Annotated in this window: 98 protein-coding genes and 3 pseudogenes (2 of these 101 running past the window's edge); 63 read left to right on the top strand and 38 right to left on the bottom strand. The window is 72.0% G+C overall.

From position 1 onward, the window contains the following. On the bottom strand, window positions 1–200 hold the start of the coding sequence (locus AC5L35_RS06040) for a sodium:solute symporter family protein (protein WP_495058542.1). It extends 1,315 nt beyond the left edge of the window; 200 of the gene's 1,515 nt are visible here — the first part of the coding sequence; the start codon lies at window positions 198–200; the stop codon falls past the left edge of the window. After that, a complete protein-coding gene (locus AC5L35_RS06045) occupies window positions 200–460 on the bottom strand; it encodes a DUF3311 domain-containing protein (RefSeq protein ID WP_495058543.1) in 261 nt (86 codons plus the stop codon). Before AC5L35_RS06045 ends, AC5L35_RS06040 begins: the two co-directional genes overlap by 1 nt. 184 nt (window positions 461–644) lie before the next feature. On the opposite strand from AC5L35_RS06045, the gene AC5L35_RS06050 reads away from it, so the two are divergent. After that, window positions 645–1,181: a helix-turn-helix domain-containing protein gene (locus tag AC5L35_RS06050; protein WP_495058544.1), complete on the top strand. Its 537-nt coding sequence runs from the start codon at window positions 645–647 to the stop codon at window positions 1,179–1,181. Here AC5L35_RS06050 and rox read toward each other — a convergent pair. The 3 genes from rox to AC5L35_RS06065 form a co-directional block, all read right to left on the bottom strand. Continuing rightward, a complete protein-coding gene (gene rox / locus AC5L35_RS06055; RefSeq protein ID WP_495058699.1) occupies window positions 1,118–2,599 on the bottom strand; it encodes a rifampin monooxygenase in 1,482 nt (493 codons plus the stop codon). The genes AC5L35_RS06050 and rox overlap by 64 nt on opposite strands. 186 nt (window positions 2,600–2,785) lie before the next feature. After that, window positions 2,786–3,754 (bottom strand): NAD-dependent epimerase/dehydratase family protein, encoded by a 969-nt coding sequence (locus AC5L35_RS06060; protein WP_495058545.1) that lies wholly within the window; start codon window positions 3,752–3,754, stop codon window positions 2,786–2,788. A gap of 82 nt (window positions 3,755–3,836) precedes the next feature. Further along, window positions 3,837–5,363: a leucine-rich repeat domain-containing protein gene (locus AC5L35_RS06065; RefSeq protein ID WP_495058546.1), complete on the bottom strand. Its 1,527-nt coding sequence runs from the start codon at window positions 5,361–5,363 to the stop codon at window positions 3,837–3,839. Between the two features lie 187 nt (window positions 5,364–5,550). Here AC5L35_RS06065 and AC5L35_RS06070 point away from each other — a divergent pair, with 187 nt between their 5' ends. From AC5L35_RS06070 to AC5L35_RS06080, 3 genes are read left to right on the top strand one after another with little or no spacing between them, the layout of a single operon-like run. Then, window positions 5,551–6,996 carry an amino acid permease gene (locus tag AC5L35_RS06070; protein ID WP_495058547.1) on the top strand — a complete coding sequence of 482 codons (1,446 nt, stop codon included), beginning with the start codon at window positions 5,551–5,553 and terminating at the stop codon, window positions 6,994–6,996. A gap of 53 nt (window positions 6,997–7,049) precedes the next feature. Next, window positions 7,050–8,222: an aminotransferase class V-fold PLP-dependent enzyme gene (locus AC5L35_RS06075; RefSeq protein ID WP_495058548.1), complete on the top strand. Its 1,173-nt coding sequence runs from the start codon at window positions 7,050–7,052 to the stop codon at window positions 8,220–8,222. Between the two features lie 42 nt (window positions 8,223–8,264). Continuing rightward, entirely contained in the window at window positions 8,265–8,843 is a 579-nt protein-coding gene (locus AC5L35_RS06080) for a helix-turn-helix domain-containing protein (protein ID WP_495058549.1), read from the top strand. A 14-nt stretch (window positions 8,844–8,857) separates the two neighbouring features. Here the strand turns inward: AC5L35_RS06080 and AC5L35_RS06085 are convergent, their stop codons facing one another. From AC5L35_RS06085 to AC5L35_RS06100, 4 genes are read right to left on the bottom strand one after another with little or no spacing between them, the layout of a single operon-like run. Beyond that, a complete protein-coding gene (locus tag AC5L35_RS06085; RefSeq protein ID WP_495058550.1) occupies window positions 8,858–9,769 on the bottom strand; it encodes a TIGR03560 family F420-dependent LLM class oxidoreductase in 912 nt (303 codons plus the stop codon). A gap of 51 nt (window positions 9,770–9,820) precedes the next feature. Continuing rightward, window positions 9,821–11,116: an MFS transporter gene (locus tag AC5L35_RS06090; protein ID WP_495058551.1), complete on the bottom strand. Its 1,296-nt coding sequence runs from the start codon at window positions 11,114–11,116 to the stop codon at window positions 9,821–9,823. Between the two features lie 32 nt (window positions 11,117–11,148). After that, entirely contained in the window at window positions 11,149–12,000 is an 852-nt protein-coding gene (locus AC5L35_RS06095; RefSeq protein WP_495058552.1) for a DeoR/GlpR family DNA-binding transcription regulator, read from the bottom strand. Continuing rightward, entirely contained in the window at window positions 11,997–12,986 is a 990-nt protein-coding gene (locus tag AC5L35_RS06100; RefSeq protein WP_495058553.1) for a 3-hydroxyacyl-CoA dehydrogenase family protein, read from the bottom strand. Before AC5L35_RS06100 ends, AC5L35_RS06095 begins: the two co-directional genes overlap by 4 nt. Before the next feature lie 137 nt (window positions 12,987–13,123). On the opposite strand from AC5L35_RS06100, the gene otnK reads away from it, so the two are divergent. Further along, a complete protein-coding gene (gene otnK, locus AC5L35_RS06105) occupies window positions 13,124–14,503 on the top strand; it encodes a 3-oxo-tetronate kinase (RefSeq protein WP_495058554.1) in 1,380 nt (459 codons plus the stop codon). A 38-nt stretch (window positions 14,504–14,541) separates the two neighbouring features. Further along, window positions 14,542–15,171, top strand: a complete 630-nt coding sequence (locus AC5L35_RS06110; protein ID WP_495058555.1) for a class II aldolase/adducin family protein — start codon at window positions 14,542–14,544, stop codon at window positions 15,169–15,171. 42 nt (window positions 15,172–15,213) lie between these two features. On the opposite strand, the gene AC5L35_RS06115 is transcribed toward AC5L35_RS06110, so the two are convergent. Then, window positions 15,214–15,594 carry an MFS transporter gene (locus tag AC5L35_RS06115; protein ID WP_495058556.1) on the bottom strand — a complete coding sequence of 127 codons (381 nt, stop codon included), beginning with the start codon at window positions 15,592–15,594 and terminating at the stop codon, window positions 15,214–15,216. Between the two features lie 112 nt (window positions 15,595–15,706). Beyond that, window positions 15,707–16,588 (bottom strand): annotated as a pseudogene (locus AC5L35_RS06120) (MFS transporter); the annotation flags it as partial. Here AC5L35_RS06120 and AC5L35_RS06125 point away from each other — a divergent pair. From AC5L35_RS06125 to AC5L35_RS06145, 5 genes are all read left to right on the top strand, one after another. Next, a complete protein-coding gene (locus AC5L35_RS06125; RefSeq protein WP_495058557.1) occupies window positions 16,587–17,603 on the top strand; it encodes a LysR family transcriptional regulator in 1,017 nt (338 codons plus the stop codon). The pseudogene AC5L35_RS06120 and the gene AC5L35_RS06125 sit on opposite strands and share 2 nt — an antisense overlap. A 73-nt stretch (window positions 17,604–17,676) precedes the next feature. Further along, a complete protein-coding gene (locus tag AC5L35_RS06130) occupies window positions 17,677–18,273 on the top strand; it encodes a TetR/AcrR family transcriptional regulator (RefSeq protein WP_495058558.1) in 597 nt (198 codons plus the stop codon). A gap of 143 nt (window positions 18,274–18,416) precedes the next feature. After that, on the top strand, window positions 18,417–19,118 hold the full coding sequence (locus AC5L35_RS06135; RefSeq protein WP_495058559.1) for a hemerythrin domain-containing protein: 702 nt from the start codon (window positions 18,417–18,419) through the stop codon (window positions 19,116–19,118). Between the two features lie 21 nt (window positions 19,119–19,139). Further along, window positions 19,140–20,057 carry an LLM class flavin-dependent oxidoreductase gene (locus AC5L35_RS06140; RefSeq protein ID WP_495058560.1) on the top strand — a complete coding sequence of 306 codons (918 nt, stop codon included), beginning with the start codon at window positions 19,140–19,142 and terminating at the stop codon, window positions 20,055–20,057. A gap of 161 nt (window positions 20,058–20,218) precedes the next feature. After that, window positions 20,219–21,787, top strand: coding sequence for a DUF222 domain-containing protein (locus AC5L35_RS06145; protein WP_495058561.1), 1,569 nt, complete (start codon window positions 20,219–20,221; stop codon window positions 21,785–21,787). 145 nt (window positions 21,788–21,932) lie between these two features. Here the strand turns inward: AC5L35_RS06145 and AC5L35_RS06150 are convergent, their stop codons facing one another. The 6 genes from AC5L35_RS06150 to AC5L35_RS06175 form a co-directional block, all read right to left on the bottom strand. Continuing rightward, window positions 21,933–22,715, bottom strand: coding sequence for an ABC transporter permease (locus AC5L35_RS06150; protein WP_495058562.1), 783 nt, complete (start codon window positions 22,713–22,715; stop codon window positions 21,933–21,935). After that, entirely contained in the window at window positions 22,712–23,890 is a 1,179-nt protein-coding gene (locus AC5L35_RS06155) for an ABC transporter substrate-binding protein (protein ID WP_495058563.1), read from the bottom strand. The genes AC5L35_RS06150 and AC5L35_RS06155 overlap by 4 nt, the downstream gene beginning before the upstream one ends. Continuing rightward, window positions 23,890–24,639, bottom strand: a complete 750-nt coding sequence (locus tag AC5L35_RS06160) for an ABC transporter ATP-binding protein (protein ID WP_495058564.1) — start codon at window positions 24,637–24,639, stop codon at window positions 23,890–23,892. The genes AC5L35_RS06155 and AC5L35_RS06160 overlap by 1 nt, the downstream gene beginning before the upstream one ends. Continuing rightward, window positions 24,615–25,673, bottom strand: coding sequence for an acyl-CoA dehydrogenase family protein (locus AC5L35_RS06165; RefSeq protein ID WP_495058565.1), 1,059 nt, complete (start codon window positions 25,671–25,673; stop codon window positions 24,615–24,617). The genes AC5L35_RS06160 and AC5L35_RS06165 overlap by 25 nt, the downstream gene beginning before the upstream one ends. Beyond that, window positions 25,670–26,215 (bottom strand): DUF4242 domain-containing protein, encoded by a 546-nt coding sequence (locus AC5L35_RS06170; protein WP_495058566.1) that lies wholly within the window; start codon window positions 26,213–26,215, stop codon window positions 25,670–25,672. Before AC5L35_RS06170 ends, AC5L35_RS06165 begins: the two co-directional genes overlap by 4 nt. A 104-nt stretch (window positions 26,216–26,319) precedes the next feature. After that, on the bottom strand, window positions 26,320–26,544 hold the full coding sequence (locus AC5L35_RS06175) for a putative leader peptide (protein WP_495058567.1): 225 nt from the start codon (window positions 26,542–26,544) through the stop codon (window positions 26,320–26,322). Between AC5L35_RS06175 and AC5L35_RS06180 the strand changes: the two genes are divergently transcribed. Next, window positions 26,473–27,105 (top strand): TetR/AcrR family transcriptional regulator, encoded by a 633-nt coding sequence (locus tag AC5L35_RS06180; RefSeq protein ID WP_495058568.1) that lies wholly within the window; start codon window positions 26,473–26,475, stop codon window positions 27,103–27,105. The two genes, AC5L35_RS06175 and AC5L35_RS06180, sit on opposite strands and share 72 nt — an antisense overlap. Window positions 27,106–27,154: 49 nt before the next feature. Here the strand turns inward: AC5L35_RS06180 and AC5L35_RS06185 are convergent, their stop codons facing one another. The 3 genes from AC5L35_RS06185 to AC5L35_RS06195 all read right to left on the bottom strand — a co-directional run bounded on the left by AC5L35_RS06185 (window position 27,155) and on the right by AC5L35_RS06195 (window position 29,718). Continuing rightward, on the bottom strand, window positions 27,155–27,517 hold the full coding sequence (locus AC5L35_RS06185) for a cupin domain-containing protein (RefSeq protein WP_495058569.1): 363 nt from the start codon (window positions 27,515–27,517) through the stop codon (window positions 27,155–27,157). A 309-nt stretch (window positions 27,518–27,826) separates the two neighbouring features. Continuing rightward, window positions 27,827–28,843, bottom strand: coding sequence for an IPT/TIG domain-containing protein (locus AC5L35_RS06190; protein ID WP_495058570.1), 1,017 nt, complete (start codon window positions 28,841–28,843; stop codon window positions 27,827–27,829). 134 nt (window positions 28,844–28,977) lie between these two features. After that, entirely contained in the window at window positions 28,978–29,718 is a 741-nt protein-coding gene (locus AC5L35_RS06195) for an IPT/TIG domain-containing protein (protein WP_495058571.1), read from the bottom strand. An 843-nt stretch (window positions 29,719–30,561) separates the two neighbouring features. On the opposite strand from AC5L35_RS06195, the gene AC5L35_RS06200 reads away from it, so the two are divergent. Both AC5L35_RS06200 and AC5L35_RS06205 read left to right on the top strand, forming a co-directional pair. Then, window positions 30,562–34,827 carry a Pls/PosA family non-ribosomal peptide synthetase gene (locus tag AC5L35_RS06200; RefSeq protein WP_495058572.1) on the top strand — a complete coding sequence of 1,422 codons (4,266 nt, stop codon included), beginning with the start codon at window positions 30,562–30,564 and terminating at the stop codon, window positions 34,825–34,827. Between the two features lie 50 nt (window positions 34,828–34,877). Continuing rightward, complete coding sequence (locus tag AC5L35_RS06205) at window positions 34,878–37,382, top strand: non-ribosomal peptide synthetase (protein ID WP_495058573.1); 2,505 nt, start codon at window positions 34,878–34,880, stop codon at window positions 37,380–37,382. Between the two features lie 60 nt (window positions 37,383–37,442). Here the strand turns inward: AC5L35_RS06205 and AC5L35_RS06210 are convergent, their stop codons facing one another. The 4 genes and pseudogenes from AC5L35_RS06210 to AC5L35_RS06225 all read right to left on the bottom strand — a co-directional run. Beyond that, window positions 37,443–38,183, bottom strand: a complete 741-nt coding sequence (locus AC5L35_RS06210) for an efflux permease Rv1217c-related protein (protein WP_495058700.1) — start codon at window positions 38,181–38,183, stop codon at window positions 37,443–37,445. Window positions 38,184–38,207: 24 nt separating this feature from the next. Further along, window positions 38,208–38,612 (bottom strand): annotated as a pseudogene (locus AC5L35_RS06215) (ATP-binding cassette domain-containing protein); the annotation flags it as partial. Then, a complete protein-coding gene (locus AC5L35_RS06220; RefSeq protein ID WP_495058574.1) occupies window positions 38,605–39,360 on the bottom strand; it encodes a TetR/AcrR family transcriptional regulator in 756 nt (251 codons plus the stop codon). The pseudogene AC5L35_RS06215 and the gene AC5L35_RS06220, both read right to left, overlap by 8 nt. A gap of 77 nt (window positions 39,361–39,437) precedes the next feature. Further along, window positions 39,438–39,836, bottom strand: a pseudogene (locus AC5L35_RS06225) (homocysteine S-methyltransferase family protein); the annotation flags it as partial. A gap of 238 nt (window positions 39,837–40,074) precedes the next feature. On the opposite strand from AC5L35_RS06225, the gene AC5L35_RS06230 reads away from it, so the two are divergent. The 21 genes from AC5L35_RS06230 to AC5L35_RS06330 all read left to right on the top strand — a co-directional run bounded on the left by AC5L35_RS06230 (window position 40,075) and on the right by AC5L35_RS06330 (window position 58,420). Beyond that, on the top strand, window positions 40,075–41,121 hold the full coding sequence (locus AC5L35_RS06230; protein WP_495058575.1) for an alpha/beta fold hydrolase: 1,047 nt from the start codon (window positions 40,075–40,077) through the stop codon (window positions 41,119–41,121). 136 nt (window positions 41,122–41,257) lie between these two features. Then, complete coding sequence (locus AC5L35_RS06235) at window positions 41,258–41,674, top strand: hypothetical protein (RefSeq protein WP_495058576.1); 417 nt, start codon at window positions 41,258–41,260, stop codon at window positions 41,672–41,674. A gap of 154 nt (window positions 41,675–41,828) precedes the next feature. Further along, the gene (locus AC5L35_RS06240) at window positions 41,829–42,377 is read left to right on the top strand and encodes a UGSC family (seleno)protein (RefSeq protein ID WP_495058577.1); all 549 of its coding nucleotides are present in this window, start codon (window positions 41,829–41,831) and stop codon (window positions 42,375–42,377) included. Beyond that, window positions 42,374–43,444 (top strand): hypothetical protein, encoded by a 1,071-nt coding sequence (locus tag AC5L35_RS06245; RefSeq protein WP_495058578.1) that lies wholly within the window; start codon window positions 42,374–42,376, stop codon window positions 43,442–43,444. Before AC5L35_RS06240 ends, AC5L35_RS06245 begins: the two co-directional genes overlap by 4 nt. After that, window positions 43,441–43,683 (top strand): hypothetical protein, encoded by a 243-nt coding sequence (locus tag AC5L35_RS06250; RefSeq protein WP_495058579.1) that lies wholly within the window; start codon window positions 43,441–43,443, stop codon window positions 43,681–43,683. Before AC5L35_RS06245 ends, AC5L35_RS06250 begins: the two co-directional genes overlap by 4 nt. Next, the gene (locus AC5L35_RS06255) at window positions 43,680–44,537 is read left to right on the top strand and encodes an IclR family transcriptional regulator (RefSeq protein WP_495058580.1); all 858 of its coding nucleotides are present in this window, start codon (window positions 43,680–43,682) and stop codon (window positions 44,535–44,537) included. The genes AC5L35_RS06250 and AC5L35_RS06255 overlap by 4 nt, the downstream gene beginning before the upstream one ends. Window positions 44,538–44,575: 38 nt before the next feature. Continuing rightward, window positions 44,576–45,589 carry an ABC transporter ATP-binding protein gene (locus AC5L35_RS06260; RefSeq protein ID WP_495058581.1) on the top strand — a complete coding sequence of 338 codons (1,014 nt, stop codon included), beginning with the start codon at window positions 44,576–44,578 and terminating at the stop codon, window positions 45,587–45,589. After that, on the top strand, window positions 45,579–46,598 hold the full coding sequence (locus tag AC5L35_RS06265; protein ID WP_495058582.1) for an ABC transporter ATP-binding protein: 1,020 nt from the start codon (window positions 45,579–45,581) through the stop codon (window positions 46,596–46,598). The genes AC5L35_RS06260 and AC5L35_RS06265 overlap by 11 nt, the downstream gene beginning before the upstream one ends. Beyond that, on the top strand, window positions 46,595–47,554 hold the full coding sequence (locus AC5L35_RS06270; protein WP_495058583.1) for an ABC transporter permease: 960 nt from the start codon (window positions 46,595–46,597) through the stop codon (window positions 47,552–47,554). Before AC5L35_RS06265 ends, AC5L35_RS06270 begins: the two co-directional genes overlap by 4 nt. Beyond that, window positions 47,551–48,516, top strand: coding sequence for an ABC transporter permease (locus AC5L35_RS06275; protein WP_495058584.1), 966 nt, complete (start codon window positions 47,551–47,553; stop codon window positions 48,514–48,516). The genes AC5L35_RS06270 and AC5L35_RS06275 overlap by 4 nt, the downstream gene beginning before the upstream one ends. 34 nt (window positions 48,517–48,550) lie before the next feature. Then, entirely contained in the window at window positions 48,551–49,483 is a 933-nt protein-coding gene (locus AC5L35_RS06280) for an SDR family NAD(P)-dependent oxidoreductase (protein ID WP_495058585.1), read from the top strand. Beyond that, the gene (locus tag AC5L35_RS06285; protein WP_495058586.1) at window positions 49,480–51,060 is read left to right on the top strand and encodes an ABC transporter substrate-binding protein; all 1,581 of its coding nucleotides are present in this window, start codon (window positions 49,480–49,482) and stop codon (window positions 51,058–51,060) included. The genes AC5L35_RS06280 and AC5L35_RS06285 overlap by 4 nt, the downstream gene beginning before the upstream one ends. Before the next feature lie 885 nt (window positions 51,061–51,945). Beyond that, entirely contained in the window at window positions 51,946–52,410 is a 465-nt protein-coding gene (locus AC5L35_RS06290) for an MSMEG_3727 family PQQ-associated protein (protein ID WP_495058587.1), read from the top strand. Between the two features lie 15 nt (window positions 52,411–52,425). Continuing rightward, window positions 52,426–54,117 carry a pyrroloquinoline quinone-dependent dehydrogenase gene (locus AC5L35_RS06295; RefSeq protein ID WP_495058588.1) on the top strand — a complete coding sequence of 564 codons (1,692 nt, stop codon included), beginning with the start codon at window positions 52,426–52,428 and terminating at the stop codon, window positions 54,115–54,117. 58 nt (window positions 54,118–54,175) lie between these two features. Beyond that, a complete protein-coding gene (pqqA, locus tag AC5L35_RS06300) occupies window positions 54,176–54,277 on the top strand; it encodes a pyrroloquinoline quinone precursor peptide PqqA (protein ID WP_495058589.1) in 102 nt (33 codons plus the stop codon). A 107-nt stretch (window positions 54,278–54,384) separates the two neighbouring features. Continuing rightward, window positions 54,385–55,275: a pyrroloquinoline quinone biosynthesis protein PqqB gene (gene pqqB / locus AC5L35_RS06305; protein ID WP_495058590.1), complete on the top strand. Its 891-nt coding sequence runs from the start codon at window positions 54,385–54,387 to the stop codon at window positions 55,273–55,275. 5 nt (window positions 55,276–55,280) lie between these two features. After that, window positions 55,281–56,024: a pyrroloquinoline-quinone synthase PqqC gene (gene pqqC / locus AC5L35_RS06310; RefSeq protein ID WP_495058591.1), complete on the top strand. Its 744-nt coding sequence runs from the start codon at window positions 55,281–55,283 to the stop codon at window positions 56,022–56,024. Next, window positions 56,014–56,343: a pyrroloquinoline quinone biosynthesis peptide chaperone PqqD gene (gene pqqD, locus AC5L35_RS06315; RefSeq protein ID WP_495058592.1), complete on the top strand. Its 330-nt coding sequence runs from the start codon at window positions 56,014–56,016 to the stop codon at window positions 56,341–56,343. Before pqqC ends, pqqD begins: the two co-directional genes overlap by 11 nt. Continuing rightward, window positions 56,336–57,418 (top strand): pyrroloquinoline quinone biosynthesis protein PqqE, encoded by a 1,083-nt coding sequence (gene pqqE / locus AC5L35_RS06320; protein ID WP_495058593.1) that lies wholly within the window; start codon window positions 56,336–56,338, stop codon window positions 57,416–57,418. The genes pqqD and pqqE overlap by 8 nt, the downstream gene beginning before the upstream one ends. Before the next feature lie 9 nt (window positions 57,419–57,427). Beyond that, on the top strand, window positions 57,428–57,655 hold the full coding sequence (gene rd / locus AC5L35_RS06325; protein ID WP_495058594.1) for a rubredoxin: 228 nt from the start codon (window positions 57,428–57,430) through the stop codon (window positions 57,653–57,655). Window positions 57,656–57,658: 3 nt separating this feature from the next. Continuing rightward, window positions 57,659–58,420: a ribonucleotide-diphosphate reductase subunit beta gene (locus AC5L35_RS06330; RefSeq protein WP_495058595.1), complete on the top strand. Its 762-nt coding sequence runs from the start codon at window positions 57,659–57,661 to the stop codon at window positions 58,418–58,420. A gap of 47 nt (window positions 58,421–58,467) precedes the next feature. On the opposite strand, the gene AC5L35_RS06335 is transcribed toward AC5L35_RS06330, so the two are convergent. The 3 genes from AC5L35_RS06335 to AC5L35_RS06345 form a co-directional block, all read right to left on the bottom strand. Continuing rightward, entirely contained in the window at window positions 58,468–59,868 is a 1,401-nt protein-coding gene (locus tag AC5L35_RS06335) for a DNA-binding protein (protein ID WP_495058596.1), read from the bottom strand. A 264-nt stretch (window positions 59,869–60,132) separates the two neighbouring features. Then, window positions 60,133–61,053 carry a universal stress protein gene (locus AC5L35_RS06340; protein ID WP_495058597.1) on the bottom strand — a complete coding sequence of 307 codons (921 nt, stop codon included), beginning with the start codon at window positions 61,051–61,053 and terminating at the stop codon, window positions 60,133–60,135. Then, window positions 61,050–62,492 (bottom strand): APC family permease, encoded by a 1,443-nt coding sequence (locus AC5L35_RS06345; protein ID WP_495058598.1) that lies wholly within the window; start codon window positions 62,490–62,492, stop codon window positions 61,050–61,052. Before AC5L35_RS06345 ends, AC5L35_RS06340 begins: the two co-directional genes overlap by 4 nt. Before the next feature lie 493 nt (window positions 62,493–62,985). Between AC5L35_RS06345 and AC5L35_RS06350 the strand changes: the two genes are divergently transcribed. The 4 genes from AC5L35_RS06350 (at window position 62,986) to AC5L35_RS06365 (ending at window position 67,014) form a co-directional block, all read left to right on the top strand. Beyond that, a complete protein-coding gene (locus AC5L35_RS06350; protein ID WP_495058599.1) occupies window positions 62,986–63,315 on the top strand; it encodes a hypothetical protein in 330 nt (109 codons plus the stop codon). A gap of 112 nt (window positions 63,316–63,427) precedes the next feature. Continuing rightward, window positions 63,428–65,083 carry a thiamine pyrophosphate-requiring protein gene (locus tag AC5L35_RS06355; protein ID WP_495058600.1) on the top strand — a complete coding sequence of 552 codons (1,656 nt, stop codon included), beginning with the start codon at window positions 63,428–63,430 and terminating at the stop codon, window positions 65,081–65,083. An 8-nt stretch (window positions 65,084–65,091) separates the two neighbouring features. Further along, entirely contained in the window at window positions 65,092–66,081 is a 990-nt protein-coding gene (locus tag AC5L35_RS06360; protein ID WP_495058601.1) for a zinc-binding dehydrogenase, read from the top strand. A gap of 117 nt (window positions 66,082–66,198) precedes the next feature. Continuing rightward, a complete protein-coding gene (locus tag AC5L35_RS06365; RefSeq protein ID WP_495058602.1) occupies window positions 66,199–67,014 on the top strand; it encodes an ion transporter in 816 nt (271 codons plus the stop codon). Window positions 67,015–67,222: 208 nt separating this feature from the next. Here AC5L35_RS06365 and AC5L35_RS06370 read toward each other — a convergent pair whose 3' ends face one another. After that, window positions 67,223–81,199, bottom strand: a complete 13,977-nt coding sequence (locus tag AC5L35_RS06370; protein WP_495058603.1) for a hypothetical protein — start codon at window positions 81,197–81,199, stop codon at window positions 67,223–67,225. Window positions 81,200–81,209: 10 nt separating this feature from the next. On the opposite strand from AC5L35_RS06370, the gene AC5L35_RS06375 reads away from it, so the two are divergent. From AC5L35_RS06375 to AC5L35_RS06400, 6 genes are all read left to right on the top strand, one after another. After that, window positions 81,210–82,577, top strand: coding sequence for a hypothetical protein (locus tag AC5L35_RS06375; protein ID WP_495058604.1), 1,368 nt, complete (start codon window positions 81,210–81,212; stop codon window positions 82,575–82,577). A 24-nt stretch (window positions 82,578–82,601) separates the two neighbouring features. Further along, window positions 82,602–82,886: a hypothetical protein gene (locus AC5L35_RS06380; RefSeq protein ID WP_495058605.1), complete on the top strand. Its 285-nt coding sequence runs from the start codon at window positions 82,602–82,604 to the stop codon at window positions 82,884–82,886. A gap of 21 nt (window positions 82,887–82,907) precedes the next feature. Continuing rightward, window positions 82,908–83,552, top strand: a complete 645-nt coding sequence (locus AC5L35_RS06385; protein WP_495058606.1) for a hypothetical protein — start codon at window positions 82,908–82,910, stop codon at window positions 83,550–83,552. A 66-nt stretch (window positions 83,553–83,618) separates the two neighbouring features. Continuing rightward, on the top strand, window positions 83,619–85,085 hold the full coding sequence (locus AC5L35_RS06390; protein WP_495058607.1) for a hypothetical protein: 1,467 nt from the start codon (window positions 83,619–83,621) through the stop codon (window positions 85,083–85,085). Window positions 85,086–85,208: 123 nt separating this feature from the next. Further along, window positions 85,209–85,778 carry a hypothetical protein gene (locus AC5L35_RS06395; protein WP_495058608.1) on the top strand — a complete coding sequence of 190 codons (570 nt, stop codon included), beginning with the start codon at window positions 85,209–85,211 and terminating at the stop codon, window positions 85,776–85,778. Window positions 85,779–86,057: 279 nt separating this feature from the next. Beyond that, the gene (locus AC5L35_RS06400) at window positions 86,058–86,840 is read left to right on the top strand and encodes a hypothetical protein (protein ID WP_495058609.1); all 783 of its coding nucleotides are present in this window, start codon (window positions 86,058–86,060) and stop codon (window positions 86,838–86,840) included. A gap of 653 nt (window positions 86,841–87,493) precedes the next feature. On the opposite strand, the gene AC5L35_RS06405 is transcribed toward AC5L35_RS06400, so the two are convergent. After that, window positions 87,494–88,909 (bottom strand): aminotransferase-like domain-containing protein, encoded by a 1,416-nt coding sequence (locus tag AC5L35_RS06405; RefSeq protein ID WP_495058610.1) that lies wholly within the window; start codon window positions 88,907–88,909, stop codon window positions 87,494–87,496. Here AC5L35_RS06405 and AC5L35_RS06410 point away from each other — a divergent pair. Continuing rightward, the gene (locus AC5L35_RS06410; RefSeq protein WP_495058611.1) at window positions 88,908–89,939 is read left to right on the top strand and encodes a DMT family transporter; all 1,032 of its coding nucleotides are present in this window, start codon (window positions 88,908–88,910) and stop codon (window positions 89,937–89,939) included. The two genes, AC5L35_RS06405 and AC5L35_RS06410, sit on opposite strands and share 2 nt — an antisense overlap. Here the strand turns inward: AC5L35_RS06410 and AC5L35_RS06415 are convergent. After that, window positions 89,842–90,750 (bottom strand): AraC family transcriptional regulator, encoded by a 909-nt coding sequence (locus AC5L35_RS06415; RefSeq protein WP_495058612.1) that lies wholly within the window; start codon window positions 90,748–90,750, stop codon window positions 89,842–89,844. The two genes, AC5L35_RS06410 and AC5L35_RS06415, sit on opposite strands and share 98 nt — an antisense overlap. Window positions 90,751–90,908: 158 nt before the next feature. Between AC5L35_RS06415 and AC5L35_RS06420 the strand changes: the two genes are divergently transcribed. The 3 genes from AC5L35_RS06420 (at window position 90,909) to AC5L35_RS06430 (ending at window position 93,963) form a co-directional block, all read left to right on the top strand. Continuing rightward, window positions 90,909–91,223 (top strand): putative quinol monooxygenase, encoded by a 315-nt coding sequence (locus tag AC5L35_RS06420; protein WP_495058613.1) that lies wholly within the window; start codon window positions 90,909–90,911, stop codon window positions 91,221–91,223. 51 nt (window positions 91,224–91,274) lie between these two features. Continuing rightward, complete coding sequence (locus AC5L35_RS06425; RefSeq protein ID WP_495058614.1) at window positions 91,275–92,285, top strand: alpha/beta hydrolase; 1,011 nt, start codon at window positions 91,275–91,277, stop codon at window positions 92,283–92,285. Between the two features lie 175 nt (window positions 92,286–92,460). After that, window positions 92,461–93,963: a CehA/McbA family metallohydrolase domain-containing protein gene (locus AC5L35_RS06430; protein ID WP_495058615.1), complete on the top strand. Its 1,503-nt coding sequence runs from the start codon at window positions 92,461–92,463 to the stop codon at window positions 93,961–93,963. 84 nt (window positions 93,964–94,047) lie between these two features. Here the strand turns inward: AC5L35_RS06430 and AC5L35_RS06435 are convergent, their stop codons facing one another. After that, the gene (locus AC5L35_RS06435) at window positions 94,048–94,674 is read right to left on the bottom strand and encodes a hypothetical protein (RefSeq protein ID WP_495058616.1); all 627 of its coding nucleotides are present in this window, start codon (window positions 94,672–94,674) and stop codon (window positions 94,048–94,050) included. Between the two features lie 98 nt (window positions 94,675–94,772). Here AC5L35_RS06435 and AC5L35_RS06440 point away from each other — a divergent pair, with 98 nt between their 5' ends. The 3 genes from AC5L35_RS06440 (at window position 94,773) to AC5L35_RS06450 (ending at window position 97,160) form a co-directional block, all read left to right on the top strand. Continuing rightward, entirely contained in the window at window positions 94,773–95,405 is a 633-nt protein-coding gene (locus tag AC5L35_RS06440; RefSeq protein WP_495058617.1) for a TetR/AcrR family transcriptional regulator, read from the top strand. Window positions 95,406–95,521: 116 nt separating this feature from the next. Further along, entirely contained in the window at window positions 95,522–96,142 is a 621-nt protein-coding gene (locus AC5L35_RS06445) for a TetR/AcrR family transcriptional regulator (RefSeq protein WP_495058618.1), read from the top strand. Between the two features lie 130 nt (window positions 96,143–96,272). Further along, window positions 96,273–97,160 (top strand): oxidoreductase, encoded by an 888-nt coding sequence (locus tag AC5L35_RS06450; protein WP_495058619.1) that lies wholly within the window; start codon window positions 96,273–96,275, stop codon window positions 97,158–97,160. Between the two features lie 81 nt (window positions 97,161–97,241). Here AC5L35_RS06450 and AC5L35_RS06455 read toward each other — a convergent pair whose 3' ends face one another. From AC5L35_RS06455 to AC5L35_RS06465, 3 genes are all read right to left on the bottom strand, one after another. Further along, window positions 97,242–98,390: a polysaccharide pyruvyl transferase family protein gene (locus AC5L35_RS06455; RefSeq protein ID WP_495058620.1), complete on the bottom strand. Its 1,149-nt coding sequence runs from the start codon at window positions 98,388–98,390 to the stop codon at window positions 97,242–97,244. Window positions 98,391–98,455: 65 nt separating this feature from the next. Next, on the bottom strand, window positions 98,456–99,349 hold the full coding sequence (locus AC5L35_RS06460) for an endonuclease/exonuclease/phosphatase family protein (protein WP_495058621.1): 894 nt from the start codon (window positions 99,347–99,349) through the stop codon (window positions 98,456–98,458). 8 nt (window positions 99,350–99,357) lie between these two features. Further along, window positions 99,358–100,815: a protein adenylyltransferase SelO gene (locus AC5L35_RS06465; protein ID WP_495058622.1), complete on the bottom strand. Its 1,458-nt coding sequence runs from the start codon at window positions 100,813–100,815 to the stop codon at window positions 99,358–99,360. A gap of 180 nt (window positions 100,816–100,995) precedes the next feature. Between AC5L35_RS06465 and AC5L35_RS06470 the strand changes: the two genes are divergently transcribed. From AC5L35_RS06470 to AC5L35_RS06505, 8 genes are all read left to right on the top strand, one after another. Then, window positions 100,996–101,880: a universal stress protein gene (locus AC5L35_RS06470; RefSeq protein ID WP_495058623.1), complete on the top strand. Its 885-nt coding sequence runs from the start codon at window positions 100,996–100,998 to the stop codon at window positions 101,878–101,880. A 60-nt stretch (window positions 101,881–101,940) separates the two neighbouring features. Next, window positions 101,941–102,285, top strand: coding sequence for a hypothetical protein (locus AC5L35_RS06475; protein ID WP_495058624.1), 345 nt, complete (start codon window positions 101,941–101,943; stop codon window positions 102,283–102,285). After that, the gene (locus AC5L35_RS06480) at window positions 102,282–102,557 is read left to right on the top strand and encodes a hypothetical protein (RefSeq protein ID WP_495058625.1); all 276 of its coding nucleotides are present in this window, start codon (window positions 102,282–102,284) and stop codon (window positions 102,555–102,557) included. Before AC5L35_RS06475 ends, AC5L35_RS06480 begins: the two co-directional genes overlap by 4 nt. 104 nt (window positions 102,558–102,661) lie before the next feature. Further along, on the top strand, window positions 102,662–103,132 hold the full coding sequence (locus tag AC5L35_RS06485; RefSeq protein ID WP_495058626.1) for a CBS domain-containing protein: 471 nt from the start codon (window positions 102,662–102,664) through the stop codon (window positions 103,130–103,132). A gap of 94 nt (window positions 103,133–103,226) precedes the next feature. Further along, the gene (locus AC5L35_RS06490) at window positions 103,227–103,694 is read left to right on the top strand and encodes a pyridoxamine 5'-phosphate oxidase family protein (protein ID WP_495058627.1); all 468 of its coding nucleotides are present in this window, start codon (window positions 103,227–103,229) and stop codon (window positions 103,692–103,694) included. A gap of 94 nt (window positions 103,695–103,788) precedes the next feature. After that, a complete protein-coding gene (locus tag AC5L35_RS06495) occupies window positions 103,789–104,439 on the top strand; it encodes a response regulator (protein ID WP_495058628.1) in 651 nt (216 codons plus the stop codon). Between the two features lie 107 nt (window positions 104,440–104,546). Then, on the top strand, window positions 104,547–105,548 hold the full coding sequence (locus AC5L35_RS06500; RefSeq protein ID WP_495058701.1) for an Acg family FMN-binding oxidoreductase: 1,002 nt from the start codon (window positions 104,547–104,549) through the stop codon (window positions 105,546–105,548). A 112-nt stretch (window positions 105,549–105,660) separates the two neighbouring features. Beyond that, complete coding sequence (locus tag AC5L35_RS06505) at window positions 105,661–106,587, top strand: universal stress protein (RefSeq protein WP_495058629.1); 927 nt, start codon at window positions 105,661–105,663, stop codon at window positions 106,585–106,587. A 13-nt stretch (window positions 106,588–106,600) separates the two neighbouring features. Here the strand turns inward: AC5L35_RS06505 and AC5L35_RS06510 are convergent, their stop codons facing one another. Then, complete coding sequence (locus tag AC5L35_RS06510; RefSeq protein ID WP_495058630.1) at window positions 106,601–107,182, bottom strand: Rv1733c family protein; 582 nt, start codon at window positions 107,180–107,182, stop codon at window positions 106,601–106,603. A gap of 86 nt (window positions 107,183–107,268) precedes the next feature. Further along, window positions 107,269–107,571, bottom strand: coding sequence for an SHOCT domain-containing protein (locus AC5L35_RS06515; protein WP_495058631.1), 303 nt, complete (start codon window positions 107,569–107,571; stop codon window positions 107,269–107,271). Between the two features lie 258 nt (window positions 107,572–107,829). On the opposite strand from AC5L35_RS06515, the gene AC5L35_RS06520 reads away from it, so the two are divergent. From AC5L35_RS06520 to AC5L35_RS06530, 3 genes are all read left to right on the top strand, one after another. Then, on the top strand, window positions 107,830–108,006 hold the full coding sequence (locus AC5L35_RS06520; RefSeq protein WP_495058632.1) for a hypothetical protein: 177 nt from the start codon (window positions 107,830–107,832) through the stop codon (window positions 108,004–108,006). Window positions 108,007–108,119: 113 nt separating this feature from the next. Continuing rightward, entirely contained in the window at window positions 108,120–110,516 is a 2,397-nt protein-coding gene (locus tag AC5L35_RS06525) for a phosphoketolase family protein (protein ID WP_495058633.1), read from the top strand. Beyond that, on the top strand, window positions 110,504–111,652 hold the full coding sequence (locus AC5L35_RS06530) for an acetate/propionate family kinase (protein ID WP_495058634.1): 1,149 nt from the start codon (window positions 110,504–110,506) through the stop codon (window positions 111,650–111,652). The genes AC5L35_RS06525 and AC5L35_RS06530 overlap by 13 nt, the downstream gene beginning before the upstream one ends. A gap of 23 nt (window positions 111,653–111,675) precedes the next feature. Here the strand turns inward: AC5L35_RS06530 and AC5L35_RS06535 are convergent, their stop codons facing one another. Continuing rightward, window positions 111,676–113,325 (bottom strand): helix-turn-helix domain-containing protein, encoded by a 1,650-nt coding sequence (locus AC5L35_RS06535; RefSeq protein ID WP_495058635.1) that lies wholly within the window; start codon window positions 113,323–113,325, stop codon window positions 111,676–111,678. A gap of 148 nt (window positions 113,326–113,473) precedes the next feature. Further along, a protein-coding gene (locus tag AC5L35_RS06540) for an ATP-binding cassette domain-containing protein (RefSeq protein WP_495058636.1) crosses the window boundary here: on the bottom strand, window positions 113,474–115,343 show its 3' portion. 635 nt of this gene lie beyond the right edge of the window; only the last 1,870 of its 2,505 coding nucleotides appear in the window; its start codon lies off the right edge, out of view; it ends in the stop codon at window positions 113,474–113,476.

Consider the following 115,343-nt stretch of genomic DNA (forward strand, 5'->3'; position numbering starts at 1 on the left):
CACGCGTACCCGGAGATTCCCAGCAGCGCGAAGATCGTGTAGATCTCACCTGCGTTCATGAACCAGAACATCACCGAGCCGAACTGTCGCCCGCCGACTGCCCAATTGGTCAGGGTGGGTCTGGTTCCGGCCCGCCTGCCGAAGACGATGGAGCCGACCGCGGTGCCGAAGACGATCACCAGCACCAGCGCGAGCACCATCAGAGCTCGCTACCGGTCTTCTCGAGGAACTCGGCCTCCTCGTCGTCCACGCCGGCCCGGCGGTCCAGCACGAAGACGATGGAGACCACTACCGTCGTCAGCACGATGCCCAGCATCTGCCAGAACATCGGAAACGGGATGTGCATCGGCGCAAAACGCACGTCGTTCACAAGTGGGGCCGCCAAGATCTGCCACCCGAATGGCAGGACCAGCAACCAGCGGTGAACAGTCGAGCGTCGTGCAGGCGAGTACCCGGCCATCTACGGCTCCCGGAGCGTGGATCGAGGCATCAGAAATGTGCAGTGTGACTACACAACGGCCGGACCGTACGACGGCTCCGACAAGCCGGTCAACGGCTTCTGTCCGGGTTATACTTTGTCAATCAACACCACGCGCCCTATGCCCCCGGCCTCCGCTTGTGCAGCGAGACTGCATGGAGAGCGCATGATCGGCGAGCAGCTTCGCGAGCTGCGGACCAGGCGGGGTCTCAGCCTTCGCGCGCTGGCCGCCGACGCCGGAGTGTCGGCGACCCTGCTCAGCCAGATCGAGCGTGGGGTCACCGAGCCGAGCCTGGCCACGCTGCGCCGGCTCGCCAACGTGTTCGGTGAGTCGATGGCCACGCTGTTCGAGGACAGCGCCGCGCCGTCGGTGTGGATCAGCCGGCCCGGCGAGCGGTCCACCCTGCGCGGGCCGCGCGGGCAGATCGGTTACGAACGGCTCACGCCGGGCAACGGGCAGATGGAGGTACTCCGCGGCGTGCTCGAACCGGGCGAGGCCATCAGCTCCGAGTCGTGGAGCCACGTGGCGCTGGAGTGTGCGTTCGTCCTGGCGGGCACGCTCACCGTCGAGCTCGACGGCAAGCCGAACGCCGTGCACGCGGGAGAGGCCATCACGTTCGACTCCCGCCTCGCCCACCGCTACCTGAACTGCGGATCAGAGCGTGCCGAGTTCCTCCTCTCCGTGGCGCCACCGACCCCCTGACCGGCGCCGAACCACCTGGGCAGCCGGCTGAGCAGATCCTGCTGATCGTCACCGATCCAGGCCACGTGGCCGTCCGGCCGCAGCAGCACCGCGGGCACGTCCAGTTCCTCGCTGACGTCGACGACGTGGTCGACCCGGTCCGCCCAGCCCGCCACCGAGAGCCGGCCGGTCTGGTCGAGCAGGAGCCCCCGGCCGCCGTGCATGAGGCCGTAGAGGCGCCCCTGCTTCAGCCCCACGTCCCGCAGCCGACGGCCGAGCAGCTCATGCCCCTCGCCGAAGTCGTAGCGCACCGAGATCGCGGTGATCTTCTCGGTCAGGAACCGGCTCACCTCGTCGAAGTCCATGAGCTGCGACACCAGCCTGCGCACGGCCTGCGCGCCCGGCTCGAGCGACATCAGCTCCATCTGGGCGCGGGTGTTGTCCAGGACGTCGGCGGCCACCGGGTGCCGTTCGGCCTGGTACGTGTCCAGCAGCCCCTCCGGCGCCCATCCCGCGACCGCGGCGGCCAGCTTCCAGCCCAGGTTGAACGCGTCCTGGACGCCGAGGTTGAGCCCCTGCCCGCCGACCGGCGGGTGGATGTGGGCCGCGTCGCCCGCCAGCAGCACCCGGCCGACCCGGTAGCGCTCGGCCTGCCGCGTGCCGTCGCCGAAGCGGGAGAGCCAGCGCGGCGAGTGCGCGCCGAAGTCGGTACCTGCGGTCACCCGCAGCTGCTGCGTGAACTCCTCGAGGGTCGGCGGGACCGCGCGGTCGTCGGCCACGCCCGCGGCGGGCACGACGATCCGGTACACCCCGTCCTCGAGCGGCCCGGCCCCGAACCGGAGCTGCGTCTTGCGGACCTCCGCCATCACGGCGGCCACCTCCTCCGGTGGCGCGGTCAGCTCCATCTCGCCCAGCAGCGTGTCGGCCCTGCTGGGCTCGCCGGGAAACTCGACGCCGAGCAGCTTGCGCACCGTGCTGCGCCCGCCGTCGCAGCCGACGAGGTAGCGCGAGCGCAGCTGCGTGCCATCGGCCAGCTCGACGGTCACCCCGTGGTCGTCCTGGCTCAGCCCCACCAGTTCGCAGCCGCCCCGGATCTCGGCGCCGACCTCGATCGCGTGCTCGGCCAGCAGGCGATCGGTGACGGGCTGCGGGATGCCGAGGACGTACGGATGTGCGGTGTCCAGCCGTTCCGGCGACGGCTTGGGGATGCCGGCGAAGAAGCCACCGACCGGGTACTGCCTGCCGAGCGCGAGGAACCGCTCCAGCAACCCGCGCTGGTCCATCACCTCGATGCTGCGCGCGTGCAGGCCGAGCGAGCGGACGACCCTGGTGGGCTCCGCCTCTTTCTCCAGCACGAGCACGTGCACTCCGTGCAACCGCAGCTCGCCGGCCAGCATCAAGCCGGTCGGTCCGCCGCCGGCAACGATCACGTCGATCACGAGACCCCCCACTTCACAACGTTCCGCAGAAACCACCCCAGAATTCGCGTTCTCACGATTTCCGCAGGTCCTGGCCACGGCCGGAGATTCTGCGGCACGACCCGGGTCTTGCCGCAAGGCCCCCGGTGCGCTATACGTTGAAAAGGGAGAGGAGTGGAGAGTCTCCTTGCCTCAGCGTGTCGAGCCTCAGCGTTTCGGCGGCTCCAGGTCGACCTGCCCGTCCGCCACGAGCCGGTCCAGCGCTTCGCGGAGAGCGTCCAGCGCGGTGTACCGCGGCGCGAATCCCAGCAGGGTGCGTGCGCGCCCGATGTCGGCGCTGATCGAGCGGGAGACGTGCTCGCGGGTCGTCTCGGCGTGCTGCTCCCCGACCCGCGACGCGAACGTGGGCCAGTCGACCAGCTCCAGCACGGGTTCGCGTCCGAACCATCCGGCGACCCCGTGCGCGAGACCGCGCAGGGTCATCGCCTGCTCCGCGACGACATGGATGCTCGAGCCGATGGCCGCGGGGCGCGTGAGCGCTCGCGCGAACGCCTGCGCGACGTCGTCGGCGTGGACGTGATGCAGGACGCCGAGGCCGAGGTCGGGCAGCGGCAGCGGGTCACCCAGCGCGAGAGCGCGCCACACACCCGGGTCGAGGTTGCCTGCCGGGGTGATGACCGGCCATCCGGGTCCGCTGATGTGGCCGGGGTGCAGCACCACGCTCGGGACACCGCCGCCGCGGGTCTCGCGGTGGAGCAACTCCTCGATCGCCGCCTTGCCGATGCCGTACTCGCCCACCGGCGTGCGCGGTTCGTCCTCGGTGACCGGCACGCGGGCCACGGGTCCGTGCACCCAGATCGTGCCGCAGTGCAGGAGCAGCGGCCGGGTCGGCCGCAGCGCCTCGACGAGCTGGGCCGCCGACTCGGCGGTGAAACACACCAGGTCCACCACGGCGTCAGGGGCCAGAGATGCGACCCGGGCCCCGAACGTCCCGGCGGCATCCTCCGCCTCCCGGTCGACGGTCACGCGCTCGACCCGGGACCACTCGGGCGCGGGGTGGTAGGGCTCGCGCGTCCCGCGGCTGAGCGCGACGACCTGATGGCCCGCGCGCACCAACCGGGGCACGAGGTAGGTGCCGATGTGTCCGGTCGCTCCGACGACCACGACACGGCTCATGCGGCACGCCCCGGCGGACGGGCGTCGACGGCGTCAGGAAGAGGGGTCACCGCTCGATCATGCATCCCGGGCCACGTGCCGGTCACGCGAGCCCGCCGACGAACACACCTCGCGCACGGAGGGCCTCGACGCCGGTGATCGCGGTGGGATCGCTCTCCGAGAGGTCGACGCCGGTCAGCGCGGGCATGTCCTGGAGCGGACGGACGTCGGTCAGCGGGTTGCCGCCGATCCACAGCTCGTCGACGGCGGGGCAGCGGGCCACGGTGGAGGCGTCGCCGATCCGGTTGCCCGACACGTCCAACGTGGTCAGGGCGGGCAGCGCCTGCAGCGCGCCCGGGTCGGCGACGAGGTTGCGCGCGAGCCGCAGCTCCTCCAGCTGCGACAACCCGGCGAGCGGGGTGACGTCGACGATCCGGTTGCCGCTGACGTCGAGCTGGGTGAGGGCGGTCAGGGAGGCCAGCGGCGCGAGGTCGGCGACGGCGTTCTGGGACAACCCGAGATAGCTGAGCCCGGTCAGGCCGGCGAGAGGGGCGAGGTCCGTGACCTCGTTGCCGGACAGGCCGAGCTCCCGCAGCGAGGTCAGCCCGGCCAGCGGACCCAGATCGCGAACCGCGTTGTTGGTGAGTTTCAGGGTGGTCAGGCGCGGCGCGTGCGCCAGGCCGGACAGGTCCGCGACGTGGTTGCCCGGCAGGTCCAGGTCCGCCAGGTTCGGCAGGTGGTCGAGCCCGCCCAGTGCCGCTATCGGCCCGACCCGGGAGAGATCGCCGTTGCACGTCAGCCGGAAGACGCTGTCCAGCTCCCGCTGCGACACCCGATCCCCGCCCGTGGCGCCGACCGCCTCGCGCACGCAGGCGGCCAGCGCCGGGTCGGGGAACAGGTCCGCGAACTCCAGCCGGCTGCCCAGCTGCAGGTATCCCGCGCCGGCCACACCCGCCACCACCAGGACGATCGCGCCCACCACGCCCCACCGCACGGCGTGCCGCGACCCGGCGGAGCGCGCCGCCGGCGGTTCGGTGTCGGCGCCCCCCGGGCGGGCCGAGAGGAACCACCGGGTGACCACGACCACCAGCAGCAGCGCGGCCACACCCACGACGACCGCCGCCACGATCGGGGTGCCCTGAACACTCCCGCCGCGGTAGGCCAGGCTCTGGACGGCGAGACCGAGCAGCGCGAGCGCGTAGAGCAGGGCCGTGACGACCGTGACCGTCGCGGCGATCCCGCCGAGCAACCGATCCCCGAGCACCGCAGCCAGCCCGGCGAGCACCAGCACGATGCCCACCACCACCAGCCCGACGGGAGCGAACACGGTTGCCGCGTTCGTGGCCACCTGGCTCAACGGGAAGTCCAGGCGGAACAGGTGCAGCGCATCGGTGCCGATCGTGGTCGCGACACCGGCGACGACGACGGCGATGCCCGCGACGACGATCGCGGAGCCGACCGGGCGGCGCCTCCGGACGGACGCCGCGACGGCGACCGCGAGCGGGGAGCAGGCCATGGCGACCACCAGAGCCCCGGTCGCCAGGATGTGCGAGCCCAGGGCCACTGCCACCGCGATCCCGACGACGGCAACGGCCCCTGACGCGACGAGCAGGCTGCGCAAACCCAGCACCCCCGGAGATCGGACTCGCCCGGCGGATGCTGGGCGAGGACAAGTTACTGCCAGTGCCGATGTCGCCCGCGGCCGCAGCGGCGGGGCGGACATTAACCCAGTTAAAGATCGTTGACCTGTATTGAACGTGTCCTTAGGGTGCTCGCAGGGTGACCGGGGCGGACACCCGGCGGCGAGGAGGATCCGGATGACCGCGACCACCGGCCACGAGTTGCACCGCAGGCTCACCGCCCGGCAGCTGACGATGATCGGGCTCGGAGGAGCGATCGGCACCGGCCTCTTCCTCGGGTCCGCGCTGGCGATCTCGCAGGCCGGACCGGCGACGATCATCGCGTTCGTCGTCGTGGCGCTGGTCGCGCTGGTGATCGCGTGGGCGCTGGCCGAGATGGTCACGGTGCACCCCACAGCCGGGGCCTTCGGCACGATCGCGCACGCCTACCTGGGACGCTGGGCCGGCTTCGTCATCCGCTGGACCTACTGGACGATCCAGGTGATCGCCGTCGGCGGCGAGGTGATCGCGGCCGGGATCTATGTCCAGTACTGGTGGCCGTCGATCCCCCTCTGGCTCGCCGTCGTCGTGTTCTCCGTCGCGCTGATCGTCGTCAACGCCGCGACGGTGCGCCTGTTCGGTGAGTTCGAGTACTGGCTGTCGATGATCAAGGTCTCGGCGATCGTCGTGTTCGTCGTGCTCGGCGTCCTGCTCATCACCGTCGGACTGCCCGATGCTCCCGCGACCGGGCTGCACAACCTCACCTCCGACGGCGGGTTCTTCCCCATGGGCCTCGGCGGGGTCTTCCTCGCGATGGTGTTCGTGGTCTTCAGCTTCGTCGGGACGGAGGTGGTGTCCGTCACCGCCGCCGAGGCGGAGAACCCGGCCCGGGACGTGCCACGAGCGGCACGGCAGATGGTGCTCCGGCTCGCCCTGTTCTACGTGCTCGCCATCGCCGTCGTGCTGACCATCGCGCCGTGGTCGCAGACCGCGAAGGGCGGCAGCCTGGACGCCAGCCCGTTCGTCCGCGTGCTCGAGGCCGCCCAGGTGCCCGCCGGGGCGTCGGTGATGAACTTCGTCATCCTGACCGCGGCCCTGTCGAGCGCCAACACCAACCTGTACCTGACGACGCGGATGCTCCACAGCCTGGCCGGGCACGGCTACGCACCCGCAGCGCTCGGGCGGCTCAGCCGGTCCGGGGCGCCACGCAACGCACTGATGCTGTCCACGATCGGGCTGGCGATCGCCGCCGCGCTCTCGGTCAACGACGGGACCGACGCCTACCTCGCCCTCTTCGGCATCTCCGTGTTCGGCGCGCTGGTCGTCTGGATGATGATCCTGGCCTCCCACGCGCGGTTCCGGCTGCTGCGCAGGCGGCACGGACTGCCCGACTCCCCCGCGCGCATCTGGGGAGCCCCGGTCACCACCGGTCTCGCGTTCCTGTTCCTCGGTGCGGTGCTGGTCTCCACCGCATTCATCGACGGACTGCAGATCGCCTGGAAGGTGGGCATCCCGTTCTTCGTGCTGCTCCTCATCGCCTACGTCGTCACAACCTCCCGCGGTGGTGACGGCGCGGGCAACGACCCGTTGCGGGACGAGCTTGCGCGGTCACCGGCTCCGGCCACCCGGCTGGACGACGCATGACCAGGCCGTCCGCACCCCCGACCACGCCCGACGACCCGAGGAGCGCACCCACCATGCCCGCACGACCGGCAGGCTCGACCCGCACCCTGCCCGATGACGTCAGGTCCCGGTTTCCGGTGCTGGGCAACCTGGTCTACCTGAACTCCTGCTCCCAGGGCGCGCTGTCCGATGCGGTCCGCAGCGCCTACGACGAGTACCTCGGGAGCATGGAACGCGAGGGGTCGGCATGGGACCACTGGATCGAGCGTCAGGACCGGGTCCGTGGCCTCCTGGCCGAGCTTCTCGGTGCGCAGGCCGCCGAAGTCGCGGTGACCACGTCGTCGTCCGCGGGGGTCGCCGCTCTCGCCAGCGCTCTGGACTTCTCGGGTGAGCGGAACAGGGTGGTGACCACCGACCTGGAGTTCCCGACGATCGGCCAGATCTGGCACGCCCAGGAGCGACGCGGAGCAGAGGTCGTCCACGTCGGATCGGATTCCGACAACACCATTCCGCTCGAGCGTTTCGCCGAGGCGATCGACGACCGGACGCTGATCGTGTCGATCACGCAGGTCTGCTACCGCAACGGCGCTCTGCTCGACCTGTTGCCGATCATCGAACTCGCGCACTCGCGCGGCGCCCTCGTCCTGGTGGACACCTACCAGGGCGTCGGGGCGATCCCTGTGGACGTCCGCGATCTCGGCGCGGACTTCATCAGCGGCGGGTGCCTGAAGTACCTGCTCGGATCACCCGGAGTCGGCTTCCTGTACGCCCGCGCCGACACCACCTCCGCGCTGGTCCCGACGAGCACCGGATGGTTCGGGGCGCGGGACATCTGGGCGATGAACATCCACTCCTACGATCCCGCGGCCGACGCCCGGCGCTTCGAGTCCGGCACCCCGCCGGTGCCCAGCCTGTATGCGGCAGCGGCGGGCATCGAACTCATGCTCGGGATCGGGGTCGAACGCACCCGGTCCCACGTCGAAGGACTACTGGCCCAGCTCCGTAGCGGCGTCGAGGAGATCGGCGGCATCGTCGTGACCCCGGAACGCCTGCACGGGCCCATGCTGGCCGTCGCCACCACCGACGAGCACGCCTACGTCGCCGCACTGGAGAAGGACGGCGTCATCGTCAGCTCCCGCGACGGCAACGTGCGGATCTCCCCGCACTGCTACAACGACACCACCGACATCGACGCCGTACTGGCGGCCCTGCACACCCACCGCCATCTCCTGCGCACCACGCACTGACGGGGTTGCAAGGACGTTTGCCGGAACGGCAAGCTCGCCCTCATGGACGACGACCTGGACGACGTGCTGCGCGCGGTCGGGCCACGGCTGCGGGCACTGCGGCGGCGGCGCGGTGTCACCCAGGCCGACCTCGCGGCGGCCACCGGCATCTCGGAGAGCACGCTGTCGCGGTTGGAGAGCGGCGGGCGGCGGCCGAACCTCGAGCTGCTGCTGCCGCTGGCGCGAGCGCACGGCGTGCCGCTCGACGAGCTGATCGGCGCGCCGCCCACCGGGGACCCGCGGGTCCACATCCGCCCGATCCGCCGCCACGGACGCACGTTCCTGCCGCTGACCAGGCGGGCCGGCGGCCTGCAGGCCTACAAGATGATCATCCCGGGGGGTCCCGGTCCCTGCGACCCCGAGCTGCAGAGCCACGAGGGGTTCGAGTGGCTCTACGTCCTCAACGGGCGGCTCCGGCTCCTCCTCGGCGACCAGGACCTCGTGCTCACCCCCGGCGAGGTCGCCGAGTTCGACACCCACGTCCCGCACTGGCTGGGTGCCGCCGACGACGACCCCGCCGAGCTGCTCATCCTCTTCGGTCAGCAGGGCGAACGCACCCACGTGCGCGCCCGCACCCACTGACCTGGCGGATCAGCTCAGCCGACCTTGAGGATGACCTCCTCGCGGAGCCGTTCGAGCGCGTCGAACCGCCGTTGACCGTCGCCGAGCGTGGAGTCCGGGATGAGCAGCTCGTCGATACCCGCCTCGGCGTACCGGCCGAACGTGTCGATCAGCTCCTCGGCGGTGCCCATCACGACCGGCTGCCTGCGCGCCGCCAGCAGCCGTTCACGACGCTCCTCGGCCTCGGTGTCGCCCGGGGTGATGACCTCGAACAGCGCCTGGGTGGACCGGCGCACCGTGCTCGGGTCGCGCCCGATCTTCTCGCAGTGCCCACGGAACACCTCGCCCTTGTGGACGGCGACCTCCGGCAGGCTCCAGTGGTTCCACTCGTCGGCGTACCTGGCGACGATGCCGAGGGTGACCTTCTCCCCCGCGCCGCCGATCAGCAGCGGCATCGCCACCGGCTTGGGCTCCAGCGGTGCACCGGAGAGGTGGTAGTACTTCCCGTCGAAGTCGGTGCGCTCCTGGGTGAGCAGGCCCTTGATCACCTGGCAGGCCTCGTCGAAGCGGGCGAGCAGCTCACCAGGGCGCGGCAGGTCGATGCCGTACGCCTCGTGCTCGTTGACCTGCCAGCCTGCGCCGACGCCGAGCACGAACCGGCCGCCGCTGATCTGGTCGATGCTGGCCGCCTGGTTGGCCACGACGGCCGGGTGCCGGTAGGTGTTGCCGAGCACCATCGAACCGAGCCGGACCCGTTCGGTGCGGCCGGCGAGCGCCGACAGCACCGCCATGCACTCGTTCATCGGGACACCGACGCCGTCGGCGCCGTTGGCCATGAAGTGGTCGGCGAACCAGACGCCGTGCCAGCCGGTCCGCTCCGCGTACTCGGCGCCGTCGAGGATGTCCTGCCACGACCGCGAGCCCACGGGCCACAAGGAGAAGTCCATACCCTGAACGTAATACTCGCGTGATCGCGTGCGGCGCGGACGTGAGCGACGTCAGAGCTTGCGCGAATAGTCGATGGCCACCGACGGGACCGCCATCAGCACGCCCGCCACGGCGAACATGATGAAGACGCCGACGAAGCTGCCGGTCGCCTGGACTATCACGCCGACCAGGATCGGGGTGAGGATTCCGGCCACGTTCCCCGAGAAGTTCATCGCCCCGGAGAGCCTGCCCACGTGCTGCTTCGACGCGAGCCGCGCGGGCACGGCCCAGTAGAGCCCGCCCCAGCGGAGGAAGAAGTTCGCCAGGCTGATCAGCAGGATGGCCGCCGCCGGCGTCGTCACCGTGTTGACGAGGATGATCGCGACGGCAACCCCGAGGCCGGCGAACCCGAGCAGGGAACGCAGCACGAGGTTGGGCGAGGCACCCGAGCGGATCCACCGGTCGGCCACCTGACCGGCGAGCATCTCGCCGACGAAACCCGCGCCGAAGATGACGAAGGTCCAGACGCCGGTCATGCCGAACGAGACGTGCTGCACCTCGCTCACGTACGACGGCGCCCAGGTCAGCAGGCCGTAGAGCACAGCGTCGTAACCGAAGAACGCGAGGAGCAGCAGCCAGGAACTACGGAACCGGAAGTACCGCAGAGCCGACCCCTGCACGGCGGGCTCGGGACCGTCCTCGGCCTCGCCCTTCTCGAGATACTCCGCCTCCTTGCGCGTGATCAGGGGGTGGGTGGCCGGGTCGTCGCGCATGAAGACCCAGGCCACGACGCCGATCAGGACCGTGATCAGGCCGACGGCGGCGAACGCCAGCCGCCAGGTGCCCAGCCAGACGATCAGACCGGTCACCAGCAGCCCGCCGAACGCCGTGCCCAGCGGGCCACCGCCGTCGACGAGCGTGCTGCCGCGGGCGTGCTCGCTCGTGCGCAACCAGCGCGTCAGGGAGGCGTTGGCGCCGTTCTGCACCGGGCCCTCGAAGACGCCGAGGAGCATCCGCATACCGATGAGCGAGGCCACGCCGTTGGCGAGCCCGGTCAGCCCCTCGATGATCCCCCAGCCGAGCAGGCTCGCCGACACGACCCTTCGCGGCTTGAGCTTGTCGACCAGCCAGCCGCCGGGTAGCTGCATCAGGGCGTAGGTCCAGCCGAACGAGCTCAGGATGAGCCCGGTGGTCGCCGCGTTGAGATGCAACTCCTTGCTGATCAACGGCATCGCGATCGACAACGACGATCGGTCGATGTAGTTGATGATCATGATGAGGACGAAGAACCCGAACATCCACCAGCGCAGCCCGGATATCCGGGTACCGCCCTGGTTACGGACTCCTCGTTGAGTGGTGAGTTGCACGTGTGAAACCGCCAGTTCTCTCGCGATGGACGTCAGGGCCGGGCGGATTCACCGGCCCGCACAGCCCGGATTCCGGGTACCGCATCGTCGGCGGGTTCGGCGTGCGCGAGGTCGAGTTCGACACCGAGATCGCGGATACCGTCGGCCGCCGCGGCCTGCAGTCTGTCGTCGGTGATGATGCGGTCGAATCGGCGCAGCGGAACGACGTCGTACATGCCGAAGGTCCCGAACTTCGTGCTCGTCGCCAGCAGCACCGCCTCGGAGGCGCCGCCGAGGGCCGCGAGCTTGACCTCGACCTTCGCTTCGGTCGGTGTGGTGACCCCTCGGCTCAGGTCCCAGGAGCTGGTGCTGATGAACGCGAGGTCGGTGTTCAGCTGCCGCAGCGTCTGGGCCGCGAGGCGCCCGACCGTGGAACGGTTGGTGTGGTCGAGGCGGCCGCCGGTGTGGATCACGTCCACGGCCGTCGACCCGGTGAGGTCCTCGACGATGACGTTGTCGTTCGTGATCACCGTCATCCCGCTGCGTGCGCGGATCGCCGGGACCAGCGCGCCGGTGGTGGTACCGGCATCGAGGTAGATCGTCATGTCGTCGTGCAGCAGAGCCTCGGCCACCTGCGCGATGGCGGCCTTCTCGGAGCGCTCGGTGCCCGCTTTCGTGGCGAAGGTCGGCTCCTCGTGCATGGGGCTCGCATGCCGGACACCACCGGGCACGGAGTAGGCACGACCCTCCCGTTCGAGCACGGCGATGTCGCGGCGCACGGTCATGTGGGAGACGCCGAGAAGCTCGGTGAGCTGAGCGACGCTGAGGACGGTGTCCCGGCGCAGCGACCGCATGAGCTTCTCCCGCCGCTGGTCGGGAATGAGGTTCGAGTCCTTCTCGCTCACCGCCCGGCTTCTTTCTGCTCCGCTTCCTTCTGTGTTGCTTCCTTCTGGGCTGCCGCCTCCAGGCCGGGGGCGGCACCCAGTTCGCGACGCAGGACGCTGAGGCGCCGGTACGCGGCGTCGCGGTAGGCGAGCAGCGCCGGAACGTCCTCGGCGGGGATGTCGAGGAACCCGCGACCGCTCTTGATCCCGAGGTTGCCCGCCTCGACCGTCTCGGTCAGCGTCTCCGGCGCGGCGAGCCGCTCGCCGTACACCGCGGCCAGGCTGTCGTAGGAGGCGGCGTAGACGTCCAGGCCTGCCATGTCGCCGATGGCGAAGGGGCCGAAGAGGGCGAGCCGGAACCCGAAGGCGTTGCTCACGACGGTGTCGATCTGCGAGGGGGTGGCCAAGCCCTCGTCCACGATCCGCACGGCCTCCTTGTACAGCGCGAACTGGAGCCTGTTGGCGACGAAACCGGGGCTGTCGGCCACCCGGGCAGGCGCCTTCCCGGCCTCGACGAGCATGGCCTCGACTCCGGCGATCGCGTCGGCGGAGGTGTGCGAGGTGGGGATGAGCTCGATGGCGGGGACGAACGGGGCCGGGTTCATCCAGTGCACGCCGAGGAAGCGTTCGGGACGTTCGACCGACTCCGCCAGCTCGGCGATCGGGATGGCCGAGGTGTTCGAGCCGATCACGGTGTCGGCGCGGGCGGCGCGGGAGATCCGCCGGAGCGCATCGGCCTTGACCTTGCGGTCCTCGAAGACGGCCTCGGTGACGTAGTCGACGTCCGCCACGGCGGCCTCGATGCTCTCGGCGGCCCGCAGCCGCTGCTCCAGGATCTCCACCGAGCCCGGGTCGAACAGCCCCGTGCCGACGAAACGCCGCGCCTCGTCGAGGAGCCGGACGCGCGCGGCCTCCGCCTTGGCCGCGTCGACGTCGCTCAGCACCACGTCGCGTCCGGACAGAGCGAGCACCTGGGCGATCCCGCCGCCCATGTATCCCGATCCCACGACCGCGATGGTGCGGATCCCGCCGGCGCCGGACTCTGGGGTTACTCGTTCGCTCGACATGCGGACCACTTCCTCGGGGCTACGGGAGGCGACGACGTCACCGCATCGCCATCAATGCACGTTAGCTCCGTGTTCACATGAGCGTCAACTCTGATAACGTATCGTCACAGACGAGAACAGGGCAATTCACGCGCTCCGGACAGCGCGAGCGTCGAGAGGGGTTGCACGTGCCGCAGTGGGGCTGCATTGCCGACGACGTGACGGGGGCGACCGACCTCGCCACCAACCTGGTGTCCCGTGGCCTGCGCACGGTCGTTCTGCTGCAGCCGTTCTCCGACTCGGGGGTGCCACTCGGGCCCGGGCGGCTGCCCACGGACGTCGACGACATCGACGCGATCGTGGTGGCGCTCAAGTCGCGCACCGCCCCGATCGACGTCGCGGTGGCGCAGAGCGTGGCGGCCCTGGAGTACCTGGAGTCCGTCGGTGCCGAGCGGATCTACCTGAAGTACTGCTCCACCTTCGACTCGACACCCGAAGGGAACATCGGGCCGGTCATCGACGCCGTGCTCGCGCGCACCGGCGAGGATCGGACCATCGTGGTGCCGAGCTTCCCCGACGCCGCGCGCACCGTGTACCGCGGGCATCTGTTCGTCGGCGACGAACTGCTGGACGAGAGCCCGATGCGCCACCATCCGCTGACCCCGATGCTCGACTCCTCGCTACCGCGCCTGCTCGCTCCGCAGACCACGGGGCGGGTGGAGCTCATCACCCTCCGGACCGTGCGCTCCGGCCGTGCCGAGCTGGCCCGGAGCCTGGAGGCACCACGCGGCGACGGGCCGGTCTCCCTGGTCGTCGACGCGATCGAGAACGAGGACCTCGAAGCGATCATGGCGGCCTCCGGCGCGCTGCGGGTGGTGACCGGCGGTTCAGGGCTCGCCCTGGGCATCCCCGAGCGGGCCGCGTCCGACGCCAGAAAGATCCGCGGGGTCGAGGGCCGCCGCGCGGTGCTCTGCGGCAGCGCCTCGCAGCGCACCCGCGACCAGGTCGCCTTCGCCCGCACCCGGCTGCCGTGGCGGAAGCTCGACGTGGCCGCACTCGCACAGAACGTCGAGGAGGCCGCCGGGGAGATCGCCGCCTGGGCCGCGGCCTGCTGGGACGAGGACCCCGCCGCCGTCCCGCTCGTCTACTCGGCCGACTCCCTCGCTGACGTCGACCACCACACGCCCGGCGCCGCCGAACTCGTGGAACGCGCCTTCGGCGCCGTCGCCCGGCGCCTCGTGGCGCTCGGGGCGGCACGCCTGATCGTGGCGGGCGGCGAGAGCTCGGGACGGGTCATGGCCGAACTCGGCGTGACGCAGCTACGGATCGGGCCCGCGATCGCCGCCGGAGTCGCGTGGAGCGAGGCCACGACGGTGACGGGCGATCTGCTGAACGTCGCGTTGAAGTCGGGCAACTTCGGCGAGGTCGACATGTTCACCGAGGCGTGGCACGAACTGGAACGGGGCATGACCAAGTGATCGACAACGGAACTCGGACGTCCGTGGAGACGGAAGCGATGCTGAGGAGGGACCTCGTGGCCGCCGCGGCCCAGCTCGCGGGCGCCGGAATGAGCCCGGGCTCGTCGGGCAACCTCAGTGTCCGGCACGGCGACCGCATCATCATCTCGCCGACCGGATCCGATCTCGCGTCGCTGATCCCCGAACGGCTCTCGGAGCTCGACTTCGACGCAACGCTGCTCTCCGGACCCGCGCCGTCGAAGGAGTATCCGTTCCACCGGGCCTTCTACCGTCGCGACGAGACGGTGCAGGCCGTCGTCCACGTGCACTCCCTCGCCGCCACCGCGTATTCGTGTCTCGACCCCTGGTCGGAACGCAGCGCAGTTCCGCCGCTCACCCCGTACTTCGTGATGCGCGTCGGCCAGACGCCCCTGATCCCCTACGCCGATCCCGGCGATGCGGCACAGGCCGACGCCATCCAGGCATCCGGCTCCCGGTTCCGGGCGGCACTGCTGCAGAACCACGGCGCGATCACGGCGGGCCGCACCGTGCGGGAGGCGCTGGAAGCGGCCGTCGAACTCGAGCACACCTGCTCCCTGCTGCTGCAACTCGGCTCTCGCCCGTTCCGGCTGCTGCCGTCGGAAGCGGTCGACCGGCTGGCGACGAGATACGACTCACCCTGGGGCTGACGCGGAGGCCTGCGGCCGCAGCTGATGTGGGGCGGTCCAGCCTCATCCGGTCGTCTCCTCACGGCGCGCGAGAGCGAACACCGACCACGCGATGGCACAGACTGCGGACGACATCAGCAGAGCCCACCCGGTGCCTGCGGCGACGGCGGCACCCATGGTGGCGACGCCGAGGGTGGCGCCGACCTGACGTACGGCGTTGAGCAGGCCGCCCACCGCACCGGCCGTGCCCGCCGGGGCGACGCCGACAAGGGCCGTGACCAGCGCCGGCATGGCGTAGGAGACGCCGAAGCCGGTCAACAGCAGGCCCACCGCGAGCCACGGGTAGCCGCCCTCGGCGAAGACCGTGCCTGCCAGCACGGCACCTCCGGCGGCCAGCAGAGCCAAGCCGGCCAGGATCGGCCGGCGAGGACCCACCCGTGCCACGATCTTGCCCGTGAACGGCGGGTTGGCCGCGAAGGGAAGTGTCCAGAGGCAAGAACGCCAGCCCGGTCTGCAGGGGGCTCAGGTGGCGCTGCTGCTGCAACAACAGGGGCAGCACGAACAGCCCTCCGGTCAACGCGAAGTTCACCGCCGCAGCCGCCAGCAGCCCGGCCCGCACCCGGCGGGACCGCAGCAGAGCACGGTGCAGGACAGGAGCCGGGCTGCGACGTTCCAGGCAGCAGAACGCCAGCGCCGACACCCCGAGACCCACCGACGTCCACGCGACGTGAGCCCATGCCTGCGCACCGGCGGCGATCAGTGCGTCCGTGAAGAGGGCCAGCACCGCGGCGGCTGCCAGCTGGGCGGACCAGTCGATCCGGCGGTCACCGCGGGGGCAGGCCACCGCCCGGCCCAGCGTCAGCGCCAGCACCGCCGAGCCGATGGGCACGTTGACCAGGAAGATCGACCGCCAGCCGGCCGCGCCGACCAGGGCACCACCAGCGATCGGACCGGCCGCAACGGCCGCGCCGCTGATCGCGGCCCATGCCGAGACCGCCCGCGCCCGCGCCGCCGGTTCCGGGTACAGCTGGGCGATCATCGCCATCGAGGCGGGCACGCACGCCGCCGCGGCGACCCCCGAGATCGCACGCAGGAGGACCAGGGCCCCCAGTCCCGGGGCGAATGCACTGAGCAAGGAAGCGAGCGTGAAGACCGCGATCCCGACCCGGAAGAGCCGCTCGGCGCCGAAGCGGTCCGCCGCCGCCCCCGCCGACAGCAGCAGGGCGGCGAACGCCACGGTGTAGCTCGCCGTCGCCCACTGCAGCCCGGCCATCGAGGTGTCGAGAGACGAGGCCAGATCGGGCTCGGCGATCGACAGCACGGTCATGTCCAGCAGCACCATGAAGTAGCCCAGCGAGATGCCTGCCAGCGCGTGGGCACGCCCCCGCCCGGGACGGGGACTCGCCGAAAGCGGCGCGGGTGAGCTCGAGAAGGTCATGCCTGAGACAGCTCCCGAAGACGAATGTGGGGATGACGCGCCCCACTGTCCGTTTCGGCGGGCCGGCGGCTCCACCGCCGGAGCAGCACGTCCCGTTCGGAATTTCCGAACGTTCGGCACTGCTTGTGCGGCTGTGGAGCTGCGCCAACTCAGGACCTTCGAGGCCGTCGTCCAGCACCGGACCGTGACCGACGCCGCCGTCGCGCTCGACCTCGCCCCGTCGTCCGTCTCCCAGCAGATCCGGACTCTCGAACGAGCACTCGGTGTGGCCCTGTTCGTGCGCGGCCCCAAGGGAATGGAGCTGACCCCCGCCGGACGGCGACTGCAGGGATGGGCGCGGTCGCTGCTCGACCAGGCCACGCGGGCCACCCGCGACGTCAGAGGCGAACGGCAACTGCTGCGGCTCGGCGCACTGGAAACCCTCGCCGGCTCCTACGTGCCCCGGGTGTTCGCCCGGTTCGCCGAACGACGGCCCGACATCGACCTCGAGATCCACACCGAACGCGCCCGCGACGGTCTCCTCGCCGACGTGGTCGAGGGACGGCTCGAAGCCGCCCTGCTGCTGGACTCCGGCGACGACCTCGGCGGACTCGGGTTTCCCGCCCCCGCCGCACCGCTCACCTTCGTCGACCTCGACCCGATCCCCCTCGTACTGGTATCCGCGCCGGACCACCCGTTCGCCGCCCGGGCCGGGCTGACTCCCCACGACCTCGAACACGAACGACTGCTGGTCAACGTGCCGGAGTGCTCGTTCTGGATGGCCGGGAACACGATCCTCGGCCCCGGTCCCGACCGGATCAGAGTGGGAGGCGTCCCGGTGATGCGCGCATGGGCGGAGCACGGCCTCGGAATCACGCTGCTACCCCGGTTCGCGGTCGCCGACAGCCTCCACTCCGGCTCCCTGACCCAACTCGACCTACCACTCCCGGATCTCAGCCTGCGGCTGGTCTGGCGAGAAGACCAGGAGTCGTTGCCCGGCATGCGCGACGTCCTGTACGCCACGGCCCGCCCCTGAGCACGAGACCTCGCCGACTCGTGACCGTCGCAGCGGGAGCGGAAGTCGGCGTGCCGCCTCCTAGGGTGGGTGGATGCCACTGGACGTCGACGCCGAAGCGCGACTGGACGCGATCGCCGAAGCCACGATCGAACAGGCCGTGCACGCCGGCCCCAGGGCCATCACGATCCGCACCGTGGCCGCCCGGCTGGGCGGTTCCACCACCAAGGTCACCCACTACGTACGGAGCCGCGGTGAGCTGATGGCCAACGCCGTTCGACGAGTCCAGCAGCAGTGGCGCCCGGAACTGGCCGAGGTCCTGGCCGGGAGGACCGGCCGGGACCGGCTCGCGACGTTCGTCGACTGGTGGACCACCGGAACCGCCGGGTACGACATCTTCCGCCGCATATGGGTCGAGATGCTGGCGATGCGCGACTCGGACGATGCCGTGAGCAGAGCGCTTCGGCTGGAGGCCCACGCTGAGCGCGATGAGATGGTCGCCGTGCTGACCGAGTCGGGGATCTCCGACCCGCAACTGCGCGCCGACATGCTCTACCTGCTGCTGCGAGGCATCAACATCTCCTCCGTCGAGGATCCGGAGACCTGGCCGGCTGAACGCGGGCGGCAGGCGGCCCTCGCCCTGCTCGCTCTCATGCCGAGCACACCCACCTCCTCCCCCCAGCCCGTCTGAGGCACGGCGGACTCCACCCCTGGTCGTTGACACTTGAATCACCCTGCTACAACTGTGTTGTACAACGTTGTTGCACAACGCCTATCGCTGCACATTTCCGGCACCGGAGCCGTATCTGCAGCCCACGCCCAGGGAGAACCCACGTGACAACCAGTGAAGTGCCGACCGGTGAGGCACACTTCGTCGGCCGCGAGATGTTCATGGTGCACCGCATGTTCCGGCGCGAGTTCGGCCTGATGCCGCGCCTGGTTCGCGGCGTCGCAGCACACGACACCGCGCGCACGCAGATCGTGGCCGATCACATCGCGAATCTGAGCGGCGTGCTGCACCACCATCACCACAGCGAGGACGTGCAGGTCTGGCCGGTACTCCACGAGCGCGTCGCGGACGCGGCCGCCCGCATGGTCGAACTCATGGAGATCCAGCACCAGGAGGTCGAGAAGGCTGCCTCCGAGGTCGACACCGCCACCCAGGTCTGGCGTGCATCCGCGGCACCGGCGGACCGTGACGAGCTGGCCGACGCCATCCAACGGCTGCTGCCGCTGCTCCGCGGGCACATGAACACGGAGGAGGCGAACGTGGTGCCGCTCATGGAGCAGTACATCACCGCGGCCGAGTGGAACCGGATGGTCCGGGCCGGAGCCGCAGAAGCCGACCCCGAAGGCCTGCCACTCATGCTCGGAACGATGATGTACGAAGGCGACCCGGAGATCATCGACGCCATCATCGGCAATCTGCCAGCCGACGTTCGCCCGGTCATCGGGAAGCTGGCAGCCGACGCATTCGCGGCCCATTCCGAGCGGATCCACGGAACCGCCACCCCGCCGCGCAGCACCGAACTCTGATCGCGTCGAGGTGATTGACTGATGACTGACTACGGTCACGACCTGCTGTTCGGCGCCAACCCGGAGGCACCGACGGACCGAGGCATCGCTGTCGTGGAACTGGCCGAGCTGACCGAGCGGGTCGGCCTGGATCTGGTCAGCCTCGCGGACCACCCGTACTGGACGGATCGGCTGGAGACGATGACGCTGCTGGCCGTCATCGCGTCCCGCACGTCCACGGTGCGACTGGTCCCAGGCCTCGCCAACCTGCCGCTACGGCCACCGGTGGCGCTCGCCCGGACCGCCGCCACCCTCGACATCGTGAGCGACGGCCGGTTCGAGCTGGGTCTCGCAGGCGGCGCGATGTGGGATCAGATCGCGGCGGAGGGTGGCCTGCGACTCACTCCGGGCGAGTCGATCGGCGCGCTGGAGGAGGCCATCCGGATCATCCGTGCACTGTGGACGCCGGGTGACCCCGTACGGTTCGAGGGCCAGTTCTACGAGTTCGACGCGGCGACGCGTGGCCCGTTCCCGGTCCACGACATCCCGATCTGGCTCGGCGCGTACCGCTCACGAATGCTGCAGATGACCGGACGGATCGCGGACAGATGGCTCCCGAGCTCGGTGTACTTCGCTCCCGAGCAGCTCCCGGCAGCCAACGCGATCATCGACGAGGCGGCCACCGAGGCCGGCCGCGCCCCGGAGGCGATACGGCGGGCCTACAACATCTCCGGCGAGTTCACCGCGGGCGGCGGAGGCTTCCTGAAGGGGCCACCCAGGGCCTGGACCGGCCAGCTGGCCGAGATCGCCCTCACCGCAGGCATCAGCACCTTCATCCTGTATCGGGTCGGGTCGGCGGACGTCATCTCCGAGTTCGCCGCGGAGACCGCGCCTGCCGTGCGCGATATCGTCGCCGCCGAGCGCAGCCGCTCCTCGATGCGACTGGTCCAGCAGATGTAGCGAACGCTGGTCGTAGCCCCTTCAGCTGGTTGCAGCGGCGGCCGCGGCCCCAGGCGGCACTCTCGCGCAGGTGGCACCGGCACGGTTGCGAGGTCACCGAACGGCCGTTGACCTGCGGCGAAGCGCATATGTTCGAACATCCGTTCGAGTACGATGAAGGTGTGTCGGACAGCCCGCTCACCACCGCGCACCGCCTCCTGGTCGAGGCGATCGACACGCTGTCCGCCGCTGCCGAGTCCGGCGCCACCGACGACGAGCTGTTGTCCGTGCTCACCCTGTGCGAGGGCACGAGCAGACGGTTGGACCGGGTCGTCGTGGCCACGGTGTCCACGCTGGAGCGGCGTGGGACGTTCGCCGAGCGGGGTTACAAGTCCACTCCGGCGGCGTTGGGGGATCTGCTCGGGTGGGAACGGTTCGAGGCCCGCACCCGGGTGGTCGCCGCCGAGCAGGTGTGCCCGCGGGTGAGCCTCGACGGCACCGCACTGCCCCCGAAGCTGCCTGCCACCGCCGCGGTGTTCGCCGCCGGGCACACCGGGCTGCGCCACGTCGCGGTGATCGCGCGGGTGCTCGCCAGCCCGGCGGCCGAGCGGCTCACGCCCGCAGTGTGGGCCGGTGCCGAAGCCCAACTCGCCGAGAAAGCCGCCGTCTACACCCCCTCAGAACTGCAGACCTGGGGTGTCGCGCTGGTCGAGGCCCTCGACGCCGACGGGCCCGAGCCCGACGACCGGCCCCCCGCGCCGGTCAACGAGGTGCACCTGGCCCGCCACCGCGGCAAAGCGGGCGGCAGCCTCAAGGGCCGGTTCGACGACGCGGCCATGTTCGACGCCGTCGCCACCGTGATCGACGCCCACGCCCGACCGGTCAGCGGCGACGAGCAGCGCAGCGCCGCCCAGCGGCAGGCCGAGGCACTGGCTGATGTGTGCGGGTACGTGCTCGACCACGGTGACGTGCCCGAGTGCGGCGGGCGCCGCCCGCACCTGAGCGTGCTGATCCGGCTCGAAGACCTGGAGAACCGCGCCCGCGCCGCCTGCCTCGACTTCGGCGGCACCCTCTCGCCGGAGTCGCTGCGGATGCTGGCCTGTGATGCCGCGGTCGTCCCGGTCGTGCTCAACGGGAAAGGTCAGCCCCTCGACGTCGGGCGGGCCACCCGCACCATCCCCGACGGGCTGCGCCGCCATCGCCGCCCGCGACCGCGGCTGCGCCGGCTGCGGCCGCCCACCATCCTGGTGCGAGGTCCACCACATCAAAGCCTGGCACGACGGCGGCGACACCGCCCTGCACAACTGCGTGATGCTCTGCCGCGCGTGCCACCGCCTGCAGCATCATTCCGAATGGGAAGTCCGCATCCGCGACGGACTCCCCGAACTCATCCCACCGGCCTGGATCGACCCCCAGCGAAGACCCCGCCGGAAACCACTCCTGCACCTCGCCGCGTAACACCCGCGGCAGGCCGGTCAGAACGCGCCGGGAGGTCGAGGCCGAGGTTCTCCCGAAGGTGGAACCGCTGTAGTCGGCCGCGACGATCTTGCCTTGCGCAGCTCGTGCGGCAGACCGTTGACGACGAAGTCCTGCTGCCGCGGTCGGCCAGGCCGCCGAGAGTTGAGCACGTCCGGCATCCCGGCCCAGAACCGCTCCTCGACCGCGTCGGCCAGCTGCTCCGGTGTGCCCGCCACGGTCCAGTGGCCGATGTCCGGAGCAGCGATGATCAGCTCGCGGAGGGTGTGAGGTGAAGACGATCTCGGCGAACGCTCGCCCAGCGCCATCCCCGCCTCGGACCGCCCTGCCTGGATCTGCGGCCAGCCGGTCGCAACGGCTGGCGCCGGCGAACGGGACGATGTCCTCGCCCTGGGCTGCGAGTCGCCGTCCCGGCCTGCCCTACCGGCCGCCGAGCAGCCGGCGGGCGGCCACGTCGAGCACGTAGCCGAGCAGCCCGATCACCAGGATCACGGCCATCACCTTGTCGTAGGCGAGCTGGTCGCGGGAGTTGAGGATCTCGTACCCGAGCCCGGAGGTGACGCCGAGCATCTCGGCGGGTACCAGCACCACCCAGCCGATACCCAGCGCGAGCCGGAGCCCGGTAAGGAGGTGGGGACGGATCGCCGGGAGCACGATGGTCAGCAGGGCCTCCCCGCGCGTCGCGCCCAGCGACCGGGCGGCCAGCAGGAAGCCGGGGTCGACCGAGCGCACCCCGGCGATCGTGTTGAGCACGATCGGCCAGATCGCGGCGGTCGCGACGAGGAAGATCACCGGCCGGTGCCCGATGCCGAACAGCCCGATCGCCACCGGCGCCCACGACAGCGGCGAGATCATGCGCAGGAACTGGAACACCGGCCCGGTGGCTCCCTCGAGGAGCGGCACGAGACCCACGGTGAGCCCGACGCCGAGGCCGAGCACAGCGGCCACGAGCAGACCGACGAGGAGGCGCCACAGGCTGGTGGTGATGTCGTCGAGGAGGACGCCCTGCCGCGCGAGGTCGACCACGGCGGGCAGCGCGTGCTGCGGTGCGAACGCGCGCAGCAACGAGTCCGGCGCGGCCAGCACGGTGGTGATCGTCCACCAGAGTGCGATAGCGACGAGGACTCCCAGCACGGGAGGCAGCAGCCCCCGGGCCGGGGAACCGGCAGCGGGCACGGTACGGGGGGAAGCGGTCACCGTCACGCGAGGAGCCCTTCGGTGCGGGAGAACGACGGGGGCAGGCCGAACGCCGCGAGCCCTCCGGACGCGGCGAGGCTCGCGGCGACGAACCGGTCGTCGACGAGGTCGGCGTGGACCGAAGCGGGATCGAGACCGTCGAGGAAGCGGGTGTCGCCGTCCACGACGGTCTCGCGCATCGCCGTGATGAGGGCCGTGGTGTAGCTCGGGAACGGGTAGGGGCTGAAACCGATCCGCTCGCCGTTCCAGTCCGGGCGTCTGAGCACGCTCGCGTACTCGGCGGCGGGGCGGTCGAGCGCCTTCGTCACCACGGGCAGCGGCTGCGGCAGGTACCGCCCCTTCGTGAGCACGGAGGCCGCCTGCTCCCGGTGCCCGCCGAGCCAGAGCTGGGTGCCGACGAGGGCGTCGGTCAGCGCCTGCACCGTGCCCGGGGACCGCTCGACGAGCTCGCGGCGGACCACGACCACGCAGCACGCGTGGTCGCGCCACACGTCCCCGAGGAACCGCAGCACGCGCCCGACGCCGCGGACCTCGGCGGCGGCGTTGAACGGATCGGCGACGACGTAACCGGCGATCGTGCCCGTGTCCAGGGCGGGCAGCATGTCGGCCGGACTCATCACGACGAGCCCCACGGTGCCCTCCGCGGCGGACGGCGCCTGCCGGACCACCGGGACGAGCCCGGCGGCGCGGAGCATCTGCTGGAGCACGACGTTGTGGATCGACCACCAGTACGGGATCGCGACCTGGCGCCCGGCCAGGTCGCGGACGTCGGTGACGTCCGGACGGACGGTGAGCGCGGAGCCGTTGGTGTGGTTCCACGCCACCACGGTCAGCTGCGCGCCCAGCGCGTAGCGCACCTGGACGGCGAAGGGCATCAGCAGGTGCGCGACATCGATCTCCCGGGCCAGGAACGCCTGCGCCAGCGACTCCCAGGCGCGGAACAGCACGGGCCGGTCGACGGTCAGGCCCGCCGCGGCGAACCGGCCGTCGGCGTGCGCGACGAGCAGCGGCGACGCGTCGGTGATCGGCAGGTAGCCGATCCGGATCGGGCCGCCCTGTCCCGCCGTCGGCCGCTGCGCCGTCACGAGGTCGGCGACCCCGGCCACCCCGCCGACCGCGCCGGCGGCGCCGAGCGCGACGCCGCCCGCGAGCAGCGCCCGGCGTCCGATCGGGGCGGCCATCAGCCGGCCGCTCCCCCGGCTCCGGCGGCGACCTGCGAGCGGTAGCCGGCGAACAGCTCCGCACGCAGCGGGTGGCCGGCGAGCGCGTCGTGCGCCACGCGGGGCAGCCCCGGCCAGCGCCCGGTGATCGAGCCCGAGCCGTCGAGCAACGCGATCTCGGAGGCGAGGTAGAGCGCCTCGTCGACGTCGTGGGTGACCAGCACGAAGGTGAGACCCAGCTGGTCGGCGGTCTCCCGCAGCCAGATCTGCATGCCGCGGCGGCTGGCGGGGTCGAGAGCGCTGAACGGCTCGTCGAGCAGCAGGACCTCGGGTGCCACCGCGGCCGCCCTGGCGATCGCGACCCGCTGCGCCTGCCCGCCCGACAGCTGGGCGGGCCGGGCCGGTGCCAGGTCGGCGAGTCCGAACAGCTCCAGCAGCTCATCGACCCGCGCGGGGTCGAACCGTCCGCAGTTGGCCCGGAAGCGCCCGCCGAGCGCCACGTTCTCCTGCACGCTCAGCCACGGCAGCAGCAGCGGCTGCTGGAACACCGTGCCGATCACGCCTGTGCCACCATCGGGCCGACTCACCGTGCCGCCGTCGAGCGGTTCGAGCCCGGCGAGCAGGCGCAGCAGGGTGGACTTCCCACTGCCGCTGGGGCCCAGCACGACGAGCCGGGTGTCCCGCTCGACGTCCAGGTCGGCGCCGTCGAGCACGACCTTGTCCGCGTAGCGCTTCGTGGCGCCGGTCAGGCGGAGCGCGACAGTTCCCACCGGAGTTGTCCTTCCGTCGGGGCCTGGACCGGCAGGAACGACGCCTCCCGCAGGCGTCGGACGACCGGGCTGTCGGATCGGTAACCCGCCCCACCGCGGAGCGTGGCCTCGAGCCGCGCCGCGTCGACCGCGACCGCGGCGGCGTCCAGCCGCAGCCGTAGCAGCCCTGGCCGGTCGGGTTCGTCGGGGCGCGCGGCCCAGCCGTGCAGCCGCTGCCGCACGCTGTCGAGGCGGGCGGTGACGTTGTCGAAGTCCGGCTGCAGGGCAAGGTTCACCCCGGAGACGTGGGCGGCGCTCTCCGCAACGCACCGGGCGGCGAGGCCTGCGCAGAAGGCGCTCTGCACGAGGAGGAAGGTGGGGACGCAGCCCGCGAGGAACCCCCGCAGGTCGGTGGACAGCACGGCGTCGGACGTGACGGCCACGCCGTCGAGCCGCACCGAGGACGACGCCGTCGCGTTCAGCGCGAGGAGCGCCGGGGCCGGCGCCACCTGCACGCCCGGGTCGGAGAGCCGGATGCGGACGACGGCTCGTTCCGCGGTGTCCGGGTCCTGGCCGATGCGCACGGGCAGCACCGTCACCGCGTCCGGGTACAGCTGCGACGCCCAGTGGATCGGCCCGTGCAGCCGCAGCCCGGTCGGCGTGCGCTCGGCGACGACGGGAACGGGCGCGAGCCCGGCCACGTCCCGGAGCGCGGGCGCCATCGCGGTGCAACCGGCAAGCGCTCCGCTGCGGACGCCCTCGATCAGCTCGGAGTCGGCGCAGGCGGCGTTGCGGAGGTAGCTCAGGACCATGCGCTGCGCCCAGAGGGAGAACGCCGTGCTCAGGCACTCCCCCGCGACCCCCTCGACGAGGCCGACCACGCGCGTGAGCGACGTGTCGAGCAGCCCGAGCCCGCCCGCGAGCCGGACGGTGGACCGCGGGTCCGCGCTCCCGGCGTCGACGGCGGCCGCATGCTCCCGGGCCCGGGCGACGACCTGCGCCTCCGCTGACACGGGTGCCGGGACGGCCGGTGCGGCCGCTCCGCCCGGGCTCACCGGGACGTCCCCGGGTCGAGGGCGTGCAGCCGGTCGATCGGCGTGTCGACGGCGGCCCGGCCGCGACGCACCACGTCCTCGTCCGGGGCGTCGTAGAAGCACAGACACTTGACCATGTCCTCGCGCACGTAGGTGCGCAGGAAGCTCACCTCGGGCACGTCGGCGTACCGCGGCGCCTTCGACCGCTTGCGCTCGAGGTAGGTCTGCATGTCGAGCTCGGCGGGCAGGTCCCACTCGACCAGGTATCCCGCCCCCGGCCGGGCGGCCTTGAGGTCGGCCAGATCGGCACCGACGAGACGGACCTCGTCAGGGCCGCTGACGCCGGTGGCCGAGGGCACCGTCTCGCCGGTGACCGCCCCGGCGAGCGCGGTGGCGCCGCTCGCCTCGACGACAGCGAAGACCCGGTCGAGCCCGGCGGTCACCTGTGACTCGACCAACTCGGCCCCGGCATCGGCCGCCGCCTTGCCCACCTCGTCCACCAGCGTGTTTACCGCCGCCCGCTCGGTGCGGGCGGCGGTCAGCTCGAACAGGAACAACGGCATGGGTCTCTCCCAGGAACGACGCAGGCGTGGGCCACCGCGCGCCGGCACGACGGCGCAACACCTTCAGATGATCGGCGGGAATCCCGCCGGGGGACTCGGTCGACTCAGACCGGCAGGGACAACGAGGCCCGACACGCTGCAGACGCGACCCTGAGCAGGTCGACGTGGCGGCGCTGCACCAGCAGGGCGGGGCTCACCCGGCCGACGATAACAGACAGAATGATCGGTCTGAAGTATGCGAGGTCTATGCTGATCAGGTGGCTGTCACCGCTCGCCCGCTTCCCGCGGAAAGACTCGTCACCAGCGCGGCACGACTGTTCGACCGGCACGGCATCCGCGCGGTCGGCGTCGACCAGCTCATCGCCGACGCCGACGTCGCCCGGGCCAGCCTGTACCAGAACTTCGGGTCGAAGGACGGCCTCGTCGCGGCCTGGCTGGAGGAGCAGGACCGGCTCGACCGGGAGGGATACGCGCGGACCGTGCGCGGCATGGCCGACGATCCCGCTCCCCGGGTGCAGGCCCTGTTCGACAGGGCTGCCGTCGCCGCGCGACGGCGCCGCTTCCGGGGCTGCCTCTACCTCAACGCCGCCACCGAGTTCCCCGACTCCACCCACCCCGTCCATGCCGTCGTCGCCGCACACCGCGAGTGGCTGCACGCCGTGCTCACCACCACGCTCCGCCAGGCGGGCGCGACCGATCCGGAGCAGGCCGCCATGCGGATCCACCTGCTCTACGACGGCGGACTCGCCGGCAGCAAGGCCGCGCGTTCCGCCGACCCGATCCGGCTCGCCGGGGACATGGCGGCCGACACGCTCCTCGCCGCGCTCGGGCACGCCGCGGCGGGCAACCCGCCGAGACGCGGCGTGATCGCCGCGGACGCGCCGACCTGAGGCTCTCCTCGGTCGGCCTCCGTCCGCGGAGGTGGAAGCCGATCGAGGGTCAGGCGTAGTAGTCGTTGCCTCGGGAGAACTCGACGAACACGCAGGCTTCGTCGCCGACGGTCCAGGCATCATGCCCGGGCGGCAGCAGCATCACCTCGTTCGCTCCGAACTCCTCCTCGCTGCCGTCGTCCATCACGACGTGCAGCCGGCCGCTGAGCACCAGCCCGACGTGCGGCAGCTCGCACTTCTCCGTGCCGGCGTAGGACTTGAGGTCGTTCGACCACCGGGCACCGGGATCGAAGCGCACCCTGGTGACGTCGACCCCGTCCAGCTGGGCGGTCTGCTTGCTGATCAGGCCGTGGACATCCGGTGTGACAGCGTCCAGATCGGCCTTCTGCATGACAGGTGATGCCTTGGACATCGCGGTTCACCTCGAGATCGTCGATCTGCTGGCCGCGCGGCCACGCACGCGCGACCGGCATCGTCGGGAAGAGCGCCGATACACCATCCATGTCGCACCCCGACCGCGACGACCGCCAATCGAGTACGCGGCTCAGCCGGCGGCCTCGCAGGAGGAGAGCGGACCCGACGACCTGAGGCTCTCCTCGGCCGGCCTCCGTTCGCGGGGACGGAGGCCGGCCGAGGGTCACGGGGAGCGGACGCTGTGTCCGCGGGTCCGGGTGCGCGGGTCGGGCGTGGTGATCGTTGCCCTGCCAGCGCCGCCGGACGCTCAGATCTCCGGTCGTGGGATGTACACGTACGGAAGTCCGCCGCTGGTGCCGCCCGGCGTGGTGAGCGTGACCTGCACCGTGTTGGCGCCCGCTGGGGCCGTGGCGACCACCTGGGTTGCCGACAGCACCGTGAACGGAGCGGCGGTCGCTCCGAAACGGACCGCGGTGGTGAAGGTCAGGTTGGAGCCGCTGATCGTCACCGAGTTCCCACCGGCCGCCGGCCCCGTATCAGGCACCAGCGTGGTGATCACGGGAGGCGCGACGTAGAGGTAGGCGGCTTCGGGACTCGGGCCACCGGGTGCGGTGACCACGACCTGGGCCGTGCCTGCCACGTGCGCAGGCGCGGTGGCGGTGATCCGGGAGTCGGAGTTCACCGTGAACGCCGTGGCGGGCGTGCCATCGAAGGTCACTGCACTGGCCCCGGTGAATCCGGCACCGGTGATCGTCACGACCGTGCCACCGGACGTGGGCCCCTGGTCGGGAGACAGGCTCGTAATCGCGGCAGCGTTCATATAGAAGAACGCCACATCGGCATTGCTGCTGTTTGCACCGGGTTTGGTGACGACGACGGGAGCTGCGCCGGCCTCGTGTACCGGTGTCGTCGCGGTGATCTGGGTCGCGGAGTTCACCGTGAAGATGGTGGCGGGTGCGCCGCCGAAGGTCACCGCGACGACGCCCAAGAATCCGGAACCGGTAATAGTCACGACGGTGCCACCGGGAGTCGGCCCGACCGACGGGCTGACAGTGGTGACCACCGGGGTCACCGGGGCCTGGTATATGAAGTTCAACGGATTGCTGACACCGCTGGCGCCGGTAACGGTGACCAACGCGTTACCCGCCGCGTGCGCCGGTGCCGTCGCTGTGATCTGGGTCGCGGTGAGCACCGTGAAAGAGGCGGCCGGGGTGCCCCCGAAGGTCACCGCACTGATTCCCGCGAACCCGGTGCCGACAATCGACACGACCGCGCCACCGACGGTCGATCCGGTTGACGGGGTGAGGCTCGTCAGCGTAGGCACGACGGCCCTTCTGAACTATCGGCGCCGGAAGAGGCCGGCATTTCGCTGGTCATGATGCCCTTCCTTCCTCGATGTGCCCAAGGAACCGGGGGACGCCGCGAACATGCGGCGCCCCCCGGATTCAGCGGGATGCCTCAGATCCCAGGCCCGGCGAGATAGGTGTAGCCGTCGGGCAGGGTGGCGTCGCCACCCGAACCCGTCACCACCACGTCCGCGGTGCCCGCAGCGCCGGCCGGCGTGACCGCACTCAACTCAGTGGCGGAGACGACGACGAAGCTGGCCGGTACGCCGTCGAACGTGACCTCGGTCGTGGCGGTGAGGTCGGTGCCGGTGATGGTGGTGGCGGTACCGCCCGTGGTCGGCCCTTCGGCCGGGACGATCGCCGTGATGCCCGGTGCGGCCACGTACTCGTAGAACAGGCCGTTCGTGCTGCCTGCCGGGGTGGTCACGGTGACCCCCACCGAGCCGGCGGCACCAGCGGGAACCGTCGCGACGATCGAGCCGGCGTTGGAACTGGTGACCGTCCCGGCGTTGGCCCCGAAGGCGACCCCGCTCGCGTTGTTCAGGTTGGAGCCGCTGACGGTGACCGTCTCACCGCCGGCCACGCCACCCTGGGTGGCGCTGAGACTGAACTTGGTCGGTGGCTCGAGATAGAAGTAGCTCAGCGGATTGCTCGAGCCACCCGACGTGACGACGGTGACACCCACGGCACCGTGTCCGGCTGGGCTGGTCACGCTGATCGAGGTCGGGGTGTTCGCCGTGATCGTCCCCGGCCTCGTGCCGAAACGGACCGCACTCGCGTTGGCGAGACCGGTACCGGTGATCGTCACGGCCGTGCCGCCGGCGCTGGAGCCCTGGTTGGGAGAAATAGGCATGACAGAAACATCCTCACTCAAACATGGGGAAAGGGACTGTGCCGCGCATGGGAAAGCCACCGAATGACTGGGAAAGGGAAGCGATCCTGCCCTGACATCGGCAGTTCCGATGCGGACAGTCGTCACTCTACCGGGTTACTCCGACTGTCAGATCAATCAACGTGGAGTTCATCTGCATGGCCCAATGGCCGGCGGACCGGCCACGCAACGTCAGAGATCTTCGACCATACGGGGCCGACCGCCATGATCGGCTCGCCCCTCCGCGAAACGGAACACACTTTTGATTACGTCGGGTAACGACACCACCAAGAGTTTATCTAAATGCCTGACGAGGCATTTTCGAACTGCCGACGGAACGTTTGCAACTAACATACGACACAAGCGGTCCCGATTTCGATAACGCGGCCTCGATCCCTTCTGCCGAGAGGGTATGGGCGTCCACGGGAAGCGGCAACGCCTGACTTCACCACGAAACGAACCGTATCGCCATCTCGCCGTGAAACGGCCGGCTGCAGGGCCGGCAGCACCATCACCGGCAGATTTCTCGACGCGCACTGGGGAGTTCTACCGGCGCAAATTCACAGGTTCCCTGCGGCGCCTTCAGCTCGATCTGCCGCGCGTCATCCCCGGCGGACGACGCGGGCCGGCCCAGTGGGCGACTCGCGAGCCGGGAACGGGCGACTCGCGGGGGTCGTGGGCCGGCGGCCCGGGTCTTCCCTACCTGCGTTCGGGGGTTCACACCGGCAAGTAGCGGGTCTGCTCGATCGTGCGGACCGCTCCCGAGGCCGAAGGTTCTTCTTGACCGACAAACCGGCACGGCACCTCGATGACTGAGGAGTTCGCGTGAGCCCCCTGAGGCAGACCCCCCGCTCGCAGGTCATGAGCGAGCTGCCGGGCTCGCACTCCGTGGAGCTGCTGGCCCGGCCAGAGCACGGCGACTGGGCGCTCGTGCCCATGTCCGAGCTCGTGCTCGTGGACCAGCACGAGGCGCAGGGCTGGCGGGTCCGCCAGGACGAGCGCCTGGACCACCTGTTCGAGGCGCGGTGCGACTGGGTGCGGACCTACGGCCGGGCCGACCAGCTCGCGGTGGACTCCGACGAGCTGTCGCTCACCTACGACGAGCTCGACGCCCGGGCCAACCAGGTGGCCCGCTACCTGCGGCTGCACGGCGCCGGCTCGGGCGACCGGATCGCCCTGCTGTTCGACCGTCCCGCCGACTCCTACATCGCGATGCTGGCCGTGCTGAAGATCGGCGCCGCCTACGTCCCGCTCGACATCAGCTTCCCGACCGACCGCATGGCCTACATCGTCGAGGACGCCGGCATCCGCACGGTGCTGACGGTGTCGGACGTGGCCGTCCGCGTCGAGCAGGCCGAGCTGCTGACCGGGCGCGGTACCGAGCTGGTGTGCCTCGACCTGGCCGCGCGGCTGATCGACGAGCAGGACTCGCGCCGGCTCATCGACGCCGAGCGGGGGATCCTGGACGATCGGCTCGCCTACATCATCTACACGCCCGGCGCCAACGGCCGCCTGCGCGGCGTGGCCGTCGACCACCCCAGCATCTGCAACTTCGTCAAGGTCGCCGCCGAGGTGTACGGCATCCGGTCCCGGGACCGGGTCTACCAGGGTCTGACGCTCGCGTTCGACTTCTCGGTCGAGGAGATCTGGGTGCCGTGGGCCTGCGGCGCCACGCTGGTGCCCCGGCCGTCGAGCGCGAGCCTGCTGGGCCGGGACCTGCACGCGTTCCTCAGCGAACGCCACGTCACGGCGATGTCCAGCGTTCCGGCCCTGCTGGCCACCATCGAGGACGACCTGCCGGACCTGCGGTTCCTGCTCGTGACCGGCGAGCCCTGCCCGCAGGAGCTGATCGCGCGCTGGCACCGTCCCGGGCGGCGGTTGGTCAGCGTCTACGGCCCGGCCGAGGCGACGGTGACGGCCACCTGGACCGAGCTGCACCCCGACAAGCCGGTGACCATCGGGATCCCGCTGCCCACCTACAGCACCGTCATCCTGGACGTCGAGGACCCGCACCACGCGCTTCCGCACGGCGAGATCGGTGAGATCGGGATCGCCGGGATCGGGCTCACCTGCGGGTACCTGAACCGCGACGACCTCACCGACGAGGCGTTCATCCCGGACTTCCTGGGGCTGCCCTCCAACCCGTCGGGCCGGATCTACCGCACCGGCGACCTGGGCCGGGTCACCCCGGACAGGGAGATCGAGTACCACGGCCGGGTCGACCGGCAGCGCACGACACGCGGCTACCGGAGCGAGCTGGCCGAGCTCGAGCTGTTGCTACGGGTTCCCGAGCTCGCCCAGGCCGCGCCCGGCATCTCCGATCTCGCCGAGGCCCCGACCACTGCGCCCACCCCCGTCGAGCCGACCGGCACGGAGAAGCTCCTGGCCGAGGTGCTGGCCGACGTCCTTGGCGTCGAGCACGTGAGCGCCCACAGCAACTTCTTCGACGACCTCGGCGCCGACTCCATGGTCATGGCCCGCTTCTGCGCACGAGCCCGCAAGCGCGCCGACCTCCCCACCGTCTCGATGCAGGACATCTACCAGCACCCGAGCATCACCAGCCTCGCCACCGCTCTCGCGCCCGCCGCACCGGTTGCGGCTCCCGCGGCCACGCCTGTCACCGGGCTCCTCGGCGAGGTGCTCGCCGACGTCCTGGGCGTCGAGCAGGTGGCCGCCGACGCCAACTTCTTCGACGACCTCGGCGCCGACTCCATGGTCATGGCCCGCTTCTGCGCACGAGCCCGCAAGCGCGCCGACCTCCCCACCGTCTCGATGCAGGACATCTACCAGCATCCGAGCATCACCAGCCTCGCCGCCGCGTTCGCACCCGCTGCGGCCGCCGGGACGACCGCGGTGCCCGAGGCCGCCGCGGTCGAGCCCGTCCCGGTCCCGGCGCCGGCCGAGGTTGTGGCACCCGTCGGCAGGTTCCAGTACTTCCTCTGCGGGCTGCTGCAGATCCTCGTCTTCCTCGGGTACTCCTACCTCGCCGCGGTGGTCACCGAGCGCGGCGTGGAGTGGGTCTCCGCCGGTGCCGGTCTGGTCGAGATCTACCAGCGGTCGGTCCTGTTCGGTGCTGCGAGCTTCCTCGGTCTCTCCCTTCTCCCGATCCTCGCGAAGTGGGTGCTCATCGGCCGGTGGAAGCCCCAGCAGATCCGCGTCTGGAGCCTTGCCTACGTCCGCTACTGGACCGTCAAGATGCTGATCAAGTCCAGCCCGCTCGCCCTGTTCGCCGGCTCGCCCCTCTACCCGATCTACCTGCGGGCGCTGGGCGCGAAGATCGGCCGAGGCGTCGCGATCTTCTCCAAGAACCTGCCCGTGTGCACCGATCTGCTCACGATCGGCGCCGGCACGGTCATCCGTAAGGACTCGTTCTTCTCCGGCTACCGCGCGCACTCCGGCGTGATCCAGACGGGCGCCGTCACCCTCGGAAAGGACGTTTTCGTCGGCGAGCAGACCGTGATCGACATCGGCACCTCGATGGGTGACGGATCGCAGCTCGGCCACTCCTCCTCCCTGCACACCGGGCAGGCCGTGCCCGCCGGTGAGCACTGGCACGGATCCCGCGCGCAGCGGACCGACGTGGACTACCGGCGGGTCGGCACGGCCGGCAGCAACAGTCTGCGCAAGGTCGGCTACACCGTCCTGCAACTGCTGAGCATGCTGCTGGTGGGCCTGCCGCTGGCGATCGGCGGTGCAGTCGTGCTGTTCATGCAGGTCCCGCAACTCGGTGCGCTTCTTACCCCGGGCCCGATGGCGTTCACGACCTGGACGTTCTACCGCGACGCCCTGGTCGCGTCCGTCGTGCTCTTCATCGGCTTCCTGATCGTCGGCCTCCTCGTCGTGGTCGTCGTCCCGCGCGTGCTCAACCTCGCCATCACTCCGGGCAAGGTCTACCGCTTGTACGGCTTCCACTACTGGGCCCACAAGACGATCGCCGGCCTGACCAACCTGAAGTTCTTCCCGTATCTGTTCGGTGACAGCTCCGCCATCGTCAACTACCTGCGTGTCCTCGGATACGACCTTTCCCGCGTCGAGCAGACAGGGTCGAACTTCGGCCAGCGGGTGAAGCACGAGAGCCCGTTCCTGACCTCCGTCGGCACCGGAACGGTGATCGCCGACGGGTTGTCGGTCCTCAATGCCGACTTCTCGAGCACGTCTTTCCGCGTGTCGCGCACGTCGATCGGCGCGCACAACTTCCTCGGAAACAACATCGCCTACCCGGCGCAGGGCAGGACAGGCGACAACTGCCTCCTCGCGACGAAGGTCATGGTCCCGATCGACGGAGAGATCCGAGAGGGAGTCGGGCTGCTGGGCTCGCCGAGCTTCGAGATCCCGCGCTCGGTCCAGCGTGATATCGGGTTCGATCTGGAGAGCGCCGACGAGCTGCGCAGCCGGCTTACCGCCAAGAACTGGCACAACACCGTCACGATGGGGCTCTACCTGCTGGTCCGCTGGCTCTACGTCTTCGGGATCATCACGATCGGCGCGGTGGCGGCGGAGTTCTACCATGTCTTCGGCGCATCGGTGATCGCATTCGCCAACGTCCTCGTCCTCCTGTCCAGCGTTGCCTTCTTCGTGCTGGTCGAGCGTGCCGTCACGCGGCTGCAGGCCCTGCGGCCGGACGGCTGCTCCATCTACGACCGGAGTTTCTGGCGGCACGAACGGTTCTGGAAGGTGCCGGCCACGGCGTATCTCCAGGCCTTCAACGGCACCCCGTTCAAGAGCGTCATCTGGCGGCTGCTGGGCGTGCGGATCGGCCGCCGGGTCTTCGACGACGGCTGCGCATTCGTGGAGAAGACCTTCGCCGGCATCGGCGACCACTGCACGCTCAATGCGGGAAGCATCGTTCAGTGCCACTCGCAGGAGGACGGCGCATTCAAGTCGGACCGCACCACGATCGGTTCCGGCGTCACGCTCGGCGTCGGCGCCTTCGTCCACTACGGAGTGACGATCGGTGACGGCGCGGAGATCGCGGCCGACTCCTTCCTCATGAAGGGCGAAGAGGTCCCTCCGCGAACGCTCTGGGGCGGCAATCCGGCCAGGGAGCTGCGGGGCGAAATGCCGGTCCTGTCGGAAAGCACCACCAACTGAACCGCCGGTGGTCGGCGGACGTTCATGCACCGTGAGACGGAGGAAAAATCATGGGAAAGCTTGCTGAGGCCGACCGGGCGTTCTGGCGTGGTGTGCTCGTCGCGGGTGGGTTCACCGCGATCCCCCGGTGGCCCGCGGATGCGGTCGCCACTGTCGCCGAGCACGAGGCACGGATCGCGGACGGACTCGTGGCCGACCTGCGCCGGGTCGCCCAGGAACTGGCGGTGCCGATCAGCTCGCTGCTCCTGGCCGCACACGCCAAGGTGCTGGCCGCGCTCTCAGGTGAGCGGGAGGTCGTCACCGGCTACGCCGCGACGGTGACCGGACGGCCCGTGCCGTGCCGGATGTCGACCGAGGCGCCGTCGTGGCTGGCGTTGGTGCGGGAGGCCCGGCACAGCGAGTCGGGACTGCTGGCGCACCGGGGGTTCCCCGTCGACGACCTCAGGAACGAGCTGGGACTGGCCGGCCCGGCCTTCGAGACCGTGTTCGATCCGGCCGGCGCAGGCGGCGATCTCGACGAGGACACCGTGCTGTGGGTGGAGGTCGCGCGGCGGTCCGGGCGGTGGACGCTGCGGCTGCGGCACCGCACCGACGTGCTCGACGCGGAGGCCGCCGCGAGGATCGCGGGATATCACCTCAGTGCGCTGAGGTTGATGGTCTCGGACCCGGATGCGGAGCACGGGCGGCAGAGTCTGCTGTCGGCCGAGGAGATGCGCCACCAGCTCGAGGATCTGGTCGGGGAACGGCGTGAGCTGCCGCCCTACCGGTTCCACGAGCTGTTCGAGCAGCGGGTGCGGGCACATCCCGACGCGGTCGCTGCGGTGCACGGGGTTCGGGAGTGGACCTACCGGGAACTCAACGCGCGGGCCAACCGGTTGGGGCGGGCGCTGCTGGCACGGGGACTGCAGCGTGAGGACGTCGTCGCGGTGGTGACCGAGCGCAACCTGGACTGGATGGCCGCGGTCCTGGCGATCTTCAAGGCCGGTGGGGCGTACCTGCCGATCGAGCCGCACTTCCCGGCCGACCGGATCGCGACGACGATCTCACGCGCGGAGTGCCGGCTCGTGGTGACCGAGCCCGGGAGCACCACCACGCTGGACAAGGCCGTGGACTCGATCGCCGGTGTGCAGACGGTGTTCGTCGACACCGCCTACGCGGAGGACCACGATGACGGTGATCTCGGTATCGCCGTGACGCCCGACCAGCTCGCCTACATCTACTTCACCTCCGGTTCCACAGGTGAGCCGAAGGGGGCGATGTGTGAGCAGGCGGGGATGCTCAACCACCTCTACGCCAAGATCGACGCCTGCGAGATCGGCGAGGGGCAGGTCGTCGGCCAGGTCGCGCCGCAGTGCTTCGACATCTCGCTGTGGCAGCTGATCTGCGCCCTGATGGTCGGAGGCCGCACGGTGATCATCGAGCAGGAGGTGATCCTCGACGTCCAGCGCTTCGTCGAGAAGGTCATCGACCAGCGGATCGCGGTGCTGCAGGTCGTGCCCTCCTACCTCGAGGTGGTGCTGTCCTACCTGGAGCAGCACCCGCGCGAGCTCCCGGACCTGCACACCGTGTCGGCCACCGGTGAGGCGCTGAAGAAGGAGCTGACGCAGCGCTGGTTCGCGGCCGAGCCGGCGATCAAGCTGGTCAACGCCTACGGGCTGACCGAGACCTCCGACGACACCAACCACGAGGTCATGCACCGGGCGCCACACGGCGACCGCGTGCCGCTCGGCCCCTCGTCGCCCAACATGGACGTGTACGTCGTCGACGAGAACCTCCAGCCGGTGCCGCTGGGTGCCCCCGGGCTGATCGCCTTCGCTGGTGTGTGCGTCGGGCGGGGCTACGTCAACGACCCCGGCCGCACCCGGGCCGCCTACCTGGCGGACCCGCACCGGCCGGGCGAGCGGCTCTACCGAGGCGGCGACTACGGGCGCTGGTTGCCGGGCGGCAAGCTCGACTTCCTCGGACGCAAGGACTCCCAGGTCAAGATCTCCGGTTTCCGGATCGAGATCGGCGAGATCGAGAACACCCTGCTGCGGGCACCCGGGGTCCGCGACGGAGCGGTGGTGGTGGCGGAGCGGGCCGACCGGAACAAGCAGCTGGTGGCCTTCTACTCGGCCCCCCAGCCGCTCGACGTCGACGTCCTGCGCAACCGGCTGGGCGAGTCCCTGCCGTCCTACATGGTGCCCGCGGCGTTCCACTGGCAGGAGAGCCTCCCGCTCACGGCCAACAGCAAGATCGACAAGAAGAAGCTCACCGCACTCGTCGGCGAGCTGGAGACCGTCGAGCAGGGCTACGAGGCGCCCCGGACCCCCACCGAGCAGTGGCTGGCGGCCGCCTGGGCGAAGGTCCTCGGAGTCTCGGCCGACCAGATCGGCCGCACCGATCACTTCTTCGACCGAGGCGGCAACTCGCTCTCAGCGGTCAAGCTGGCGATCGCGCTCGAGCGAGTCGTGTCCCTCCAGGATGTGATCCGCTGCCCCGTCCTCTCCGACCTCGCACAGCTCCTCCAGCACGATCTCGCGGGCACGCAGCTCGTGCGGGGTTGTGGTGGCTGAACAGGAAGGCGATCGCGATCGCCCCGAGCCCTTGCTTTTCGTCGCCGCGCGAGTCGAGTGTCAGCTCCTGGTCAGGTCCCGGCGCCGCAGCGTTGCGAGCCCGACCGCTACCAGGGCGGTGGCGAGAAGGGTGAGCATCAGGTAGGTCAGTGGTGTCGGTTGGTAGTAGGGGCTGACGTGGGCGAACGGCGACAGGGCCGGGTAGACGACGTCGGGTAGCCCAGCTTTCACCGCGATCTCCGCGGCGATGCCGGTGAGCATGGCGAGCCAGCTCACCATCGGGGCGGCGCGGTTGGACAGTCCGAATGCCACCAGGACGACGCCGACGATCACCCAGATCGCGGGTACCAGCGGGAGAGTGAGCCCGAGCGCCCGAACGAGCTCGCCCGGGTCGCCCGTTGCGGCCGTCGCGCCGATGCCGAGCCCGATTCCGAGACTGAGCTGCAGGAGCAGCGGCGCTGCCAGCGCGACACACAGGTGGCTGCTTGCCCATTGTGTTCGGCTGTGCGGCGTGCTGAGCAGCGACTCGGCAATTCCGGAGGCCTCCTCGGTGCGCAACCGCAGCAGAGTAAGGACCGCGTGCGCGGCGCTGATGAACACGAACACGAAGATGACGTAGACGAAGAGCGCGTCGGCCGGGTCGGCCAGCCGCATCGCGGCGGCCCAGTCGCTGACCCAGTCGGCGTCTGCGTAGCCGGTCATCGCTGTGGCGCCCATCGAGCCCATCACGAGTCCGAGCGTGACGAGCCCGGCCGCCACGGTCAGGACGCCGCGTCGATGCAGTCGCCAGGCCAGCCGCAGCGGGCCACGGAGACCGGGCGCGGCATGGCCGGTGGAGTAGGTGCGGGCCTTCTTCGTCGGGTCCAGCTCGAACCGCTCGATCAGCTCCGCCCGCCGTCGCGGGTCGGCGCCGCTCCGCATGCGGGTGAGCAGGTCGATTACCTCGCCACCGGTCAGGTTCGGCCAGAGCGCCACGTCACTGGGCACGTAGGCCAGCCGGCGATGCAGCGCCGTCGCGTCAACCCACGGATCGCCCCCGAGGACCTCGACATGCCCTCCGGTCGCGCGCATCAGGCCCAGGAGGACGCGAATGGTCGTCGACTTGCCGGCGCCGTTCGGACCGAGGAAACCGTGTACCTGCCCCGCCGGCACCCTCAGGTCCAGCCCGTCCAGCGCCCGTACCCGTCCGAACGTTTTCACCAGACCGTTCACCGTGATGGCATCACTCATCACGGGCGTCCTCCCGGCGCTGCTCCGCGGCCGATCGGAGGTCGGCGCCGTCCGGCGAGTCGAGGAACGCCGACATCGCCGCGTACGTGTCGGCGATGCCGAGCGGGATCCGGTGAGCGTTCGCACGGTCGAGCACGTTGACCCCCATCCGGCGCGACAGATGCTCGTGCATCACCAGCGTGCCGAGATGCATCGAGCTCATCGTCGCCGCCGCGTCGCGCACCCGGGCCGATCCGAGCGGAAAGCGTTCTGGCCACAGCGTGGAAAGCCACCTCTCCGCCAGCGCCGAGCCCGCGTCGAAGAGTGCCGCGGCCGCAGGCGAACCGTCCACGAGCGCACGCGCCAGGTAGCGCGTACTCAGCTCGCTGCTCGGATACATGCCGGCGACGAACCCCGGCTGGTGCCCCGCCCCCTCCATGGCGCGCTCCGCCTGCTCCATCAGGGTGCCGATCGCGAAATCGTCGCACGCCCGCTGCAACCCGGCCTTCGACCCGAAGTGATGTTGAACCAGCCCGGTCGACACACCCGCCGCACCGGCGACACCACGAAGGGACGTGCCGGCCACACCGCGCTCGGCGAACAACGCCAGCGCGACATCACGGATCCGAGCTCGCGCCGTCACGTCCTCCGATGGCCGGTCGACCGGCCCACCGGACGCGGGCCCCCGGGGCACGATCGGCCCCCCGTTGATAATCACACCGCGACCATACGGTTGTATCGTAAACAGCACAAGTGTATTGTCGATCATCTGCCTCGCGTCTGGGAGGCTGCCGGCGTCCCGCGCCCGGCCGGTGATCAACCCCGGGCGAGGCCTGCGTCGACGATTGCCACTGCGAACGCCTCGGCCAGCGGTTGACCTGCGCGAGTGAAGTTGCCGTCGATGCTGTACGTCAGCCACGCCGGGACACCCCACCCGGCCACGGCCGCCACCAGGGCCTCGGCCTCGTCGGCGTCCGGCACGGTCTCGAGGGCCAGTACGTCCGGGCCCGCCTCGGCCAGCACTTCCAGCCGCGGCCGGTGCCACGCCCACAGCGCGGCAACGCTCATTCCGTAGCGGCCCCGGTACTCCGATCCGTCCGCCAGGGCCGCACCATACGGTCCGGCCGAAGCCGCGACCCACCGCCAGCGCCCGTCGGCGGCCGGCTCCACGCCGCGCCGCAGCATGCGCGCCGCGCCGGCCCGGTCGACGCCGCGTGCCGCGAAGCCGTCGAAGGAGGACTGATAGGGGAGATCAGGACAGCACCCTCCGCCCGGGAAAGCTCAGTGACCCACCTTAGAACGCAATGCGCCGGCCCCCGCACGCATGATCGTCCGCGCCGATAGGACCGCAGGAGCGGCGCGAATGGCCCACGGCCACATGGCCGGTTGACCCTTGCCGAGGAGCGAGCACCATGAGATGACGTGAGTCCCGGTGGCGCGCTCACGGGTCCAGGCATCGCGCCGGAGATCAGGAGGGGTCGAGATGGGAAACTACTATTCCGAGGAGAACCACGGCCCGCATCGGTATTTCGAGCTGGGTGACTACGAGTTGGAGAGTGGGATCACCCTCCCCAACGCCAGGCTCGGCTACAAGACGCACGGCGAACTGAACGAGGCCAAGGACAACGTCGTCCTCTTCCCGCACATGTGGTCGGGCACACCGAAGGCGATGGAGATCTTCATCGGCCGAGACCGGCCGCTCGACCCAGGTAAGTACTTCATCATTCTGCCCGGCCAGTTCGCAAACGGGTTCTCGTCATCGCCCAGCAACACTCCACCACCTTTCAACGGCGGCGCCTTCCCGAACGTCACCATCGGCGACGACGTACGTGCCCAGCATCGACTGCTGACCGAGCAGTTCGGAATCGAGCGTCTGGAGTTGGTACTCGGCTGGTCGATGGGCGCCGAGCAGACCTATGAGTGGGCCGTCCGCTTCCCAGGCATGGTGAAGAGAGCGCTGCCGTTCGCGGGGACCGCGAAGACCACTCCCCACGACTACCTCTTCGTACGATCCCACGAGGATTCCCTGAAGTCCGACCCCGCATGGAACAACGGTTTCTACTCCGACCAGAGCGACGTGCACGTCGGACTGCGCCGGCACGCTCAGATCTGGTCGGTGATGGGACTGTGTCCGGATTTCTACAATTCGGAGGCCTGGCATAGCGTCGGGTTCACCTCGCTCGAGGACTTCCTCAAGCGCTTCTGGGAAGCCTACTTCGCACCGATGGATCCGAACAACCTGATCTGGATGGGCTGGAAGTGGCGCCACGGCGATGTCAGCCGCCACACCGGCGGAGATCTCGCCGCTGCACTCGGGCGGATCACGGCGAAGACCTACGTCGTGCCGTTCTCCCGCGACATGTTCTTCCCACCGGCCGACTGCGAGGCCGAGCAGCGACTCATCCCGAACAGCGAGTTCCGGGTCGTCGACAGCCTCTGGGCACACTTCGCGATGTTCTGCATGACCGACCGGGATCGCGAGCAGATCGACTCGTGCATCTCCGACCTGCTGAAGGAGGAGGTCCGCTGACTCACACATGACCGTGCCAGGCCGCTTCTGGCGCCGGCTGGACGACGGCCGGGTGCAGTGCGATGTGTGCCCCCGCGCCTACACGTGGACCCGGTCGAGAAGAAGCCACTGAACCACTTCCTGCCCGGCACCCCGGGTGCTGTCGTTCGGGACCGCGGGCTGCAACCTCTCCTGCCGGTTCTGCCAGAACCGGGACATCTCGTTCTCCAGCCGGGAGCAGGCGATCGTCGCCGCGATCGAGTCGGAGCGGGCCCTGCGGATCGGTGCGGCCCCGCGGGCCCGGCCGGCCGACGAGCCCCTGGCCGAGGCCGTCGTCGAGAGGCTCTCGTACCTCTCGTTCCCGCGCTGCAGGCGACCGACCCGCCTCGCCGAGGAGTGCGACGACGAGCAGGACGGGGAGCACGATGCCGACCCCGACACGTGTCCTGGCTCCGCGACGGATGACCCAGGCGGCGCGGCCGGCGTCGCATCTCGCCTCCGCGCGGACTCTGCGCAGGTCGGAGGGCGTGTCCCGGAAGCGGTCGCGCGCTTCCACGGCACGGAAGGCGCGTAGCCGGGACGTGACGCGCGCCGTTACCTTCGGCCCGACCGACGGTGCAGGGCCCCGCCGCCGGCGCTCGGAAGCCGGCCGCTCGTCGCGGCTCCGGCACCCGCCACTCACTCCGCGCGGCAGCCGACGTGCGCCGCGGCGACGGGAGGGACCCACGTTGTTCGAAGCCCTCATCGACCCGACGGCAGGCGCCACCCCGACAGACGGCGCTCTCCCGCTCGCACCCCGGCCTGCCGACCTGCGTGGCCGCACCGTCGGGCTGTTGGCCAACACCAAGCGCAACGCCGAGCAGTTCCTGGACGCGGTCGCCGACCTGCTCGCCGCCGAACACGGCGCGACGGACGTGGTGCGCCGCCGCAAGCTCAGCATCACCGATCCGGTGCCGCCCGGCACGCTCGCGGAGCTCGTCGCGGCGTGCGACGTGGTCGTCGTCGGGGTCGGGGACTGCGGCTCGTGCAGCGCCTCCGCCGTCGCCGACGGGTTGGCGCTCGAGGCCGCGGGGGTCCCGGCCGTCGTCATCTGCAGCGACGCGTTCACCGTGAGCGCCGACGCGATGGCCCGGCTGCAGGGCAGCCCCGGCTACGGGTACGTCACCACCGCGCACCCGGTCGCCCCGCTGGACGCCGACGGCGTACGGGAGCGGGCGCGACTCGCCCTGCGCGAGATCGTCGGGACGCTGACGGCGGACGGCGTGGCGGCGGCGTGACACTCGACTCGGCGCTGGACCGGGACGCGGAACGGCTGGCCTACGCCCGCCGCGCCATCGAGCACGCCTACGAGCAGGGCTGGACCGACGGGCTGCCGGTGGTCCCGGTGACGGCGGAGGTGGTGGAGGCGTTCCTCGCCGCCACCCCGCGCCTGCGCACCGAGGTGGTCGCCGCACAGCCGCACCTCGACCGCACCTGCACCGTCGAGCAGGCCGCGGTGAACTCCGCGATGGCCGGCTGCCGCCCCGAGCACTTCCCGGTCGTCCTCGCGGCCTGGGACGCGCTGATGCCGCAACGTGTCGTCACCGGCGGCGCCTGGCAGAGCACCAGCGGGCCGGCCCCGCTGATCATCGTCAACGGTCCGGCGCGGGCCGACCTCGGGATCAACTCTGCGGGCGGCGTGCTCGGACCGGGGTTCCGGGCCAACGCCACGATCGCGCGGGCGGTCGGCCTCATCGTGCGCAACGTCCTCGGGGTCCGGCCGCACGAGCTGGAGCAGGCCACCCAGGGCGTGCCGGGGCGGTGGTCGCTCTGCATCGGGGAGAACGAGGAGGAGAGCCCCTGGGAGCCACTGGCCGTCGAGCTGGGCCTGCCGCCGGACACCGACGCGGTCTCCGCCGTGCTGCTGCGGACCTGCGAGTTCGTCGACAACCGGCACACCACCGTCGCCGAGGAGGTGCTCTGGGACCTGTGCGACACGGTCTCGCGCACCGGTGCGGCGATCGGGCGGCACTCCTCGGCCGGGCTCGTCCTCGGCGTGGAGCACGCGCAGCTGCTCGCCGGCGCCGGCTACACCAAGGCCGACGTGCAGCAGTGGATGTACGAGCACGCCGTGCGCAGCCACGCCGACCTCGAACGTGCCGGCAAGGGTCTCGGCGGCCTCGACGGGCCGGGAATCGACGCCGACGGCCTGCACATGCTCGCCGCGCCGGAGCAGTTGCTCGTCGTCGTGGCCGGAGCGCGCAACGCCGCGATGTCGATGGTCGTGCGGCCCTTCGGGTTCGGCGGCTGGTCGCGCACCGCGCACCCGATCGACCGCGCCCGCACAGGAGGACCGAGCTCATGACGATCGACGACACCGCCCTCGCCGGACTGCGCGCCACCCTCGCCGCCGACGACTACGCCATGGAGGTGCGCCCGCACGGCCTCGGCGTGCAGGTGCAGATCAGCGCGGGCCCGGAGGCGTGCGCCGACTGCCTCGTCCCCAAGCCGATCATGCGCAGCATCCTGCACACCGCGCTCGGCGTGCCGGAGGAGGCCATCGAGCTGGCCTACCCCGGCGACGAGCCCGGGACCGCGCCGTGACCGCCCGGGGCCCGACGGGGGCAGGCCCCGGCCGCGACGCGCGGGACCTGCCGCGGGACGCGCTGCGCGACTCGCCGCTGCGACGGTTGCTGCTGCTGCTCAGCTCGTTCGACCTCCAGCACACCGAGCTGACGCTCACCGAGCTGAGCAGGCGCTCCGGCCTTCCGCTGACCACCACCCACCGCATGACCGGCGAGCTGGCCGGCGCGGGAGTGCTGGAACGGACCCCGGCCGGGCGCTACCGGGTGGGCCTGCGGCTCTGGGAGATCGCGGCACACGCACCGCGGGCGTTCGGCCTGCGGGACGCGGCCTTCCCGTTCCTGGAGGACCTCTTCCTGGCGGTGCGCGAGAACGTGCTTCTCGCCGTCCGCGACGGCGACGAGGTGGTGTTCGTCGAGAAGTTCTCCGCCCCCGGTGCGGTGCCGGTGCTGTCGTTGCTCGGCAGGCGCCGCTCGATGCACGCCTCGAGCTCCGGCCTGGTGCTGCTCGCCCACGCCGAGCCGGAGCTGCAGGAGCGGGTGCTGGCCCGCCCCCTGCGCCGTTACACCGCGAAGACGCTGGTGGACCCGGCCGACCTGCGGTGCGAGCTCGACCGCGTCCGCAGGAACGGCTACGCCATCGCCGACGGGCACCTGTCGCTCTCGGCGGTCTCGGTGGCCGCGCCCGTCCGCGACGAGACGGACGCGGTCACCGCGGCGATCACCGTCGTGCTGCCCGCGAGCCGGGCCGACGCCCGCAGGCTCGTGCCGGCGGTGGTCGCCGCGGCCCGGGGGATCTCGCGGGCCCTCGACGCCCCGAGCGCGGGGCGCGGCCGCAGGACCCGTGGCGGGCAGCGGCCCGTGGCGTCCCTCTGACCTCAGCCCCTCCCCACCACCTCCCGAGGAGCCCGACGATGACGTCACCTCCGCTGCTGGACGTGCGCGACCTACACGTGCGGTTCGACCACCCGGCCGGGTCGATCGTCGAGGCGGTCGCCGGGGTGAGCTTCGACGTCGGCGCCGGCGAGACCGTCGCCGTGGTCGGCGAGTCCGGCTCCGGCAAGAGCGTGGCCTCGCTCGCCGTGCTGGGCCTGCTCGGGCCGGGCCGCGTGGCCGGTGGCTCGATCGGCTGGCGCGGCGAGGAGCTCGTCGGCGCCACGCCCGAGCGGATGCGCAGCCTGCGCGGCGCCGAGATCGCGATGGTGTTCCAGAACCCCATGAGCTCGCTCGACCCGCTCTTCACGGTCGGCGACCAGATCGCGGAGGCGCTGCGCGCCCACGGGACGCTGCCGCGCGCGCAGGCTCGGCGCCGGGCCGTCGAACTGCTGCGCGACGTCGGCATCCCCGACCCGCACCGCAGGGTGCGCAGCTACCCGCACGAGCTGTCGGGCGGCCAGCAGCAGCGGGTGGTCATCGCGATCGCGCTGGCGTGCTCGCCCGCCCTGCTCATCGCCGACGAACCCACCACCGCGCTCGACGTCACCGTGGAGTCGCAGATGCTGCGGTTGATGCGCGACCTGCAGCGCGACCGCGGCACCGCGCTGCTGTTCATCACCCACGACATGGGCGTGGTCGCGGAGATGGCCGACCGCGTCGTCGTCATGTACGCGGGGAAGGTGATGGAGCAGGGCCCGGTCGAGGAGGTCCTGCGCGCGCCCCGCAACCCGTACACGCGGGCGCTGCTCGACTCGATCCCGACCCGCGCCGTCCCGCGGGACCAGCCGATGCCGGCGATCGCGGGCGCCGTGCCGCACCCGCTGGAGATGCCGGACGGCTGCCGCTTCCACCCGCGCTGCCCCACGGTCACGCCCCGCTGCTCCGCGACCGAGCCCGAACTGGTCGACCTCGGCCCGGGGCGCGCCAGCCGCTGCTGGCTGCACGCGGAGCCGGCCGCCGCCGTCGCGGTGGAGGTGTCCGGTGCCCGCTGACTCCCTCACCGACGATGCGGCGCCGCTGCTGCGGGCCGAGGGTCTGGTCAAGCATTTCCGCGTCCGGGGCGGGCTGCCCGGCCGCCGCGGTGTCGTGCAGGCGGTGCAGGACGTCTCCTTCGCGATCCCGCGCGGGCGGACGCTCGGCCTGGTGGGAGAGTCCGGGTCGGGCAAGTCCACCGTGGCGCGGCTGCTCCTGCGGCTGCTCGAACCCACCGCCGGCCAGGTGACGTTCGACGGGACGGACCTGCTGCGCGCGTCCCGGCGCGACCTGCGGGCGCTGCGCAGGCGGATGCAGATCGTGTTCCAGGACCCGTTCGGGTCGCTCAACCCGCGGATGACCGTGCTGCAGGCGGTGGGCGAGCCGCTGGCGGTGCACCGGCTCGCCACGGGCGCGGCGCTGCGTGACCGCGTGGTGGAGCTGCTGGAACGTGTCGGGCTGGACGCCCGCGACCTCGCGAAACACCCGCACCAGTTCTCCGGCGGCCAGGCGCAGCGAATCGGGATCGCCAGGGCGCTCGCCACCGACCCCGACCTCATCGTCTGCGACGAGGCCGTGTCCGCGCTCGACGTCTCGGTGCAGGCGCAGGTGCTGAACCTGCTCAAGCGGTTGCAGCGCGAGCTCGGGCTGTCCTACCTGTTCATCGCCCACGACCTGAACGTCGTGCGGTACATGGCCGACGAGCTGTGCGTGATGTACCTCGGCCAGATCGTCGAGCGCGGTGACGGCGACGCGGTCTTCGACGACCCGCGCCATCCATACACCCGGATGCTGGTGGACGCGATCCCCGACCCGGACCCGCTCGTGGCGCGGGCGGCACAGCGGGGCGTGGCGCAGGGCGAACCGGCGAGCCCCAGCAACCCGCCGCCCGGGTGCCGGTTCCACCCCCGCTGCCCGCTCGCCGTGGAGCGCTGCCGGACCGAGGAACCCCCGGCGCGCCGGCTCGGCGCCGGCCGGGTCGCGGCCTGCCACCTCGCGGAGGCTCCGCGGGAGGTGACGCTCGCATGATCGGCTACACGCTGCGGCGGCTGGGCTACGGCGCCGTCGTCATGGTGCTCGTCACCGTCTTCACGTTCGTCGTGATGCGGCTCGTGCCGGGCGACGCCGTGAGCCTGCAGCTCCAGGAGACGGGCGCCAGCGCCGAGGAGGTGGCGGCGTTGCGGGCGGAGTTCGGGATCGACCAGTCGGTCTGGGTGCAGCTGGGCCATTGGTTCGCCGGAGCCGTGCGCGGCGACCTCGGCACCTCGTTCTACGGCGGCGAGCCGGTGGTCGACCTGTTCCTGAACAGGGTCCCGGTGACCGTCGGGCTGGGACTGCTCGCGATGCTGGTGGGCACCCTGATCGGGATCGGGCTGGGCATCGTCGCCGCGGTCACCCGCGGGACGGCCACCGACGGCGCGGTGCGGATCTTCGCCGTCGCGTTCCTGTCGGTGCCCAACTTCGTCGTCGCGCTGCTGCTGCTCACCGCGCTCGCGATCTGGTTCGCCTGGTCGCCGCCCATCGTCTACGCCGGGCCCGGGGAGGACCTCGGCGGCTGGCTGCAGCAGATCGCCATCCCGGTGTTCGCCCTCGGCACGGGCGGGATGGCCGCGATGGCGCGCATGACCCGCTCGTCGATGCTCGAGTCGCTCGGGTCGGACTACATCCGCACCGTGCGGGCCAAGGGGGTCCGCGAGCGGACTGTGGTGCTCAAGCACGCGCTGCGCAACTCCACGATCGCCGTGCTCACCCTGCTCGGTCTGGAGCTGGCGACGATCCTCGGGGGCACGGTGATCATCGAGAAGATGTTCTCGATCCCCGGCACGGGGCAGCTCGTCTACACCGCGGTGCTCGACCGCGACTACCCGGTGGTCGTCGCCTGCACGATCTTCTACGCGGCCCTCTTCGTGGTGACCATCATCGTGATCGACCTCCTCTACGCGCTCGTCGATCCGCGGATCCGGACCGGGAGGGCGTTCTCATGAGGCTCGCCGGACTGCGCGAGTTCGCCAGGGCCCAGCCGCTCGGCGCCGTCGCGCTCGTCCTCATCACCGTGTTCGTGCTGGTGGCGCTGCTGGCGCCGTGGATAGCACCGCACGACCCGCTGGAGCAGTTCCGCCGCGACATGCTCGAACCCCCATCCGCGGCGTACCTGCTCGGCACCGACGACCTGGGCCGTGACGTCCTGAGCCGCGCGATCCACGGAGCGCGCACGTCGCTGCTCGTCGCGGTGGCGACCACCGGGATCAGCCTCGTGCTCGGCACCGTGCTCGGCGTCGTGTCCGGCTACGTCGGCCGCGCGGTGGACGTCGTGCTGCAGCGGCTCATGGACACCGTCCAGGCCGTGCCCGGCATCGTGCTGCTGCTGTTCATCGCCGTGGTGCTGGGCCCGTCGGTGCGCAACACGATCATCGCGCTCACCGTCGTGATCACGCCGTCGTTCAACCGGATCGCGCGCGCCGAGACGTTGCGGGTGCGGCAGGAGCGGTACATCGAGTCGGCCAGGGCAACCGGGGCGGGAACCGTGCGCATCCTGGGTCGGCACGTGCTGCCCAACATGTTCGCCCAGGTCCTCACGCTGGCGAGCCTGATCTTCGCCGGGGTGATCATCGCGGAGTCGGCGCTGAGCTTCCTCGGGATCGGCGCGCCGCCCCCGACCCCGTCGTGGGGAGGGATGCTCTCCGAAGGCGTCCGCTACATCGAGCGCGCCCCGTGGATCATCGTGGTCCCCGCCGTGCTGCTCTCGCTGGGCGTGTTCAGCTTCAACCTCCTCGGCGACGCGCTGCGCGACCACCTCGACCCCCGGCTCGCCCGGCCGGTGCCGCGCGCGGCCGCCCACTGGTGGAGCGCGCGCCGCCCGCCCACCCGGCTCGCCCCCTCACTCGCCGCCGCGGTCGACCGCGACGGCGCCGACCGCGACGAGGGCGCGCGCCGGCCTTCCTCCTGACCGACGTCCGACACCGCACGAGACGGGAGCACACGTGGAGATCTCGCTGGAGGGCAAGGTCGCCCTCGTCACCGGGGCAGGCCCCAACATCGGCAGCGGAATCGCATTGGCCCTCGCCCGCTACGGCGCGACGGTGGCCTGCAACGACATCGATCCCGGCGCGGCGAAGGCCTGCGTCGACCGGATCGAACGCAACGGCGGCCGGGCGATCGCGGTGCCGGGCGACGTCACCGACGAGCAGCAGGTGATCGGCTACGTGCGGCGGGTCGTCGAGGAGTTCGGGCAGATCGACATCCTGGTCAACAACGCCGCGCTGCTCGGCGGCAAGGGCGTGCTCGACGAGAGCGCGGAGTTCTTCTCCCGCGCCGTGCAGGTGGCGGCGATGGGCAACTTCCTCAACACCAAGTACGTCGGGCGGCACATGGCAGAGCGCGGCATCCGTGGCTCGATCGTCGCGATCTCCTCCTCGAACGGCTGGTCCGGGTCCGCCGGGGTGATCGCGTACGCCTTCCACAAGGGCGGGGTGAACAACTTCGTCCGGGCCGCGGCGATGGACCTCGCCCCCTACGGGATCCGGGTGAACAGCTACACCCCGACCGCTCCGACGCCGGACAACCCGGCGCTCATCGCCGAGCGCGGTGCGGGTGGCGTGCTCGACCGGCCTCGCCGCAACGGCATCGGCGGCGGCACGGGCGACGAGGAGTGGCGACGGCCGTCGCGGTGGACGGGTGAGCGACCGCCGATGGTGCCGATGGGCAGCACCGGCACCCCCACCGACATCGGCCACTGCGTGGCGTGGCTCTGCTCGGACTACGCGCGGCTCATCACCGGCAGCGACTTCGTGGTCGACGGCGGCGCGCGGGCCAAGAACTTCGCCTACCACCCCGGTCCCGCCGCCGACCTCGCCGGGCCGGCGCCACTGATCCCGCTCGACGCGACCGGCGAGCTGGATCGGGAGCAGGCGTGAGGCGCAGGAGCCTGCTCGCCGCCGCGCTGGCGGCGGCGCTCGTGCTGGCCGGGTGCGGTGGCGGCGGGGGCGGCGGGACGGCGCGGCCCGCCGGGGACCCCCGGCCGGGCGGCACGCTCGTGATGCAGCTTCCTGCCGAGATCACCAACGGCCTCAACCCGCTGGTGAGCAGCGACCCCACGCTGATGGGGATCGTCTCCGGCACCGTGTACGGCAAGCTCGTGGAAGTCGCGACCGGTCCCGACATGCAGGGCCTGGAGATCGTGCCCGACCTGGCCGAGTCGTGGGAGATCTCGCCGGACGGGCTGACCTACACGTTCCACCTGCGCGACGACGTGCGCTGGCAGAACATCCCGCCGGTGAGCGGGCGCCCGTTCACCTCCGACGACGTGGTGGCGACCTTCCAGGCGCTCAAGCAGGCCACCCAGGTGCACCAGTGGATGATCGCGCCGGTCACCGACATCAGCGCGCCGGACGCCCACACGGTGGTGTTCACCCTCGGCCAGACCTACGCGCCGCTGCTGGAATACCTCGCCTACCACTTCAACATGATCCTTCCGCGGGAAGGCCTCGACGGGCGGTTCGACCTGGCCACCCAGGCGATCGGCACCGGTCCGTTCATCGTCGAGTCCCACACCCCGGACGTCGAGTGGGTCCTGCGGCGCAACCCCGACTACCACGTCCCCGGCCGGCCCTACCTCGACGAGATCCGCCGCCCGATCCTCACCGACACGGCGGCGGTCACCGCGGCGCTGCGCAGCGGCCGCCTCGACATCGGCACGACCAGCGACGTCAACGTGGCCGACGAGCTACGGGCGCGCGACTTCAGCGTCATCGAGGCGCCCGGTGCGCCGATCAGCTTCTACCTCAACCCGGGCGTCGAACCGTTCGACGACCTCCGCGTCCGGCGGGCCGTGGCGACCGCGATCGACTGGGACGGGATGGGCGAGAGCATCAGGGGGCACTACAACCTGACCTCCCTGCTGCGTCCGGATACGAGCACGGCCGCGCTGACGCCGGACGAGGTGCGCGGGCTGCGCCCGTTCGACCCGGAGGGCGCCCGCAGGCTGCTCACCGAAGCCGGGCTGCCGAACGGGTTCGACACCACGCTCATGGTGCAGCGGGTCGACGACGAGGACGTGCGCGAGGCCCAGTGGATGCAGGCCGACCTCGCCGACGTCGGGATCCGCGCCGAGATCGAGATCGTCGACCCCGGCACCGGGATCGCCCGTCGCCGCTCCCACGACTTCGCCATGGCCAAGGCCCTGCGCGGGGTGCACCTGCCCGACCAGGTGTGGCGCGACTTCGCGCCGGACTCGATCGAGAACTACGCGCTCGTCGCCGACCCCACGGTCGACGAGATGGTCGCCCGTACCCGCACCGAGCTGGACCCCGCGGCCCGCGACGAGCTCTACCGGCAGCTGCAGAGACGGATGGAGACCGAGGTCGTGCAGGCGCTCTATCCGATCCAGAAGTTCGACTACGCGCTCACGAACGCCCGGGTGCAGGACCTGTGGCCGAGCCCGATCTACCAGGGCAGGCGGCTGGCCGACGTCTGGCTGAGCGAGGACCCGTAACACGGCCCGGAGCGTCGTCTCCCACGGAATGAGGAAGCCGCCACCACCGACCTCCTCACCGGCGGTCGCCAGCACCTGCGTGCTGACGCCGCCCTCGCCGCCGCCGACGAACTCGTCGTCGTCCTGCCGTTCGGACACTCCCCCGCCGTGTCCCGGCGCATCCTGGAGACCGTCGCCGAGACCGTTCTCCCCGGATTGTCCGAGGATCGGTGATCGGCGGTCGGCATTGCCGGCCTTCCTTACCGGATCGGCGCCTCCACGCCTTACCCGAACGGGCCCGATCCACTGGTCAGGTTGCGGAACGCGGGTCGCGCCCGATCGACCGCCAACGGAGCGGAACCTCCTACGAACGGTAGCTCCTCGCCAACGAACGGAGGAGGGCGCACAACTCGGCGGCCACCCTTGCCGAGCTAATCCTCCAGACTGTACGGTCCTTGTTGTCTCGCATTTACGCAAAGAGTGAGCCGCCGAGCACGTTCAATTGTGGGGCGGCCCTCCGGAGGCCGGAGGCCCGACCAGCGGGCGCACTGGATCGGCAATAGAGCCACGTACGCGATACCACACTGACACAACGGAGTTGCAGTGGGAGTACCTCTCGGACGCCGTCACCTCGTCAATTGTGAACGACGCGAACTACCCGGACTACGCGAAGAGCGACGGTAGCCGTCACAGCTCGATCGCATCCCACCCGATCCGCCGGCCCGGGCCCCTCGATCCGCGCCACCACGATCGATGACGAGGCCCCGCCGCCGCCGGAGTGGATCGGGTCGGCCTGAGCGAACAGTCAACTGCCCGGCCACCTGACCAAGCAGTATCAACAGGCCGTCACGCGTTCTGCGAGATCGTTCGTATCGGTGTTCACGAGCCGACCGAGAAGGGTGCTCAATGACGACTACTTCGAATAACCGATCAGACCAGTTGGACGAGGCCGACCTGGCCATCCAGAACAGGCTCGCCCTAGGCCGCCAACTGGGGACGGGGAACATCGGACACGCCGAGGAGGACTCCGACGGCCGAATGCGCGCCACGATCCGGATTCCCGAGGACGAGCTGGTCTGGGACCCCGCGATCATCATCCTGCCCCACGGCGGCGAGCTCGAGCTCACCCTCATCAACGACGACAAGAACACCCATTGCGCGGTGCTGCCCACCATCGGGGACCACCTGATCATCTGGCTGGTCAACCATTCCAAGGGCACCGCCACGCTCAACCTGCCGGGCCCGGGCACCTACTGGTACGGCTCCACGACCGGTAACGACGAAGGCCGCGGCCTGACCGGGGCGATCGTCATCGGCGGGGAAGTGCCGGCCGAGGCCAAGCTCGACCGCCCCGCCCAGCCGCGCCCGTAGCAGAAAGGAGCAGTGATGACCGACTACGTCGACGCAGGTCAAGCCGTACGCCTCACCTCACTCAGCGCCGTGAAGGGAAGTGCGCCGCAGGTAACCGAGAACGTCAACTACGAGCGCATTCTCGACGCGAGCTCGGAGCCACATAACTGGCTCACCTACTACGGCACCTATGACGGCCAGCGCTACAGCACCCTGGACCAGATCAACAAGGAGAACGTCCGGCGCCTGACGCCCGCGTGGGTGTTCCAGGCCGGCGCGACCGGCATGCACTCCGGCGCGTCGACCTACTCGTTCGAGGCGTCCCCGCTCGTCGTGGACGGGGTCATGTACGTCTCCGGCCCGGAGGGCAAGGTCTGGGCCATCGACGCGACGACCGGCGAAGAACTCTGGCGGTTCAAGTACCCCTCCCCGTACGACGTCTCGCTCTGCTGCGGGAACGTGAACCGCGGCGTGGCCGTGGGGCACGGGAAGGTGTACCTCTGCACCCTCAACGCCCACCTCATCGCGCTCGACGCGACGAACGGCGAGATCGTCTTCGATGTCGTGAACGGCGACGTGCGCGCCGGGGAGAGCGGTACCGTCGCGCCGCTGCTGGTGAAGGACATGGTCATCATCGGGAGCTCCGGCGGGGAGTTCGGGGTCCGCGGGCACCTGGACGCGTTCGACGCCCAGACCGGGGAGCGCCGCTGGCGCTGCTACATGATCCCCAAGCCCGGCGAGCCCGGGTCCGAGACCTGGCCGGCCGACGGCGAGGCGTGGCAGCGCGGCGGTGCGAACTGCTGGGTCACCCCCACCTACGACCCGGAGCAGGAACTCCTCTTCCAGGGGACGGGGAACCCGGCGCCCGACTTCGACGGCGGTGTCCGCGAGGGCGACAACCTCTACACCGACAGCGTCGTCGCGGTGGACGTGAACACCGGTCAGATCCGCTGGCACTACCAGTTCACCCCGCACGACCTGTGGGACTACGACTCCACGATGGAGAACCTCCTGTTCGACGCCCCCGACGGGCGCAAGCTGCTCGCGCACGCGGACAAGAACGGGTACTTCTTCGTCCTCGACCGGACCACCGGCGAGCTGGTCCGGGTGTTCCCCTTCGTGGACCGGATCACCTGGGGGGAGATCACCCCTGATGGGAAGGTCACCGCCAAGGTGTATCCGGACAAGGAGGGCGAGCCGGTGCACTTCTGGCCGGGGCCCGCCGGGGGCAAGGAATGGACGCACATGTCCTACAGCCCCCAGACCGGACTGATCTACGTGCCGGTCCAGGAGGTCGGGGCGACGGCCACCCGGCGGCGGCGCGAGTTCAAGGAGAGCATCCCGTACTGGGGCGCGGGCGTGGCCGTGGACCTCGAGGACTTCTACGGGTACGTGGCCGCCATCGACCCGCTGACCGGCGAGGAGAAGTGGCGCTGGCGCAACGAGTACCCGATGTGCGCCTCGACGCTGGCCACGGCGGGCGGGCTGGTGTTCCAGGGCACGCCGACGGGTGATTTCGTCGCCCTGGACGCCGAGACCGGCGAGAAGCTGTGGTCGTTCCAGTGCGGGAGCGGGCACCACAGCAGCCCCACCCCGTACAGCGTGGACGGCCGCCAGTACATCGCGGTGCCCACCGGCTGGGGTGGCTGGGTCGAGGGCTTCTTCCCCGGGTTCCTCGGCGCCAACGCGGGCGACGCGCTGTTCGTCTTCGCCCTGCCCGAGGACTGACGCGCCCCACGCAATACCGCGCACACGCGGCGAAGCAACGGAGAAAGGAGGTGACGGCATGGAGTCCACCATCACCCAGCTCGAGTGGGAGGCACCCGAGTTCGAAGAGATCGGGTGTGCCCCGGAGGTGACCATGTACATCGCCCGCACGGAGGCCTGAGCCGACGCACGGGTACGAGGACGGGGAGGGGCACCGGACAGGTCCGGCGCCCCTCCTTCCGTTCGGACTCACGACACGCGCCACGGCGCGGGAGAAGAGGACTCGGGATGTGGCTGCGGGTGCTGGGATCGGCGGCCGGAGGCGGGTACCCACAGTGGAACTGCCGCTGCCCGACGTGCCGCGCGGTCCGTGACGGGTCCCGGCCCGCCCGGGCGCGTACCCAGTCGTCGATCGCGGCGAGCCCGGACGGACAGCGCTGGTTCCTGTTCAACGCCTCCCCCGACATCCGAACCCAGTTCGAGGCGTTCCCCGGCATGCATCCCGGCGACGGGAGGGTCACGCCGCTTCAGGCGGTGCTGCTCACCGACGCCGAGATCGACCACACCCTGGGCCTGCTGCTGCTGCGCGAAGGGCGCGGCATCCAGCTGCACGCGACGGCCGCGACGCACGCGACGCTGCGCGAGGGCACCGGGTTCCTGAACACGCTGGAACGCTTCTGCCCCGTCGACTGGCGACCGGTCCTCCCGGGGCGGGAGGTGTCGCTCGGCGGGATCTCCTACCGGGCGTTCGACGTCCCCACGGCCAAGCACGACCGGTTCGGCAGCGGGACCGACACCGGACGGGTGGTGGGCTACCGCCTGACCGACGAGAGCACCGGACGTGTGGCGGTGTACCTGCCGGGTGTGCAGGAGCTGACGCCGGCCGTGCGCGACGAGCTCGACGGGATCGACTGCCTGTTCGTCGACGGCACCACCTGGCACGACGACGAGCTGATCCGGCTCGGGCTGGCGGAGAAGACCGCCCGCGACATGGGGCACCTCGCGATCGGCGGGCCCGGGGGGAGCCTCGAGCTGCTGTCCCCGCTGCCGATCGAACGCAAGATCTACATCCACATCAACAACACCAATCCGATCCTGTTGGAAGACGCTCCGGAGCGTCGCCTGGTCACCGATGGCGGCATGGACGTGGCGCACGACGGGCTCGAGGTGGAGGTCTAGGCGCGATGACCACGACGGCAACACCGATCAGCAACGGGGCGGCGGCGAACGGACGGGCCGGGAGGACGGACCCGGGGACCACCGCGCTCCTGGAGCGCCTGCGCTCGCACTCGAAGAGCTACCACAGCGCCCACCCCTTCCATCTGCGGATGAACGAGGGAACGCTCTCCCCCGCCCAGATCCGCGGCTGGGTGGCGAACCGCTTCTACTACCAGGAGAACATCCCCCGCAAGGACGGGGCGATCCTGTCCAACTGCCCCGACGTTGACGTTCGCCGGCGCTGGATCCGCCGGATCGTCGACCATGACGGGGTCGTCGCCGGGGAGGGCGGCATCGAGGCCTGGCTGCGCCTCGGCGAGGCATGCGGGCTGACCCGCGAGGAGATCCTCGACCACCGCCATCTCGTGCCCGGCGTGCGGTTCGCCGTCGACGCCTACGTGACGTTCGCCCGCACGAAGCCGTGGGTGGACGCGGTCGCGTCGTCGCTGACCGAGCTGTTCGCGCCGGACCTGATGGCCGAGCGGCTGGCCGCGTTCGAGCGCTGCTACACCTGGATCGACCCGGACGGGCTGGCCTACTTCCGGGCCCGGCTCGAGCAGGCGCCGCGCGACTCCGAGCACGCCCTCGAGGTCGTCACCGCGCACTGCCTGACCCCCGACGGGCAGGACCGCGCCGTGGACGCGCTGTCATTCAAGTGCGACGTGCTCTGGTCCATGATGGACGCAATCGACCAGGCCTATGTCGAGTGACTCCGCGGCCGTCCCGTCCGTCCCGTCCGCTCCGTCCGTACCGTCGGACACGGCCCGTCCGCGGCTCGGGCCGCACCTGCGGCTGCGCTTCGACCGTTCCCGCGGCAAGCACGTCCTGCTCGGACCGGAGTCGGTGATCGTCCTCAACGGAACCGGCGCGGACGTCGTCGGATTGTGCGACGGGTCCCGGACCGTCGCCGGGATCGTGGACGAGCTGCGTGACCGCTACCAGCGCCCAGTGGACGACGAGGTGCGGGACTTCCTGGCCCGCATGGCCGCTCGCCGCCACGTCACCGTCGAGGAGGCGACCGATGGATAAGCCCTTCGGGCTCCTGGCCGAGCTCACCTACCGCTGCCCGCTGGCCTGCGCCTACTGCTCCAACCCGCTCGAGCTCGCCGCCTACGACGACGAGCTGTCCACAGCGGACTGGCAGCGCGTGTTCACCGAGGCGGCAGAGATGGGCGTGCTGCAGTGCCACCTCTCCGGCGGCGAGCCGTTGCTGCGCCGCGACCTGGTCGACCTGGTGCGCACGGCCGCCGAGCTGGGCATGTACACGAACCTGGTGACCAGCGCGATCGGGTTCTCCCGGCCGCGGGCCGAGGCGCTGAAGGAGGCGGGGCTCGACCACGTGCAGGTCAGCGTGCAGGCCGACGAGCCGACGACGTCGGACCGGATCGCCGGCATCCCGTCGTTCGAGCGCAAGCTCAAGGCCGCCGCCGTGGTGAAGGACCTCGGCTGGCCGCTGACGGTCAACGTCGTGCTGCACCGGCAGAACATCGACCGGATCGCCGATATCGTGGCGCTGGTCGAGGAGCTGGATGCCGACCGCGTCGAGCTGGCCAACACCCAGTACTACGGGTGGGCCTTCCGGAACCGGGCCGCGCTGCTCCCCAGCCGTGACCAGCTCGCCGGCGCCGAGGAGGTCGTGCGCGCCGCCCGGGCCCGTCTGGGCGGCCGGATGGAGATCGTGCACGTCCTGCCGGACTACTACAGCGAGTATCCGAAGCCGTGCATGGGCGGCTGGGCGTCACGCCAGCTCACCGTGGCGCCGAACGGCGACGCGCTGCCCTGCCCGGCCGCGCAGACGCTCCCCCTGCCCCGGGCCAGCGTCCGCGAGGACTCCCTGGCGACGATCTGGGACGAGTCGCCGATGTTCACCGCGTTCCGCGGCACCGGCTGGATGCAGGACCCGTGCCGCACCTGCGAGCGCCGCGAGCTCGACTTCGGCGGGTGCCGGTGCCAGGCGTTGCAGCTGACCGGCGACGCCACCCGGACCGACCCGGTCTGCTACCTCTCCCCCGACCACGGGCTCGTGACCGAGGCGGTGGAGAAGGCCAACGCGGAGTCGCGCCCGGTGGACGAGCTGCTGGTCGCCCGACCGCACCGGGGCTGAGCGGCCGGTATGAGTGTCAGCAGACAGACACAGGCCAAGCCGGTGACCACGCGATGGGTCTGCATCCCCTGTGGCTTCATCTACGATCCCGAGGAAGGTGACCCGGACAGCGGCATCGACCCCGGCACGCCCTTCGAGGACATCCCCGACGACTGGATGTGCCCCATCTGCGGTGCCACGAAATCGGATTTCCGTGAGCTGGAGCCGGGAGAGTTCCCGGAGGACGGAGGACCTTGAGTCGTGATCACCGGATACGACCACTTCGTGACACTCGCCGAGTCGCTGCAGTGGGACGAGACGGACATCGACTACTCGGCCGACCGCGAGGCCTGGCCGCGGCTCACGGACGCCGAGAGCGCCAGGGTTCTCGGCCTGATCGCAGGCTTCGTCATCGCCGAGACAGCGGTGTCCGGGCAGCTCGGTTCCTACCAGGAGGCCGCGTCCGACAAGTCGATGGAGGCGGCCTTCCGCGCCCAGATCCGTGACGAGGCGCGCCACGCCCGCTTCTTCGACCTCGTCGCGGCCGAGGTCGCCGGCGTCCCGGGGGCCGATCCCGCGGCCCGGCGGCACGCCCTGCGCAGCCTCGTCAGTGTCGAGCTCGTCGATCTGTTCGAGGATCGCCTGCCGGCCACCGCCCGACGGCTCGCCGAGGACCACGAGTGCCTGTCCGCCGCGGTCGGGCTCTACCACATGGTGATCGAGGGCGTGGTCCTCCTGGCGGGACAGCACGCGATGCTCGAGGCGCTCGAGGGCCTGTCCGTCAAGCTGCCGGGCGTGCACAAGGGGAGCGAGCTGGTCCTCCGTGACGAGCGCTGGCACATCGGGTTCGGATCACGCATCGTCCAGCGCGCCGACATCGGCCCGGACGAGGCGGACATGCTGCTCGAGCAGGGGGAGACGGCCGCAAAGGTGTGGGGGGACCTCATCACACCCGCCGCGATCGAGTCCGCGGTGCGACAGCATCGGCGCCGGCTGAAGGCCGCCGGCATCAAGTTCTGGTGACCCGACCCCCGGCCTGTACGAGAGCCACGCACGGACATCCCGCGGCTTCAGAGCCCCAGTGCGTCACGGACGGCAGGCATGTTCCTCCGGGAGACCGGGACCATGTCGTTGGCCCGGCTGTCCATGACCAGGAACATCTCGCCTTTGCACCCGCGCTCGATCTCCCGCACCCGACTGAGGTTGACCACGTAGCGGCGATGCACCCGCAGGAACCCGGAGTCGGCCAGTTCGTTGGTGAGCTTGTCGAGGCCCGGGGACGCGGCGCGCAGTCGCTCCTGCTCGGTGAACAGCCACACGTCGTTTCCGTCCGACTCGGCGAAGCAGACCTCCGGTAGCCGCAGCAGCACCATCCGGTCCTCTCGCAGCGCGACGACCCGGCGCATCGGCGTCATGGACGGACGGGTGGGCGCCAGTGTGGGCAGTGGCGGCGCATCGCCGGAGGCGCCGAGCAACATCAGGTGCCCGGCCAGTTGCCCCGAGAAGAACACCGGCCGGACGGCGACCGGGACCGGCTCGTCGGTGAGATGAGTGAAGATCTGAGTCGAGCCGACCCAGTCGGGGTTCTGGGCGGCACGCCCACTCGCGTACTGCGCAACCCGGATCAGGTCCGGCAGGGAGGTGCGCCATCTGATGGTGGGCTCGACCGCGGGCACCTCGGCGGGCACGCCCATGAGCACGCTGGCCCGCTCATCGGCGATCACCACGTTCCCCGCGGTGTCCACCGCGGCCACGGCGGCGGCGGAGCGTCCTTTGACCTGGGCGAATTCGGCGATCAGTTCAGCGGCGCTGCCTCGAGCGCGCCCCTTCAGCGTGCTCTGCGTCTGGGTGACCGCATGGGAGAGCCACCTGCCGGTGGCGTCGGGCAACGGGGTGCGCCAGCAGGAGATGTTGAGCACCGCGATCGGCTCGCCGGTCACCACGTCGCGCACGGCCATGGCCGCGCACGCCCAGCCGTGGAACGCCTGACACCAGTGCTCCGCGCCCCTGATCAGAACCGGGCCGTGCGTCTCCAGCGCGGTACCCATGCCGTTCGTGCCTGCCCCGGCCTCCGACCAGCAGGACCAGGTGGCGAGATTGGCGTCGGCGGCTCTGGCCACCGTGGCCTGGTCACCCCAGGTGGCCAGGATCCGGCCGGTGGCGTCGGCGACGGTCACGATGCCGTTCATGCCTTCCACCTCGCGCGCCATGGCGCCCGCAAGCCCGCCCAACTCGGTCAGGACCACGTCGTGCTGGAGCGTGTGGTCGCTGTGTGCCGCCGCCAGCGGAGCTTCGGTCAGGTGTGGATCGACCCGATACTGCTCACGGCAGCGGTGCCAGGAGATCACCACCTCCGGCCGGACACCACGGACATGATCCTCGCCGTGCACGAACCGTTCCCAAGCCGCGAACACCGTGCCCCCGCCGCCAGGACTCGCCGACGTGGTGTCGAACCGGTGCACATCGCTCATGCTGAAGAACCGCCCTTGGTCCATCCTCACACCGAAGCCAGGCACCGCGCGGCGCATTTTTCCCGCGTGATCACCCAGCGCCGTCATCATGTGTACCCGCCCCTCCACGGTCTGCATAGGGCCGATGACGATGTTGCTCCGAGCGCCGACGGGGACCAGCGCGGCGACCTCTCCCGCTTCGCCGCGGTCGAGACCGGGGTGGAGGCCGCACCCGCCGACGAGCGTACGGATCCGGGCTCGGTCGAGCGGCTCCCCGCCCGCGGGCTACCCCCGCTCCGCCCGCTCGGCGAGTGCCTGCGCCGCACCGCGCGGCACCACCACCACCGGCACCGGCGAGTGCCGGACGATCCGCGACGAGCGGGTGCCGATGAACACGCGCTCGAGGGGTCCCGCGGTGCTGGAGCCGACGGTCAGCAGATCCCCGGCCGCCCACCCGATCTCCTCGATCGCCCCCGCCCAGTCGGTGCCGTACCCGACCACCGACTCGATCGCGGACGGTCGGCGGGGCAGCCGCTCGACCTCCTCCAGGACGGCCCGCTGGGCCTGCTCGGCGTCGGCCGCCCACCCGTGCGTCACGGCGTCCTCGGCCCGGGAGCCGATCCCCGCCGTCAGCGGCGTGCGCGGGCGCACGGCGAACGACGCCACACGCAGGCCGGCACCCGCCTGGGCTGCGACCCCCGCGGCCGCGATGACGAGCTCGGAGGAGCCCTCGGTCGCTCCGAAGGCGGCCGTCACCCGGCGCACCCTGTTGTCGGGCAGGCACCGGAACCCGCGGGGGCCGAGCACGACGGGGAGGGGCGAGCTGTGCAGCAGCCGGTCCGCGACACTGCCGAACGCGACCCGGCCGAGCACCCCCGCGGTGGACGACCCGAGAACCAGCAGGCGCGCGCCGCGTTCCTTCGCCACCTCGAGCAGCCCCGCCGACGTCGAGCGGGCGCTGGCGACGACGAACGCGACTGTGCAGTCGGCCGGTACGAGTGCGCGGGCCCGCTCGATGGCGTCGGTCGCGCTGCGGTCGAGATACTCCTGGTACTCCGCGTCGACCCGGCCCATCCCAGGTGGCCACGGCGGCGGCACCACGGTGCACACCACCATGTCCTCGTCGAGAGAGCGGGCGAGCATGCCACCGAGGTGGATGGCGGCCGTCGCGCGCTCGTCGCGCGGCAGCCCGACGACGAGCGTCACAGCACGTCCCCCCGGGTGTCCGTCGTCGTCACGCGAAGTCGTGAGTGCCGGATCCCGTAGGTGAAGTACCAGATGAGCACGACGGCCACCCAGATCGCGAACACCGCGATCGTGATCGGCCGCAGTCCGACGATGATCCAGAGGCAGCCCGCGATCGACAGGATCGGCGTGACCGGGTAGCCGGGCACCCGGAACCCGCGGGGCAGGTCCGGCTCCGTGCGTCGCAGGATGATCACGCCGACGGAGACGACGAGGAACGCCACGAGCGTGCCGATGCTCGTCATCTCGGCGAGGAAGTTGATCGGGAGGAGCCCGGCCAGCAGCGCCACGGCGACCGCGACGACGATCGTGTTGTTCACCGGGGTGCTGGTGCGGGCGTTCACCTTCTGGAAGAAGCGCGGCAGCATCCCGTCGCGGCCGATCGCGAACAGGATGCGGGTCTGGCCGTAGATCGTCACGAGGGTGACGCTGAAGATCGAGATGATGGCCCCGGCCGCGAGCACGGTGCCCGGCCAGCTGGCGCCGACCACGTTCTCCAGGATGGCCGAGAGCCCGGCCTCCTGGCCCTCGAACTCGGCCTGGGGCTGGGCGGCGACCGCCACCAGGGCGACCGCCACGTAGACGAGCGTGACGGTGGCCAGCGCCATCATGATCGCCAGGGGCATCGTCCGGCGGGGGTTCTTCACCTCCTCCCCCGCAGTCGACACGGCGTCGAGACCGATGTAGGCGAAGAAGATGATGCCGGCGGCGCCGGTGATGCCCGTGACCCCGAACGGCGCGAAGTCGGCGAAGTTGTCGGTGTTCCAGCCCGTGATTCCGATGACGACGAACATCACCAGCACCGCGATCTTGATGACGACCATGGTCGCGTTGACCGTCGCCGACTCGCTCGCACCCCTGATGAGCAGCAGCGCACACAGCACCACGAGCACCACGGCCGGCAGGTTGAGCACACCGCCGCCCTCCGGCGACTGGGAGAGGGCTGCGGGGATCTGGAATCCGAACAGGTTGCCCAGCAACTGGTTGAGGTACTGCGACCAGCCGACCGCCACCGCGGCGGACGACACGCCGTACTCCAGCAGCAGGCACGCCGCCACCCCCATGGCGACGACCTCGCCGAGCGTCGCGTAGGCGTAGGAGTACGACGACCCCGACACCGGGACGGCGCTGGCCAGTTCCGCGTAGCAGACCGCCGTCAGGCCCGCGACGACCCCGGCGATCACGAACGACCAGACGACCGCAGGCCCGGCGACCGGGACGGCCTCGGTCAGGACGAAGAAGATGCCCGTCCCGACCGTCGCGCCCACGCCGATCATGGTGAGCTGGAAGAGCCCGATGCTGCGGGCGAGCTCACCCCCGCCGTGGCCGTCGAGCCCGCTCTCCGTGGCCATCTTTCCCACCGGCTTGCGACGGAAGGCCTGCTGCAACAACGTCGCCATGCCATCTCCTCGGTTCGGGGCCTGCCCACGATCCCGGGCGATTGGGCCGAATGCGAGCCCCCGAACGGACGGTGCGTACCGGACACGTCCGAATGCGACATGGTGGCGGGATTGCCCGCCGTGGTGATTCTCGGCACTACCGTCTCCCCCGAACACGAGCCGGACACTCCGTTCGGCCCAATCGGCAGCAGCCCCGGCACGGGGCGAAAACCCACGGCCGAGAAGATCAATACCCCGGTCCGGCGGCGCACGGACCCCGTCGGATCAGCGGTTTCCGCCTCCGACCAGCGGCTCCGGCACGGGCAACGACCCGGACCCTCGACGGCTCGGCGCGTCCCGATCGGGCCGGGCGCTCCTGACCGGCCACCAACCGCCGGTCAGGGGCGCCGGGGCGGCTGTGTCAAGCTGGGCCGCAGGCAGGTCAGTCCGGCAGGGTCGACACGACCCTGCCCTTGCGCCGGACTGAGGAGCCAGGAGGACGGAAGACAGAGACGTGAACAGCGCACTCAGTGTGGATGAGGAACTGGCGAAGCAGAGCATCGAAGGCTTCGAGCGGTTCAGAACCGGCGACGAGCTGGCGGCGTTCTTTCTCAGCGCGGGGATCACGGGCGCACGAGTCAAGGGCGCGTGCCCCGTCGCGACATATATCCGCGGATTCACCAACCGGGTCCGGATACTTGTCGGCGCCACGACAACGCAGATCTGGTCATGGAACCTCACCACGGTCACCAACCCGCAGTCCCTGACCGAGTTCATCGCCGACTTCTACGCGGGGCGCTATCCGCAACTTCTCCGTTCGTGGTTGCCCGTCTCCGATCGGTGACAGGCCGTCTGCTCCGGTGGGGCGGGCCGAACCGCCTGCCGCACCCGCGACATATGTCCTGACCTGTCTCCGAACACCTGACGCGCGCCGTCCTGGCGGAGAAGATCAGCCCGTGCCGGACGTCGCCGCAGTCGCCGCCGAGGTGCTCCGCCGCGAGGGCGTCGAGCATCTCCTCGCCTACCCGCTGAACCCGCTCATCGAGTCGGCGGCCGCCGTGGGGATCCGGCCGGTGATCGTCCGGCAGGAGCGGGTCGGCGTCCACATGGCGGACGCGATCAGCCGGCTCGGGGACACCGTCGGCGTCTTCTGCATGCAGGCCGGCCCTGGCGTGGAGAACTCGTTCGGTGCCGTGGCACAGGCGTACTCCGAGGGGGTCCCACTCGTCGTGATCCCCGGCGGGGCGCCACGCGCGCAGACCTGGGTGCCGCCCACGTTCAACGCCGCACTGAACTTCCGCCACGTCACCAAGGCGACCGAGCAGGTCACCACGGGCGCCGGGCTCGTCCCCGCCCTGCGTCGGGCGTTCACCCAGGCCCGCAACGGGCGCCCGGGACCGGTGCTCGTCGAGATCCCGGCGGACGTGTGGGCGGAGGAGGCGCCGGGGCTCGACGCCTACGTGCCGTCGCGGCGGGTGCGCTCCGCGCCGGACACCGAGTCCGTCGAGGCCGCGGCGGCAGCCCTGGTCGCCGCGGACCGACCGCTGCTCTACGCCGGGCAGGGCGTGCACCGGGCGCGGGCGTGGGGACAGCTGCGCGCCCTCGCCGAACTGCTGGAGGCGCCGGTCACCACGAGCCTGGAGGGCAAGAGCGCGTTCCCGGAGACGCATCGGCTCGCCCTCGGCTCGGGCGGGGTCGCGATGCCGCGGGCGGTGTTCGAGCACGTCCGCGACGCCGACGTCGTGTTCGGGATCGGAGCGAGCTTCACCGCCACCCCGTTCGGGATCCGCTTCCCGACGGCCGGGAAGACGTTCGTGCACAACACCCTCGACCCGGGTGACCTCAACAAGAACGTCCCCACCGAGCACGCCCTGCTCGGCGACACCGCACTCGCCCTGGACCTGCTGGTCGACGCGGTGCGCGAGCGGCTGGGCGGCGGGCCGCGGGGCCGGGCGGCCGAGATCGCGGGCCGGATCAGGGAGCAGAACGGGCCCTGGCTAGAGTCCTGGAAGCCCCTGCTGACCAGCGACGAGACGCCGCTCTCGCCGTACCGCGTGATCTGGGACCTGCTGCACCTCGTGGACGTCGAGCGCACGATCATCACGCACGACGCCGGGAGCCCCCGCGACGAGCTCTCCCCGTTCTGGCGTCCCGTCGCACCGCACAGCTACCTCGGGTGGGGCAAGTCCACGCAGCTCGGCTACGGCCTCGGGCTGGCGATGGGCGCGAAGCTCGCCCGGCCGGACCGGCTGTGCGTCAACGTGTGGGGCGACGGCGCGATCGGGATGACCGGCATGGACCTGGAGACCTGCGCCCGTGCCGGGATCCCGGTGCTGTCCGTGCTGTTCAACAACTTCGCGATGGCCATGGAGGACAGGATCATGGCCACCTCGCGCGAACGCTTCGGCACCACCGACATCTCCGGCGACTATGCCGCGATGGCCCAGGCCTTCGGCCTGCACGGCGAGCGGGTCACCGAGCCAGGAGAGATCGCGCCTGCGCTGCGCAAGGCGATCGCGGCGACGGAGGCCGGCACGCCCGCGCTCGTCGAGTTCGTCACCACCCGGGAGAAGAAGTACTCGACCTTCGACTACGCGACCTACCAGGGTTAGGAGAGGCCATGCGGGCGGTACAGCTCGTGGCACCGGGTCGGCTGGAGACGGTCGAGGTCCCGGTCCCGGTGCTCGGTCCCGACGAGGTGCTGGTCCGCTCGCACCGCGGCTCGATCTGCGGCAGCGACCTGCACATCGTCTTCGACGGGTTCCACCGCGGCGAGTTCCCGGCGGCGCCGGGGTTCCCCGGGCACGAGGGAGTCGGGATCGTCGAGGAGTCCCGCTCCCCCGCCTTCGCCCCCGGGGACGCCGTGCTCGTCGCGCCGGTACCGCTGCACGCGAGGTGCTTCGCCGAGTGGCAGGTCGTCCCGGGCCGGTCACTGGTGACGCTCCCGGAGGGTGCGGATCTCGACCGGCTGCTGATGGCCCAGCAGCTCGGCACCACCGTGTACGCGATGCGCCGGTTCTGGCCCGAGGCCGTCGCCGGGCGCGCCGACGGCCTGACCGCCGCGATCTGCGGCGCCGGGTCGGCCGGTCTGTTCTTCGCCCAGCTGACGCGCCGCGCCGGCTTCTCGACGGTGGTGATCGCCGACAAGGCGCCGTCGCGGCTGCGGATCGCGAAGGAGTTCGGTGCGGACGTGGTCGTCGACGCCACGGAGGGGTCGTTCGTCGAGGCGGTGCTGGAGGCGACCGGCGGGGTGGGCGCCGACCTGGTGATCGAGGCGGTCGGGTACGACGAGACGCGCATCCAGTGCCTGCACGCGGTACGGCAGCGGGGCCGCGTCGGCTACTTCGGCTTCCCCGAGAAGCCGGCAGGCCCCACGACCTGGGACTACAACGAGGCGTGGATCAAGCAGCCCTCGATCGAGCACAACCACAGCACCCAGGTCGAGCCCGGGCTCACGGCCTTCCGCGAGGCGGTCGACCTGATCCACACCGGCGCGGTCGACGTGAGCCCGTTCCTCGACCCGGTCTTCCCGCTGGAACAGGCGCAAGAGGCCTTCGAGGCGGCACGGGACCAGCAGGGCGGGAAGATCGCGATCGCACTGGGTGGGTAGCGACGTCACCCGCCGCCCGAACTGCCCGCCCGAACTGCCACGAATGTCCCACTTGCACCTTGTCGGCGCTTACCGCGCTCACTCGCCCGATATCGCTGACAGCTACAGTCCTGCCCCGTGATCAAGTCAGTCCGCGACACGGCACGACGAGTCGTGGAGCACCGCGCATTCCAGCCGACGGTGATCGCCGTCATCCTCCTCAATGCCGCAACACTCGGGCTGGAGACATCCAGTGCCGTGGTGACCTATCTCGGCGGGCTGCTGCACGTCGTGGACCGGGTGGCATTGGTTTTCTTCGTCGCCGACATCGGGCTTCGATTGGTGGCCTACGGGCGGCGATTCTGGCGTGACCCCTGGAACATCTTCGACTTCCTGATCGTGGCGATCGCGCTCCTGCCGGCATCGGGCCCGTTCTCCGTGCTGCGGGCGCTGCGGATACTCCGGGTACTCCGCCTGATCTCCATGGTGCCGAGCATGCGCCGGGTGGTGGGTGGCCTGCTGGCCGCGCTGCCCGGGATGGCCTCGATCTCCGCCCTGCTCTCGCTCATCCTCTACGTGGCGGCAGTCATGGGGACGAAACTCTTCGGCGCAGTGGCGCCGGAGTCGTTCGGCACCCTCGGCACCACGCTGTTCACCCTGTTCCAGACCATGACCGGCGAAGGCTGGCCGGACATCGCACAGCGGGTCATGACGGAGGTCCCGCTGGCCTGGATCTTCTTCGTCGTCTACATCCTGGTGAGCTCCTTCACCGTGCTCAACCTGTTCATCGCCGTGGTCGTGAGCGCCATGGAGAGCCAGGTCGTGGCCGAGGCGCGGGCCGAGGAGGCCGAGCATGCGGCCGACGAGCAGACCGCGAACTGGATGATCCTCGAAGAGATCAAGGTCTTGCGCGCCGAGTTGGCCGACATGCGGCTGGAACGCGCGGAGCCGTAGAGCGCGGAGCTCCCGGCCGGCGGTCTGAATGCCTGGAGGAAATAGCGCCAAGATTCCCGGATATGACGGAGCCGGAGCTCTACGCCTGGATCATCGAGAGATTCCGGTACTGAGCAGTTTCTCGGGAACACTGTGATTCTCGGGAACTGTGAAAAGAAGGCGGTGACGTATGCCCAAATCGGCGGCGAGAGCGCGCCGGTTTGACGCGTCAGCCGCCACCCGGTGCAGCGCCGATGCCGTAGATCGTGAACGCGCGGTGTACGGACGCCACGATCCGGCGGTTCTGCTCGTCGGTGTTGCCCGCGTTGTAGTGCCCGCTGTGCGCAGTGACCCGTTCGACGACGACCCGGGCCTGGTCGAGGCTCAGCCAGGCCGTGAAGGCCAGTTGGACGTCCTGCCCTCCAGCCGCCACGGCATGGCTGAACTCGAGGTCGCCTCCTGCCGGGTCGGGCAGCGTTGCGGGGATGACCCAGATCGTCCCGTCGAGCGCGAGCACCCCCTTGACCTGCGGCTGAACGCGGACGATGTCGGCGGCGGCGGGGCTGTCGAGCGACGCGCGGACCACGCCGTGCCCGTCCGCCCGCCGCACCTCGACCGGATAGTTCTCCGGTCGCAGGTTCGGCCGCGGCGTGGCGATCCCGATCAGGCGGCCGGCCGGGTTTCCCGGAGCCGGGCCGACCAGTGACATCGCGCCCGCTCGACCCGAGGCGCCGACGGCGGGGTCGTCGGCCCAGGCCGACGCGAGCGCATGCCAGTCCGACCGGTCCGCGAACAGGTCGTCCAACTGTCGCCGGGTCCGCTGGTCGCTCCGCACCGTCGCGTGGCTGCCGGGCAGCGCGTGCCGGGCGAGCGCGGCGAGCACACCGGCCTGCGCCGAGCTGAACCCCCACCAGCCGGCGAAGACCGCCTCGACCAGAGCCGGGAGCGCCTCGGCCGCGTCGGTGGCGACGACGTGCAACGTGCCACCCACCCAGGCGTGACCATTGTGTGGGCCCTGGTGGACGACCACCGGCGGGGGCCGCGGCCAGGCCGGGTCCCAGTCGCCGCGCAGCAGCTTCGCGGCGTCGATCAGCCAGATGTCCATCAGCAGCGCCTGCCGCTCGAACCCGGCCGGCAGCTCGGCGAGCACCGCCTCCAGCCGGTCGGCCCACCGGTTCCGGTCGGGTTGCGACAGCTCCGCCAACGGCGGCGACCCCGGCGCACCCAGCAGTCCGGCGGGCGGGCCGCGCGCCGACGTCGATGCCACCGGAGTGCTCGGCAGCGCGGCGACCGTGAGGTCGTCGAGTCCACCTGCGGCGGCGGCGCCGTTGGCGAGCCGGGTGACGGCCGTGGTGGCGTCGGCGTAGGCGCCGTCGAGCTTCCTGGCGAGGTCACGCGCCGTGGGCAGGTAGCGCCAGAGGCCGTCCGTCGCGAGCACGAGCAGGCCATCCGCGGTGGGCCGGTACCGGGTCACGGTGGGCTCGGGCCGGAAGTCGCCTGCCGCCCAGCGGGTCATCGTGCCGCCGTCGGTGATGGGACCGGGCCAGCTGTCGTCGCTGGTCAGCTGCCTGCCGGTGAGCTTCCCGTCCGCCGGGAGGTAGTAGGCGCGGGCCGTGCCGGCGTGGATGACCGTGATCGTGCCGTCGGTGCCGTAGTAGGCGGCCACGTAGGCGACGGCCCCGTGCCCGGTCTCGGGGGTGTACAGCTCGAGGAGCGCCGCCGTGCCGGCGGCATGGGCGTCGCGCAGGGCCTGCTCGGGGGTGCGGCCGAGGCCGCCGGGGCGCGCGATCTCGTCGTGGAGGGCGCGGACGAACCGGTTGGCGGCCTGCGCCGAGTTGGGGTAGCTGACCACGCCGTCGGCGACCGCGGCGACCCGATCGCCGTTCGGCAGCGTCACGACGGCGGCGGCGTCCTGGTTGGTGGGGTTGCCCCGGCCGCGGCGCGTGTCCGCGGCCAGGCCCCGGCCCTCGCGCACCTCGTCGCCGAACGGGTGCTCCAGCCGGTCGTGGTGCGGGATGACCGGTGAAGGGCCCGGGCCGGGCCGGGCGGTCGTCACGAACACGTCCTGGTGCCGGGTGCGCAGATCCTTGGCCGCGACCCGGGCCGCCTCCATGACCTTCCAGCCGCCGGCGGTGCGGTAGAGCTTCGTCTGCCACGCGTAGTCGCGGTCGATGTCGTATCGCGCGAGCGCCAGCCGCGCCCGGTCCAGCACACGCCGGCGCTCGGGGCCCGCGGGCAGGCGGTTCAGCTGCGCGCGGAAGCCGTCGAGCTCCTTGGCGATCTCGCGCAGCCAGTGCTCGGCGGTCGGCGGCAGCGGGTCGGCACCCGGGGCGTACGGCCGGGCTGCCTCGGCGGCGCGGAGCGTCCGGTCGATCTGGTGCGGGTACGCCCCCACCTCCGTGAGGCGCGCGGCGGCGTTCTGGCCGGCTTCGGCGAGCGCGGTGTGGGCCTCGACCTGGGCGGCGCGGGCCGCGCCCAGGTACGCGATCGCCTCGTCGGGCAGCCGGCCGTCCACCCGCTGGGCGGCCAGCAGCTCGCTCATGCGCAGGGCCCGGAGGTAGAGCCGGTCGGCGCGGTCCACGGCCCGCAGCAGGACCAGCAGCCGTCGGCGTTCCACCCCCGGGACCACCGCGTGCCGCCAGCGGGCCATGACCTGGTCGCGGGCCCCGGTGGCGATCCGGACGGGCCCGGCCGGGTGGTCGGCGGGCAGCGGCCAGTTGTGGCGGCCGGCCCGGTTGCGCAGCTGGTACGCGAGCCCGGTCAGCCGACGCCATCCGATTCCGGCGTCGTCGACCCACCCGTCGCGCCAGTGCCGGAACGCCAGGTCGCCGTCGTGCAGGATCTCGCGGAGCGCGGTGTAGGCGTCCTTCTCGGCCCGGGTGACGCCGGTGGCCCCCGGCTGCCCGACGGTGAGCGGGGCCAGCTCGGTGCCACCGGGGAGCACCAGCGGGTCGGCACGCACCGCGAGCCGCAGGCGGGGGCCGGCCGCCCGCCACACCGCGGCCAGCTTCGGGTCGGCGCGGTACCCGCCCGCCGCGTCGCCCGTCAGCGCACCCAGGTCGGCCAGCGCGGCCAGCGCCGTGTCCCACCCGGCGCCGCCGTACTGCGCGGCGAGCCGCTCGGGAGTGACCGGGTCCTGCCGGCCCGCGATCACGAGGAGCCGTTCCAGCAGGGTGGCGGGCGCCGCGCTCGGCGCCGTACGGGCCGCGGCGGCCAGCGCGTCGGTCCAGCGCCGCTGGTTCCACCGCCGCTGGGTGTCGCTCAGCTCGACCTCGCTGCCCAGGAGCGCCGCCGAGTGCAGCAGCCGCATGCCGGCGGCCAACTGCCGCTGCACGGTGAGCCGTTCCGGCGTGGCACCGGACTGGCGGGCCGCGAGCGCACGCTCCTCCGCGGTGGCCGCGTCGGCGGCGCTGCGGCCGCGCTGCCCCGCGAGCTGGGCGATCGCCTCCAGCGGTTCGCTGCGCGGCTTGCTCATGCCCTCCAGCTCGAACTCCAGCGCGCGCAGTGCGGCCCGCGCGCGCCGCAGGTTCGGGTGGTCCGGCTGGTTGTCGTCCAGGTAGTACTGCTTGATCTCCGCCAGCAGCGCGCGCCGCGGGCCCTCCAGGTACTCCGCCCGCAACGTCTTCCGGTCCTTGACGGCCGTGGCGAACCGCCCCGTCCAGATCCGGCTCGACGCCGCGTGCCGCGGCTGCGGGTCGGCCTTCGCCCAGAGCGCCAGGCTGAGCAGGCGCTGGAACTCGACGACGTCGGCGGCGTCCGTCCGGCCGGTCTCGCGCAGGTGCTTCGCGACCCGGGCCAGCGCGTCGGGGTCGGCGGCCAGCACCGGGACGGCGAGCATGATCGTCTCCACGTGGTGCGTCCGCCGGTGCGCGGCCGCTGCCCGCTCGCGGTCGAGCGCCCGGCCGATCTCCGGGGTGCCGGGCAGCGGCTCCCACTCGTCGAGCGGCACGGGGATCTCCGCGGACATCCGCGCCCACAGCCGGTCCGCCAGCACACCGGCGAGGTGCTCGTTCAGCGAACCGGCCAGCCCGAACTGGCCGAGCAGGTACTCCAGGTCGGTGCGGTAGCCGGCGACCCTGCGGTGGAGCCGATCACCGATCCACAACCATCGGAACGGCCGGTCCGGCGACCGCGACGCGCGCGAGCTGCGGTAGCCGTAGTAGCCGGCGCGGTGCTCGTCGGGATCGCGAACCAGCTTCCCGATCAGCCACACGGACCCCGCGGCCGCCCCGAAGCGGACGAGAACCGCAGTGAGCGAGTCGTTCGCCTCCACCCACGGCCTGCTCACCCAGGACAGGTTGATCGCGATCGCGGCCAGCCCGGCGAGGACCGGATCGACCGCCTTGCGGAACAGCAGCCGCGTGTCGACCGGGGAGAAGCTCTTGTAGTCGAGCCAGGCGATGAGCCAGCGGCGCTGCCGGTCCCCGCTGCCCGCGGCGTTCGACTCGGCGGCGTTCTTCTGCGCCTGCTTCGCCTTGCGCTTCGCGATCGGGGCCATGACCCGGCCGACCCAGATGTTGACGTACTCCGCGATCACGGTCGGCGACGCGTAGACGATCACCGCCACCGCGACGGCGCTGACCAGGTCACGCACCGCTCCCGGCGCCACGCCACCCGCCAGCCCACTGATCACGAAGGCCACCGCGGCCGACAGCGCACCGGACACGACCGACTTGATCCTCTTGGTGCGTCCCAGCTCCTTCTGCTGCACCGCCGCACCGGCGATGCCGGCCCCGATGGCCGCCGCCACGGGGACCACCCACCACGGCAACGTGGCCGGCGCGAACACCCTCAGGAGCCCGAGCCCGGCCGCGATCACGTACGCCAGCGCGGCGGAGAGCGCAGCGGCCCGCCGCGGGCGGGTCTGCATGCCGGAGTCCTGGTTGGCGTACTGCCTGCGCAGCACGTAGCGGTAGATCAGCCCGGCCGCGACCAGCGGCACCAGCAGCGCCTTGAGCCCGCGCAGGCCGGGCCGCGTCAGGAACGGCCACGCGGCCGTCCAGCCCTGCTGGAGCAGGCCCCACACCGTCGGGCCGCCCATTCCGGCGGCGAGGCCGACGGCGAACGAGATGCCGATCCGGACGCCCTGGGCGCGCAGCCCACGGGCGATCGCCTCCCACGGGGGGCCGCGGGTCTGCCGCGGCGTCCACACCGCGCGCGCCGCCGCGACCAGCCCGGCCGCCGCCACAACCAGCCCGAGCGGGCCCGTCACCACGCCCGTCCCGGCGATGCCCAGCTGCGCGCCTCCCCAGAGCCCCGCGCCCACCCCGATGCCGAACCCGGCCACGCGGGCCACACGCCGGCGGTTCCGCTCGGCGACCGGGACGTCCATCCCCGTCCGTGCCTTGAGCCGGAGGCGGTACCCGGCCAGGCCGCGGCCCCGCACGGCCCGGTCCAGCCGGCCGCCGGCCCTGACCGGCGCCACTCCGGCGTCCGCCACGATCCGCGCCGCCTCCGCCCGGCCCGCGACCAGCGCCCCCTCGGCCGCCCGGTGCGCGGCCACAGCTGTGGCGAGCCCCGGGAACGCGGTCGCGAACGCCTCCCCCACCGAGGTGACGGCCGGCCCGAACGCGACACCCGGTGCGGGCGTCCCGCCAGGCGGCACGGAGCGGGCCGGGTCGAGCCGGCCGGCCCGCGTCACGAGCCGGCGTGCCGTGTTCGCGGGGAGCCCGAGCGCCTCCCCGATGCGCTGGGCCAGCTCGGGCTCGGACAGCCGCACGGCCGCAGGCGCGGCCGCGTCGACGACCGACAGCCATCCGACCCAGCCGAGCTGCTCGGGGGTCACCTGCCGCACCGCAGCCCGCTGCTCGCGGTGCATCAGTTGCGCCGCACTCCCCACCGCGGCGCGCAGCCGTGCCACCGCACGGACCTGCTCGCGCAGCGCACTCGCGGCCCGCCACTGATCCAGCACCCGCCGGCGGGCGGCGCTCGCCGCATCACGAGCGGCCTGCCACCGGTCGGCCACCCACTGCCGGAGGGCGCCCGCGGCGCCGCGGACGTCCTGCCAGTGGTCCCCCGTCCGCTGCCGCGCGGCGCCCGCCGCGTCACGGACGTCCTGCCACCGGTTCCCCGCCCAAAGCCGCACGGTGCCCACGGCGCCACGGACGTCCTGCCACCGGTCCAGCAGCCACTGCCGGACCACGCCGGCCGCGGTCCGCACCGTCGGCGGCGTGGCCGGCAGCGCCCTGACGTCGGTCGTCGACAAGCCGGCCACCCGGCCCACCGGGCCGGCCCGGACGCCCGCGTTGCGGGCGGCCACGGCCGCCGCCCGGATCTGCTGGTCGCGCTGCGTGCGCGCCGCGACCACCTGTCGGGCCGCGGGCCTCAGCGGCACCACCGCCTGGCCGAGCGCCGTGGACCGCAGCGCCACCGCGGCCCGCGCGGCGCCGAGCAGTTCGTCGGCCGAGAGGCCGGTGTCGGCCACTGCGCGGCCGAGCGTCGCCGGCAGGGTCACCGCACCGGCGAGCGCCGGGTCGGCCAGCCGCGCGCGCACCCGCTGCGCGTTGACGCCCAGCGCGGCCGCCAGCCCGTCGACGATCTCGTCGTCGGTGCGGCCCAGGTCGCGCAGCCGCTCCGCAAGCACCGGAGCCCAGCCGAGCCGCTCCCCGAGGCCCTGCTCGTACCCGCGGACCGCCTCCCGCAGGAGGGCCTCCGCCTCCAGAGCGCGGGTCAGCGGCTCGTTCGCCTCGGCGACCTTCTCGCGCAACTCCTTCGCGGCCCTGCGCTGCCCCGGCCACCAGACCATGCCCGCGGCCAGCACGCTCGGATCGGCCACCCCGTAGCGGACGGCGGCGAGGGTCGCCACCAGGCCGCCGGTCAGCAGCACGACCGACCACGCCGCGCGCGGGTTCGTGGAGAACCGCTGCCACCACGGCGGGCCACGGGACCTCGGCTGCGGACCGGCCTTGCGGGACCCGAGCGCCCGCGACCCGGTGACACCGTTGGTACCCGGCGGCAGGCTCGGCCGCTGCTCCGGTCCGTCGCCGGTCGGCGTCGAGCCGCCGCCACCCGGAACCGACCCGCCACCGGACGCCGCCGGGCCGGACCCGCCGCCCGGGGGGTGGCCCAGGATCTGGCGGACCTGCTCGGCGTTCAGGCCGGTGATCGCGGCGATCCGGTCTGCGGACAGCCCGCCCCGAGCCGCCGAGCGCACCGCCGCTTCCAGCGCCGCGCGCCGCTCCGCCTGCCGATCGACCAGCTCGCCGGTGGTCAGCTCGACCTCCGCTGCCGCTTCACGCAGCCGCGCCTCCGCCGCCGTGAGGTGGGCGACCAGCCGCTCCTGCCGCTCCCGGAACGACCCGGTCGGCTCGCCCAGCCCGGCCGCAGCCGCAGTCGGAGACTTAGCCACCGGGTCGGTGCCCACGCCGGCGAACAGCCGCACCTCTGCCGGGTCGATCCCGACCGCACGCGCCACCACCGCATCGCGCTCCGCCGCGGCCCGGGGGTCGCTGAGCATCGCGTCGGGGCCGCTGAACAGCCACCGCACCGCGCTCCGCTGGACGCCGGCCAGCTCGGCATCCGCCGCTGCCGCCCCGCCCCGCGCCGCTGCCAGGCGGGACCGGGCCGTCACGACCGGGCCGTCCAACCCGGACAGCACCGAGCGCAGCTCCCGCACCGCCGCCCGCCGCCGGCCCGCTGCGACCAGCGGCTCCCGCCAGCCGTGCGCGACGTCCGCGATCCGGCCTCGGACCGCACGCAGTCCGGCAGGCCACAGGCGGTTCGCCAGCAGGACCGCACCCGCCGTCGCACCGCCGACCGCGACCACCAGCGTCGTAGCACCGGACCCGGCCGACGCCGAGATACCGGTGAGCACCGCGGTCGACAAGCCTGTCACACCTGCCGCCGCGAGCATCCGGACGCGCGCCGGTGGCCCGCGGACCCGCAGCACGTCGGGAACGAGACGCAGCGCGGCGGCGCTGATCGCCGTGATCCCGAGCCCGGCGGCCACCAGCGTCGCCGAGCCGGAGCCGTCCAGGACGGCCAGGCCGGCACCGAGAAGGGTGACCGCGGTGGTGCCCGCACCCCACGTGACGACGATGCGATCGCGACGCACGGTGTCCGGCCAGGCCGCGTTGCGCGGCGGCTGCGTCGCCCGCCAGGCGGCTTTCATCGTGGTGGGCAGCACGGTGAGCACGCCCGCGCGGGTGGCGCGGTTCCACGACAGTCCGTGGCGCTGAGCGAAGCGGGCGAGGACCTTGTCGCCCAGGTCGCCTGTCATCCCTGCCGACATCAGCGTCACGAGGGCAGCGCGGTCGCCCGCGGCGACGAACCGCCGCAGATCCGCAGCCACCTCGGCAGGCGCCCGGCGCAGCAGCCGCCGGCCCAGCCGCTGCGCCCACACGGCGTCACGCACCTGCACCGACGTGATGCCCTCGGCCCGGTACCGCTCGACCTGGGCCATCTGCCTGCGCCCGCCGCGGCTGCTCTCGGCGATCTTCCGGTGCATGTCGCCGTAGCCCTGGGCGACGCTCGCGAACTCCTGCCGCTCCGGTGCCACGCCGGGCCCGGGCCGGCGCGACTGCGCCGCCGCCGGCCACGACGACGACGCTCGCTGCTCCACCAGCGCGGCCCGCCGCTCCTCGAGGGTCGCGCGCTGTCCGCGCATCCCGGCGAGCTCCGCCACGGCCCGCTCGGCCTCGCGCTGCCAGCTCACCTCGGGTCGCCTGCCGCGGTCGGCCGTCGGGCGCGGGCCGGTGGGCAGATCGGCCTTGGCGCGGACCACGGCGGTCCTGCGCTCGAGCGCACCGATGGCCCGGTCCAGCGCGCGCTGCAGGCTGTCGATCTCCGTGATCGCAGCGTCGAGGTCCTGCTGACGAGCCACGTACCAGGCCTCGGCACGCTGCGCCGGGCTGTACCCCGCCCACTCGGCGTCGCTGATGTGCGCGGGCCGCCGCGCCTCGGCGATCGACAGGGTTCGCCCCGACACCCTGAGGTGGAGCTTGCCGTCGATGTCCTGCAACCGCCGGTCCCACACCGGGATCGGGCCACCGCCGACGGTCGGGGCGCCCGGGAGGGTCGGCGCCGGCGGCTGGCCCGGGTGCGTCGGGCGGGTGTCCGGACCGGGCACCGGCACGGCCCGGGCACCGACCGCCGCCGCACCCGTGCGCTGCGCGTCCGGAGCGGCCCCGGCGACCGACCGAGCGCCGGTTGCGCCGCCGTCCGCGACCGTCTGGCGCACGGCCGACGTGTGGGCGCCGCCGGCCGGCGCCCCGGTCTCCGCCGACGTGCGCGGCGCCGGGGCCGGGTGGTGGCCGCGCACCGGTCCGAGGGACCCGTCAGTCACCGACCTGGCCGCAGCTCCCGCCTCGGCGACGTGCGATGTCAGCTGTGGCACGTGTGCAGGCGGCGTGTGCGGGTGCGGGATCAGGGAGTAGACGACCACCGCGCTCGTCAGGCCGACCTTGACGAGGATCTCCTTCGCCCCGGCCTTCAGGTTCTGCCAACGCGACGAGCGCACAGCCTCGGCCGGTGCCGCGGGCAGGCCCGCGCCCGACTCGGCCGGCGCCTCGCGCGTCGACGGGCGGGGACCGTCCGACGCGGCGTCGCGGAGCAACCGGCCGCCCGGCAGCCCCAGGTCGACGACGCCCGGCCCGTCCAGGCCTGCGCGCTCCTCCACGAGCCGATGCCTCAGCCCGGCGAGCTCGGCCTCGAGTGCCCCGACGCGCTCGCCTGCCGCGACCGTCGCGCTGCGGTCACCCGTCCGGGCCTGGATCTCCGCCAGCCGGCCCTCGACCGCCGCGATGCGCTGCGCACGGCTCGCCGCTCGCCGGGGCGCCACTTCCACCCGCTGCACGGTGACGCCCGGCGCGACCTCGACCGGTGGCCCGGCCTCGCGGTGGTGCAGGCCGGGGACGTCGGTCGCCCCCGGCACCCGCGGGTCGGCCGGCTGCCGCAGGCGGTCGAGCTCGGCCTGCAGCCGGACCTGCTCGGCACGCAGTTGCCGGTTCGTCGCGACGTCCCGGTGAACGGCCTCTCCCTGTGCGGCGCGCTCAGCCCGCAGCTGGGACTCCACCTCGGTGATGCGGTGGCGCACCGACTCGATGCGACCGCTGCTCCGCTCGGGGCGCGCGACGATCTCGACCGTGACCCGCGAACCACCGGGGGTCTCGACGGTGTACCTGGTCCCGGGGGGCGGCAGGTCCAGCTCGCCCGTGGCAGGGCCGAGCCGTGCCGGATGCCCGTCCCGGGTCGGCACGGGCGCCGTCCCGTCCGCCTGCCGGCGTGGCCCACCGCTCGTACGCGGCTGGCCCGGAAGCGGGTCGGATCCGCCTGACGCCGTCAGCTGCGCCCCGCCGCCGGTTCCGGCCCGCTGCGCCGGGGTGACGTCCGCGCCGGACAGGAGCGCGGGGCCGCCGCCGGCGAGCCCGCCGCGCAGGGCCTCGCCGGCGAGGACGACGTCGTGGGCCTTGGCGACCCGCTTCTGCCGGATGGCGTTGGCGGCCTCGTGGCCCCTGAGGTACCCGAGTGGGGTCAGCCGGCGGGGCGAGGTGGGGAGGTCGGTGCCCCAGGCATCGAGCGACGCGGCCTGGCGAGCCGCCCCCAGCTCCTTCGGGGAGACGGCGCGGCCGAAGGGCAGACCCAGGACGTGGTGGGCGCGCGCCGTACCGATCAGACCGGGGACCCGCTGGGGGTTGGCGGCCGTGATGCGCTCCAGCAGGGAGCCCGTGTAGACCGTGCGGCCGAAGACGCCACCCCGCTGCATGATCCGGCCGCCGTGGGCCGAGGTCTCCAGCGCGCTCCCGACGCGGCCGAGCACGACGGCCCCGGCCGCATGACGCGTGCCCGCGCCGAGCCGGCCGTTCTCGAGTGCGGCCGCACCACGTCCCGCCAGGGCGGCCGACCCGGTGAACGCCGCCCGCGAGGCGGGCGCGAGCACTCGCGACCCCACCCCGGCGACGGCCCGCCCGGCCCAGAAGTACGGCCGGTAGGGGGCGAGCGCCACGTTGCCCGTCATGTTGGCGAGCCGGAACGTCGCGCCGGCGACGGCGTCCAGGCCGGGCGCTGCGCGTCCGGCCGCGTTCCCCACGGAGGTCAGGGCGCCGCGGAGCCCGGTGGTCGCCGTGGCTCCGGCGGCGGCCGTACCGGCGCTCTTCGCGCCCATCGAGACGAGCTTGACGGCCACTCCGGCCCCGGCCGCGACCAGCGCCACGGTGCCGACGTCCTCCAGCAGCGTCGACACCGGCGTGAAGTAGTAGTCGTCCCCGATCTTCTCCCAGCTACCGCCGTCGTTCAGCCACCGGTCGTAGAAGTTGACCGCGCTCTGGGCGACGCCGCCGGTGAACGGCCGGTTCTCCGCGTACCCCTGGAGCCCGTCGCCCCACTCGTTCCTGGTGACCCAGCTCTCCACCTCGGTCCCGACGGCGTCGACGAGGCCGGGCACCGCGTGCACGACGACCGAGCCGCCGTCCCGGGCCAGGTTCTTGAAGAACCCACCGACGGACTTCTTCGTCTCGACGTCCAGGACGACGTACTTGCCGCCCATGTCCTCGACCCACTGCTCGCCACCACACGACGAGGCGGAGGAGCACTCCTTGTTCTCCTCCCGGCCGGGCGCCTTCGAGTGCAGGGAGAGCGTGCCGCCGTCCTCGACCTCGCCCCCGGACTTGGCGGACTTCGCGGTGGCGAAGCCGAAGCACAGCCCGTTCCCGGAGGAGTGGCAGTCCGACAGGGTGTCGCGGTTGGAGTCGACGTGGGTGCGGAACTCCCCCGAGCAGGTCGAGTTCGAGTCGGCGCAGAAGCCGGAGGCGATCGCCTGGCCCTGGTGCTCGTCGTCGCCACCCGAGGTGAACGCACTGACGCTCAACGAGCAGGTGCCGGTCGCGGCCCTCCCGCAGTTCTTCACGGACCCGGCGTTGTTCTTCCCCGACTCGTGATCGGCCGTGGCCGTCCCCGAGTACGAGCAGCTCACCCCGTCGCTGCCCTCGCACCAGGCCACCACGTCGACCTTGTGCTTCTCGGCGTCCACCGTCACGCTCGCCGCCACCGTGCACGAGCCCGAGCCCGTGGAACCGGAGTCGGAGCAGTCGCCCATCGCGTTGCCCGTCAACCCGCCGTCATCACCGGTGGCCGCCCTCTGCCCCGTGGCCGAGAAGCTGTAGCTGCACGCCCCGGCGGCACCGTTGGTGTCACACCCGGCCCCGGCCACCACGTGCTCCGGCACCGTCGTCGGGGGCGCCTGGAAACATCCGTGCGGGCTCGTGCACTCGGGCGGGTACTTCGTGAACTCCGCGTGGTACTTGGCCACCGACACCGACGAGCAACTCCCGCCCGACTGCACGCAGTCGGACCTGCCGTCGCCGGTCAGCTTCCCGTCCGGCGACTGCACCCACGCCTCGGTGTGGGTCTCGGAACGGGTGCAGGTGCCCCCGTCCCCGCCGGCGCAGTCCGTGAACGCCTCCACCCGGCCGGTCTCCGCGTTGTGGGCCACCGACGCGGTCAGCGAGCACGTCCCCCCGGTGCCCGCACAGTCGGCACGGGCGGAACCGGTGTGCTTCGCGTCCCTGCTCTGCTGCGCCACGTCCCCGGCGGCGTGCGCGTCCATCCCGCAGTGCGGCCCCACGGGGTAGCAGCTGGTCTGCACGTTCACCCGCGCCGGGACGACGGGCGGGTTGCCGTCCTTGTCCTTGACGAGGGCGCCGTTCTCGTCCCGCTGGTACTCGGCCGGGGTGTAGGCGAAGACCCCGGACACCGAGCACGTGCCCGAGGTCTTCACGCAGTCCGACCGGCCGTTGCCCGACACCGTGCCGTCGGTCGGACCGCCAGGCGTGGCCTGCCCCGGCCCCGACACCTGGCCCCGCAGGTGCGCCTCGGACGTCGTGCACGTGGCGGCGCCGTCGGACGCGCAGTCGGCGAAGGCGTCGATCCGCCCGGTCTCCGGGTCGAACCCACCGGCCACGACCGTGGAACACGAGCCGGTGGTGCCCGAGCACGCCGAGGTGGCGGTTGCGGTGATCTTTCCGTCGGACGAGACGACGCGCGCGTCGGCGCGGGAGCCCTGCGTGCACGAGCCGGTGCCCTGCACGGCGCAGCCGGTGCCGACCACCAGCATCGGCGGGACGGGCTTGCCCTTCGCGTCGGTGGTCGCCGGGTGGTACTTCGCCACCCCGACGAGCCCGCAGGAGCCCACGCCGCCGGCGCAGCGCACCGACCCGGTCCCGGTCAGCTCCCCGTTCGGCGAGGACGCGTCGATGTCCACGTTCGCGTACCGGCTGCAACTCCCACCCGACGTGCCGCAGTACGAGGACACCTCGAGCTTGCCGGTGGCCGGGTCGTAGTGCGCACGAGACCCGGTGGCGCAGTACCCGCCCGACGCGCGACTGCCGGAGCAGTTCGCCCCCGAACCACCGCTGATGCCCTCGCCGGACGCCGAGGACGCCGACCTCGTCGCGTAGTGCGTGGAGCACGACCCCGTGCCCGAGCAGGACGCCTGAGCCACCGCCTGCTCGGAGTCGACCTCCACCGTGGCCGATGAGCCGCACGACCCGCCCGAACCCCCGCCCGAGCAGCTCGCCCACGCCTCGCCGTGCTGCCCACCCACCGTCTTCGACGCCTCGGCGTGGCTGGAGTAGGACGCCGAACACTTCGCCGCACCCGAGCAGCCCGCCGTCGCGGTCGCATAGCCCTTGCCCGCCCGGGCCTGCGCGTGGACCGACAGCCCGCCGCCGCCCGGGCCGCGGCCACCGCCCGAGCCACGTGCGGCCGCGTGCGCCCGGCTGCGGTGCGTGCCGTCGTCGTACGACGCGGCGGCCGCCGCACTGGCCGAGTAGGAGTAGCGGCAGTTCGCCGCACCCGAACACGACGCGCCTGCCGACGCGTACCCCGGACCCGCTGACGCCCGCGCCGACACCGCGACCCCACCGCCACCCCGGCCACCACCACCGGAACCCGACGCACTCGCGGACGCCCGGTTCCCGCCGTACGCGGCCGCCGCGGACGCCCGCGCGCTGTAGGAGTGCCGGCAGTTCGCCGCACCCGCGCACGACGCACCCGCCGACGCGTACCCCGGACCCGCCGACGCCTGCGCCGACACCGCCACCCCACCGGAACCCCGGCCGCCACCACCGGAACCCGACGCACTCGCGGAGGCCCGGTTGCCGCCGTACGCGGCCGAGGCAGCGGCCCGCGCGCTGTAGGAGTGGCCGCAGCGGACGCCGGCGCTGCCGGTGCAGGACGCGGCGGCCTGCGCGCCGCCGGGCCGGACCGACACCGCGGCGGAGGTGGCGACGTACCCGCCGCCGACGGTCCCCGAGCCCGATCCGGACGCGCTCGCACGGGCACTCGCCCCGGCGGCCGCGCCGGAAGCGGCGCTGCTCGCCCGGAAGCTGTGGACGCAGTTCGAGCCCGCGCTGCCCTGGCAGGCGGCGGTGGCGACCGCTCCGTTGGCGCTGGTCTCCGCCGCGGCGCTGGTGGCGCACCACCCGGAACCGGCGCCGCCCGCGCCGCCGCAGCGGGCGTCCGCCACGGCGCGGTTCCCCCCGGTCCGGCTGTGCGCACTGCTCCGTGCCGAGAAGCTCTGCCGGCAGGCCGAGCCGTCGCTGCCCTGGCACGCGGCGGACGCCTGTGCCCCTTCGCCGTCGGCACCGACCCGGCTGCTCCCCACGCACCGGCCGTCGGTCCCGGCGGCGCAGTCGGTACGGGACGCGGCCTGGTTGGTCCCGCCCGGGGCGGCCGCCCGTGCCGTGCCGTGGGTCAGGGTGCGGCACCCGGTGCCGGTGCAGTCGGCGGTCGCCTCGACGACGTCGTCGGCGGCATATCCGGCGGTGCCGGTCTGGCAGCCGCCGGGCGCCTGGCAGGTCGCGGCCGACGTGGCGCGCACGTCCCTCGCGCCCACCGCCGTGGTGCGGCTCGACGCGCGGGTCGCGCACCCGGCCTCGCTGCCGTCGTCGCAGACGGCGGTGACCGACGCGGAGGTGACGGCGGACCGCTCCTTCGCGCCCGGGGCGCTCGTCCCGGTCGCGGTGCTCGCGAAGATCTGTGCCTGGCACGCGGTGGTGCCGTCACAGCGGGTCGAGCCGTCCGCGGTGCTCCGGCTGCGCTGCCCGGCCGGCCCGGCGACGGAGGAGGAGCCTCCGGTCACGGCACCGGTGCAGCCGGCCTCCGGACAGCCGATCTGCGAGCCGGCCTGCGCGGATCCTGCGCCGATGCTGCGGTCCCGGTTCGTGGCCGCGGTGGCGTCGCTCGCCACCACACAACCGCTCGCGGCGGCGGTGCAGCGGGCCGCCGTCTGCGTGCGGCCCGGTGTGCCGCTCGTGCCGCCCGTGGTCGCGGCGGTGCACCCGGTACCGGCGCACTGCGCGGTCGCACCCGAGCGCGACGTGGTGGCCGGCGCGTCGGTCACCGGCTTCGCAGCGAGCCCGGCGGCTTCGTTCGCGGCCTTCCGCGCGGCGGTCGCGGTGGTCGCGGCGTCGGCTGCTGTCGTCTTCTGCGCTGCGGTCGCGCCCGGTCGGGCGGCGACCTCCGCCGCCTCACGTGCCGCGACCTCGGCCTGGTCGGCCTGCTCGCGGGCCTGCTCGGCGCCGGTCCTGCGGTTCTCCGCCACGATGTCGGCCACGACCTGGCCGGACCCCGCGGAGGAGTCGGTCTGAGCCCGGCAGCCGCTCTGGTCACTCGTGCAGCTGCCGCTGGAGCTGGAGGGGCCGCTCGACGGGGGGCCGCGCGCCCCGCCTGCGCCGTTCAGCGCGTCGGGGCCGTCGCTGCCCGACGCAGAGGTCCGCGTGGTGCCCGAGCACCCATCGGAACCGCCTGCGCAGTCCAGAGTGGCCGACGCCGTCGTCCAGCTGGACGCGCCCGGCACCGTCGGACCACCGGAGTTGGCGCTCGACCCCGGCGCCGACGGGGCGACCGGCGTCGCGGGCTGCTGGTCAGTACCCGATCTGCCCGGCTGCGGGTCCTGATCGGCAGGCGCGTCCTGCGCCGTGGCGTCGGAGGAGACGGTGGCGTTCGAGGTGGAGCGGGCCCGCACGAGCGGGGCGATGCTGGTGGCGTCCGGGCCGGACGAGGCCGCGGAGTTGGTCACGGCCTGGCACGCCCCACCCACGACCCCCTCACAGGAGCCCTCGCTGCGGGAGCCGCGCTCGGCCGGGGACACCGCCGGGTCGGTGGCGTCCGACGCGCTCGACACCCGCCCGGTGCACAGCTCGCGTCCGTCGCAGGACATCGCGGCGCCGGAGGCCGAGGCCGCGGACGGGCCCGCCACGAGCCGAGCGGTGTTGGTCTTCCGTGTCTCGGTCCGGTCGCTCCCGTCGGCGGTGGTCGGGTCGGTCGTCCGCACCCCGGCCTGGTCGCCGGTCAGCGCGAGTGCCGCCCCAGGCCCGGACGAGGCCTGCGACACCGACTGCGCCGCACACCCACCGGCGCCCGCGGTGCAGGCAGCCCAGCCGGTGGAGGTGCGCGGCGCTCCACCCGCGATCGCCCCGTCCGACGCCGTCGTGCTGGTGCGCACGCTGCCGGTGCAGCCGGCCGGGCAGTCCAGGGCAGCGCTCGCCGACGACGTCGACGACGGGCCGGCGGTCGGCGCTCCCTTCACCGGCTTCCCGGTCGCCGGGTCGGTCACCGCGTAGTCGGGCGCGCTGGAGGCGGCCGAGCTGGTCTCACCGGAACAGCCGCCGCCGGTCACCGAACACTGCGTGGCCGCGCTGGTGCCGCGGGCGTGCGGGGACACCCCGGTGTCCCGGGCGCTCGTGGAGCTCGTTGCCGTGCCGCCGCACTCCCCGACGCCTCCGGAGCACCGAACCGCGGCGGTCGCGTGGGAGACGCTCACCGGACCCGACACCACCGCAGCACCCGTGGTGCCGTCCGTCGCCGGGGCGCGGTCGGTCACGGTCGTGTCGGCGGCGGTCCGGCAGGTGCCGCCGTCCCCGTGGGCGGTGCAGCTCGAGCTGCCGGTGCTGTCGCGCACCCCGGTGACGTCGCCGGATGCCGCACCCGACGTCGTGGAGGACGCGGAGCCGGTGCAGGACGCGCTGGTGCACTCGACTCCGGCCCCCGCCGTGCTGACCGCCGACAGCTCCCGACCCCCCGTCGCCGCGACCTCCGACGACGACCGCGGTGCGCCGGACACGGCACGGTCGGTCACCTCGGACGCCGCTCCCGTGTCGCACCCGCCTGCGGTGGCCGTGCAGGTCGAGCCGGCCTTCGTCTCCCGAACCGGCGGCGCGCCCCCGGCCGCCGCGCTCCCGGCGACCTTTCCGGTGGTCGCACTGGACGCCTTCCCCGAGCACCCGGCCACGTCGCCACAGTCGACGCTCGCGGACGCCACGCTGGACGCCCGCGCATCGCCGTCGGTCAGCGCTGCCGTCCGCGCCGGCACGTCACCGGCCGACCCGTCCGCGTCGCGCAGCCGGCTCGCGCGCTCCCCGACCGGGCTGTCGGTCTCCGTCGAGCTGTTCGCCCGGCACGCCCCGGCGGCGACCTCGCAGCCGGCCGCCCCGGTGCTCGTGCGCTCCGCAGCAGCCCGGACGCCGGTCGCCGTCCCGCCCGTCCTCGCCGCACCGGTGCCGCTGCACCCGGCAACCCCGGCGCAGTCCACGTCCACGTCAGCGGCGGCCGCGCCGCGCCCGCCGGTGTCCCCGTCGGCCCGGGACTCGCTGTGCGTGCGGCAGCCCCCGCCACCGACGGCGCAGTTCGCGGCGGCGTTCGTGGCCGTCTCCGGCGTGGCGGCCGTTGCACCGGTCCCGGTAGCACGCGCGGCCTTGTTCCCGGTGTCGCTGCTGCTGGTGGCGCGGCCGGTGCAGGCGGCCTCGCACGCGACCGCCGCATCGGCACCCACGGCACCACGGCCGCCGCGTCCGTCGCGGTCTGCGAGATCCACGGAGCTGGAGGTGCCACAGCCACCGGCCGACTCACAGCGAGCCGACCCGCTCCCCTGCCCCCGTGACTCGCCGCCCGCGGCAGCCTCGCCGCCGGCACGGGTCGTGCTGATCACCCGGCTGTCGCCCCGATCGGCCCGGGAACCGGTACTGCCGCTGTCGCACGTCCCACCGCCGGTCCGGCAGCCCGACTGCGCACCCGCGGCGTCCGCCGAACCGCTCACCTCGCACCGACCGGTGCACGACGCCGCCGCCGATGCCTTCCGCTCGCCACCCGCGACCTGAGCCGCGTCCGCGCGACTGGGCCCCGAGCTCTCACTCCGGCACGAGCCGCCGCCCGTTGCACACCCGGACTCCGCGCCGTCCGCGTTCGCCCGGCTGCCCTGACCGCACCCGCGCGCATCTCCCGTGCACCGCGCGGACGCCGTGGTCACCTCACCGCCGGCGCCACGGTGGGAGACACTGCTGCCACAACCCTGGTCAGCCCCGGTCAGCGTGCACGACGCCGAGCCCTTCGACTCCCCCGACGAGGTCTGCACCCCACACCCGGACGACACCCCGGCCAACGCGACGCACCGGTCCTGGTCCTTCGCGCCGTCCGCCCTCCGGCTCTCCGAGCCACACGCGACGAACACCCCGCTCGACCCGCAGCCGGCCGCCGACCCCTCGCCGCGGCCACGGGACGGCACCGCGTCCGGCACGTCGTTGCCGGTGGCGGCCATCAGATCGTCGGTGGCCTCGTACACCTCGTCGCGCTGCGACTCGTACTTCGCGACGTTCTGCGCGTGCACCTTCTTCGTCACCGTGCCCGCGGCGACCTTCTTCTCCTCCGCCGCCAACTGCTTCTCCCGCGCAGTCAGCTCGCGGTGTCCGTCTACCACCTCGTCGACGAGGTCGGCCCGTTCCGGCGACAGCTCCGCGCGATCCGCTGCGACCTGCTTCGCCAGTTGCTGGTGCTTCTTCTCGTCCTTCGCGTAGGCGGCCTTGGTCACCTCGCCCGAGGCGACCTTCTTCTTCTCCGCCGCCAACCGCGCCTTGCTCTGGTCGACCTTGATCCGGCCCTCGAGCGCCTGCTCGGTCTGCTCCGAGTCGTCGCGGTCCTGCCGCTCCCCGAACTGGCTCGTGGAGTAGCGGTACTCGTCCCGGCCGGAGGGAGGGCCACGGGGATCCGCTGCCCGGGACTCCCCCGACCGCACCACCGCACCACCGGCGCAGCCCCGGCTGCCCGTCCCGGCACACGCCGCCCGCGGCGACTCCTTGCCCCGCAGCGCCCCGGAGATCGACCGGTCACCGGGATCCGCCGCGAGCGTCGCGGGCGCCGCCTGCTCACCTGCCCGGGCGTCGGCGCGCGCCTGCTTCTCCGCGACGGCGCCCTTCTGCCCGCGGTTCTTCCCCGCCGGCTTCTCGGACGCCGTGGCGGTCTTCGCGCTGTCTGCCTTCGGCGCCGGCTGCGTGCCCGCCGGCTTCTTCACGGCCGGCTTCTTCACGGCCGGCTTCTTCACGGCCGGCTTCTTCGCCGTGGGCGCGGTCTCGGCCGCCTGCTCGGTGCGCCGGGGAGCATCGCTCGAACCCGCCTCACCGTCCTTGGCTGTGCCCCGCTTCGAGCCGGCCTTCGTGGCACCCGACTTCGTCTCGGCTGCCTGCCGCTCGACCTTCTTGGCCGGCTTCGGCTCGGCCTTCTTGGCCGGCTTCGGCTCGGCCTTCTTGGCCGGCTTCGGCTCGGCCTTCTTGCTGTCGGCCTTCTCAGCCGGCTTCTTCTCCGGCTTCGCACCGGACGTGCCGGACTTCGTGTCGCCGGGCTTCTTCGCCGACTTCGGCTCGGGCTTCTTCGCCGCCTTCGGCTCCGGCTTCTTCGCCGCTTTCGGCTCAGCCTTCGTCTTGCTGTCCGCCTTGTCGGTGGACTTCGTGGCCGTCTTCTTCTCGGGTTTCTTGTCCGGCTTCGATTCGGCCTTCGTGGTGCCGGCCTGCTTCTCCGACTTTCCGCTGCCCGAAGAACCGGACCCGTTCGACCCACCACTACCGGCAACAGGCTTGTTCTGACCTCCCTTCGACAACGCCTGCTGCGCAGCTACCGGAACCACCACCGCCGCGGAAGCGGGAGACGCTGCCAGGAACGCCGCCCCCACCCACAGCACCACCACCGCACCGGCCACCCCGAGAAGCCAGCGCAGCATCCACAGCAACCGCTGCAGCGGCGACGGCCGCAACCGCACGGGCGCAGCAGTACGCACGGCGAGGCCATCGGCCCCACCCCCGCGTACCGAGACCACACCCATGACAGACGACTCCTGACGTCACCGGAGAGACAGCCGCTCAGGCCCTGCAACAGCAGGAACACGGCCGGAAGGAAGCAACACGAACACCGCAGAGGAGGCGTCACACGTCGCGCCTGGGGCAGCGACCCGTGAACGGCCTCGCACCGCCACTCCCCGGCTGGTTCGCCCGTCGCGAGCCGTCAGCGACCGACGAGAACCTCGTGGAGTGATCGACACGAAGAGTGCTGTCCGTCGGTGAACACCAGTGGTTGCTGCGGTGCCATCGCGGCGACACGACGATGACAATCGGGCGCCTTCGGGAGACGTCCCGCTCGACCAGCCGGCCACCGCACCACGTGGAGAACCGCTCGGTGGCCCTGCTGCCGGCCCGCGTTCCCGCCCATGAGATGTGTTCTCCCCGCTCCGAGAACTGTCCTGTTACGAGCTGCGCTGGCGGGCGAGAGCCTTTCCGATGACGCGAACGCCGTCGGGAAATCGGTCGGGGCTCGGACCGGAGTAGTTGAGCCGGATGAACGGCCCGGACGGTTCGGCGGGAAACCATTCGGTGCCGGGCGCGATCGTCACGCCATCGGCCTCACAGTCACGGGCGAGCCGGTCGAGGTCGGTCGCGTCGGGCAGGCGTGCCCAGAGGTTGAGGCCGCCACGGGGAACGTGGTCGAGGTGGGCGTCGGGGACGTGCTCGGCCAGGCTGTCGATGAGCAGGTCGCGCCGGGCTCGCAGGTGGTGCGGCAGGGTGCGCAGATGGGTGTGCCACCCGGGCTGGGTGACCACGTCGAGGGCCGCGGCCTGCAGGAGGCTGCTGACGTACATCGACTCCGCCCCGCGGTCGGCCAGGATGCGGTCGCGCACGGGGCCACGGGCGATCACCGCGGCGACGCGAATCGCCGGGGACACGCTCTTGGTCAGCGAGCGCAGGTAGACGACGTGGCCGGCGTCGTCGTGCACGGCGAGCGGTTGCGCGGTGGTGTCGATCCCGAAGTCGTGGGCCCAGTCGTCCTCCACGAGGAAGGCGCCGTGAGCGCGGACGACGTCGAGCACCTGCGCCGCCCGCGAGGGCGACCACTGCGCGCCCGTGGGGTTGGCGTACGTCGGCTGCGCGTAGAACACGCGCGCCCCGGTCTCGGCGAACGCGCGCGCGAGCGCGTCCGGGTCCGGGCCCGCCGGTCCGCTGGGCACCGGGACGACGTGGGCGCCGGCTTGCGCTGCGGCGAGGATGGCACCCCAGTAGCTCGGCGACTCGATGAGCAACGGCTGCCCGACACCCGCCAGCGCCCTGAAGATCGAGCTCAGGCCGCTCTGGCTGCCGGGCAGGATCACGACGTCCCGGGGTGCGGGCTGGGTGACGCCGACCGGCGCGGTCTCGGCGAGCTCGTGGGCGAACCAGGCTTGCAGCTCCGGCAGTCCGGCGGCGGGAGATCGCGCCACGGCCGCGTCAGCGCGGGCGGCACGTGCGAGCGCGGCGCGCACCAGCCGCTCCGGGAGGAGCTCACGGGCGGGGTAACCGGCGTGCAGGCCGATCCCGTCCGGCGGGCTGCTGCGCATCGGCGTCGACAGGGTCGGGATGCGAGCGTGCGGGGAACCCAGGGCCCCGGTCTGCCAGCCGTAGTCGGGAGGCCGCACGGTGCGCACGGCGCGGGTGAACGTCCCCACACCGGGCCGGGGCTCGACGAGCCCGAGCGTGCTCAGGGTTCGCATCGCCTTCTGGACCGTGACGGGACTGGCTCCGTACTCCGCCATCAACGCCCGGTTGGACGGCACCCGAGCGCCCGGGGGCGCCTTCGCGATCCAGGTGCGCAGACCCGCCACGATGCGAGCAGAGCTATCGTCAACCATGTCGAGAGAAGATAGCGCTACTCGGGTTGCGGCGGCATCGTTATCGCCGTCGCGGACGGGCCTGTGGTGGGGGCTGCTGGGAGTGGCGGCGTTCTCGTTCACCGTCCCCTTCACCCGGGTCGCCGTCGGCGGGCTGTCCCCGCTGTTCATCGGTTCGGGGCGCGCGGTGGCGGCCGCGTTCCTGGCCGCCACCGCACTCGCCGTGACCGGACAGCACCTGCCCACGGGTGTCCAGTGGGTGCGGCTGGCCGTCGTGGCAGGCGGGATCGTCGTCGGCTTCCCGCTCCTGACCTCGTACGCGCTCACCACCGCCCCGGCCGGTCACAGTGCCGTGGTGATCGCGCTGCTCCCGGCGGCGACCGCGGCCATGGCCGTCGTTCGCGGCAAGGAGCGCCCGCCGCGGACGTTCTGGATCATGACTGTGGTCGGCGCCCTCGCCGCCGTCGGGTTCGCCTCCGTGCAGGGCGGCGGGATCGGGCAGCTGCACCACTCCGACCTGTTGCTGTTCGGCGCCGTCGCCGCCGCCGCGATCGGCTACGCCGAGGGCGGGCTGCTCAGCCGCGAGCTCGGTTCCTGGCAGACGGTGTCCTGGGCGCTCGTGCTGTCGTCGCCGCTGATGATCGCCCTGACGGCGGTGTCGATGGTGCAGCAGCCCCCGTCGGGGACACCGACCGAGTGGGCGGCGTTCGCCTACCTCGCCGCGGTCAGCATGTTCCTCGGCTTCTTCGCCTGGTACCGCGGTCTGGCCATCGGCCCGATGGCACAGGTCAGTCAGGTGCAGCTGGTCCAGCCCGTGCTCACCATCAGCTGGGCGGCGCTGCTGCTCCGCGAGGAGCTGACCTGGCCGACCGCCCTCGGCGGGCTCGCCGTCATCGCGTGCGCCGGCATCGCCGTGCGCATCCGCCTCGACCCGCCGGCCCACGCCGTGGCTGTCACACCAGAGCCGGTGCGGGGCAGAGCGCCGAGCCGCGCAACCGGGCGGCGTCCTGGCTGGGAGGAGCGCCGAACTGGCGGCGGTACTCGCGGCTGAACTGCGACGGGCTGTCGTAACCGACGCGGTAGCCGACGCCGGAGACGTCGCCGGACTGGGTGGCGAGCAGCAGCCGGGCCTCCTGCAGCCGGATCTGCTTCTGGAACTGGATGGGGCTCATCGCGGTGACCGCCTGGAAGTTGCGGTAGAAGGCGGACACGCTCATGCCGGACAGCTGCGCCACGTCCTCGACGCGGAAGGACTGCGTGTAGTGGTCGCGGATCCACCGGACCGCCCGCGCGATGTGGCTGAGGCTGCTGTCGGCGAGACCGAGCTGGCGTACGACGGCGCCCTGCTCACCGGTGATGAGCCGCCAGAGGATCTCCCGCTTGATCAGCGGCGCGAGCACCGCGATGTCGCGGGGCTGGTCGAGCAGGCTCAGCAGCCTGATCACCGCGTCCACGAGCGCGGCGGGCGCGTCGTTGACGGCCATGCCGGACGGCGCGCCGCCGCCGGCGGCGGGCGGGAGGTCGCCGGGAGCCGCCTGCAGCAACAGCTCGGCGACGGTGGCCGGGTGCAGGATCAGCCCGAAGCCCATCGCCGGCCGCTCGGGGTCGGCTTCGGTGAACTGGCCGGTGATCGGCATGTCGACCGACGCGACGAGGTACTGCCCGGCGCGGTACTCGTACACGCGGTCGCCCAGCGCGATCCGTTTCGAGCCCTGTGCGATGAGCGCCAGGACCGTGCCCGACATCGACGGCGCCGGCGGGGTCGACTGCTCGACCTTCGAGATCAGGACACCGTCGATGGCGGTGGTCGAGTCGGGCCGAGCGTGGCGAGCGAGTAGGGCTCGCAGCCCATCGAGGTCCATGACGCGATTGAAGCACGAACCCGGTACTCCTCACAGCGGGAGGATCAGGCAAGAGGTCAGGAGTATCGTTCTCACGTTTTGCCAGGTCACGATGCTTACATGGGCAGGTCGCCATCCCAGGAGCACACGACAGCTCCACGAGTTGAGGGACCGCCCCCATGAGCGTCAGCCACGGTTTTCACGCCACCATGACCGCCCGACCCGGAAAGGGTGCCGAGCTGGTCGAGTTCCTGCTCGACGCGCCGTCCCTGTCCAACGAGGACTGCGTCGTCTTCCTGGTCAGCCGCTCGGCAGCCGACCAGGACATCGTCCACGTCACCGAAGGCTGGGTCAGCGAAGAGGCCCACGGCAGGTTCTTCGCGACCGGGGAGGCGCAGGCGCTGGTCGCGAAGCTCCAGCCGCTGCTCGCCGGCGAGTCCCGGTACGCCGACGAGGTGCCGGTGGGCGGGAAGGCCGCCTTCCGGGACCGCTGACCGGCCACCTCCGTCCCGATCACCCCGCAGCACCCCACGTAAGGAACCACCATGGATCAGGCACGCCCGGGCATCGACCCCCACCTGAACGCAGCACTGGCCGACATGCCGCTCATGTCCCGGCTCAGCCCCGAGGTGGTGGCACAACTGCGTCAAGTGCCGTCGACACCGGTCGAGACCTTCCTCGACGGTCTCGCCGTCGAGCGGCGCGAGGTCACCGTCCCCACCCCGGACGGCGGGCGGATCCCGCTCTCGATCTTCAGCCCCGCCGGGACCGAGCGGTCCACGGCGGCACCGTGCGTCTACTGGATCCACGGGGGCGGGATGGTCATGGGAGATCGCTTCTCGAACATCGACATCCCGTTGGAATGGCTCGACCTCCACGGCGCCGTCGTGATCTCCGTGGACTACCGGCTGGCGCCGGAGGTCACCGGCACCACCCTCGTCGACGACTGCTACCGTGGCCTGCTCTGGATCGCCGAACACGCTGGCGACCTGGGCATCGACCCCGCCCGGATCGTCGTTGCGGGCGCCAGCGCCGGTGGTGGCCTCGCGGCAGGCGTCACCCTGATGGCCCGCGACCGCGGCACGCCGGCGATCGCCGCCCAGGTGCTGATCGGCCCCATGCTCGACCACCGCAACACCACCACGTCGAGCCGGCAGTACTCGGGCCGACCCGGTGTCTGGACGCGCGAGATGAACGAGTTCGGCTGGCGCTCGGTTCTCGGCGGCCTCCCCGACGAGGACGTGCCCGGCTACGTCTCGCCCGCGGTGGCCGAGGACCTCTCGGGACTGCCCACCACCTACATCGACGCCGGCACGGCAGAGGTCTTCCGCGACGAGGACGTCGACTACGCCACCAGGATCTGGGCGGCAGGTGGCCAGGCCGAACTGCACATCTGGGCGGGTGGCTTCCACGCGTTCGACGCGCTCTACCCGCAGGTGCCGGTCTCGGCCGCGGCCCGCCGTACGCGCAACGACTGGCTCACCCGGGTCCTGAGGCCGGCCTCCGACGCGCCGTCCCCCGTCCTGCCGGAGCAGGCTCTCCGGCCGACAGGGTGAGCGTCGTTGCGCGCTGCGGTCCGGTTACCCACCGGTCAGGCTCCGTCGTAGTTGGTGACCAGTTGTCCTGTTGATCCACAAGGTGTCACTCCGTCGCCATCAGCACCTGTTGCGCTGTGTCGCCGCTTCACCCCGATCGGGTGACAGCGGCTCATGGAGCCAGGAAGAGGAGTAGATGGACGACCTCGAGCACCACAGGTTGAACCGGCGCAGGATGCTGGCAGTGACGGGTGGGCTGGCCGGTCTGGTCACCCTGGGTGGCGTCTCGCCTGCGCAGGCAGGCGAGACGACCGGCCGGGGATCGGGCGGCAGGAGCCGGGACTGGTTGCCCGGTGACCACCACATCCACAGCGAGTTCAGCGTCGGATACGACGAGTCCACCTCGCCCCCGACTCCGATCATCGCGGGCGATGCGATCTACCCCATCGCGACGAACGCGACCAACGCGGAGCGCTTCGGTCTGCGCTGGATGGTCTCCACCGACCACGGCGGCCCCCACCACTCCAAGCTCAACGCCGAGCAGGCCTACCCCAGCCTCCTCGACTCCCGTCGCAAGGTGCCCGGCGTGCTCCAGTTCTACGGGATGGAGTTCGACACCCCGGCCGCCGACCACAGCAGCCTCATCATCCCCAAGGTCGCAGGCGAGCGGGACATCCTGTTCTCCCTGGAGAGCCGCTTCGCCAAGCGCGACGCGTTCCCCGACGACCCGGTGCGCGACACCGAGCCCAGGATGCTCGAAGCGCTCCGCGCGATGCGGGCCCTGCGCGACCGGCCCGTGCTGTTCGCCAACCACCCGGCCCGGTCGGCCACCGGCCTCGGCGTCTACGGCCAGGACACGCCTGCCGAGTTCCGGGCCTGGAACGACACCGCACCCGAGGTGTCGGTCGGCTTCGAGGGCGCGCCCGGACACCAGGCCGGCACGCTGAACCGCGACGGGAGCCTCGACCCCGACGGTGAGCGCGGCGGGTACGGCAACCACCCCACCATGGGCGGCTTCGACCAGATGACCGCCCGGCTCGGCGGGCTGTGGGACTCCCTGCTCGGAGAGGGCCGCCGCTGGTGGATCACCAGCACGTCCGACTCCCACGTCCACTACACCGACGGCGGCTCCGACTTCTGGCCCGGCGAGTACTCGAAGACCTACGTCCACGCCACCGCGGACTACGCCGACATCCTCGACGGCCTGCGCAACGGCCGCATCTTCGTCACCACCGGCGACCTCATCGACCGGCTCGACCTCACGGTCTCCCGGGCGGGCCGCGGTGACGGCGGCCCGAACCGGGCCGCGGTCGGCGAATCCCTGCTGCTGCGGGGCCGCGACGACCGCGCCGCCGAGGTCGAGGTACGCATCCGGGTTCCCCGGACCCCGAACGCGCACGGCGAGCGGCCCGCTCCGCGCCGCATCGACATCATCGGCGGGATGATCACCGGACCGGTCGCCACGCCCACGGTCGACACCAACCCGACCACCACGGTCCTGGCGCGCTTCGACGAGTCGAACTGGCGCCGCGAGGGCGACTGGATCGTCGTCCGGCACGCGATCGACGTGCCCGGAGCGATGTACGTGCGTGTCCGCGGCACGAGCACCACCGAACTCGAGCCGGAACCCGACGCCCACGGCGCCGACCCCTGGGCCGACCTGTGGTTCTACTCCAACCCGGTCTTCATCCGCCGCTGACGATCACCCCGGCGTGTGGGCCTGCGACCAGGTCCACACGCCGGGCGCGTGGCTCGCCCGCGAACTCGACCCGGGCGGGTCGGCTCAGGGCGCGTTCGGGACGAGCCCCTCGTTCTGGGTGTAGGCGTCGCGGCAGCCGGTGGCGCAGAAGCCGATGGTGGCGCCGTGGTGGTCCAGGGTGATCGCTTTCGGGCCGAGCCGGACCTGCATGCCGCAGATCGGGTCGATCACCACGCCGTCGGGTAGGTCGGTCTGCGCGGGCGCCGCGGCCCGGTACTCCTCGGTCATGTAGTTCAGCACGCCGGCAGCGGTGGTGGCCTTGCCGTTCAGACCGATGCTGCCGTCGGCGATGCCGACCACGTTGACCCACACGTCTCCGCCCTCGCGGGAGACCCCGTGCTGGTTGTCCTGTCGCCTGAGCGCGGCCCGCACCACACCGATGGCGTAGCGCGACATCTCTTCCCGCCATGCCTCGGGCACGGTGATCGTGACGATGTAGGGCGGCGGCGCCTGGTCCGGGACGGGCCCGTCGCCGGTGGTCCAGCTCCGTGCCTCGTGGAACAGCACGTGACTCATCCGGCGCACCCGCCGCAGGGTTTCGGCCGGGATCTCCTCTCCGCCCAGCATTCCGGTCATGATCTGCTGCGCGACCTCGGCGCGCGCCGCCTCGTCCATGGCCCCGACAGGGTGGGTGATCTCGATCAGGTTCATCGTCACGTCCTCAGCAGGGTGGTAACAGCGGCGTCGGCCATCGGATTTACGTACACTCGTACGTAAATCGTAGAGCGAGCGCGCGGAGAGGGTCAAGGGTGGGACGACGGGCGAGGTTCAGCCGCGCCGAACTGGAGGGCGCGGCCATCGCGGTGGTCGACGAGTACGGCCTCGCCGGACTCACCATGCGCGCGGTCGCCACCCGTCTGGGCACCGGCCCGATGACGCTCTACAACTACGTCGCCGATCGTGCGGCGCTGGATGCCCTGGTGGTGGACGGCGTGCTGCGCGGCATCACAATTCCCCACTCCCCCTCATCCGACTGGCGCGTCGACGTCCGGGGACTCGCCGAGGAGCTGTGGCGTGCCGTCCGCCAGCACCCCAACGCCATTCCGCTGGTACTCGCCCGACGCAGCCGGTCGGAGACCTTCCTCGACGCCGCCGAGGCACTGCTCGCGGCACTCGCCCGGTCCGGCCTCGACGGCGAGGACCTACTGGTCGCCTTCCGTGCTGTCACCACGCTGGCGGCGGCCTTCGCCCAGACCGAGCTGACCGGCCCGATGAGCACCCGCAACGGTGGAGCGGCCGCAACGATCGACCGGTTCCGCTCACTCCCGGCCGAGCGCTACCCCCGATTGATCGAGATCGCCGGTGCGGCCCGGACCAGCACGCCAGAGGCCGAGTTCCGCCGCGGGCTCGAAGCACTGCTCGACGGGCTACAACCGGACTGAGTCCCCCGCCGCGCTCGGACCACGTGCGGTCGTGCTCGAGCGCCGACCTCAGCGCCCCGCCCGGTGATGGAATCTGCGCAGCGTCGACAATTCTCGACGTCTGATAGCGTGACCCTGTGCCTCAGCCCGGAGAGACGAAGGGCCGTCGCCGCGTCGCTCCCAGCAAGGGCGACCTGCGCGAACGCGCGATCCTCGACGCGGCCGAACACCAACTCGCCACCGGCGGCCTGGAGCACATGACGGTCGAGACGATCGCGACGGCGGCCGGAATCACCAGAGGCGCCTTCTACTTCTACTTCGGCTCGAAGAACGACGTGCTCACCGCACTCGTCGAGCGAACGGTGTCGACGCTTCGCGCCGAAGTCGACGCGGCAGACGCCGCCGGCACCAGTTCACCGGCGGAAACGCTCGAACAGAGTGTTCAGCAGACCGCACGCATGTGGCACGAACACGGCAGCGTCATGCGTGCGGCCGTCGACCTCTCCCCCACCATCCCGGCCATCGACGAACAATGGCGCTCCGCGGTCTCCGCCATCGCCGACATCACCCGGCGAATCGCCGAACGAGCGGGGCTGCCCGCCGGAGACGGCCCCACCGATGCCGCCGCTGTCACCGCCGCACTCGTCTGGATGACCGAGCGGTCCTTCTACCAGGCCTCCAGGACCGGCGGCTCCGTCGACGAGACGGCCGCGACTCTGACCCACGTCTGGCTCACCGCGCTCGAACTTCCCCGGTAGGGCCTGACTCGTTCCGGCTCACTGCACCCCATCCCCCGCCGCCCGTGCCGTCGTGGACCCGCGACGCCGGGCGACGCTCACATTTTCGACGCCACGTCGATTTTTCTCAACGGAGCGTAGACTCGGGTCCATGACGAGTCCGACGACAACCATCCGACCCGCTGCCAAGATCTTCTTCGTCACGGGTGTGAGCTCCGGGTTCGGGCGGGCGTTCGCGCAGACCTTCCTCGCCGCCGGACACACGGTGGTCGGCACCGTGCGCAAGCCCGACGACGGTGAGGGGTTCGAGAAGCTGGCCGCCGGCACGTCCGGCCGGGCGCTTGCGCGCGTGCTCGACGTGACCGACGACGAGGCCGTCCTCGCCACCGTCGCCGCCGTCGAGGAGACCATCGGGCCGATCGACGTGGTGATCGCCAACGCCGGCTACGGGCACGAGGGCGTCTTCGAGGAGTCGCCCCTGTCGGAGCTACGTGCGCAGTTCGCCGTCAACGTCTACGGCGCCGTCGCCACCCTGAAGGCCGCCCTCCCGTACATGCGCCGGCGCCGCCACGGCCATCTGATGGCGGTGACATCGATGGGCGGGCTGATCACCGTGCCAGGGCTGGCGTACTACCAGGGCAGCAAGTTCGCACTCGAGGGCATTCTCGACACCCTCGCAAAAGAGGTGAGGAGCTTCGGCGTCGCCGTGACGGCGATTGCTCCCGGTTCCTTCCGAACCGACTGGGCAGGCCGCTCCATGGTTCGCGCAGACCGCTCCATCACCGACTATGACGCGCTGATGGAACCGGTCCGCAGGAATCGCCTCGCCGCGAGCGGGAATCAGCTGGGCAACCCGGCGAAGGCGGCCGAGGCGGTGTTGTCGATCCTCGACATGCCGGCCCCGCCGGTCCACCTGCTGCTCGGTTCGGACGCGCTCCGGCTGGTCACCGCCGGGCGCAGCGCGGTCGACGCCGAGATCGAGCAGTGGTCGCAGCTCACTCGCAGCACCGACTTTCCCGAGGGCGCCCAGATCGCCTGACCCCACCTCGTCGGTGTGGACCGACCTGGACGTCGTGCGAGCGGGTGACCAGGAGGGGGTACCCCCGCCCGCACGGCCCGGTCAGGAGACCGGGTAGATCTGCCGTGCCACCTCCGCCTTGCTGCGCACGTGCCCGGCCAGCACGTCCGGGGGGAACCCGCCGCCGGCGGGCGGTTTCGGGATGTCGGCGAGGTCCTCGACGAGATCCCAGTTCGAGCCCAGGCGCAGCAACGAGCCGTGCTTCGTGGCGTAGTAGTCGCGGTTGACGCTCACTGCCACGCCGTTCGCCCCGACCGACGCGGCCACCAGGTGCAGGTGGAAGCGGGTCGAGAGCCACGTCTGGTGGGGCGCCACCGGCATCCCGTGGCGCCACACCTCGCTGAACGGGAAGAACCGCGATCCGGGCAGTTCGTGCTCGAGCAGCCCGTACACCACGCGGTCCTGCCCGGGTATGCCTTCGACCACCCCGACGTCGGCGGGGTCGACGTCCCATGTCCGCAGGGTCGCGAGGGTGAAGGCGGCGAGCCTGCCCGCGTCGTGGTCGCTCAGGTCGGACTGCACGCAGACCATGTACCGCGGGAGCGGGTCGGCAGGCTGCTGCTCGGAACGCAAGAACCGGCCGGCGCCCAGGAAGGCGTCATCGACACCCCGGCTGCCCGGTCGCTCCAGCATCTCGGCGGACACCGTGTCGCGCACGTCCACCAGGTCGAACCGCTCGAGCAGGGTGCGGACGAGCGCCGCCTCACCGTCGTCGAGCGGCATGAGGCCCTGCCCGGTGACCACCGCCCGGCCACCCGAGCGCCGGACCGCTGCCGCGGCCGAGGCGAGCAGCCCGATGTGGTGCGGCCAGATGCCGTTGATGTAGCCGCCCCCGATCACGTGGACGACGTCCGCGGTGCCCATCAGCTCGATGCCGGCCACCCAGCGGCAGGCCAGGCCGGGCTGCTGCATCGCGTTCTGGACCCATGCGGCCTTCTCCCACGGCCCAAGGCCGGGAGCTTCCGCACACAGCCGCCACGCCGTGTCGGTGAACCGGGCACGCGGGTGCAAGCCGTCGAGCAGCACCGCCGCCGAACCCGGGGCCGGACAGTCGACCCACACATCGGCGTCGGGCGCGACGACGGCCAGATGCCTCAACCAGATCGAGGTGATCAGCTCGTCGCCGTAGTTGGGGTGTCCCGCGGTGCCGATGAGGTAGTACAGGGGGCGTCCACGCACTGAACCCAGCATTCAGCCCAGTCTCGACCGTCGTGTGGTCGACGAAGGTCTCCTGCGGATGAACAGCACTCGACGATTCATCGACCCGGCTCGGGCCTGCTCCCGGTGGGAGCGAGGGTGACGAGCAGGCCAGGGTGGTCGGTGGTGCCACGCAGGTCGATCGTCCGGGAGCCGTCGACGACGAACTCCGGCGTCGCCACGACGTGCTGCTGGCCGCCGTCGTCGGCGAGCACGGCACCGGCCGGGAGGCAGGACCGGAGGTCCGCGCTGTCGCCGGACCCGAGGTTCAGGTCGCCGCCCAGCAGCAGCGGCGCCGCCCCGTCCCGGGCACGCATCTCCGCGATGACCGTGCCGAACAGGAACCGGCACTGGGCCCTCGCGACCTCCCGCTCCGTGTAGGCCAGGTGCGTGGTGCAGACGGCGACGGCCGGGGTGGCCGCGACGTCCAGGCACAGCCACGCCCGCTCCTCCGGGTCTGCTCTGTCCTGGGCCGGGTAGATCCCACCGCCCGCGGAGGACCCCGGCACCGACGGCCACCGCGAGACGAGGCCGATGCCGTACTGCTCGCCGTTGCGGCAGCGGTACGCCTCCCCGGTACGCCCGTTGCGCGCCGCCTGGAACGCCGACACGACCACGTCGCCGGGTACCACGTCAGCGAGCGCGCGCTCGAGGGACGACACGTCGTCCTGGCAGACCTCGTTCAGGGTGACCAGGTCGGGCAGCTCGGCGCGGATCACCGCGGCGGCCTCGGCCGTGGACCGGCCGGTGTAGCAGCCGGCGATGCCGCTGCTGCACAGGTTCAGCTGCAGCACGCGCACCGAGCCGGGCTGGACGCCGCCGGCCGGGGCCGGTGGGCCGGGCCGGGGATCGCCCGTGTTCGGGCCGGTCGCCGTCGTGGCGCACCCCGCCAGGCACGCGACCACGCAGGCGAGTACCGCCACCCACAGCCCTCGGTCGGACCGGTCGCTCATGCCGGGAACTAGGTTCCGCAGTAGGTGACGTGGGGGCCGCAGCCCAGGGGCGCCGGCTCGGCGTAGCGCTCCAGACCAGGACGCTCGACGAACGGATCGGCAACCACCCCGACGAGGCGGCGGAACGGCGCCATGTCGCCGCCGGTGGCGGCGGTCAACGCCTCCTCCACCAGGTGGTTCCGCGGGATGTAGACGGGGTTGACCCGGTCCATGGCCGCCGCCACGGTGGCGCCGTCCCGGGGTAGCCGGGCCTGCCAGCGCGCATCCCACGCGTCGAACACGTCCGGCTCGCTGAACAGGGAGCGCGCCGGACGTCCCCGCAGGTGCGACGACAGTGCCCGGAAGAACGTCGTGAAGTCCACGTTCTGGTCGTGCAGCAGCGTCAGCAGGTCCTGGATCAGGGGGAGGTCCGGTGCCTCGAGACCGAGCTTCGCGGCCATCCCGCTCGTCCAGTACCCCTCGTAGCGCTCGGCGAACGAGATCACCGCTTCGGTAGCGGCCTCGACCGCCGCATCGGTGTCCTCGTGGATCAGTGGCACCAGGGCCTCGCCCAGCCGCGCCAGGTTCCACTGGGCGATGGCGGGCTGGTTGCCGTAGGCGTACCGGCCGCGATGATCGATCGAGCTGAAGACCGTGGCAGGGTCGTAGGTGTCCATGAACGCGCAGGGGCCGTAGTCGATGGTCTCCCCGGAGATCGTCGTGTTGTCCGTGTTCATGACGCCGTGCACGAACCCGACGAGCATCCAGCCGGCGACGAGCGACGCCTGGGCGTCGATCACACGCCGGTAGAACTCCAGGTAGGGGTTGTCCGCCCCGGCGACGTCGGGATGGTGCCGCGCGATCGCGTAGTCGGCCAGCTTCCGCACGAGCGCCGGGTCGCCGGTGGCCGCCGCGTACTGGAACGTCCCGACCCGCAGGTGGCTCGCCGCGACCCGCGCGAGCACCGCGCCGGGCAGCACGGTCTCGCGGACGACGTCACTGCCGGTGGCCACCACCGCGAGCGCCCGGCTGGTGGGGATGCCCAGCGCGTGCATCGCCTCCCCCATCACGTACTCCCGCAGCATCGGCCCGACGGCCGCTTTCCCGTCCCCTCCGCGGGCGAACGGCGTGCGACCAGAGCCCTTCAGATGCAGGTCGCGTCGACGCCCGCCGGCGTCGACCAGTTCGCCGAGCAGCAGCGCCCTGCCGTCTCCCAGCCGGGGCACGTAGCCGCCGAACTGGTGACCGGCGTAGGCCTGTGCCACGGGGCGCGCTCCGTCCGGGACCGCGGTGCCGACGAGCAATGCGACACCGGCCGGCGCCCGCAACGCCTCGGCATCGACACCCAGTTCGGCGGCCAGCTCCTCGTTGAGCATCAGCAGGGCAGGCGCCGGCGCCGATGCCGCCGTCCACGGCACGGACAGGTCCGGCAGTTCGCGCGCGTAGGAATGGTCGAACTCCAGCAGCGGCCGGACGTTGACGCTCATGACCCGAGGCTACGTGGCCCGGCGGGCACTACGTCCGGTTCACGGGACCTCCCGGCGTGGTGGTGCGACGACGGCACGGTCGAGATCGGGCCCAACGCCCTGTCCGGGCGGGACCACCGACCGCTCCCGGTGGGATCGCCTCCCGCCCAGTCTGGGAGCACACCGGAACGAGGAGGAGCGATGGAGAACGCGCAGGCGTGGGGATCGCCGGTCGTGGTCGGTATCGACGGCTCGGTGGCAGCTCTCGAGGCCGCGCGGTGGGCAGCCCGGGAGGCCGAGCGCCGCAGGACGGGGCTTCGGCTGGTCAGTGCCTTCGGCTGGCGGGCCTCGGGGCACATCGGCGATCCCGGCCTGGGCGCGGGCTACCGGACGGTGATGCTGGAGAGCACCCGCGCGGAGGTCGCGGAGGCGGCTGCGGCAGCCGCGGAGGCCGCACCCGGCGTCGAGATCACCGACGAGGTGGTCGACGGCTTCCCGATCCCCGTGCTCACCGCGGAGTCGCAGCGTGCCGCACTGGTCGTGGTCGGGGACCGCGGACTGGGTGGGTTCACCGGTCTCCTCATCGGTTCGGTCGCCGTGGCACTGGCCGCCCACGCCGCCTGCCCGGTGGTGGTGGTGCGCGGTGAGCTGCCGTCGCCCCGGGGTCCCGTCGTCGTGGGGGTGGACGGTTCCCCGACGAGCGAGGCGGCGCTGGCCTTCGCCTTCGAGGCGGCGGCTGTCCGGCAGGTGCCGCTGGTGGCGGTGCACGCCTGGATGGACTACGTCGCCGACGCGGCGGTGTGGCAGCTGGTGGACTGGGAGGCGGTCGAGGTCGACGAGTGCCGGTTGCTGGCCGACCAACTGGCGGGGTGGGCCGAGAAGTACCCGCACGTCGAGGTCCGCCGGGCCGTGGTCAAGGACCGGCCGGCCCATGCGCTCCTCGGGCAGTGCACCGGCGCGCAACTCGTCGTCGTCGGCTCACGCGGGCGGGGTGGCTTCACGGGCCTGGTGCTCGGCTCGGTGAGCCACGCGGTGCTGCACCACGCACCGTGCCCGGTTGCCGTCGTCCGCCCCGAGCTCGACTGACGCGCCGGCCTCGTACGGACCGGGCGGTTTGGTGAGACCCAGCCGGGGCACGAGTACCGCATGCTGATCGGTGACATCCACGTGCACCCCCTCGCCGACGGGACGTTCCGGGCGTCTCCCGAGTACTTCGGCGACCACGTCCGCGCCGAGGGCCACGAGGACCTCTTCGGCAGCGACGGGTTCGCCTTCCTGCCGATCGGCTGCTTCCTGGTGCGTACGGGCGACCGGACGATCCTCGTCGACTGCGGGATGGGCCCGCACCTGCGCGACTACGGCCCCCGCCGCCTGCTCGTCGGGGGGCAGCTGCTGGTGGGGCTGCGGGCCGCCGGCGTGGCTCCGGCGGCGACCGGCTGCGCGCGGTCGACCACGACTCCACGATCGCGCCCGGAGTCACGCTCACCATGACTCCGGGGCACACTCCCGGGCATCTCAGCGTGATCATCGCCTCCGGTGGTCAGCGGGCGTTCCTGCTCGGGGACGCCATCATCTGCCCGGTCCAGCTCGACGAACCGACGTGGCAGTCCATCGGCGACGTCGACCCCGCTCTCGCGCAGCGCGTCCGGGAGCGGCTGTTCCGGGAGCTGGAGGACCCCACGACGCTCGGCGCAGGCGCGCACTTCCCCGAACTGCAGTTCGGCAGCGTCCTCACCGGGCACGGCAGGCGCTGGTTCGACTGAGCCGCGTGGGACCTCCGGCAGGGATCAACGGGCCCTCCGCCCCGTGGCGCAGCCTGCCGGGCCGGTCGAGGATCGATCCCGGCCCGGACGGAGGAGCACGCACCATGAGCACTGGACCGGAACACCTGGCGGCACCGCCGGAGACGGTGGACGAGGACCCGCCCATCACCGCGCTGATGACCACGCACATGATCGGGATCACCGCGGACGCCCCCCTGTCGACCGCCCTGCGCCTGATGGCCACGACCGGCGTGCGTCACCTGCCGGTACTGGAGGGTGAAGGGTGCCGGGGCGTGGTCCTCGAGGTCGACGTCGCCCGCTTCGTCGCGCGCGGATCCGGCTCGCCGGGTGTACGGGCGGCCGTGCACGTCGAGGAGCTGACGCGGCCGGTCGAACCGCTGCCCGTGACGGCTCGCCGCTCCGACGCGGCTCGCCGGATGCAGACCGAGCACGCGGACGCCGTCCTGGTCATCGACGACGGCCGGCTCGTCGGGATCGTCACGGCGACGGACATCGTCCGCTCGCTCGCCTCGGTAACCTCCCCGGCCGGCGACCATTCCGGCGCACGACCGTGACCGTCCCCGACGTGGTGCGCATCGAGGTCTGATGGGCTCCGTTGGAGGGCGTCCGGCCCTATCCGGACGGACGGGGGGCCCCGAGGCTGACGACATGACCCCGTCGAACCTCGATGGTTCGGCCGGCGCAGCGGAACCCGTGGAGCTCGACCGCAAGGAATGCCTGAGGCTGCTCGCCACGGGCGTTATCGGCCGGATCGTCTTCACCGAGGCCGCGATGCCCGCCGCCCATCCGGTGAACTACCTCCTCGACGGTGAGGAGGTCCTCTTCCGCACCGCCGACGGGCGGACGTTCGCCGCCACCCACCGCACCGTCGTCGGTTTCCAGGCCGACGACCTCGATCCCGTGACACACACCGGCTGGAGCGTCCTCGGCGTCGGCCACGCGTACGAGGTGGTCGATCCCGCGCGCCTGGCCGCACTCGACGCCACCATGCGGAAGCCGTGGGTGCCGGGCCGCACGGGCCATGTCGTCGCCGTTCCCCTGCAGCACCTCACCGGTCGCCGGCTGCTCCCCACCAGCCAGTTCCAGCGACATCACACATCCCCGGGACCCGGGTGAGGGCCGTTCGGCCCGGTGTTCCGGGTCGTTCGCGGGCGGAGTGCCCGGTCGGGCGGCAGTACTGTCCGGTGAACCAGCGATGAGAGGCCGGCCCGTGACCATCTCCGTGTTCCTGCTCGACGATCACGAGATCGTCCGCCGCGGCATCTCTCAGCTGCTCGAGTCCGAGGACGACATCCAGGTCATCGGCGAGGGGGGCACCGCCGCCCAAGCCATGGCCCGCATACCGGCCCTACGGCCCGACGTCGCCATCCTCGACGTCCGCCTCCCCGACAGCGACGGCGTCACCGTCTGCCGCGACGTGCGCTCCGCTCTCACCCCGCCCCCCGCCTGCCTGATGCTCACCTCGTACTCCGACGACGAAGCCCTCTTCGGCGCGATCATGGCCGGGGCGTCGGGGTACCTCCTCAAACAGGTCACCGGCATCAACCTCATCGCCGCGGTCCGCACCGTCGCCACCGGCGGCTCACTCCTCGATCCCAAGGCCACCGCCACCGTCCTCGAGCGCCTCCGCACCGGCAACCAACCCACCGACCCCCGCTACAGCACACTCAGCCCCCAGGAGCGACGCATCCTCGCCCTCATCGCCGACGGCCTCACCAATCGCCAGATCGGCGCCGAGATGTTCCTCGCCGAGAAGACCGTGAAGAACTATGTCTCCTCGCTCCTGCACAAACTCGGCTTCGCCCGCCGCACCGAAGCGGCCGTCTACGCCGCGGACCTCCGCCGCGGCGAAGGCAGCTGACCCGACCAGGTCCTTCGGCCGTAGCGGGCACCGACGGGTGGCGGCAGTCTCGGTCCTCGTACAGCCGGCTCGGGCCGGCCCTCGTCGAATCCGCGGGCGTGACCACGATGACTGAGATCCCGGGTGCGCTCGGACTGACCCCCGCGCAGATCGAGGACGTGCTGGCGACAGCAGGCCGGGCGCCATCGCTGCACAACAGCCAGCCCTGGCGTTTCCGGGTGACCCCCGACCTCATCGAGCTGCACGCCGACCCGGAACGCCGGGTCCCACAGGCCGACCCCGACGATCGCGAGCTGCGCATGGCGTGCGGGGCGGCACTGTTCAACCTGCGGCTCGCGCTGCACGGCCACGGCATCCGACCGATCGTCACGATCCTCCCGGACGCCGCACGACCCGACCTCCTCGCCGTCGTACGTCACGGGGGGCCGAAGGCCGCCACCCCCGAACAGCTGCGGCTGCTGCGCGCCGTTCCCTTACGCCGGACGAACCGGCACCCGTTCAGCGACGAGCCGGTGCCCCCACCCGCGTTGTACGCACTCGGCTGCGCGGCGAGCGAGGAGAACGGTCTGCTGCACGTCGTGGACGAGCCGGGCGACAGGACCCGGCTGCAGCAGATATCGGTCCGGGCGTACCGAGCCCAGCTGGCGGACCCGGATTTCCGAGCCGAGCTGGAGCGGTGGACGGCGTCCCCGCCCGGACGCCGCGACGGGGTCCCTGCCACAGCAGGCGGTCCGCTCTCGGAACCCCAGGACCGGTGGGTGCTGCGCGACTTCCGGGGCGGCACCGGTCCGGCCCGGCCGCCCGGCAAGGACTTCGAGACCGAGCCGTTGCTCGCGGTGCTGACCGCCCAGCTCAGTGGCGCCCCGGGGGACGTCCACGCCGGGCTGGCGCTGGAACGGGTCCTGCTCACCGCCACCGCGGAAGGACTCGCCGTCTCCTTCCTGTCCCACGTCGTGGAGGTGCGGCAGACCCGGGAGGAGCTGCGCAGTCTCATCGGTGAGACGCGTCCGCCGCAGGCCGTTCTGCGGATCGGGCGCGGATATCCCGTCACCGCCACACCCCGCCGGGAAGTCTCCGACGTGCTCGACCCGGAGAGCAGCCAGCCGTGACCAGGGTCCGGGTCTCTGTGCCCCCGGATCGGGGTCGAGCGGTCCTGCCGCCCACGGGACCCGTACTGCACGCTTTCCGGCACGGACAGCAGGCGACAACGAGGTGACCGCGATGAACGCCCTGGAGCACAGCGCTCCCACAGTCGACGAACCTGCGGTGGTCGTCGGGGTCGACGGCACCCACATCGCCCTGGATGCCGTCCGCTGGGCCGCTGCCGAGGCCCGGCTCCGCCACCTCCCGCTGCGCATCGTGCACGCGGCCCCCTACGCAGCAGGCCACGACGCGCCGGCGGTGCGACGCGCGCGCGACATCCTGGCCCGCGCCTTCACCGTCGCCCGCCGCGCCGAACCCGAACTGCGCAGCTCGACCCACAGCACGGACCAACCACCGGTCGACGCCCTGCTCGACGCCGCCGAGAACGCCCGTCTCCTCGTCCTCGGCATGGGTGGCGGAGAACGCCCGCACGAGATCCTCATCGGGTCCGTCGCCCTCGAGGTCAGCGGCAGCGCACGCTGCCCCGTCACCGTCGTCCGCGGCCGGCTCCAGCAGACGGACGGACGCCCGCTGCTCGCCGGGGTCGACGAGCCCACCATCGACAAGGCCGTGCTCGACGTCGCGTTCAGCGAGGCGCGGCGCCACCGCGACCGGCTCCTCGTCCTGCACGCCCGCGGCCCACGTTACGACACGGATCCCGCCGCGCAGGACAGCCTCGCCGACCAGCTCACCTCCTGGGCCGACCGCTACCCCGACGTCCCGGTGGACCTGCAGATCGCGCCCGGACCACCGACCCCGGCGCTGCTCGCCGCCGCGGTCCGGGCCCGCATGGTCGTCCTGGGCACCCGCGGACGCACCGCGCCGGCACGCGCTCTCTTCGGATCCACCAGTCGGCAGGTCCTCCGCCGCTGCACGGTGCCCGTCACCGTCGTGAGCCCCCACGTCCACCTCCCAGAGGAACCCGAGCTCGGCGCCGGCGCGGAGCAGGCAACGGTCACCCGCAGCGCAGGCCTCGACCCCCACGACCGCAGCCAGCTCTGGTGACACTGCCGAGCCGTCAGAGCCAGTCGCGGCGCCAGATCGGCTCCACGCCCGCCCACTCCCGCTCCCAGCGACGGGAGTTGCAGGCCGCCACGAGATTGCGCACGGTGTACCAGCCGACGAGGAGGGCAGTGCCGCCCCCGAGCAGGATTCCGACGGCGGCCAGCACCCCGGCCACCACAGCGTTCTCGGGTCGGGTCGGGGCCGGGACGATCGCCCCGGACGAGTCCACCCAGACGTCGAGCTGCTCTCCCGCAGGGGCGGAACTGCTGACGACAACAGCACCGGTGTGCTTCGCGCCCCCGCGGTCCGTCCAGTTGACCGGCACCTGCACGGGGACGTACTCACCGCGCTCCCCCCGCACCGCCTGCGCATCCTCCAGCAGTACGGCGCGGACCTCGGTCCTGCCTGCGCTCTCCGCCAGAGCGCGCTCGCTCTGCTGGTTGTGAACCGCGAGCCCGGTCACCCAGGCCACGACGATCAGGACCATCGCCGCCGCCATGAGGCTCCAGGCCGCCACGTCCTCCACACGATCGGTGCCGCGCCGAGGCAGTCGCTGCGTCCTGGGGGAACGGCGAGCGGGGTGCTGCGCGTCCATCGCCCCCACCTCCTCGAATCGTGACTCGAGGTTGCTCGCCAGACGGGCCGAACGGCACCGACTCGCGGCCCTGGTTGACCGGGGCTTCAGTCCCTGGTTCCGCCCACCGGTCCGCTCACACCGAAGGGCTTCACGGCCGCTCCCTCGAGGGTGTCCAGCCGCCGCAGATACTCCGTCTCGTCGATCTCTCCGCGGGCGTACCGCTCGGCGAGCAGCTGTTGCGGGCTGGGGCGTGCGGACTGCTCAGGCCGGCGGTCCGTGCCGCCGGTCCGCGTGTAGCGGACCAGAGCGACGATCGCGGCGATCACCAACGCCCAGATGGCGATCGAGCTCACGGACATCAGCACCCAGCCCCACACGGTCATCTGGTTGCCCCACCAGTACATCATCGGATCCTCCTCGCGTCGCTGCGGCACCGGGACTGACCAGCAGATTCTGTTCCGGGCCACCACGCGGTGATCAGGGCACGACGGCCCGTCACGGTCGGCGGAGGTCCCGACTCACCCGGGACTCGCCGATGGGGCCTCGGGGCTGTCCGGGCAGCCGGAGCCGAGGGTCCCGGACGGGTAGGGCATTCGGCCTCTTCTTCCACCGACTCGGGCGGTCGACGATCCGGGCACCGGAGTACCTCGTCAGAGGAGAGCGCCATGGCCTCGGTTCGGAACGTGTACGACCACAGCGGGATCTGGATCGGCACCGCGACGGAGAGCGGCGCTGTTCGTGACCACAGCGGCGTGCGGATAGGCACCGCGACCGCGGCGGGCGACGTCCACGACAACAGCAGGGTCCGTATCGGGACGGCTCGAACCACCGGGTCGACGTAGCGGCCGGGAGGTTCCGGGGCCGAGGACGGGACGTTGGGCCCTTCTCGGCGGGTACTCCCTGGTCTTGGCTGGCTTCCGAGCCCCACGACATCCCGAGTCTCAGGAGCCAGCCCATGACGGTCACAGCAGGCGGGACCTACTCCGCGGTCGCGAGCCGGTCCGACGACGGCGAGCTCGATCGCCTCGACGCCTGGTGGCGTGCTGCGAACTACCTCGCAGTCGGCCAGATCTATCTGCTGGACAACCCGCTGCTGACGCACCCGCTGCGGCCGGAGGACATCAAGCCCCGGCTGCTCGGGCACTGGGGGACGACGCCCGGGCTGACGTTCCTGTGGGCCCACCTCAACCGTGTGATCAAGCGACGCGGCATCGACACGCTGTTCGTGACGGGGCCCGGCCACGGCGGTCCCGCGGTGGTGGCCACGGCGTGGCTGGAGGGCACCTACTCCGAGCGCTTCCCCGACGTCTCCCGCGACGCGGCCGGCATGGGCAGGCTGTTCCGGCAGTTCTCCTTCCCCGGGGGCATCCCGAGTCACGCGGCACCGGAAACGCCGGGGTCGATCCATGAGGGTGGCGAGCTCGGCTACTCGCTGGCGCACGCCTACGGGGCCGCGCTGGACAACCCGGACCTGCTCGTGGCGTGTGTGATCGGCGACGGCGAGGCGGAGACGGGCCCGCTGGCCGCGTCCTGGCACGCCAACAAGTTCATCAACCCGGTCTCCGACGGCACCGTACTGCCGATCCTGCACCTCAACGGGTACAAGATCGCGAACCCGACGGTGCTGTCCCGCATCCCGGAGCGGGAGCTGCTCGCCCTGCTGGAGGGCTACGGCCACGAGCCGTTCGTCGTCGAGGTCGCCGCCGACGAGGACCACCCGGCCGTGCACGCGCGGATGGCGACGGCCATGGACCGGATCATGGCCACCATCGCCGACATCCGCGCCCGCGCGGCGCGCGGTGAGCTCACCGAGCGGCCCCGCTGGCCGGTGCTGGTACTGCGCAGCCCGAAGGGGTGGACCGGACCGGCGGTCGTCGACGGTCTCCCGGTCGAGGGGACGTGGCGGGCCCACCAGGTGCCGCTGTCCCGGGTGCGGGAGGACCCCGTGCACCTGGCACAGCTGGAGGAGTGGATGCGCTCCTACCGGCCGCAGGAGCTCTTCGACGCCGAGGGCGGTCCCGTCCCGGAGCTGCGGGCGCTGGCCCCGACCGGCGAGCGACGCATGAGCGCCAGCCCGCACGCCAACGGCGGCGAGCTGCTGCAGCCACTGCGGCTGCCCGACTTCCGCGAGCACATGGTGGACGTGCCGGAGCCCGGCGGCGCCACAGCAGAGGCGACCCGCCTGCTCGGCGGCTGGGTGCGCGACGTCATGCGCGCCAACCCGTCGAACTTCCGGCTGGTCGGCCCGGACGAGGTGGCGTCGAACCGGCTGCAGGACGTGTTCGAGGTGACCGACCGCCAGTTCGAGGGCGAGCTGCTGCCGACCGACGAGCACCAGAGCCCCCGCGGACGGGTGCTCGAGGTGCTCTCGGAGCATCTGAGCGAGGGCTGGTTGGAGGGCTACCTGCTCACCGGCAGGCACGGGGTCTTCACCTGCTACGAGGCGTTCATCCACATCATCGACTCGATGCTCAACCAGCACGCAAAGTGGATCAAGGTGAGCCGGTCGATCCCCTGGCGGCGTCCGATCGCGTCGCTGAACTACCTGCTCACCAGCCACGTCTGGCGCCAGGACCACAACGGCTTCTCCCATCAGGACCCGGGCTTCATCGACCACGTCGTTAACAAGAAGTCCGAGATCGTCCGCGTCTACCTCCCCCCGGACGCCAACACCCTGCTGTCGGTGATGGACCACTGCCTGCGCAGCCGCGACCAGATCAACGTCGTCGTCGCCGGTAAGCAGCCCGCGCCGCAGTGGCTCGACCCCGACGCCGCGCTGGCACACGCGAGCCGCGGGATCGGGCTCTGGGAGTGGGCGAGCAACGACGCCGGAACGGTGCCCGACGTCGTGCTGGCCTGCTGCGGCGACGTCCCGACCCTGGAGACCCTCGCCGCGGTGACCCTGCTGCGCCGGCACCTGCCCGAGCTGCGGGTACGGGTGATCAACGTGGTGGACCTGATGCGGTTGCAGAACCCCACCGAGCACCCACACGGCCTGCCCGACCGGGAGTACGACGCGCTCTTCCCGCCCGGCACCCCGGTGATCTTCGCCTTCCACGGCTACCCGTGGCTGATCCACCGCCTCACCTACCGGCGCCACAACCACGACGACCTGCACGTGCGCGGCTACAAGGAGGAGGGGACCACCACCACCCCGTTCGACATGCTGATGCTCAACGACCTCGACCGGTTCCACCTCGTGGCCGACGTGATCGACCGCGTGCCCGACCTGGGCGTCCGGCACGCAGCGCTGCGCCAGCACATGTTCGACGAGCGGATGCGCTGCCGGGCCCACACGCGCCGGACGGGCGAGGACGCCCCGGACGTGCGCGACTGGGTGTGGACGGGCTGACCGTGCGGGTCCTCGTGGTCAATGCGGGTTCGAGCACCGTGAAGGTCCGGCTGCTCGGCGCCGACGACACGCTCCTGCACCGTGTCGACCTGCCCGCCGATCGCGGGCGCCCGCAGCCGGGCGCGCTCGAGGACGCGATCGGCGAGCTGGGCACGATCGACGCCGTCGGGCACCGCGTGGTGCACGGCGGCCAGGTCTTCAGCGGGCCGGTGCGGGTGGACGACGCGGTGCTCGACGAGCTGGACCGGCTGACCGCGCTCGCCCCGCTGCACCAGCCACCCGCGCTCGCCGCGATGCGCGCCACCCGAGCCGCCCTGCCCGATGTCCCCGCGGTCGCCTGCTTCGACACGGCCTTCCACGCCACCCTGCCCGCCGCCGCATCCACCTACGCCGTGCCGGAGCGGTGGCGTACCGAGTTCGGGGTGCGCCGGTACGGCTTCCACGGACTGGCGCACGAGTGGGCCGCCCGGCGGGTGGCCGCGCTCGCCGGGCCGGGACTGCGCACGGTGGTCGCCCACCTCGGTTCGGGGGCGTCGCTGTGTGCCGTCGAGTGGGTGGCCGATCAGCCGCACTCGGTCGACACCACGATGGGATTCACCCCGACCGCCGGGCTCGTGATGGCGAGCCGCAGCGGCGACCTCGACCCCGCGGTTCCCCTGTGGCTGGTCGAGACCACGGAGCTCACCGCGACCGAGGTGGACACCGCCCTGCAACGCGACTCCGGTCTCGTGGGACTGGCCGGCTCCGCCGACATGCGCGCCGTACTGGCGGCAGCCCGGATCGGGCAGCCGGACGCGGTACTGGCCGTGGACGTGTGGCTGCACCGCCTGCGGGCCGGGATCGCGGCCATGGCGGCGGCTCTCGGCGGACTCGACGTGCTGGTCTTCAGCGGCGGCGTCGGTGAGCACGCCGCGGAGCTGCGCGGCCGAGCGGTGGACGGGCTGGGCTTCCTCGGGCTCGCGGTCGACCCCGGGACCAACGACTCGGCGCAGGCGGAGGCCGAGACCGACATCGGCGTGCCCGGAAGCAGGGCCCGCACGCTGGTGGTGCACACCCGGGAGGACCTGGTGATCGCCGAGCAGGTACGTCACCTGCTCGGCGCGCGCCCGCAGCCGGCATTCCAGCGTGCGCCGTAGGCGCCCGCCGCAGGTCGACCGCCTCAGGTCGCCTCGGCCCGCATGGCCACCTCTGCTCGGTCGCGGTACCGGCTGTGCCTTTCCGACAGCGCCCGATCCCCGAGCGCGTCGGCCGCCGATACCGAGAGCCGGAAGACCTCCGGCCAGTACCGCCAGCTGACCCACATGCGCGAGAACGGCTGCAGCGCCTCGACGGTGCGCACGATCGTGGAGTGGTCGCCGATCTCGCCGGCCAGCCGCAGCGCGCCGAGCCAGTTCTCGCCCTCGGCCTCCAACCAGCGCTGCGCGGAGATCAGTTCCTGAAACTCGATCCGCGGGTCGGGCGGGTCACCGGCGACCTGCCGGCAGGGCTGGAACCAGCTGCCGGCGCTACGGGCCGTCGCGAGGAGCCAGGCGACGAGCCGCCGGCGGGCCGCCTCGACGTCCGCACGGCTGTCCTCGGCCATCAGCTGCTCGTGCGCGAACAGCCGGATGAGGTCGTGGAACCCGGCGCGCTGGTCGGTGACCGACATGAGCAGGCCGAGCTCGACGAGATCGTCGAGGCGCTTGCCGACCTCGTGGACCGGCAGTTCGGTCAGCACCGAGGCCAGGGTGACTCCCGCGTCGGGCCCGGGCACCAGTGCGAGCCGGCGGAAGACGAGGCGGGTCGTCGGGTCGAGCTGGCCGTAGGACACGGAGAAGGCGGTGCGGATCTGCAGGTCCCCGGCGGACAGGTGGTCGAGCCGGTTTTCCTCGTCGGCCAGCAGGCGAGCCAGGGTCTCGATGGTCCAGCCGGGCCTGCTGAGCAGGCGGTTGCCCGCGATCCGCAGCGCGAGTGGATCGTTGCCGCACAGCCGGGCGACCGAACGCACGAGCTCGGGTTCGGGGCGCGCACCACCGTCGGGCTCGATGACGGCGCGCAGCATCTCGGCAGCGTCCACGTCGCTGAGCGGACAGAGCGCGAGGCGCCGGGCGCGATCGAGGCCGCCGAGCTTGCGCCTGCTCGTGATGAGCGCCACGGTCCCGCCCGGCCCGGGCAGCAGCCCCCGCACCTGGGCCTCGTCCGCAGCGTTGTCGAGGAGCAGCAGCATCTTCCGTTCGCTGAGGGTGCGCCGCAGCAGCTGGCCGCGGTCGGTGTGGTGCGCGGGGATCCGGTCGATGTCGACGCCGACCGCGCGCATCAGGCGCAACTGCACCACGTAGGGGTCGAGTGGTTCGCTGTCGCTGCCGCGCAGGTCGCAGAACAGCCGCCCGTCGGGGAACTCGTCGCGCGAGGCGTAGGCGCTGCGCACCGCCAGCGCCGTCTTGCCGATGCCGGCCGCCCCGGCGATCACGACCGGAGCCGAACGGCCGCGGCCCTCCGCCAGGGCCGAGGTGACGATGGCGAGCGCCGAAGAGCGTCCGGTGAAGTCCGGGATGTCCGGGGGGAGCTCACACAACGGGGCCGGTGATGGCCGGACGCGGCCCCCTCCCCTGGCGGCGGCCAGCAGCAGCTTCCGCTCGTCGCCGGGAACGCCGAGCGCGTCGGCGAGCGCCGTGACCGTGCGCGCGTGGGGGTTCCTGCTGTGCCCGCGTTCCATGTCACTGATCGCCCGCACGCTCACACCGGAACGCACCGCCAGATCTTCGAGAGTCAGACCGGCGTTGTGGCGGGAGGCGCGCACCAGCTCTCCGAGATCGGACGGCTCCTCCATCGCTACCCCCTCCGGGTCGGCTTTCACCGTATGTCGGCAAGGACGCTGCATCGACAGTAGTCGGCGCGCACCGCCGATCCCCGTGGCCGATTCGGGTGTCACCCGACCGGCGACGGTGCCCGTGGGGAGGGTGTCGGCGACCTCGCGGTCAGCGACCGGCGCCGCGGCGGGAGCGCATGCGGGCCTGTGTGTAGACGGCGGCGGCGACCAGGATGAGGAAGCCCTGGAAGAAGTACTGCCAGGACTGGCCGAGGTCGAGGAACGTCGTCGCGTTCAGCACCTGCTGGATCAGGGCCGCTCCCAGCAGCGTGCCGATGAACGAGCCGCGCCCGCCCAGCAGGCTCGCCCCGCCCAGCACCACCGCGGTGATGCTGGAGAGCGTGTAGCTCACGCCCTGGGTGGGGTCGCCGACGCCGATCTGGGCCATCAGCAGCAGCGCGCCGAGGAAGGTGAGCAGGCCCGCGACGACGTAGGCCAGCACGTGCGCGCGGTTCACCTTCACGCCGAGCCGGCCGGCGGAGTCCTCGTGCGAGCCGACAGCACGCAGGCCGCGCCCCCACGACGTGAGGCGCAGGGCGAGTTCCAGGCCGACGGCGACCACGACGGCGGCGATGAACGCGAGTGGCACGGCGCCGGTGGTGGCGGTGATGAGGTCGGTGATCCCCGTGCTGATGAAGCCGCCCTGGAACGGGCGCAGCAGCAACGACACTCCTTGTAGCCCGATGTAGAGGGTGAGCGTGGCGGCGACCGACGTGAACCCGCCGTAGCGCACCAGCACGCCGTTGAGCAGCCCGCTCGCCGCGGCCACCGCGATCATGATCACGAACGCCAGGACGATCGTGCCGGTGGTCATGCCGTCCACGAGGAAGAAGGACGCGATCACCACGAGGAGCCCGGCCAACGGCCCGAGGGAGAGGTCGATGCCGCCGGTCATGATCACCACCGTCTGCCCCATGGCGATGAAGGCCAGTGCGCTGAGCAGGGTGAGCACCGAGGACACGTTGAACGGCGCGAGGTAGCGCGAGTTGTGCGCGAACGTGTAGGCCCCGAGCGCGAGGATGACGAGCGCCAGGATGACGCTCGGCGCGTAGTCGCCCTTGGCCAGGCGTCGCAGCGGCGAACCGCGCCCGCTCTCCGAACCGGGTTCGGCCTCCTGCCTGCGCAGGGTGACGGCGCCGACCACGGTGCTGGTGATGTTCTCCTCGGTGACCTCGTCCCCGAGGAGCTCGCCGACCACGTGCCCCCGGGAGAAGACGACCACCCGGTCGCACAGCCCCTCCAGCTCCTTGGCGTCGGAGGAGACCACGACGACGGGCACGCCGGACGCGGCCACGTCCCGCATGATCTGGTAGATCTCCGCCCGCGCGCCGACGTCAACGCCCTGCGTCGGCTCGTCGGCCAGCAGGATCTTCGGATCGGCCAGGAGCGCCCGGGCCAGCACCACCTTCTGCTGGTTGCCCCCGGAGAGCGCCATGACGTTGGTGTCGATGGAGGCCGTCTTCACCGCCAGCCTGCGCACCTCGTCCTCCACGGCGGCCCGCTCCCGCTCGCGGTCGACCACCCCGGCGGTGGCCAGTAGGGGCAACGCGCTCACGGCGGTGTTCTCCCGCACCGACATGGTCGTCATGAGGGCCTCGGCGTGCCGGTCGGCGGGCATGTACGCCGTGGCGTCGACGAGCTCACGTCCCGCGATCGGCCGCCCGTCGAGGCTGATGCGCCCGGTGCTGCGCACCAGCCCGGCGAGCGCACGCAGGAACTCGCTCTGCCCGTTGCCGACGATGCCGGCGAGGCCGACGATCTCCCCGCGCCGCACGCTCATCGAGGCGTCGTGGAACCCCTCCCCCGACAGTCCCGTCACGTCCAGCACCTCGGGAGCGTCGTCCGATGGCGGGTGCTTGGCAGGAAAGGCCGCGGTGAGCTCGCGACCGATGATCATCCGCAGCAACGCGTCGTCGTCGATGTCGGCGACGGGGCTGGTGCCCCGGACCGTGCCGTCGCGCAGCACGGTCACCTCGTCG

It is taken from the genome of Pseudonocardia sp. OZ21 (genome assembly GCF_059359135.1).

Coding starts and splice junctions, on each gene's coding strand:
- AC5L35_RS06045 (WP_495058543.1), bottom strand. CDS start 460: ATGGCCGGGTACTCGCCTGCACGACGCTCGACTGTTCACCGCTGGTTG.
- AC5L35_RS06050 (WP_495058544.1), top strand. CDS start 645: ATGATCGGCGAGCAGCTTCGCGAGCTGCGGACCAGGCGGGGTCTCAGC.
- AC5L35_RS06060 (WP_495058545.1), bottom strand. CDS start 3,754: ATGAGCCGTGTCGTGGTCGTCGGAGCGACCGGACACATCGGCACCTAC.
- AC5L35_RS06070 (WP_495058547.1), top strand. CDS start 5,551: ATGACCGCGACCACCGGCCACGAGTTGCACCGCAGGCTCACCGCCCGG.
- AC5L35_RS06075 (WP_495058548.1), top strand. CDS start 7,050: ATGCCCGCACGACCGGCAGGCTCGACCCGCACCCTGCCCGATGACGTC.
- AC5L35_RS06080 (WP_495058549.1), top strand. CDS start 8,265: ATGGACGACGACCTGGACGACGTGCTGCGCGCGGTCGGGCCACGGCTG.
- AC5L35_RS06085 (WP_495058550.1), bottom strand. CDS start 9,769: ATGGACTTCTCCTTGTGGCCCGTGGGCTCGCGGTCGTGGCAGGACATC.
- otnK (WP_495058554.1), top strand. CDS start 13,124: ATGAGCGTCAACTCTGATAACGTATCGTCACAGACGAGAACAGGGCAA.
- AC5L35_RS06110 (WP_495058555.1), top strand. CDS start 14,542: ATGCTGAGGAGGGACCTCGTGGCCGCCGCGGCCCAGCTCGCGGGCGCC.
- AC5L35_RS06125 (WP_495058557.1), top strand. CDS start 16,587: ATGCCTGAGACAGCTCCCGAAGACGAATGTGGGGATGACGCGCCCCAC.
- AC5L35_RS06130 (WP_495058558.1), top strand. CDS start 17,677: ATGCCACTGGACGTCGACGCCGAAGCGCGACTGGACGCGATCGCCGAA.
- AC5L35_RS06140 (WP_495058560.1), top strand. CDS start 19,140: ATGACTGACTACGGTCACGACCTGCTGTTCGGCGCCAACCCGGAGGCA.
- AC5L35_RS06155 (WP_495058563.1), bottom strand. CDS start 23,890: ATGGCCGCCCCGATCGGACGCCGGGCGCTGCTCGCGGGCGGCGTCGCG.
- AC5L35_RS06170 (WP_495058566.1), bottom strand. CDS start 26,215: ATGCCGTTGTTCCTGTTCGAGCTGACCGCCGCCCGCACCGAGCGGGCG.
- AC5L35_RS06185 (WP_495058569.1), bottom strand. CDS start 27,517: ATGTCCAAGGCATCACCTGTCATGCAGAAGGCCGATCTGGACGCTGTC.
- AC5L35_RS06195 (WP_495058571.1), bottom strand. CDS start 29,718: ATGCCTATTTCTCCCAACCAGGGCTCCAGCGCCGGCGGCACGGCCGTG.
- AC5L35_RS06205 (WP_495058573.1), top strand. CDS start 34,878: ATGGGAAAGCTTGCTGAGGCCGACCGGGCGTTCTGGCGTGGTGTGCTC.
- AC5L35_RS06220 (WP_495058574.1), bottom strand. CDS start 39,360: ATGATCGACAATACACTTGTGCTGTTTACGATACAACCGTATGGTCGC.
- AC5L35_RS06230 (WP_495058575.1), top strand. CDS start 40,075: ATGGGAAACTACTATTCCGAGGAGAACCACGGCCCGCATCGGTATTTC.
- AC5L35_RS06250 (WP_495058579.1), top strand. CDS start 43,441: ATGACGATCGACGACACCGCCCTCGCCGGACTGCGCGCCACCCTCGCC.
- AC5L35_RS06260 (WP_495058581.1), top strand. CDS start 44,576: ATGACGTCACCTCCGCTGCTGGACGTGCGCGACCTACACGTGCGGTTC.
- AC5L35_RS06270 (WP_495058583.1), top strand. CDS start 46,595: ATGATCGGCTACACGCTGCGGCGGCTGGGCTACGGCGCCGTCGTCATG.
- AC5L35_RS06275 (WP_495058584.1), top strand. CDS start 47,551: ATGAGGCTCGCCGGACTGCGCGAGTTCGCCAGGGCCCAGCCGCTCGGC.
- AC5L35_RS06290 (WP_495058587.1), top strand. CDS start 51,946: ATGACGACTACTTCGAATAACCGATCAGACCAGTTGGACGAGGCCGAC.
- AC5L35_RS06295 (WP_495058588.1), top strand. CDS start 52,426: ATGACCGACTACGTCGACGCAGGTCAAGCCGTACGCCTCACCTCACTC.
- pqqA (WP_495058589.1), top strand. CDS start 54,176: ATGGAGTCCACCATCACCCAGCTCGAGTGGGAGGCACCCGAGTTCGAA.
- pqqB (WP_495058590.1), top strand. CDS start 54,385: ATGTGGCTGCGGGTGCTGGGATCGGCGGCCGGAGGCGGGTACCCACAG.
- pqqC (WP_495058591.1), top strand. CDS start 55,281: ATGACCACGACGGCAACACCGATCAGCAACGGGGCGGCGGCGAACGGA.
- pqqD (WP_495058592.1), top strand. CDS start 56,014: ATGTCGAGTGACTCCGCGGCCGTCCCGTCCGTCCCGTCCGCTCCGTCC.
- pqqE (WP_495058593.1), top strand. CDS start 56,336: ATGGATAAGCCCTTCGGGCTCCTGGCCGAGCTCACCTACCGCTGCCCG.
- rd (WP_495058594.1), top strand. CDS start 57,428: ATGAGTGTCAGCAGACAGACACAGGCCAAGCCGGTGACCACGCGATGG.
- AC5L35_RS06335 (WP_495058596.1), bottom strand. CDS start 59,868: ATGAGCGATGTGCACCGGTTCGACACCACGTCGGCGAGTCCTGGCGGC.
- AC5L35_RS06345 (WP_495058598.1), bottom strand. CDS start 62,492: ATGGCGACGTTGTTGCAGCAGGCCTTCCGTCGCAAGCCGGTGGGAAAG.
- AC5L35_RS06360 (WP_495058601.1), top strand. CDS start 65,092: ATGCGGGCGGTACAGCTCGTGGCACCGGGTCGGCTGGAGACGGTCGAG.
- AC5L35_RS06410 (WP_495058611.1), top strand. CDS start 88,908: ATGTCGAGAGAAGATAGCGCTACTCGGGTTGCGGCGGCATCGTTATCG.
- AC5L35_RS06405 (WP_495058610.1), bottom strand. CDS start 88,909: ATGGTTGACGATAGCTCTGCTCGCATCGTGGCGGGTCTGCGCACCTGG.
- AC5L35_RS06415 (WP_495058612.1), bottom strand. CDS start 90,750: ATGGACCTCGATGGGCTGCGAGCCCTACTCGCTCGCCACGCTCGGCCC.
- AC5L35_RS06420 (WP_495058613.1), top strand. CDS start 90,909: ATGAGCGTCAGCCACGGTTTTCACGCCACCATGACCGCCCGACCCGGA.
- AC5L35_RS06425 (WP_495058614.1), top strand. CDS start 91,275: ATGGATCAGGCACGCCCGGGCATCGACCCCCACCTGAACGCAGCACTG.
- AC5L35_RS06430 (WP_495058615.1), top strand. CDS start 92,461: ATGGACGACCTCGAGCACCACAGGTTGAACCGGCGCAGGATGCTGGCA.
- AC5L35_RS06435 (WP_495058616.1), bottom strand. CDS start 94,674: ATGAACCTGATCGAGATCACCCACCCTGTCGGGGCCATGGACGAGGCG.
- AC5L35_RS06450 (WP_495058619.1), top strand. CDS start 96,273: ATGACGAGTCCGACGACAACCATCCGACCCGCTGCCAAGATCTTCTTC.
- AC5L35_RS06455 (WP_495058620.1), bottom strand. CDS start 98,390: ATGCTGGGTTCAGTGCGTGGACGCCCCCTGTACTACCTCATCGGCACC.
- AC5L35_RS06460 (WP_495058621.1), bottom strand. CDS start 99,349: ATGAGCGACCGGTCCGACCGAGGGCTGTGGGTGGCGGTACTCGCCTGC.
- AC5L35_RS06465 (WP_495058622.1), bottom strand. CDS start 100,815: ATGAGCGTCAACGTCCGGCCGCTGCTGGAGTTCGACCATTCCTACGCG.
- AC5L35_RS06470 (WP_495058623.1), top strand. CDS start 100,996: ATGGAGAACGCGCAGGCGTGGGGATCGCCGGTCGTGGTCGGTATCGAC.
- AC5L35_RS06475 (WP_495058624.1), top strand. CDS start 101,941: ATGCTGATCGGTGACATCCACGTGCACCCCCTCGCCGACGGGACGTTC.
- AC5L35_RS06480 (WP_495058625.1), top strand. CDS start 102,282: ATGACTCCGGGGCACACTCCCGGGCATCTCAGCGTGATCATCGCCTCC.
- AC5L35_RS06485 (WP_495058626.1), top strand. CDS start 102,662: ATGAGCACTGGACCGGAACACCTGGCGGCACCGCCGGAGACGGTGGAC.
- AC5L35_RS06490 (WP_495058627.1), top strand. CDS start 103,227: ATGACCCCGTCGAACCTCGATGGTTCGGCCGGCGCAGCGGAACCCGTG.
- AC5L35_RS06500 (WP_495058701.1), top strand. CDS start 104,547: ATGACTGAGATCCCGGGTGCGCTCGGACTGACCCCCGCGCAGATCGAG.
- AC5L35_RS06505 (WP_495058629.1), top strand. CDS start 105,661: ATGAACGCCCTGGAGCACAGCGCTCCCACAGTCGACGAACCTGCGGTG.
- AC5L35_RS06510 (WP_495058630.1), bottom strand. CDS start 107,182: ATGGACGCGCAGCACCCCGCTCGCCGTTCCCCCAGGACGCAGCGACTG.
- AC5L35_RS06515 (WP_495058631.1), bottom strand. CDS start 107,571: ATGATGTACTGGTGGGGCAACCAGATGACCGTGTGGGGCTGGGTGCTG.
- AC5L35_RS06520 (WP_495058632.1), top strand. CDS start 107,830: ATGGCCTCGGTTCGGAACGTGTACGACCACAGCGGGATCTGGATCGGC.
- AC5L35_RS06525 (WP_495058633.1), top strand. CDS start 108,120: ATGACGGTCACAGCAGGCGGGACCTACTCCGCGGTCGCGAGCCGGTCC.
- AC5L35_RS06535 (WP_495058635.1), bottom strand. CDS start 113,325: ATGGAGGAGCCGTCCGATCTCGGAGAGCTGGTGCGCGCCTCCCGCCAC.